The organism is Alkaliphilus metalliredigens QYMF (assembly GCF_000016985.1).
Taxonomy (GTDB): Bacteria; Bacillota; Clostridia; order Peptostreptococcales; family Natronincolaceae; genus Alkaliphilus_A; species Alkaliphilus_A metalliredigens.
Genome location: NC_009633.1, coordinates 3,282,441 through 3,397,783 on the forward strand (window position 1 = coordinate 3,282,441; position 115,343 = coordinate 3,397,783).

116 protein-coding genes, 1 tRNA gene, 2 pseudogenes and 4 riboswitches (2 of these 123 cut by a window edge) are annotated in these 115,343 nt (G+C 35.8%); of the genes and pseudogenes, 14 read left to right on the forward strand and 105 right to left on the reverse strand.

Annotated features, from left to right (window positions below):
* The 3 genes from AMET_RS24440 to AMET_RS15910 all read right to left on the reverse strand — a co-directional run.
* On the reverse strand, positions 1 to 350 hold the 5' portion of the coding sequence (locus tag AMET_RS24440; protein ID WP_012064330.1) for a Na-translocating system protein MpsC family protein. The gene continues 418 nt to the left of window position 1, outside the view; only the first 350 of its 768 coding nucleotides appear in the window; its start codon is at positions 348 to 350; the stop codon falls past the left edge of the window.
* On the reverse strand, positions 343 to 2,103 hold the full coding sequence (locus AMET_RS15905) for a sensor histidine kinase (protein ID WP_012064331.1): 1,761 nt from the start codon (positions 2,101 to 2,103) through the stop codon (positions 343 to 345). Before AMET_RS15905 ends, AMET_RS24440 begins: the two co-directional genes overlap by 8 nt.
* Positions 2,104 to 2,271: 168 nt before the next feature.
* Positions 2,272 to 3,459 carry an NAD(P)-dependent malic enzyme gene (locus AMET_RS15910; RefSeq protein WP_012064332.1) on the reverse strand — a complete coding sequence of 396 codons (1,188 nt, stop codon included), beginning with the start codon at positions 3,457 to 3,459 and terminating at the stop codon, positions 2,272 to 2,274.
* A gap of 417 nt (positions 3,460 to 3,876) precedes the next feature.
* Here AMET_RS15910 and AMET_RS15915 point away from each other — a divergent pair, with 417 nt between their 5' ends.
* Positions 3,877 to 4,857: a sugar-binding transcriptional regulator gene (locus AMET_RS15915; RefSeq protein ID WP_012064333.1), complete on the forward strand. Its 981-nt coding sequence runs from the start codon at positions 3,877 to 3,879 to the stop codon at positions 4,855 to 4,857.
* A 163-nt stretch (positions 4,858 to 5,020) separates the two neighbouring features.
* Here AMET_RS15915 and AMET_RS25885 read toward each other — a convergent pair whose 3' ends face one another.
* The 9 genes from AMET_RS25885 to AMET_RS15955 all read right to left on the reverse strand — a co-directional run bounded on the left by AMET_RS25885 (position 5,021) and on the right by AMET_RS15955 (position 10,584).
* Positions 5,021 to 5,158, reverse strand: coding sequence for a hypothetical protein (locus AMET_RS25885; protein ID WP_157047271.1), 138 nt, complete (start codon positions 5,156 to 5,158; stop codon positions 5,021 to 5,023).
* 20 nt (positions 5,159 to 5,178) lie between these two features.
* Positions 5,179 to 6,588, reverse strand: a complete 1,410-nt coding sequence (locus AMET_RS15920; protein ID WP_012064335.1) for a sensor histidine kinase — start codon at positions 6,586 to 6,588, stop codon at positions 5,179 to 5,181.
* 160 nt (positions 6,589 to 6,748) lie between these two features.
* Positions 6,749 to 6,994 carry a hypothetical protein gene (locus AMET_RS15925; RefSeq protein ID WP_012064336.1) on the reverse strand — a complete coding sequence of 82 codons (246 nt, stop codon included), beginning with the start codon at positions 6,992 to 6,994 and terminating at the stop codon, positions 6,749 to 6,751.
* 91 nt (positions 6,995 to 7,085) lie between these two features.
* Positions 7,086 to 7,277, reverse strand: a complete 192-nt coding sequence (locus AMET_RS15930) for a hypothetical protein (RefSeq protein WP_012064337.1) — start codon at positions 7,275 to 7,277, stop codon at positions 7,086 to 7,088.
* Between the two features lie 197 nt (positions 7,278 to 7,474).
* Complete coding sequence (locus tag AMET_RS15935; protein WP_012064338.1) at positions 7,475 to 7,864, reverse strand: rhodanese-like domain-containing protein; 390 nt, start codon at positions 7,862 to 7,864, stop codon at positions 7,475 to 7,477.
* A gap of 136 nt (positions 7,865 to 8,000) precedes the next feature.
* The gene (locus AMET_RS15940) at positions 8,001 to 8,537 is read right to left on the reverse strand and encodes a permease (protein WP_012064339.1); all 537 of its coding nucleotides are present in this window, start codon (positions 8,535 to 8,537) and stop codon (positions 8,001 to 8,003) included.
* Positions 8,534 to 9,013: a permease gene (locus AMET_RS15945; protein ID WP_012064340.1), complete on the reverse strand. Its 480-nt coding sequence runs from the start codon at positions 9,011 to 9,013 to the stop codon at positions 8,534 to 8,536. The genes AMET_RS15940 and AMET_RS15945 overlap by 4 nt, the downstream gene beginning before the upstream one ends.
* A 95-nt stretch (positions 9,014 to 9,108) precedes the next feature.
* Entirely contained in the window at positions 9,109 to 9,885 is a 777-nt protein-coding gene (locus AMET_RS15950) for a 4Fe-4S binding protein (protein WP_012064341.1), read from the reverse strand.
* Positions 9,886 to 10,077: 192 nt separating this feature from the next.
* Positions 10,078 to 10,584 (reverse strand): hypothetical protein, encoded by a 507-nt coding sequence (locus AMET_RS15955; protein WP_012064342.1) that lies wholly within the window; start codon positions 10,582 to 10,584, stop codon positions 10,078 to 10,080.
* A 133-nt stretch (positions 10,585 to 10,717) separates the two neighbouring features.
* On the opposite strand from AMET_RS15955, the gene AMET_RS15960 reads away from it, so the two are divergent.
* Both AMET_RS15960 and bioB read left to right on the forward strand, forming a co-directional pair.
* On the forward strand, positions 10,718 to 11,308 hold the full coding sequence (locus AMET_RS15960; RefSeq protein WP_041720927.1) for a biotin transporter BioY: 591 nt from the start codon (positions 10,718 to 10,720) through the stop codon (positions 11,306 to 11,308).
* 51 nt (positions 11,309 to 11,359) lie between these two features.
* Positions 11,360 to 12,316: a biotin synthase BioB gene (gene bioB, locus AMET_RS15965; protein WP_012064344.1), complete on the forward strand. Its 957-nt coding sequence runs from the start codon at positions 11,360 to 11,362 to the stop codon at positions 12,314 to 12,316.
* Between the two features lie 518 nt (positions 12,317 to 12,834).
* On the opposite strand, the gene AMET_RS15970 is transcribed toward bioB, so the two are convergent.
* The 4 genes from AMET_RS15970 to mgtE all read right to left on the reverse strand — a co-directional run bounded on the left by AMET_RS15970 (position 12,835) and on the right by mgtE (position 18,614).
* Positions 12,835 to 14,172: a methyl-accepting chemotaxis protein gene (locus tag AMET_RS15970; RefSeq protein ID WP_012064345.1), complete on the reverse strand. Its 1,338-nt coding sequence runs from the start codon at positions 14,170 to 14,172 to the stop codon at positions 12,835 to 12,837.
* A 168-nt stretch (positions 14,173 to 14,340) separates the two neighbouring features.
* Positions 14,341 to 14,475, reverse strand: a complete 135-nt coding sequence (locus AMET_RS26940) for a hypothetical protein (protein WP_012064346.1) — start codon at positions 14,473 to 14,475, stop codon at positions 14,341 to 14,343.
* A 136-nt stretch (positions 14,476 to 14,611) separates the two neighbouring features.
* Positions 14,612 to 14,701, reverse strand: a riboswitch (cyclic di-GMP riboswitch).
* A gap of 595 nt (positions 14,702 to 15,296) precedes the next feature.
* Positions 15,297 to 17,081 carry a dynamin family protein gene (locus tag AMET_RS15975; RefSeq protein ID WP_041720929.1) on the reverse strand — a complete coding sequence of 595 codons (1,785 nt, stop codon included), beginning with the start codon at positions 17,079 to 17,081 and terminating at the stop codon, positions 15,297 to 15,299.
* Between the two features lie 165 nt (positions 17,082 to 17,246).
* On the reverse strand, positions 17,247 to 18,614 hold the full coding sequence (mgtE, locus tag AMET_RS15980; protein ID WP_012064349.1) for a magnesium transporter: 1,368 nt from the start codon (positions 18,612 to 18,614) through the stop codon (positions 17,247 to 17,249).
* A 264-nt stretch (positions 18,615 to 18,878) separates the two neighbouring features.
* Positions 18,879 to 19,050, reverse strand: a riboswitch (M-box (ykoK) riboswitch).
* A 264-nt stretch (positions 19,051 to 19,314) separates the two neighbouring features.
* On the opposite strand from mgtE, the gene AMET_RS26945 reads away from it, so the two are divergent.
* Complete coding sequence (locus AMET_RS26945; RefSeq protein ID WP_278184215.1) at positions 19,315 to 19,446, forward strand: hypothetical protein; 132 nt, start codon at positions 19,315 to 19,317, stop codon at positions 19,444 to 19,446.
* A gap of 20 nt (positions 19,447 to 19,466) precedes the next feature.
* On the opposite strand, the gene AMET_RS15985 is transcribed toward AMET_RS26945, so the two are convergent.
* From AMET_RS15985 to AMET_RS16075, 21 genes are all read right to left on the reverse strand, one after another.
* A complete protein-coding gene (locus AMET_RS15985) occupies positions 19,467 to 19,706 on the reverse strand; it encodes a transposase (RefSeq protein ID WP_012064350.1) in 240 nt (79 codons plus the stop codon).
* Between the two features lie 488 nt (positions 19,707 to 20,194).
* The gene (locus tag AMET_RS15990) at positions 20,195 to 20,386 is read right to left on the reverse strand and encodes a hypothetical protein (protein ID WP_012064351.1); all 192 of its coding nucleotides are present in this window, start codon (positions 20,384 to 20,386) and stop codon (positions 20,195 to 20,197) included.
* A gap of 103 nt (positions 20,387 to 20,489) precedes the next feature.
* Positions 20,490 to 24,218, reverse strand: coding sequence for an EAL domain-containing protein (locus AMET_RS24445; RefSeq protein ID WP_012064352.1), 3,729 nt, complete (start codon positions 24,216 to 24,218; stop codon positions 20,490 to 20,492).
* Positions 24,219 to 24,344: 126 nt separating this feature from the next.
* Positions 24,345 to 24,430, reverse strand: a riboswitch (cyclic di-GMP riboswitch).
* Between the two features lie 310 nt (positions 24,431 to 24,740).
* Positions 24,741 to 25,169 (reverse strand): SoxR reducing system RseC family protein, encoded by a 429-nt coding sequence (locus AMET_RS16000; RefSeq protein WP_012064354.1) that lies wholly within the window; start codon positions 25,167 to 25,169, stop codon positions 24,741 to 24,743.
* Positions 25,170 to 25,204: 35 nt separating this feature from the next.
* A complete protein-coding gene (locus AMET_RS16005) occupies positions 25,205 to 25,393 on the reverse strand; it encodes a hypothetical protein (RefSeq protein ID WP_041720932.1) in 189 nt (62 codons plus the stop codon).
* A 73-nt stretch (positions 25,394 to 25,466) separates the two neighbouring features.
* Positions 25,467 to 26,597: a YibE/F family protein gene (locus tag AMET_RS16010; protein WP_012064356.1), complete on the reverse strand. Its 1,131-nt coding sequence runs from the start codon at positions 26,595 to 26,597 to the stop codon at positions 25,467 to 25,469.
* 55 nt (positions 26,598 to 26,652) lie between these two features.
* Positions 26,653 to 27,498: a prolipoprotein diacylglyceryl transferase gene (lgt, locus tag AMET_RS16015; RefSeq protein WP_012064357.1), complete on the reverse strand. Its 846-nt coding sequence runs from the start codon at positions 27,496 to 27,498 to the stop codon at positions 26,653 to 26,655.
* A gap of 205 nt (positions 27,499 to 27,703) precedes the next feature.
* Positions 27,704 to 29,053, reverse strand: coding sequence for a sigma-54-dependent transcriptional regulator (locus AMET_RS16020; RefSeq protein WP_012064358.1), 1,350 nt, complete (start codon positions 29,051 to 29,053; stop codon positions 27,704 to 27,706).
* Positions 29,046 to 30,449, reverse strand: a complete 1,404-nt coding sequence (locus tag AMET_RS16025; RefSeq protein ID WP_157047272.1) for an ATP-binding protein — start codon at positions 30,447 to 30,449, stop codon at positions 29,046 to 29,048. The genes AMET_RS16020 and AMET_RS16025 overlap by 8 nt, the downstream gene beginning before the upstream one ends.
* The gene (locus AMET_RS16030; protein ID WP_012064360.1) at positions 30,450 to 30,704 is read right to left on the reverse strand and encodes a zinc ribbon domain-containing protein; all 255 of its coding nucleotides are present in this window, start codon (positions 30,702 to 30,704) and stop codon (positions 30,450 to 30,452) included.
* 258 nt (positions 30,705 to 30,962) lie between these two features.
* Entirely contained in the window at positions 30,963 to 32,366 is a 1,404-nt protein-coding gene (locus AMET_RS16035; protein ID WP_012064361.1) for a sensor histidine kinase, read from the reverse strand.
* A complete protein-coding gene (locus AMET_RS16040) occupies positions 32,363 to 33,061 on the reverse strand; it encodes a response regulator transcription factor (protein WP_012064362.1) in 699 nt (232 codons plus the stop codon). The genes AMET_RS16035 and AMET_RS16040 overlap by 4 nt, the downstream gene beginning before the upstream one ends.
* A gap of 95 nt (positions 33,062 to 33,156) precedes the next feature.
* Complete coding sequence (locus tag AMET_RS16045) at positions 33,157 to 33,663, reverse strand: hypothetical protein (RefSeq protein ID WP_012064363.1); 507 nt, start codon at positions 33,661 to 33,663, stop codon at positions 33,157 to 33,159.
* A 445-nt stretch (positions 33,664 to 34,108) separates the two neighbouring features.
* A complete protein-coding gene (locus tag AMET_RS16050) occupies positions 34,109 to 34,759 on the reverse strand; it encodes a methyltransferase family protein (RefSeq protein WP_012064364.1) in 651 nt (216 codons plus the stop codon).
* A 214-nt stretch (positions 34,760 to 34,973) separates the two neighbouring features.
* A complete protein-coding gene (locus AMET_RS24450; protein ID WP_012064365.1) occupies positions 34,974 to 36,023 on the reverse strand; it encodes an S-layer homology domain-containing protein in 1,050 nt (349 codons plus the stop codon).
* Between the two features lie 240 nt (positions 36,024 to 36,263).
* Positions 36,264 to 36,437, reverse strand: coding sequence for a Spo0E family sporulation regulatory protein-aspartic acid phosphatase (locus tag AMET_RS25110; RefSeq protein WP_012064366.1), 174 nt, complete (start codon positions 36,435 to 36,437; stop codon positions 36,264 to 36,266).
* 92 nt (positions 36,438 to 36,529) lie between these two features.
* Entirely contained in the window at positions 36,530 to 36,808 is a 279-nt protein-coding gene (locus tag AMET_RS16060) for a CC/Se motif family (seleno)protein (RefSeq protein WP_012064367.1), read from the reverse strand.
* Between the two features lie 161 nt (positions 36,809 to 36,969).
* Entirely contained in the window at positions 36,970 to 37,140 is a 171-nt protein-coding gene (locus AMET_RS25890; RefSeq protein ID WP_157047273.1) for a hypothetical protein, read from the reverse strand.
* 530 nt (positions 37,141 to 37,670) lie between these two features.
* Positions 37,671 to 37,973, reverse strand: a complete 303-nt coding sequence (locus tag AMET_RS16065; RefSeq protein WP_012064369.1) for a CC/Se motif family (seleno)protein — start codon at positions 37,971 to 37,973, stop codon at positions 37,671 to 37,673.
* Positions 37,974 to 38,022: 49 nt separating this feature from the next.
* Positions 38,023 to 38,814: an arsenite methyltransferase gene (gene arsM / locus AMET_RS16070; RefSeq protein WP_012064370.1), complete on the reverse strand. Its 792-nt coding sequence runs from the start codon at positions 38,812 to 38,814 to the stop codon at positions 38,023 to 38,025.
* Between the two features lie 201 nt (positions 38,815 to 39,015).
* Entirely contained in the window at positions 39,016 to 39,561 is a 546-nt protein-coding gene (locus AMET_RS16075) for a VTT domain-containing protein (protein ID WP_012064371.1), read from the reverse strand.
* A gap of 431 nt (positions 39,562 to 39,992) precedes the next feature.
* Between AMET_RS16075 and AMET_RS16080 the strand changes: the two genes are divergently transcribed.
* Together AMET_RS16080 and AMET_RS16085 are read left to right on the forward strand one after the other, a co-directional pair.
* A complete protein-coding gene (locus AMET_RS16080; RefSeq protein ID WP_012064372.1) occupies positions 39,993 to 40,220 on the forward strand; it encodes an SHOCT domain-containing protein in 228 nt (75 codons plus the stop codon).
* A gap of 88 nt (positions 40,221 to 40,308) precedes the next feature.
* Positions 40,309 to 40,608, forward strand: a complete 300-nt coding sequence (locus AMET_RS16085) for a glycoside hydrolase family 18 protein (RefSeq protein ID WP_041720937.1) — start codon at positions 40,309 to 40,311, stop codon at positions 40,606 to 40,608.
* Positions 40,609 to 40,792: 184 nt separating this feature from the next.
* Here the strand turns inward: AMET_RS16085 and AMET_RS16090 are convergent, their stop codons facing one another.
* The 10 genes from AMET_RS16090 to AMET_RS16125 all read right to left on the reverse strand — a co-directional run bounded on the left by AMET_RS16090 (position 40,793) and on the right by AMET_RS16125 (position 49,381).
* On the reverse strand, positions 40,793 to 41,008 hold the full coding sequence (locus tag AMET_RS16090; protein WP_012064373.1) for a heavy-metal-associated domain-containing protein: 216 nt from the start codon (positions 41,006 to 41,008) through the stop codon (positions 40,793 to 40,795).
* Between the two features lie 159 nt (positions 41,009 to 41,167).
* Entirely contained in the window at positions 41,168 to 43,648 is a 2,481-nt protein-coding gene (locus AMET_RS16095) for a heavy metal translocating P-type ATPase (protein WP_012064374.1), read from the reverse strand.
* Positions 43,649 to 43,668: 20 nt separating this feature from the next.
* Positions 43,669 to 43,830 carry a hypothetical protein gene (locus AMET_RS26295; protein ID WP_012064375.1) on the reverse strand — a complete coding sequence of 54 codons (162 nt, stop codon included), beginning with the start codon at positions 43,828 to 43,830 and terminating at the stop codon, positions 43,669 to 43,671.
* Positions 43,831 to 44,015: 185 nt separating this feature from the next.
* Positions 44,016 to 44,705 (reverse strand): TIGR01906 family membrane protein, encoded by a 690-nt coding sequence (locus AMET_RS16100; RefSeq protein ID WP_012064376.1) that lies wholly within the window; start codon positions 44,703 to 44,705, stop codon positions 44,016 to 44,018.
* Between the two features lie 115 nt (positions 44,706 to 44,820).
* Entirely contained in the window at positions 44,821 to 45,837 is a 1,017-nt protein-coding gene (locus AMET_RS16105; protein ID WP_012064377.1) for a YVTN family beta-propeller repeat protein, read from the reverse strand.
* Positions 45,838 to 45,864: 27 nt separating this feature from the next.
* A complete protein-coding gene (locus AMET_RS16110) occupies positions 45,865 to 46,455 on the reverse strand; it encodes a hypothetical protein (protein ID WP_012064378.1) in 591 nt (196 codons plus the stop codon).
* 112 nt (positions 46,456 to 46,567) lie between these two features.
* A complete protein-coding gene (locus AMET_RS16115; protein ID WP_012064379.1) occupies positions 46,568 to 46,810 on the reverse strand; it encodes a DUF2933 domain-containing protein in 243 nt (80 codons plus the stop codon).
* On the reverse strand, positions 46,811 to 46,951 hold the full coding sequence (locus tag AMET_RS26300) for an LDCC motif putative metal-binding protein (RefSeq protein ID WP_085938811.1): 141 nt from the start codon (positions 46,949 to 46,951) through the stop codon (positions 46,811 to 46,813).
* A 417-nt stretch (positions 46,952 to 47,368) separates the two neighbouring features.
* Positions 47,369 to 47,986 carry a class I SAM-dependent methyltransferase gene (locus AMET_RS16120; protein WP_012064381.1) on the reverse strand — a complete coding sequence of 206 codons (618 nt, stop codon included), beginning with the start codon at positions 47,984 to 47,986 and terminating at the stop codon, positions 47,369 to 47,371.
* Positions 47,987 to 48,058: 72 nt separating this feature from the next.
* Positions 48,059 to 49,381 (reverse strand): B12-binding domain-containing radical SAM protein, encoded by a 1,323-nt coding sequence (locus AMET_RS16125; protein WP_012064382.1) that lies wholly within the window; start codon positions 49,379 to 49,381, stop codon positions 48,059 to 48,061.
* A gap of 511 nt (positions 49,382 to 49,892) precedes the next feature.
* On the opposite strand from AMET_RS16125, the gene AMET_RS16130 reads away from it, so the two are divergent.
* A complete protein-coding gene (locus AMET_RS16130) occupies positions 49,893 to 50,588 on the forward strand; it encodes a manganese catalase family protein (RefSeq protein WP_012064383.1) in 696 nt (231 codons plus the stop codon).
* A gap of 432 nt (positions 50,589 to 51,020) precedes the next feature.
* On the opposite strand, the gene AMET_RS16135 is transcribed toward AMET_RS16130, so the two are convergent.
* The 43 genes and pseudogenes from AMET_RS16135 to AMET_RS16325 form a co-directional block, all read right to left on the reverse strand.
* A complete protein-coding gene (locus AMET_RS16135) occupies positions 51,021 to 51,272 on the reverse strand; it encodes a calcium-binding protein (protein WP_083761025.1) in 252 nt (83 codons plus the stop codon).
* Positions 51,273 to 51,518: 246 nt separating this feature from the next.
* The gene (locus AMET_RS26950; protein ID WP_049765293.1) at positions 51,519 to 51,830 is read right to left on the reverse strand and encodes an HDOD domain-containing protein; all 312 of its coding nucleotides are present in this window, start codon (positions 51,828 to 51,830) and stop codon (positions 51,519 to 51,521) included.
* Positions 51,827 to 52,390: an HDOD domain-containing protein gene (locus AMET_RS26955; RefSeq protein ID WP_198135355.1), complete on the reverse strand. Its 564-nt coding sequence runs from the start codon at positions 52,388 to 52,390 to the stop codon at positions 51,827 to 51,829. The genes AMET_RS26950 and AMET_RS26955 overlap by 4 nt, the downstream gene beginning before the upstream one ends.
* Positions 52,391 to 52,406: 16 nt before the next feature.
* Entirely contained in the window at positions 52,407 to 53,594 is a 1,188-nt protein-coding gene (locus tag AMET_RS16145) for an HD-GYP domain-containing protein (RefSeq protein WP_012064385.1), read from the reverse strand.
* Between the two features lie 956 nt (positions 53,595 to 54,550).
* Positions 54,551 to 54,712: a manganese catalase family protein gene (locus AMET_RS27480; RefSeq protein ID WP_330368603.1), complete on the reverse strand. Its 162-nt coding sequence runs from the start codon at positions 54,710 to 54,712 to the stop codon at positions 54,551 to 54,553.
* 97 nt (positions 54,713 to 54,809) lie between these two features.
* Positions 54,810 to 56,404, reverse strand: a pseudogene (gene tnpC / locus AMET_RS16150) (IS66 family transposase).
* A 78-nt stretch (positions 56,405 to 56,482) separates the two neighbouring features.
* Positions 56,483 to 56,773, reverse strand: coding sequence for an IS66 family insertion sequence element accessory protein TnpB (gene tnpB, locus AMET_RS27390; RefSeq protein WP_083761104.1), 291 nt, complete (start codon positions 56,771 to 56,773; stop codon positions 56,483 to 56,485).
* Positions 56,774 to 56,831: 58 nt separating this feature from the next.
* Entirely contained in the window at positions 56,832 to 57,164 is a 333-nt protein-coding gene (tnpA, locus tag AMET_RS16155) for an IS66 family insertion sequence element accessory protein TnpA (RefSeq protein ID WP_041720940.1), read from the reverse strand.
* A gap of 305 nt (positions 57,165 to 57,469) precedes the next feature.
* Positions 57,470 to 57,913, reverse strand: coding sequence for a sulfurtransferase (locus tag AMET_RS26590; RefSeq protein ID WP_012064386.1), 444 nt, complete (start codon positions 57,911 to 57,913; stop codon positions 57,470 to 57,472).
* A gap of 30 nt (positions 57,914 to 57,943) precedes the next feature.
* Positions 57,944 to 58,729 (reverse strand): rhodanese-like domain-containing protein, encoded by a 786-nt coding sequence (locus AMET_RS26595; protein WP_049765295.1) that lies wholly within the window; start codon positions 58,727 to 58,729, stop codon positions 57,944 to 57,946.
* Positions 58,730 to 59,074: 345 nt separating this feature from the next.
* Positions 59,075 to 60,100, reverse strand: a complete 1,026-nt coding sequence (locus AMET_RS16165; protein WP_012064388.1) for an ABC transporter ATP-binding protein — start codon at positions 60,098 to 60,100, stop codon at positions 59,075 to 59,077.
* Between the two features lie 34 nt (positions 60,101 to 60,134).
* Complete coding sequence (locus tag AMET_RS16170; RefSeq protein ID WP_012064389.1) at positions 60,135 to 60,944, reverse strand: ABC transporter permease; 810 nt, start codon at positions 60,942 to 60,944, stop codon at positions 60,135 to 60,137.
* Between the two features lie 7 nt (positions 60,945 to 60,951).
* Positions 60,952 to 61,815, reverse strand: coding sequence for an ABC transporter permease (locus AMET_RS16175; protein ID WP_012064390.1), 864 nt, complete (start codon positions 61,813 to 61,815; stop codon positions 60,952 to 60,954).
* Positions 61,816 to 61,828: 13 nt separating this feature from the next.
* Entirely contained in the window at positions 61,829 to 63,082 is a 1,254-nt protein-coding gene (locus tag AMET_RS16180; RefSeq protein WP_012064391.1) for an ABC transporter substrate-binding protein, read from the reverse strand.
* 96 nt (positions 63,083 to 63,178) lie between these two features.
* Complete coding sequence (locus tag AMET_RS16185; protein ID WP_012064392.1) at positions 63,179 to 63,772, reverse strand: CDP-alcohol phosphatidyltransferase family protein; 594 nt, start codon at positions 63,770 to 63,772, stop codon at positions 63,179 to 63,181.
* Between the two features lie 53 nt (positions 63,773 to 63,825).
* Complete coding sequence (locus AMET_RS16190) at positions 63,826 to 64,617, reverse strand: TVP38/TMEM64 family protein (protein WP_012064393.1); 792 nt, start codon at positions 64,615 to 64,617, stop codon at positions 63,826 to 63,828.
* Between the two features lie 84 nt (positions 64,618 to 64,701).
* Positions 64,702 to 65,916, reverse strand: coding sequence for a (Fe-S)-binding protein (locus tag AMET_RS16195; protein WP_012064394.1), 1,215 nt, complete (start codon positions 65,914 to 65,916; stop codon positions 64,702 to 64,704).
* 288 nt (positions 65,917 to 66,204) lie between these two features.
* On the reverse strand, positions 66,205 to 66,696 hold the full coding sequence (locus tag AMET_RS16200) for a rhodanese-like domain-containing protein (RefSeq protein WP_012064395.1): 492 nt from the start codon (positions 66,694 to 66,696) through the stop codon (positions 66,205 to 66,207).
* A 469-nt stretch (positions 66,697 to 67,165) separates the two neighbouring features.
* Positions 67,166 to 67,951 (reverse strand): type I restriction endonuclease, encoded by a 786-nt coding sequence (locus tag AMET_RS16205; RefSeq protein WP_012064396.1) that lies wholly within the window; start codon positions 67,949 to 67,951, stop codon positions 67,166 to 67,168.
* A 20-nt stretch (positions 67,952 to 67,971) separates the two neighbouring features.
* Positions 67,972 to 68,979, reverse strand: a complete 1,008-nt coding sequence (locus tag AMET_RS16210) for a virulence RhuM family protein (protein WP_012064397.1) — start codon at positions 68,977 to 68,979, stop codon at positions 67,972 to 67,974.
* 23 nt (positions 68,980 to 69,002) lie between these two features.
* Positions 69,003 to 69,206: a hypothetical protein gene (locus tag AMET_RS16215; RefSeq protein WP_012064398.1), complete on the reverse strand. Its 204-nt coding sequence runs from the start codon at positions 69,204 to 69,206 to the stop codon at positions 69,003 to 69,005.
* Positions 69,203 to 69,565, reverse strand: a complete 363-nt coding sequence (locus AMET_RS16220) for a restriction endonuclease subunit S domain-containing protein (protein WP_049765296.1) — start codon at positions 69,563 to 69,565, stop codon at positions 69,203 to 69,205. Before AMET_RS16220 ends, AMET_RS16215 begins: the two co-directional genes overlap by 4 nt.
* Positions 69,566 to 69,800: 235 nt before the next feature.
* Positions 69,801 to 70,466, reverse strand: coding sequence for a restriction endonuclease subunit S (locus AMET_RS26305; RefSeq protein WP_049765297.1), 666 nt, complete (start codon positions 70,464 to 70,466; stop codon positions 69,801 to 69,803).
* Positions 70,456 to 71,735 (reverse strand): annotated as a pseudogene (locus tag AMET_RS27395) (N-6 DNA methylase). The gene AMET_RS26305 and the pseudogene AMET_RS27395 overlap by 11 nt, the downstream one beginning before the upstream one ends.
* A gap of 624 nt (positions 71,736 to 72,359) precedes the next feature.
* Positions 72,360 to 72,998 (reverse strand): potassium channel family protein, encoded by a 639-nt coding sequence (locus AMET_RS16235; RefSeq protein ID WP_012064399.1) that lies wholly within the window; start codon positions 72,996 to 72,998, stop codon positions 72,360 to 72,362.
* The gene (locus AMET_RS16240) at positions 72,995 to 73,456 is read right to left on the reverse strand and encodes a hypothetical protein (RefSeq protein WP_012064400.1); all 462 of its coding nucleotides are present in this window, start codon (positions 73,454 to 73,456) and stop codon (positions 72,995 to 72,997) included. The genes AMET_RS16235 and AMET_RS16240 overlap by 4 nt, the downstream gene beginning before the upstream one ends.
* The gene (locus AMET_RS16245; protein ID WP_012064401.1) at positions 73,457 to 74,152 is read right to left on the reverse strand and encodes a response regulator; all 696 of its coding nucleotides are present in this window, start codon (positions 74,150 to 74,152) and stop codon (positions 73,457 to 73,459) included.
* Positions 74,152 to 75,537 (reverse strand): sensor histidine kinase, encoded by a 1,386-nt coding sequence (locus tag AMET_RS16250; protein WP_012064402.1) that lies wholly within the window; start codon positions 75,535 to 75,537, stop codon positions 74,152 to 74,154. The genes AMET_RS16245 and AMET_RS16250 overlap by 1 nt, the downstream gene beginning before the upstream one ends.
* Before the next feature lie 73 nt (positions 75,538 to 75,610).
* Positions 75,611 to 76,273: a potassium channel family protein gene (locus AMET_RS16255; RefSeq protein WP_012064403.1), complete on the reverse strand. Its 663-nt coding sequence runs from the start codon at positions 76,271 to 76,273 to the stop codon at positions 75,611 to 75,613.
* A 25-nt stretch (positions 76,274 to 76,298) separates the two neighbouring features.
* Positions 76,299 to 77,651 (reverse strand): TrkH family potassium uptake protein, encoded by a 1,353-nt coding sequence (locus tag AMET_RS16260; RefSeq protein ID WP_012064404.1) that lies wholly within the window; start codon positions 77,649 to 77,651, stop codon positions 76,299 to 76,301.
* Positions 77,623 to 78,132 (reverse strand): hypothetical protein, encoded by a 510-nt coding sequence (locus AMET_RS16265; protein WP_041720943.1) that lies wholly within the window; start codon positions 78,130 to 78,132, stop codon positions 77,623 to 77,625. The genes AMET_RS16260 and AMET_RS16265 overlap by 29 nt, the downstream gene beginning before the upstream one ends.
* Positions 78,133 to 78,787: 655 nt before the next feature.
* Positions 78,788 to 78,982, reverse strand: coding sequence for a hypothetical protein (locus tag AMET_RS16270; protein WP_041720945.1), 195 nt, complete (start codon positions 78,980 to 78,982; stop codon positions 78,788 to 78,790).
* A 677-nt stretch (positions 78,983 to 79,659) separates the two neighbouring features.
* Positions 79,660 to 79,734 (reverse strand) — tRNA-Thr (locus tag AMET_RS16275).
* Between the two features lie 320 nt (positions 79,735 to 80,054).
* Entirely contained in the window at positions 80,055 to 81,371 is a 1,317-nt protein-coding gene (locus AMET_RS16280) for a Na+/H+ antiporter family protein (protein ID WP_012064406.1), read from the reverse strand.
* A gap of 223 nt (positions 81,372 to 81,594) precedes the next feature.
* Complete coding sequence (locus AMET_RS16285) at positions 81,595 to 82,089, reverse strand: PspC domain-containing protein (RefSeq protein ID WP_012064407.1); 495 nt, start codon at positions 82,087 to 82,089, stop codon at positions 81,595 to 81,597.
* Between the two features lie 90 nt (positions 82,090 to 82,179).
* Positions 82,180 to 82,368, reverse strand: coding sequence for a DUF4097 family beta strand repeat-containing protein (locus AMET_RS16290; protein ID WP_012064408.1), 189 nt, complete (start codon positions 82,366 to 82,368; stop codon positions 82,180 to 82,182).
* A gap of 391 nt (positions 82,369 to 82,759) precedes the next feature.
* Positions 82,760 to 83,368, reverse strand: coding sequence for a YesL family protein (locus AMET_RS16295; RefSeq protein ID WP_012064409.1), 609 nt, complete (start codon positions 83,366 to 83,368; stop codon positions 82,760 to 82,762).
* A 172-nt stretch (positions 83,369 to 83,540) separates the two neighbouring features.
* The gene (locus AMET_RS16300; RefSeq protein ID WP_207636424.1) at positions 83,541 to 85,163 is read right to left on the reverse strand and encodes a glycoside hydrolase family 43 protein; all 1,623 of its coding nucleotides are present in this window, start codon (positions 85,161 to 85,163) and stop codon (positions 83,541 to 83,543) included.
* 92 nt (positions 85,164 to 85,255) lie between these two features.
* Complete coding sequence (locus AMET_RS16305) at positions 85,256 to 86,158, reverse strand: carbohydrate ABC transporter permease (protein ID WP_012064411.1); 903 nt, start codon at positions 86,156 to 86,158, stop codon at positions 85,256 to 85,258.
* A gap of 11 nt (positions 86,159 to 86,169) precedes the next feature.
* A complete protein-coding gene (locus AMET_RS16310) occupies positions 86,170 to 87,048 on the reverse strand; it encodes a carbohydrate ABC transporter permease (protein ID WP_012064412.1) in 879 nt (292 codons plus the stop codon).
* Between the two features lie 171 nt (positions 87,049 to 87,219).
* Positions 87,220 to 88,545 (reverse strand): extracellular solute-binding protein, encoded by a 1,326-nt coding sequence (locus AMET_RS16315; RefSeq protein ID WP_012064413.1) that lies wholly within the window; start codon positions 88,543 to 88,545, stop codon positions 87,220 to 87,222.
* 103 nt (positions 88,546 to 88,648) lie between these two features.
* Complete coding sequence (locus AMET_RS16320; RefSeq protein ID WP_012064414.1) at positions 88,649 to 89,440, reverse strand: response regulator transcription factor; 792 nt, start codon at positions 89,438 to 89,440, stop codon at positions 88,649 to 88,651.
* A 12-nt stretch (positions 89,441 to 89,452) separates the two neighbouring features.
* A complete protein-coding gene (locus tag AMET_RS16325; RefSeq protein WP_198135356.1) occupies positions 89,453 to 91,069 on the reverse strand; it encodes a sensor histidine kinase in 1,617 nt (538 codons plus the stop codon).
* A 628-nt stretch (positions 91,070 to 91,697) separates the two neighbouring features.
* On the opposite strand from AMET_RS16325, the gene AMET_RS16330 reads away from it, so the two are divergent.
* Positions 91,698 to 92,807 carry an ABC transporter ATP-binding protein gene (locus AMET_RS16330; protein WP_012064416.1) on the forward strand — a complete coding sequence of 370 codons (1,110 nt, stop codon included), beginning with the start codon at positions 91,698 to 91,700 and terminating at the stop codon, positions 92,805 to 92,807.
* Between the two features lie 59 nt (positions 92,808 to 92,866).
* Complete coding sequence (locus tag AMET_RS24475) at positions 92,867 to 93,919, forward strand: PucR family transcriptional regulator (RefSeq protein ID WP_012064417.1); 1,053 nt, start codon at positions 92,867 to 92,869, stop codon at positions 93,917 to 93,919.
* Positions 93,920 to 94,034: 115 nt separating this feature from the next.
* Here the strand turns inward: AMET_RS24475 and AMET_RS16340 are convergent, their stop codons facing one another.
* The 9 genes from AMET_RS16340 to AMET_RS16380 all read right to left on the reverse strand — a co-directional run bounded on the left by AMET_RS16340 (position 94,035) and on the right by AMET_RS16380 (position 104,483).
* A complete protein-coding gene (locus AMET_RS16340) occupies positions 94,035 to 94,949 on the reverse strand; it encodes a M15 family metallopeptidase (protein WP_012064418.1) in 915 nt (304 codons plus the stop codon).
* Between the two features lie 111 nt (positions 94,950 to 95,060).
* Complete coding sequence (locus AMET_RS16345) at positions 95,061 to 95,669, reverse strand: xanthine phosphoribosyltransferase (protein ID WP_012064419.1); 609 nt, start codon at positions 95,667 to 95,669, stop codon at positions 95,061 to 95,063.
* Positions 95,670 to 95,814: 145 nt separating this feature from the next.
* Positions 95,815 to 95,916: riboswitch (purine riboswitch) on the reverse strand.
* A 155-nt stretch (positions 95,917 to 96,071) separates the two neighbouring features.
* Positions 96,072 to 97,088 (reverse strand): ABC transporter ATP-binding protein, encoded by a 1,017-nt coding sequence (locus tag AMET_RS16350; protein WP_012064420.1) that lies wholly within the window; start codon positions 97,086 to 97,088, stop codon positions 96,072 to 96,074.
* The gene (locus tag AMET_RS16355; RefSeq protein ID WP_012064421.1) at positions 97,088 to 98,131 is read right to left on the reverse strand and encodes an ABC transporter ATP-binding protein; all 1,044 of its coding nucleotides are present in this window, start codon (positions 98,129 to 98,131) and stop codon (positions 97,088 to 97,090) included. Before AMET_RS16355 ends, AMET_RS16350 begins: the two co-directional genes overlap by 1 nt.
* A gap of 2 nt (positions 98,132 to 98,133) precedes the next feature.
* A complete protein-coding gene (locus AMET_RS16360; RefSeq protein ID WP_012064422.1) occupies positions 98,134 to 99,060 on the reverse strand; it encodes an ABC transporter permease in 927 nt (308 codons plus the stop codon).
* A 30-nt stretch (positions 99,061 to 99,090) separates the two neighbouring features.
* A complete protein-coding gene (locus tag AMET_RS16365; protein ID WP_012064423.1) occupies positions 99,091 to 100,062 on the reverse strand; it encodes an ABC transporter permease in 972 nt (323 codons plus the stop codon).
* Between the two features lie 103 nt (positions 100,063 to 100,165).
* Positions 100,166 to 101,824 carry an ABC transporter substrate-binding protein gene (locus AMET_RS16370; protein ID WP_012064424.1) on the reverse strand — a complete coding sequence of 553 codons (1,659 nt, stop codon included), beginning with the start codon at positions 101,822 to 101,824 and terminating at the stop codon, positions 100,166 to 100,168.
* Positions 101,825 to 102,094: 270 nt separating this feature from the next.
* On the reverse strand, positions 102,095 to 102,676 hold the full coding sequence (locus tag AMET_RS16375; protein ID WP_012064425.1) for an indolepyruvate oxidoreductase subunit beta: 582 nt from the start codon (positions 102,674 to 102,676) through the stop codon (positions 102,095 to 102,097).
* Positions 102,669 to 104,483 carry a thiamine pyrophosphate-dependent enzyme gene (locus tag AMET_RS16380; protein WP_012064426.1) on the reverse strand — a complete coding sequence of 605 codons (1,815 nt, stop codon included), beginning with the start codon at positions 104,481 to 104,483 and terminating at the stop codon, positions 102,669 to 102,671. Before AMET_RS16380 ends, AMET_RS16375 begins: the two co-directional genes overlap by 8 nt.
* 260 nt (positions 104,484 to 104,743) lie before the next feature.
* Between AMET_RS16380 and AMET_RS16385 the strand changes: the two genes are divergently transcribed.
* Positions 104,744 to 105,769 (forward strand): branched-chain amino acid aminotransferase, encoded by a 1,026-nt coding sequence (locus tag AMET_RS16385; protein WP_012064427.1) that lies wholly within the window; start codon positions 104,744 to 104,746, stop codon positions 105,767 to 105,769.
* A 97-nt stretch (positions 105,770 to 105,866) separates the two neighbouring features.
* Here the strand turns inward: AMET_RS16385 and AMET_RS16390 are convergent, their stop codons facing one another.
* Positions 105,867 to 106,730, reverse strand: a complete 864-nt coding sequence (locus AMET_RS16390) for a tRNA 2-thiocytidine(32) synthetase TtcA (protein WP_012064428.1) — start codon at positions 106,728 to 106,730, stop codon at positions 105,867 to 105,869.
* 221 nt (positions 106,731 to 106,951) lie between these two features.
* Here AMET_RS16390 and AMET_RS16395 point away from each other — a divergent pair, with 221 nt between their 5' ends.
* Entirely contained in the window at positions 106,952 to 108,508 is a 1,557-nt protein-coding gene (locus AMET_RS16395) for an ABC-F family ATP-binding cassette domain-containing protein (protein ID WP_012064429.1), read from the forward strand.
* A 92-nt stretch (positions 108,509 to 108,600) separates the two neighbouring features.
* On the opposite strand, the gene AMET_RS16400 is transcribed toward AMET_RS16395, so the two are convergent.
* Positions 108,601 to 108,849, reverse strand: a complete 249-nt coding sequence (locus AMET_RS16400) for a hypothetical protein (RefSeq protein WP_012064430.1) — start codon at positions 108,847 to 108,849, stop codon at positions 108,601 to 108,603.
* Positions 108,850 to 109,069: 220 nt separating this feature from the next.
* On the opposite strand from AMET_RS16400, the gene AMET_RS16405 reads away from it, so the two are divergent.
* On the forward strand, positions 109,070 to 110,146 hold the full coding sequence (locus AMET_RS16405; RefSeq protein ID WP_012064431.1) for a M24 family metallopeptidase: 1,077 nt from the start codon (positions 109,070 to 109,072) through the stop codon (positions 110,144 to 110,146).
* A 423-nt stretch (positions 110,147 to 110,569) separates the two neighbouring features.
* Here the strand turns inward: AMET_RS16405 and AMET_RS16410 are convergent, their stop codons facing one another.
* From AMET_RS16410 to AMET_RS16420, 4 genes are read right to left on the reverse strand one after another with little or no spacing between them, the layout of a single operon-like run.
* Positions 110,570 to 110,932, reverse strand: coding sequence for a spore coat protein (locus AMET_RS16410; protein ID WP_012064433.1), 363 nt, complete (start codon positions 110,930 to 110,932; stop codon positions 110,570 to 110,572).
* Positions 110,932 to 111,108 (reverse strand): hypothetical protein, encoded by a 177-nt coding sequence (locus AMET_RS26370; RefSeq protein WP_012064434.1) that lies wholly within the window; start codon positions 111,106 to 111,108, stop codon positions 110,932 to 110,934. Before AMET_RS26370 ends, AMET_RS16410 begins: the two co-directional genes overlap by 1 nt.
* Positions 111,108 to 111,308: a capping complex subunit for YIEGIA gene (locus AMET_RS16415; protein WP_012064435.1), complete on the reverse strand. Its 201-nt coding sequence runs from the start codon at positions 111,306 to 111,308 to the stop codon at positions 111,108 to 111,110. The genes AMET_RS26370 and AMET_RS16415 overlap by 1 nt, the downstream gene beginning before the upstream one ends.
* Positions 111,295 to 112,236: a YIEGIA family protein gene (locus tag AMET_RS16420; RefSeq protein ID WP_012064436.1), complete on the reverse strand. Its 942-nt coding sequence runs from the start codon at positions 112,234 to 112,236 to the stop codon at positions 111,295 to 111,297. Before AMET_RS16420 ends, AMET_RS16415 begins: the two co-directional genes overlap by 14 nt.
* A gap of 260 nt (positions 112,237 to 112,496) precedes the next feature.
* On the opposite strand from AMET_RS16420, the gene AMET_RS16425 reads away from it, so the two are divergent.
* On the forward strand, positions 112,497 to 114,824 hold the full coding sequence (locus tag AMET_RS16425; protein ID WP_012064437.1) for a xanthine dehydrogenase family protein molybdopterin-binding subunit: 2,328 nt from the start codon (positions 112,497 to 112,499) through the stop codon (positions 114,822 to 114,824).
* Positions 114,821 to 115,343 carry the 5' portion of an FAD binding domain-containing protein gene (locus AMET_RS16430; protein ID WP_012064438.1) on the forward strand. Its footprint extends 320 nt past the window's final position, so the window shows 523 of its 843 coding nt (coding positions 1-523); its start codon is at positions 114,821 to 114,823; the stop codon falls past the right edge of the window. Before AMET_RS16425 ends, AMET_RS16430 begins: the two co-directional genes overlap by 4 nt.

The following is a 115,343-nucleotide window of genomic DNA, read 5'->3' on the forward strand; positions in this document are numbered from 1 at the left end:
GTCAGTTCTCTTGCATCAATCGGTTTAATAATGTACTTTTCAATTCCAATATCAATGGCCTTCAGTATCATATCTTGCTCGGAAAAAGCTGTTGTAATGACCACAGGAACATCACTAACTTCTCTTATTTTCCTCGTCATGGCAATTCCATCCATGATAGGCATTTTCAAATCTGAAATGATTAAGTCCGGTAAATTTTCCTTAAAGGCCGCCAACCCTTCCATTCCATTTTGTGCAGTAATCAACTTTCCCACCCTTTTTTTTAGAAAAAATTCCATCTGCTTCATTACCTCTTCTTCATCTTCCACATAAAGTACTTTTAAGTTTTTCAATAGGTTATTATCAGACACGATTCTTTTCCTCCTTGTACAAAGTGATCTTTGCCTTTACCCCATTCTTTATATTGATTATAGATATATCTCCCTTGAACTTTTCTTTTAATATGGTCTTTGAAATATAAAGTCCCAATCCAGTTCCCTGATCTCCTTTAGTTGACACATAGGGTTGGAAAATTCTATCTACTATCTCCTTTGGCATCCCACCCCCATTATCTTCAATGGTTACTTGCACGTCCTTTTCTCCTTCATGGATTACGATCTTTATCTCTCGAATCCCTTTATTATCTTTCATTGCATCAATAGCATTATTTACAAGATTCAAAATCACTTGTGAGAATATATTGCTTTCGCCTTTAATTTTTAGGGCTTTATCCCCTTGAATATCGGTCTTTATTTCTAGGTAGTTGATTGTGGCTAAATTAAGATCTATAGCAAATTGAATTGCTTCATATAAGTTAAAGGCTACATTTTTATCTTGGGGCTTAAAAAAGAATTTGAAATCATCTATGGTTTTAGCCATTCGTTCAATAGAACAATGAGTGGAACCCACAAGATCCTGTAAATAAGCTGGATCATCTTCCTCCAGTGTATGATAGTCCTCTATGTTATATAGAGAAAGCTTCAATGTATTTAATGGTTGTTTTAGCTGATGTGCTATGGTAGCTAACATTTCTCCCATAGCAGCAAACCGTGATTGATGCATCAAAAGTGCATTTTTTTCCCTCAGTTGATTAAAATACCTTGCTTCAATCTCTAGGTTGCTTCGGTTCACCTCTACCTTATAAATATAGATAATAATGACAATACAAACAAGAATAAGCATGATAGAAATAACAATTGTGATATCCCTAATTTTTTCGATACCGACAATTGTCTCATCATAATCTATTGAGAAATTGATAATTAAGAACGTATCCCCTATTCTACTGGGAGTATATCCATTAATTTTTTGAACTCGGGTATTATCCCCTGGCCAAATCGAATGATAGAGCCCTACTCCAGTCTCTTGTTCCATTTGTTTTTTTACAATACTTTCCAGTTCAGTCCAATCATAATTAGGATATTGTTGTTGCCTAACCTCTACTACATCTCCACCTATACTTTCATTAGATGGGTGCAGTAATAACCTCCCCAAATTATCCTTAACTGACATGTACCCTGTTTCCTGAAGTCTGTAATCAACTATATACACATCATAAATATACTTGCTATCTAATTTCATTCTAATAAATCCATGTAGCTCTCCTTCTATTTTAATGGGGTGTATTATGTTGATTGTTTGTTCAATTTCACTATCAACAAAATATACATCTTCTCTATTCATCAACGCTTGTTGAAGATCTTGTCCCTGCCTATATTGATAGGTCTCCTCATCAGTGTATACTTTGATGATGCCTCCCGTTACGTCAATCAACTCCAAAGCTGTAAAAGCCTTTCCTTGGGTTCGATACAAAAGATCTACTAAGGTAATATTATCTGTTTTACCTTCAGTCAATTCAATAAATTGATTTTTAAATTGAGTTTCAGTTATGATCTCCTTTAGGTAATCATCCTTCTCGTTAAAGAATATTTCCAACTGAGCTGATACTGTGGTCACTAGGTTTAATATATTCTCTTGCTGAGATTTAATAACAGTCTCCCGATAGTGTTGATAGCTTCCTAATGATAGCCCAAATAGGGTCCCCATAACAATAATAGCTACCAATACCAGTTTAACAATCCTAGAATTCACTTCACGATACAACTGTTTTATCTTTTCTTTCATAGGTCACCCCATTCTAATTTTAATATGTCAATCGCCATAAACCAACAAAATATTTACTCCCCTATCATTTTACCAAATATTTAGTCTTTATTCTATTAATTATTATTTACTTCAAGTACTTAAATAAAAATCCCCTATCAACTATCTTGTAGGGGATCAAACAATATATTATACTCTTGCTATTCCAACTTCTCTAGCAGCCTTCATCACCGCTTTAGCCACACCAATACTGACTCGCTTATCGAATACATTTGGCACGATATAGTCTTCTTTTAATTCTTCTTCTCTCACCAAATCTGCGATAGCCTTAGCTGCAGCTATTTTCATTTCACTACAAATATCCTTTGCCCTTACCTTTAATACACCTTTAAACATTCCTGGAAATACTAACACATTATTGATTTGATTAGGGAAATCCGACCTACCCGTTGCAATGATCCGAGCCCCCCCTGCCTTTGCCACCGTAGGGTGAACTTCAGGCAATGGATTTGCCAGAGCAAAAATAATACTATCTGCATTCATACTTCTTACCATGGCTTCATCCACAACATTACCAGCTGAAACGCCGATAAATACATCTTTATTTTTAATAATGTCACGTAATGATCCCTTTTCCAATTGACGATTTGTAACCTGTGCAATGCTTTGTTGCGCCTCATTCAAACCGGTATCACCTTCTAGGAGAGTTCCTTCTAAATCGCAGAGTACAATATGTTTTACCCCGGCACTAATTAATAATTTTGCTGTTGCAATTCCCGAAGCCCCAGCACCATTGATCACAATTTTAGCATCCTCGATGCTTTTACCAGTAACCTTTAAAGCATTATACAAACCAGCCAATACTGCAATTGCTGTTCCATGCTGATCATCATGATACACAGGGATGTCTAGTAATTCTCTTAGTTTTTCCTCAATATAGAAACATTCCGGTGCTTTAATGTCTTCTAAGTGAATTCCGCCGAAACCTGGGGCAATCATTTGAATCGTTTTAATAATTGCATCAGAATCTGTTGAGTCTAAACATATTGGCATGGCATCTACCTGACCAAATTTTTTCAATAACAGTGCCTTCCCTTCAATAACTGGAAGTCCTGCTTCTGGTCCAATGTTACCAAGTCCTAATACCGCTGTGCCATTTGTCAATATCGCAACAGTCTTTCCCTTCATTGTATAGTCATATACAGTGTTTTTATCTTTAAATATCTCCAAACAGGGCTCCGCCACCCCTGGTGTATAAGCCATTGCTAGATCTGTGCCATTTTTCATTGGCGTCGTTCCCCGCATCGCTACTTTTCCTTTTCTTTTTCGATGTAAATTGAGTGATGCCTCTTTCATATCAATACTCATGTTATTCATTGAACTGTTCCCCTTGGAACAATTCAACTACACCTCCTAGGATTTTATAATTATGAAAATATCTTTATCAAATTACTTTAAGTGGACATGTCCACCTCTCATATGTTTTCAATTTTCCATTTAAGAATAACAAATCATTTTTGTTTTGTCAAAACATTTGTTATTGCATTTATCATATGTTCATATTTATTTAACTATTCTATGTTTTCGGGTCGCAAAATCATTGTTAAACAATAAACTATCTAAATTTAGTCATACATATGTTATCGGTATTCACATATGTATGAAATTGCCCACAGTATCCTATCATTAAATTTCTAATCAATCTAGAAACTTGAAAATTCATCATGAATCCGCTATAATTAAAGATAATTTTACACTTATAGTTAATAATCCGATGATAAGAGGGTAGTTAAAATGGATCAATATGAAAAACTGAATGAAACAGAAAAAAAAGCTTTCCTTGCGAAGCTGGCTCATATGTATTATGAGCTCAATATGACCCAGGTGGAAATTGCTGCCTCACTGTCAACAACTCGCTTTAAAGTGTCCAAGCTACTACAAGAAGCCCGCACACAAAATGTAGTTGAAATTATTATTAACCGTCCGAATGAAAGACTTCAGGAAATCGAAGCCTTATTAACAGAGCAGTTCAACTTAAAAGCTGCCATTGTATTAGATACTCATGTGATTCCTTATGACGAAACAATTCCAACTTTAGGTAAGTTAGGAGCTACTTATTTAGAAAGCATCATAACAGATCATTCTGTTATAGGGGTTCTGTGGGGTAAAACAATCTTTAATGTAATTAAACATATAAAACCCCAGAAAAAAATTCCCATCACAGCCGTTCAAGTCTTAGGTGCAGCTGCAATGGATAACCCATCGGTTGATTCTCCTGAACTGATTCAAAGCCTAGCTACAATTTATGGAGGAAAGTACAAACAGCTGTATGCACCACTATACATCGATAATGACTATGCTAGAAAAGCATTATTACAGGAGCCAGTCATCAACGACACACTCTTTTTGGCCAGTAAAGCCGATGTTGTTTTGACTGGCGTCGGTACCGTTGATGCAGTCTTTTCTTCAACCCTATGGACAAATTATTTGACTAAAAATAAACACCATGATTTGATTTCCCATAAAGCTGTTGGGTGTATCTATGCCCGTTTATATGATATTAACGGCATGTCCATCGACGTTGACATCAACGAAAAAGTCATTGGACTAGATCTAAATACCTTTCGACAAGCAAAATACACCATTGGCGTTGCCTCGGGTACTTACAAGGCAGAGGCCATCTTAGGAGCATTACGAGGTGGGTTTATTAACGTGCTGATTACCGATGATACAACCGCATTAAAAGTACTTTCTTTAAATGATTCAGACCTATAGAATTTTTTGAATCTTAAATGAAGAATAGGAAATGATTATTATAAAGACAATGCCTAATTGCATCATATGTGCGCCTAGGCTTAGGCTTTCTAACAGAAAATGCGACATCTAGAGAGCTCTAGATGTCGCATTTATATTAATTAAGAGGGAACTTAATTATTGATTACTTACCTGCAGCGTTTTTACCTGCAATTTTACCGAATACAACATTACCCATTGTATCATTACCATATACGCGACCAGCTCCGTATAATCCTGGAATTACATTACCATCCGTATCTAAAATTTCAGTATATTTCATGATCATCAACCAGTAGTATTCTAATCTTCTTCTGCATCCTCTGACTCCTCCCATGGAATAGTAATTGTTACTCGCGTTCCCTTTTCATTGCTTTTGATATCTAACAGTCCATTCACATTAGCAGCCCGTTCTTTCATTGAAACCAGACCATAATGGCCACCTTTAGGGATTTGCTGTAAACCAAAGCCCTTTCCGTCGTCCTTTATTGTTGCTCCGACGGTGTTTAATGTGGTTTTAATATCAATTGTTATTCGATTTGCCTCCGAGTGTTTAATGGCATTAGATAAAGCCTCCTGAACAATATAGTATATTTGAGTGGCTTTCTCCTGGGATAAAGAACCAAGTGTTACTTCGGTGATCTTATACTGCAGTTCAATTGGTATATTACAAACCCGTTGAAAGTTATCAACTAAGCCAGTCAATCTAAGCTTTAAATCTTCAATTTGAATTTTAGCACTTGCCACCTGCTCAATGAATTGACGTACATGTGTAATGGTCACATTCAAATTGTTTTTGATATAATGCAAATCTTTAATGAACTTCGAATTGGGTTCCATCTCAATAATATTTTCCACCTGTAGTCCTGTTGCAAAAAGATTTTGAATGATTACATCATGCAGCTCTTGTCCCATTTTTTTTCTTTCATCACTTACAATTTGATGCTTGGTTAATCTCTTTATTTTTTTATTGATCTCCCATTGAAACACCTTAATGACGCTTACAAATAGTATGGTAATAATAATTGCTGATATCCCACGTCCCAGCTCCACAGGAAAACCAAATAAATTGAAAAAGTTTTCTCTGTTGATGATGTTAGATGGGAAAATTTGCTTATTTTTAACAACGACCCCTGCCAGCACCCCATATACACCAAATGCAATGGCCATTCCCTTTAGCTGTAAAGAAGCAGTCACGATATTTAATTGTTCCATATGTTTAGCATTTTTATAAAGTGCCAATGCAGAAATCAATGCCCCAGGGAAACCGATAAAGTATCGACTCATGGTATCCTCTATAAAAATCCAATGAAGAGATGTTGTTTGATATCTCATATAGGATGCAATAACAGCCATTAACCAGAGGCCAAAGAGTAACCAAGGTAATCCCTCAATTAACAGCTTCACCTTCCCTTCTTTTTGGAGTAGCTTCGCACCGAACATCCATAAAAATGCAAAGGATAATGCATTTGTAAAAGTGCCTAAGAGTAACAGATTCAATTGATATTGCGGAACCATATTTGTGATTCTAAGCATAATAATCCATTCTGTAATCCCATGAATGATTCCAAAAAACCCTAAATAATGTATGCATTTCAAAAGAGGAAAACTACTTTCCTCAGATGTATTTTGAAGAAAAGCAGCGATGCCCATTGAAAAAAAAGCCAACCCATACACAAAGAACAACAAAATATATTGATTTCCTGTATACACATGATCACCTCTATCTCTGAATAATTAAGTTTATCCCATTATAGCATAGTCAGCATTATGGTCTAGACTCAATAGAACAAACCTACGTCCTCTGTCATATTACATATAAAATCAGGGGATAACTCCGCTTACCCGAGGAGCTATACCCTGATTTTCAAATCTACCTATACTTCTTGTTACTATTGTCACTATTCTTTCCTTGGATACCCTCAAGCATCAAAGCTGCTAAGATGTGATCCTTTTTGAAATTTCTAATGGCTTTCTTCTCAAAACAATAGCATTGGATTTTTTCCTCTGTTATCTGCAAAATCCTTACATTTCGTTGGGTGATTTCCAATCCTTTTTGATAGATAATTGTAATGTTTTTTTGGTTTTCATGGGCGCACTTTAGCACATAATCAATCATTTAACCACCTCTTCATCTTACTTTTATCTATATCTTATGTAAAGTCCACTTTTGATTGTTGATTTCATAACGAAGTTCATAAAGACGCTCTTCACCCCTTACATTGCTTTGACATCGATATACCAATGCCTACAAAGCGACTCTTTTCCTGTAGCAAAATCCGTTCTACCTTTACATTTTCCCACATGTCATCGGTAGATTGGTATCTAAATTTCATCGGATGAGCTGTCCCATCTTCCTTGAACCAAGCAATCATTTGAATGGGTTGATTGACAATCCTCATACTATCACCTCTTGGTTGTAGTTACTTTCCACTGATTAAGATACACCCTTAGTTCCTTTACTGTTCCTACAGATACCCTTGACTTCATGTCGCCCCACCTTTTCCGAATGTATGTTCTGTTTTCATTATACAAGAACGTGTGTTCTTTGTAAAGATAAAAAAATAATTAATCATCACTTCAAAAAAATCCGTGTTTTTTACAAGCTACCTTTTGTTTCATAAGGCCATTTATTGATTCCACCTAGATCATGTACATTTTTGTATCCCATGTTTAGTAGCATATTGGCAGCGGCCGCACTGCGACTGCCGGTTTGACAGTACAAAATTATTTTTTTCTCTTTATTTGGGACTGCCTTCTTTATTTTACTCTCTAGTACATTTAGCGGGATGAGTTTGCTTCCTTCAATGTGCTTCTGCATATATTCTTCTTGTGTTCTTACATCTATCAGGAGAATATTCGAATCCTCCTCAAGTTGGAGCCTAGCGTCTACTGGATTCATTTTTTGATACCCCTCTTCTTTCCTATTGTTATTGTAGAATATAAAACTCATCACTACGATTAATATAACAACAATCCACTTATACAATACAATCATCTCCCTATCATTTTATATTACCACAGCATTACTTTTATCAATCAAAATGGTTATGCGTAGCTTGATACCAAAGCTCGCATAACCATTTTCACTTTAATTTATTTTTTACCTGCAACATACTTTTACTTTAATTCATTTCTGTGGCTTTTTCATAAATCTCTTTTTTATCTTCACTTCCTAAAAGTTTTTCTATAGCAAAGGCTATCATTCCAATTCCCACTATGTTAATCATGAATCTTGTGAGCATGAATTTCCACCCCATTGCAGAGGCTTCAAATAACAGTAATGGGATTTTAGTAGTTGACCATGCCCCAATAAAAATAAAGACATTTGATAGCTTACTTCCCTTTTTAAGCAAAAGTCCTGCTACTGGGAATGCAGCGTATAGAGGTCCTGCTGCTGCGGATCCCATTAAAAAGGCTATCAATATACCTACAAGTCCAGACTTTTCACCCATGAGTTTAATCATGGTCTCTCTCTTGATCCATACATCTAAAAGTCCTAGCAAAATAAAAATTGGTGGAATCACAGCCAGCATCTCCATGGCATTATTCCCGGTCATCTCAATAGATGTTCTCCCTATTGCTGGAGAAATAATCAGAAGCAGCAGGTTAATCCCGATTAATGCTAAGGCAACACGGTATCTTATCATTAATTTTATCATTTTAGCACCACCCCAATCACAATTGCCACGACAAATGAAAATAAGAAAGCCATTGCATTTCTTAAAAGAGTTGCCTTTTTACCAAAATAACTAATTTCCACTGGGATTGTTACAACCCCCACCATCATCAATGTAGAAATAAAGACAGCAATTTGCATAAATCCTGCCCCTCCATTTAGTAATGCCGCAGCCAATGGAAATGCAACAAATCCCGGTATTAAGGTAATGGCACCAATCGTTGCGGCGACCAGCATGCCTATCCAGCCTGACTGGTTTCCAATTAACCTAGAAATCATTTCTGGACTAATTATAGCCAGCATAATGCCCACGATAATCAAGATTGCGATAAATTGTGGCAAAATATTTTCAAAGGATTTCCATGCTTTTTTCAAAGCCATTTTTGTTTTTCTACGATCCTTTACAAAGGATACCAGCAGTAAAACTGCAGCTAAGATATACAATACAATGGTAAACATAACTTTCTCCCTCCAATTCACATATTACTATCAAAGTGACTCAACAATTAAAACCTCTTAATCAATAAATACTATACACTTCCTTTCTTATCTGTCTATTTAACTATTATATCATCTTTCATGGGAATCATTTCCTTTAATTGAATTGCCTCTTCTTCTGTGTTAAGAGATAAGATGTTCACTGGACAGTTTTCTGTACAGACACCACACTTAATGCAATCCACATGATCAAATTGGTTTTTATCCGAGAAATCTAAATATGGCGCCAACTGGAAGGGACAGACCTTTTCACATTTACCACAGCTTATACATTTATCTTTATTTGAAATCGTCACTTTTTTTTCTGTTTTTTTAGCTATCCCTAAGGCCTTTCCTAATTGATATGAAAGCTTTTGTAATGTTCCCATAGGGCAAAACTGACACCAAGTCCTTGGATTAACTGTGATTGCTAAAATCCCACCCAGGATTAAGACCATTAAATAAGTCATTGAAAAAACAAATCCTAATCTATCTAAAAAGCTAGTGGTTCCCCAAAGAGGTACTACTACCGCTATTCTTCTCATAAAGTTAAACATAAAAAATATAAAAAATGCACTAATCATTGTTTTAGACTTTAAAAATCCTGGTATTTTTTTATTCTGACTCACAGGTAGCATGATGACATCAAATAAGCTCCCATGGGGACACAAGTTACCACACCAAAAACGACCACTAAAAAAGGCTGTTGCTGTTAAAGCGGCCATAATGAATATCACTAATAACCCTAGTTTAGGCTGCCATATACCACCAACAGCCACTAACACCGTAAATAACCACCCATACTTGCGAATCGGTGTAAAAGCACGATTTGTCTTCATATACTTTTTTTTCATTTTATCTCCTCCTCAAACCCGGTTGTTCCCCCACCCCTTACGCCGGGGGTATGTTAGTATTATATGCCATCTCTCATAAATTGTCAAAGAATATTTTAAAACAAAAAAATACAACCTCTAGATCATCTTAGATGTTGTATTTTTTAAAATTTTGATGAAATTACTTAGTTGTATCTATTATCATACACATCATTAATCCATTTGAAATACTAGGCTTTCACTTTTTGACTCTGCCGGCAGTTCATACCCATTTACAAATCCAAAATATGCTTTTACGGCATCGGAAAAGTTCCTTTTCTGCTTATCTGTAATCTCATTGCTAAGATGAATTTTTCTAATCAGCTTTTGGGTTTCCCCAGAGTCCTCTACAATCGTATCTAAATGCAAATCAAAAACCTTTTCTACCCCTTTAGCCCACTTGATTATATCATTGATGGCATTTAGACCTAATGCCTTACCACATGAATAATATTTACCTATACTTCGTCCCTGGTTTTTTAAATATTCTTTGAAATCCGCCTCAGTCATACCGATCATCTCCCAATTTAATTTAGCTGACTTAAATAAACTACCTGATTCCATCATATTCCTAATCTGATTTCTTGACTCTATAATAGATAAATATTCACTGACTCCTGCTTCAAACGGAAATTTCAATTCTCCTATAAGATATTTGCTCCATGCTTCATATAGTTCCATATCATCATCTGTATGTCAACGAGAACCGTCCCCATTGTCCCCTAAGAACCGTCCCCATTGTCCCCCGCGATATTTAATGGTTAACCAAAATATCAAACTGGTTGACAGCGTTGTTTACACGAAGTATAATTACATGGAAAAGAATAACTCATATATATATATAAGAAAGGACTACATTATGAAAAATCAAAAAACAACTAATCTTACTTTAATCAGTCTTATGACTGCAGTTACTTGTATTTTGGGACCACTTTCCATTACAATTCCCATGTCACCAGTCCCAATTTCCTTCACTAACCTTGCTATCTATTTTTCCGTTATTATGCTTGGATGGAAAAAAGGAACTATCAGCTACTTAGTTTACCTTATGATTGGATTTGTAGGTATACCGGTTTTTTCAAGTTTCACATCAGGTCCTGCTAGGTTGTTAGGTCCAACTGGTGGATACCTGATTGGATTTATCTTTATAGCGTTGATTGCTGGCTTCTTTGTTGATAGATTCCCAGGTAAAATCTACATGCACGCATTAGGCATGGCGATTGGAACAATTGTAACTTACGCCTTGGGTACAGGCTGGTTAGCTTACCAGGCCAACTTGACTTTTAAAGAAGCTTTGTTTGCAGGTGTAATTCCATACATCATCGGGGATATTGCAAAGATTGTAATTGCAATATCCGTAGGGACTACTGTAAAAAAACAGGTAAAAAGAGCTGGATATCTATAATTTATACAAAATCTTAATCACTTAATATTTCAAGAGAAAGAAGAGGATACTATGGACATCAAAAAACTACCAAAAGAAATAATCGAAGGAAGAAGACTGAAACGTGAAGAAGATTTACGTTTTTTCGCTACTGCAAATTTAGAAGAACTTTGTCAAGGTGCTGACAATATTCGTAAAGTATTATGTGGTGATGCTGTTAATTTATGTTCTATTATTAATGGAAAAAGTGGCAAATGCAGTGAAAATTGTAAATTCTGTGCCCAAAGTAGCCACCACCATACGGGAATCGAAGAATATAGTTTTTTAGATACAAATTTGATTGTAGAGGATTGTAAAAAACATGCTAATAAAGGCGTACACCGCTATTCTATTGTAACCGCCGGCCGTGAATTAAAAGGAAAAGACTTACAAGTTGCTTGTGATGCTTACAAAAGAATGAAGGAAGAATGTGATATTGATTTGTGTGCTTCACATGGTCTATTATCAGAAGAAGCTTTTATTGCTTTAAAAGAAAGTGGCGTATCGATGTATCACGAAAATATAGAAACTTCAAAAAGAAATTTTCCTAATATTTGCACAACCCACACATATAAAGATAAAATAAATGCAATTAAACTTGCACAAAGATTAGGTTTCAAGGTCTGCTCTGGTGGAATTATTGGAATGGGTGAAACATTTGAAGATCGTTTGGATATGGCTGTTAGCTTAGCAGAACTAAAGATACAATCCATTCCCATCAATACTTTAATGCCAATTAAAGGAACTACATATGAAGATCTTGAACCCTTAACGGAGGATGAAATACTAAGAACTGTAGCGATGTTCCGCTTTATTAATCCAACAGCTAATATTCGATTAGCTGCTGGTAGAAGTCTTATGGAGGATTCCGGAAGGCGGGCATTCCATGCAGGTGCCAATGCGACCATAACTGGTGACTTATTAACTACATCTGGTAATAATATCGATAAAGACAAAGAAATGCTTACACAGATGGGATTTCATCTATAGTTCCCATGATTTCATTTCCAAAATAGTCTCTACCTACATTTGTAGTCCAAATTATGTTTAACAATTCTCCTAAATATTATCTACCGCTCACACATGGACATTTTTGATCACATAAGTAGTGTACAGCTTTCTGCATACTAAGAATAAATTCAAGCTAAACACTATAAAGTATACGATGTGTATTAAGATATGGTGAATGTTTAACCCTAGAGCAATACCATTAATATCTCCCCCAAGCCCAAATGAATGGATATGAATCCCCTGGTAAATTCCATGTTCAGATATCGTAGTAGCGGTTATTCATTGATCTTATAGTGTATTACAAATAAAAGAGCATGAATCATTCAGTTAGAAACTGATATTGATCCATGCTCTTTTAAATTAACATTCTTGTTTTCATCAAATACATTTTCATCATCTATTTGTTATCTTGCTTGTGATTATCTTATCAATCCTTATATATATTTGCCATACTTTTCGAGAAAAGTGTAGTGTCCCAAGCCTTTTCATTGCATCCGCTACTCTTTTACCTGTACTAGTCCCTCTATTGCTATCACATCTCCCTTTGCATTAAATACAGGAAATTCTGTTATTTCTGCAATACACCTTAACTGATTCTTTCTTAACAGCTCAAGTTTATATTTGGGTTGCTGAACACCCTTTATAGAAAGTTCAGTGTGTACCATTCCTTCTTCATTGATAGGGCTATCCGTAATGAATTTCTCAAAATTATCCATAAATTCATCCACAGTATACCCAAGCACATCCTCTACTGATTTTGTTACATATTCAAAAACACCTTCAATATTGTGTCTATAAAAAATGTAACCATGCTCGCCACTGGTTCCTGCTATATCTTTCAGTTGACTTACAATATGCTTAGATGCTGCAGTTGATTGCTTAAATAAGTGCTCAGTATTGTCTGATACGGCTTTACTGTTGTTTAAGGTTTTTATAGCCATTTCATCAATATTTTCCGAAGAGGCTAATATTTCTTCTGTTCCTGCCAGTTGTTCCTCTGTAACACTAGCAATACTCTGTGCAAATTCATTGACTGATTGGATTTCATTTACAATATCATTAAACTGGTCTTCAACTTCATTTATCGATGTAATCATCTTTTCAAATACTTCATCAGTTTCTTGTACTGACGATTGAACTAAATGCATGTTTTGTTTATTTGATGCTGTTTCCTCGACTGCTCTCTTAGCTGTATCTTCAACACTTAATACTAAGTTTTCAACATTCTGGGTGGCTCTTTTAACATCTTCGGCTAGTTTTCTTACTTCTTCCGCTACCACCGCAAAACCTTTACCATGTTCCCCTGCTCTCGCAGCTTCAATAGCTGCATTTAATGCAAGCATGTTTGTTTGGTTCGCAATATTTTCTATCACCAAAATAACATCTTTGATTTCCGAAGCTGACTTTCCAACTTCTAGTATTGTATCCGATAGTGATTCCATTGAATTCATAACAAGACCAACATTTTCATCGATCTTTTTCATCGAACCTTTACCTTGCTGTGATGTTTCAACCATATTTGTTGTTTTACTTCTACCATTTTCGCTTTTTTGTGATGTCCTCTCTATAATTTCAGAAAGTTTCATAATGTTAGTTGTAATTTCTTCTGTCCCTTTTATAAATTCTTTTATTGTGCTCACTAACTCATCCATAGCTACAGATTGATTTCGAGCTGTGCTATCCATCTCATTTGTTGATTCCTTTGTGGAGCTGACTATTTGGTTAATTTCAACTATAATTTGTGTCATTTGATCTAACAACTCTTTGATCCTATTGTCCTTTTCAACGATAATTGAATCCTTCTCCCGATTCTTTCTACCTAATATTTTAAACATGTTTTCCTCTTCTCCTTTTATAATTCCTCTATGCTAATACTTTCTACCTAATATTTAAAATCCCTTCTTTTCTGTCATTATTTGTTGTATTTTCACGATTGCTGTACATTGTGGATATGATGGACAACTTATAGTGCTGAGTACTTTTTTCTCATCTGACCATGGATCTTAAGTTTCAATCCTCAGCATTTCATCATTAGTTGCATCCACTGATTCTTTTAAACTTTCAAAAATACCTGGACCTAGGCCCATTCTCTCCACTGCATTGCTTATACCATTAAATTTACCAATGGAGTGCATCATAATTTAAAGACCTTATCTTCACTAGACTCAATTATATTTTTTCATTAAAAAGTACCCGATCTCTAAAGGGAGGCCAGGTGTCTCAATACATAAATACTCACAAAGCATATTGGTTTTCATGCTTTCGAGTTTGTATTTCGGCAACCTGGCAATCATAGGAATGATGTTTTCCCTTATATCCATAGCTTTGCGTCCTTATTTTTCAATAAGTTTGCCCTTATCAATATTGATTTATCTCAGTAACCATAGCTTCGTTACATTGTTTAGCAGGGTAAAGAAGTTGAACCACAACTTCTTCTGCATTGAAGCTCTTTTAAAGGCCCATGTGCCTTGTTCCAGAAATATTTCGAAGCAGAACTGAATTCACGAGTTTCATTAAATATTTCATTACTCACATTAATTAAATTATCTCAATTACCATGTTTATAATATAGTTTCTTAGTGGGATTACATAACTAATCATGTGATAAAACTAAACTTTCTCAATAGGTGAATTTTATTGTTTAACATACTGCTGTAATAACAACCTTATTTCTCCTCATAAGTTAAATTTTCAAGATATCTCTCTTGAAATCCTAGGACCGTAGACTCATTACATGAATTACATATGTTTTTGCGATAAATTTCTAGTATTTATGACATTTATTTCCGAGTGTTTGTAAAATTTATTTTATTAAAGTTACATCTAATTATAGAAAAAATAAAAGTGGCACTATTTTTGATGAAACATAAAAAATACACCCTCCGATTCTTCCCATAGAGTGTATTTTTCAATCTTTTAATAGAGCTGGCGAGCGGAATTGAACCACCGACCTTTTCCCTCAAACCATCACTTCTAACGCCTCTATTTCCCCTTCTATTTTTCTTAATTCTACTTTTCTGTCCTGATAGAATTCAATTTCCTTCTGTATATGACTATCTTCCTTTGTCTTCAATTCCTTTGTTTTATCAATAATAGTCATCAGATCATCAACAGTAGAGTTAATATATTCTTGAAAAGTTCTCTCAAAAATATACTTACTGTCCTTAATCTTACATGTATAGTCCCATTTTAAATTGTTACCATTCTTCTCTATCTCATTATCCACTCTATTTAATGTATCTGATATGATTTTTCTATTTCTAATGCTCCTAGGAAGGACAAACATAAAATCCTTCAATTTTGGAGTAAGGAAAGGAGCACTGGATGAGCCAAACTTAAAATAGAAGGTATCCCTATCAATCAAATGAAACTCATCAACTGGTTGTACAATTTTTGTTTTAAATAAATCATAGGTTATATTATTGATTTCAACTATAACTTCATTTAACTTATCCCTAAGTCTAGACGTTATTTCTTCGTAGGATTGTCTAATTACAACCTCCTGTTGGCTATTCCAGTCGTTATATGCCTTTTCTATTTCAAGTTCTAACCGTTGATTTAGTAACTGTGATAATTCTTTTGAATGGATGTGTTTATTGCCTTTAGCTGCTTGGCTAATCTTATTTATTATATTTTTAGTTTGCTGTACCTTAAATTCCTCCAAGTTTTTCTCAAAACTTTTTATTATTTCTTCTAATTCAATCTCCACCATCACTTGGACTTCTTTTTTCATAGACATTGTCTCCTGCAACCTATTTTTAAATGCATTGACTTTTTCCTCTATCACTTCGATATCGCTGATTAATATATTTGTCTTAAAATCCAAATGCTGATATAAAGCACTAACTATTTCTATGAGTTTATTTCCATAGCTTTTCATTAAATATGTTTCTTTATCTTTTAGTAGAAACCTATACAATGTATCTTCAAACTTATTAATACCACTTCTATTGATTTTATCAAAATCCCCTTGCACTTTCCCTTCAAGGGCTAGTTTTGCTGAAACTGGATAAATCCTTGGCTCTATCCCAATTGTCTCTGCAATAACTTCTTTAGAAAAATGGAGACTCTCTTCTACTTCTGCTTGGGATAAATAGTCCACTTTATTTTGGAGGAAGAAAATCTTATCTATATACTTTTTTACTTGTGATAATAACCCGATCTCTGCTTCTCCCACTGGTGTATCAGCAGACATCACTAAGATTACAGCATTGGCTTCTGATAAATAGTTATATGCTGCTTCTGTATTATGTTTATAAGTAGAACCTATTCCTGGGGTGTCGATTAATACTAAACCATTTTCCAGCACTTCAGCAGGTAAGTATACCTCAACCTGTTTTACCTTCTTTTTGTTTTCAGGATTCTTTTGCTCTGAGATATACTCCCCAATAGAATTTATATCTACACTTTTCTCCAAATCTCCTTGGAAAATAATCTTAGCTTGTGGCTTATTACCATACTTTATTTTGGTAGTAATAGCTGTTATAGGTACTACTCCTGTAGGAAGTATTTCTTTTCCTATAAAATAATTTAATATGGTAGTTTTTCCTCTTTTAAATTGACCCATCACCGCCACATGAAATTCCAATTCCTCTACCCGATTCAATAGATCTCCACATTTCTTCACCCCAAGACTATAATCAAGATCCCTAGCTATAGCTTCCATATTTCTAAGATGATTAACATACAACTTCATGCTTTTATTAAAATCCTTCAGCATTCTATTCACCTCAATATCTATCATTTAGACTGTGCTTTCATTTCATCTTCCTTTATAACATGCTCCTTTTTGCTTAATTTCATCACTCTATCCTGTGAAAGATATTTTAATAACACAGAGTGTTTTATCACTCCCTTCAAAGTTTTCTATATGAAAAAACGACCCCAAAGGAGTCGTTTAATTAGCTTCCTATAAAAGATATCCTAGGAACTGATTCACTAACACAAAATAAATTAATAATCCTGAAATATCCTTAATGGTTGTAATGATTGGATCCGCTCCTGCAGCTTGATCAACCCCCAGCTTTAATAGCATAAAAGGAATCAAGAACCCCAAGGCTGTTGCTAATGTCATTGTAATGGCTAATGCTAGTCCTACTGCGATTCCTAATTCAGGAATCCCTTGCCATACTGATGCAATAATTCCTGTGGCAACCCCTATCAATGCTCCCATACTTAATCCCACCAGTGTTTCTTTTCTTAAATGGTCTAAGAACTTCCTTGTGTTAATATGTCCTAGAATTACGCCGCGAGCAAAGATGGTAGAAGATTGTGTTCCAGCATTTCCTCCCATATCCATAATGACTGGGATAAAAATAGCTACAGCTGCGATGGCCTCTAGGGACTCTTCAAATGCACCAATCACCACTCCCGCCATTAATCCACCGAACATGGTGATTAATAAAAATGGCAGTCGTACCTTCCAAATTTGAAAGACTGATCCGGTAACCAATCGTGCACTTCTGTCAGATTCTAATCTATTAAAATCTGCTAAACCTGCTTTATCAAAGATATCCTCTGTTGTTTCTTCTTCCAAAATATCCATGGCATCATCAATTGTAATGATCCCGACTAATCTATTTTCATTATCCACCACCGGTAATGCCAGTAGGTCTAGTTCTTGTAATGTTCGTGCCACTTCTTCCTGGTCTGTACTAGTTGATGCTTTAATCACTTTTTGGTGCATAATATTTTCAAGTATATCCTCCGGTGACGCCATCACAAGCTCTCTCAAGGAAAGTACACCTTCCAGTTTTCTACTGTCATCGGTGATGTAAATTGTATAGATGGTTTCCTTTTCTTTTGCATTGGCTCGTACCTTCTCTAGTGCCTCTCCAGCGGTGTAGCTTCTTTTTAATCGTACATATTCTGTTGTCATGATTCTACCTGCTGTTTCTTCTTCATACCCCATTAGCAGTGCTGTTTCTTTCCGCTCCTCTGGTGACAGGGAATCCACTAGCTTTTTTGTTACCTTAGCAGGTAATTCATCCAGTAATCTAACACGATCATCTGGAGCTAATTCAGAAATGATCTCAATCACCCGTTCTTCTGTAAAGGATGCTAATAATTTTTGTTGTAAATGTGTATCAAGTTGTTCAAAAATCTCTAATGCTTTGTCCTTGGATAATAAACGGTAAACAATGGCTTGCTCTTCAGAAGACAACTCCCTAATCACATTTAATATCTCAATGACTTCAGCATCACTGAGTAGTTTTTTTAATGACTCCATCTCTCTATTTTCCAGATGAGTCCAAATGGTATTTTTGAATATTTCCATGATAATCCCTCCGATTTCATTCTAGTTTTTAACTTTTTACATTTCTTTATACATCGCCTACCCCACCAGGGGACATCACTATCAACTTCCATTTAAACTCACCTCCTCAATTTAAAGCAATAAAAAAACGACTCCCAGGAGTCGTTATAGTCACATTTAAACAAAGGTATGTATACTTCTCATACCTAAGCATTCAAAAAAGTTTCCATTTAATCAACGAAATCAATCATCATTAAAAAAAGGGTTACGTCTATGAATATTGCTCTATTAACTCCTCGTACTGGTTTTAGCACTAAATGACGTAGATTCAAGTAATTGAATCAGCTATCTTAAGCAGACCTTAATCCGATCATGCCTGTTCTACCCATTGGCGTCTCTCGACATTTTTGGGCAATAGCCTGTGTTCATTTAGGAGCCTCTCCTAACAAGTTATTTTGTTTTCATTTCTTGTTCATTATAAAGTCAATCCATTTCTTTGTCAAGAAGAAATGTTTCCTACTTTTATGAAATTTATAACTTACTCGCAACTTTAAACTACAATTCCTTTGTAATCATACTATTCACTTTTGAATTTTTCTTATGCTCTTTTAAAACAACTTTTAATACATGTCTTTCAATTTTCCTCACGAAAGTCGTCCACTAAAACTCTTTGCTTTCAAATAGAGATGCTAGATATGATTCCAAATAACATGACCTACCTTTGGATTGTTATTATTCTGCTGCTACCCTCTTAATAAATGAAGGCATTAATAATATAGAGGCAGTAATGATAAGATTAATTGTTCGTTCAGTTCTTTTAGCCGGCACTACATTGAGTGGAGTAATGCGATGACTCTCGTAAGGGTTTCTTAGCTATCCTACGAAAGTTCCTAAATCATTTAAAGTAACTTCACTATAAATCTTATTTTGCTCCTTTAGAAAATAGAAATAGAGTTTCAATGCGTAGCAATAGGTCTTTTGAGTATTGATGCTTCTACCAGTATTATCAATATACTTGAGATACTTTATTGCCGGTATAACTGGTTCACCTTTATCATCAATTAATATGTATCTTACTTTAGTATTTTCTATTATTACTTGTTGTACCTTCACAGCTTATCTCCTTTTCTTTTATTGTTATTCACTTGCCCGTAGGGTTTATATTATACTATCAATACTAATAAAATAAAGTCCTTTTAATAATTCCAGCATGATCAAAAACACCAGTAGATTAGGGGTATATTAAACCATTTATCCTACTGATATTTTACTATAGATAATGTTCGTTTAAAGAAAGTGGAACGTCAGTTGGGGGATGAAAGACCTGGAAGAATGCCCCGTAATCGGAACAGTCTGTTTTCCCCCGGCCCCCCTCAATCAAACAGTTTGTGGAAGGAGCGATAGCCAAGACCCGTGAGTTACAATCTTTTGTTGGAATAAATGAAGGAGGCATGACTTATTTTGTGAAACAAAAGTGTCCTTCTAGATGAATGAATGGAGACAAATGGTTGTGGACCCCAGAGGCCTTTAGTCTTTAGGGTGAGTGGCGGGAATAAAAACAAAGGACACAGAGGGTTGCCGGTTAAAGCAACTCTCTGTGTCTACAATATGCTAGTATATTTATATACCTTATCTATTTTTATAGCTTCTTGAGTTATAGCTTTTCCCTTCCACCTGATCTTGAAAATGATCTTACCTTCCTGATCCTTTGCTTTTTTTGTTCTTCGTCTCTCTATCTCATCATTTCTAACTCTGCTGACCTGTGTATTTTTGAAACCATCGATATCCTCCATCAATGGTTTCAAATTTTGTCGGAAGGCTTTTCAAAAGATTCTTTTGATCTTCAATGTTATGACTTTAATCCTAACAAACTAACAGAGTATAAACCTCTTCCTCTTAGTTTCTTTCACTCTGAAAATACGACATAGCAGATCTTGTAATAAACCGGCCCTCACAAAATCCAGGATTTTTTTTCATTTTAACCTGAATTTGATTTAGTATTCCCGTTAAAGCGACACGATCATTTTCATCAAAGGTAAACTCGATACCATATTCATTTAAAGATTCACTTATCTCTTCTGTCCATACAAGACATCCATACACCTTAACTTCTTTTCCTAAAAGCTCTGTTTCAAACTGTAGTATAATATCTCTCTTGATAGGCAGCCTAATATTAGAAATAAAACATAAACCTCCAGGTCCTATGTTTTTTATCACAGCCTTTGTATTTCCAACGTTGGCTTTTTTGCCCTTAATCTCTAAGATCGTCATATTGGCTTCTAGTAGCTGAGGTAAGTTTACTCTAAAATACCGTCGTCTTTCCTCATTGGGTATGAATGTGGCATTGTTAGCCCGGATCGGTCTACACTTCTTCTTAGCTAATAATTTTTCAAAGTCTTCTTGTGGAACTGGCCTACTGTATAAAAAGCCTTGTCCAACAGTACAGTTTAACTTTCGTAAATAACTCAATTGATCCCAGGTTTCTACTCCTTCCGCCACCAAACGTATTCTTAAGTCTTTAGCTAAGTTAATGACAGCTTCAATAATTCTATTACTGGTTTCATCTAGGGGGATACCCTTGATAAAAAAACGATCTATTTTTAAAATATCTACATTAAATGAATTTAAATATGTCAAAGAGGAAAAACCTGCTCCAAAATCATCAATTGCCACCTTAATTCCAAGTTCTTGTAGACTCTGGATATCTGCGCTAACTTGCTGGGATTGATTCATTAACACAGTTTCTGTAATTTCCATAACTAGAAAATGAGGATCCAGCTGAAACTCATGAATTGTATTTTTTATGTTTTCCACAATATCTTTTTGGAAAAATTGAATCCCAGAATAATTAACTGACACCTTTATAGCTGGCAAGCCATCCTTCAACCACTTTTGATAGGTCTCACACACCTGCCTCAATATCCAGTTTCCTAGGGTAATGATAAAACCAGTTTCTTCTGCCAAAGATATAAACTCCTTAGGAGAGACCAGCCCCCAAGTGGGATGTTCCCATCTAATTAATGCTTCTGCACCTATGATTTCACTGGTTTGTAAGTTGACTTGAGGTTGATAATACACCTTAAATTCATTATTTTTTATAGCCCTTCTAAGGTCATTTTTCAGAGTAAAGGCTTTATAATTTTTTACATCCATCTTAGGAGAATACATTTCGTATCTGTTCTTACCAGCTTCCTTGGCCCGAAATAATGCAATATTCCCATGTTTTATAAGGGACTGAGTCTCTTGTCCATCATCAGGATAAATTGCCACTCCTACACTCATTGTAATATAAATTTCATATGGGTCGATCTTAAAGGAGCTAGAAAATAAATCAATGATCTTCATTGCAATGTTTTTATATGCCTCTATATCCTTTAAATTATAAATAAGAATACCGAACTGGTCCCCAGAGTAACGACAAATGCATCTTGTCTCTCCTAAAAAGTCCTTCAGTCGCCTAGCAGCCTGAGTAATCAGCTGATCTCCAAAACCCATTCCTAGGGCATCGTTAATGTATTTAAAATCATCTATATCCAACATCATCACAGCAAAGGTAGTCCCTTTTTCCTTGGCCTCTTGGCATTGATATTCTATTTTCTTTTCAAAGTGTAAACGGTTGGGAAGCTGAGTCATTTGATCGTGTGTGGCAATATGGTTCATTTTCTTTTGAGCTTCTACCCGTTCAGTCACATCTCTCCAATTTAATACGATGCCTTTTATGGAGGGTTCCTCCAATTGATTGTTCATAGTCAGTTCCACATAAATTCTTTTTCCAAGCTTAGTTTCTGCACTAATCTCTCTTTTGATATTCTTATTTGGTTCACTTAGAGCTACCTTGAACATCTTTTCAAGTTTAGGTTTTTCTATTTCCCAAGCAAATTCCATTAGATTTCGGCCTTCCATCTCTTTAGGTTGATAGCCAAGGATTTTTTCTACAGCTGGACTAATGTATTCAATGGTTCCATCGGGGCTGACGATTTCAAAAACATCACTGGAGTCCCGTATTAACACTTGAAATCGTTTTTGAATATGATTTATATTTTCTTGTATCCCTTGCATTTTCTTTACAAGTGCTTTCCTTTCAGTAATATCTTGGATGATTCCTCTTCTATATGTGAGATGACCTTCTAGATCAAATGTCATTTCTACTACCTGATAGATATGTCTTACAGAACCATCAGGTCTAATAATGCGAAATTCCATATCAAATGGTTGTACCTGAGGTGGATGCGCCAAGATATCTTCGATTAATTCCCGATCCTCTGGATGCACAAAATTTAAAAATGCTTCATAGCTTCCATCATACTCCTTATTTGTAATCCCATAAATGTGGTAGTACTCTTCCGACCAAGTGTTCTTATTCCTAATTACATCCATTTCCCAACTTCCCATTTTTGCCAACCGTTGGGCCTCTGCAAGATTCTTATAACTTTTTTCCAATTGAGTCTTCAATAACTTATTCTCTGTGATATCTTGTATCGTTCCTAATATCCCAATTACGACCTGGTCATCATCAAATATAGGCTCCCCCTTACTAATGACACATTTTTCTGATCCGTCCAGACCAATAATGCGATATTCAATTTCATAGGCCTTCCCCTTTAAGCATCCTGCTGTTGAATTTTGAACCGTGTCTTGGTCTTCAGGATGAATCAAGGTTATAATATTTTCGAACCGCTTCGTAAATTTTTGGGGGTCAACGCCAAATATCCGATAAACCTCCTCTGACCAAGAGAGTTCCTCGTTTCCTAAATCATAACGATAGCTTCCTACTCCAGCAACTTTTTGTGCATGATTTAAGTCTTTACCAATTCTTTTCAAATCATTTTCTATCAATTTTCGACCTGTAATGTCCTGTATAGTGCCTATCATTTTAATGGGCCTATTCATGTCATCAAATAAAACTTCAGCCCTTGAGTGGATATATTTTTCTTTTCCACCTGGGACCATAATCCGATATTCCTGATCATGGTCATTTCCCCTTAGGGCTTTCTCCATTGATTTTCTTACCACCTGCTGATCTTCAGGGTGTATAAATGTATAGACGCTCTCTATTTTATTATCAAATTCTTCTGTTGTGCGTTGAAAAATATCATAGACTTCTTGAGATCCGAAAAGCTCTTCACTTTGAAAATCATAGGTCCAACTCCCAATACTTAAAAGTTTTTGTCCATAGAAGACGTTTTCCCTTAACTGATTTAAGCTCTTTTCTAGTTTCATTCCTTTTGTGAGATCTAAAATGACTATATGCATTCCAATTAATGTTTGTTTTCTCAGAACCGGTAAGATGGTCATCTCTATATTCCTTATTCCCTTGGTTTGGGTGAATAAGTCTGACTTAATGGTTATTGACTCTCCTTTATGTAATTCTTCTACATATGTGAATTCTACATCGGTTTCCTCTGGTTTTAAGAATTCAAATATAGTTTTACCTTGCACATTAGGCGCTATGTCTTCTAATAGATGACAGAAGGACTCATTTGCTTCTATAATCAAGCCCTTGACATCACAAACAGCAGAGGCTATTGGAAAATCCACAACCCATTGGTGATATCCCTGCTTTAACTCCTTTAAGTTGCCACTACCCTTTATTTTTTCTAGTATCCCCATCCCTAATGTAGCCATTTGTTATCCCCCTTTTCATATTTGATGAAAAGCCTTACGTTATATAGTCACCATTACTACTCTATCATTACAAAAAATAAAATCGGCAAACCTGTGGTTGCCGACTTTTTATCAAATATAAACTCAATTGGCAACCCGACTATCATATCGTATAACGACTTAGACTCGTGGCTTTGCGTCACCATCTTTCAATGGTTTTGCCTTTACTAATATACAATTATATATTTTCAAGTACCATTACTACTTTTAAGTATGTATACTCAATTTAATCAGGACTATTTGCCTATATTTATATAACATAATATCACAAATCATTACATGCTACAATCATTTCCTACATAATACTCCTTCTTTTTCACAATATTTGCAATCAATTACTTAATCTCTTGCCCAGTAGAGTTCTCCAAGGTTAGACCCCTTCCCCCCACTATTTCTTAAATGTCCTGTAAATAAAGATAAAGGATAATTCTTATTCTCACATAAGAAATTTTCCTTTATCTTTTTCACTTCGAAAATCATTCATTAATAAATAACACTTGTAATTTCAATGCGCATCTCATTTTTATCTCTAATCCTTTTATCAATTCGATTAATTCCAAAATAAGCTAGTATTAAAAATATAAAACCCACTCCGATTCCAATTAATTCCTCCATGCCTTCGTAGGATAGAAGCTCTCCAATCCAAATTCCCAGTCCAATACCGAAAATCATGCCAATTAAAGGTACCATATAGACTAAAAAGGCAGCCTTTAACACTTTTTTGTTTTCCATGTTCAGCTTTACATACTGCCCCACTTGAGCTCCTACTTCATTGGTAGCTTTTACATAGGTTGCGGTAGGCGTACATCCTCCTTTACAGGAAGCACAACTCTCTCCACAGGCGCTTACTCTTTGAATCTCTATGGTTGCAATACCTTCTCCTACCTCCTTAACTACACCAATTTTTTCCATATGTTTCACTCCTTTTAAAATTCACTGTTAAAATTTCAATATTCAAATCCTCTGAGTTTTAAATTATCAATCATCCTTCCATCTTCATTATGCTTATATACATAGACTTCATCTTTTCTATAAACAATTTCCGAACAACAATTGCTACAAAAATAAGTAGCCTTGGATATTTTTCCGATGGTAGTGTCGTGACAATTAGGACACTTGATTACTTCATTTTTCACAGTATCTCCTCCAATTAACATTGCTCTTTAATGTCCACATGATTTAAAACAAAATAGTGTAGGAAATCTCACACTATTTTGCTTCTTCTTTTACTTTATCATCACCAAACTTCTCTCTTAATAATCCCGCCACTAAGGCCGTCAATGGGATGCATAGAATCAATCCGATACTTCCAGCTAAAGCTCTAATCACTTCTGTTGCAATTAAATCTAGATTGATGATTCGTGTAAAGGGATCTTCATAGGCCGTAAACAATAGTAGTAGTGGGATCATGCTACCTGTATAAGCCAATATCAACGTATTAGCCATGGTTCCCATAACATCTTTTCCTACATTCATCCCTGCCACAATCAGTTTTTGCGTTGTCATATTTGGATTAGCCAATCTAATTTCTTCCATTGAAGATGCAATCGTCATTCCTACATCCATTACTGCTCCCAAGGCTCCCATAATAATCCCAGCAAATAATAGCCCACTATAATCAAATTCAATTCCCTGTGGAATATACATTAGCATCATGGCCTCTTGAGAGGATAAGCCTGTTAATCTGACCTTTGTTCCTACGAAATAAGCGATGAGCCCAGCCACAAAGACGCCTCCCAGCACCCCTATAATAGCAGCATAGCTTTTTTTATTATTTCCTCCAACAACTAAAATCGTAAATATTGTTACCACTATTGATATGCCAATGCTCAATAATATTGGACTATATCCTGCCAGTAACCCCGGAAGTAATACTTTCATAATTAGTCCAATGGTTAGTATTAAAGTGATAATTGTTTTCAGCCCTTTGAAACCTCCAAGTAAAAGTAATAACACTACAAAGATAGCCAATACAATATAAATATAGGTATCCCTTGCATATTCGGAAATGTATACTGCTACTTCTCCATCAAGTTCTTCAATCGTAATTAATACACGATCACCAGGACTGACATCAATATCATAGGCTAAATTACCAGACAAACTATGAAGAATTTCAAACTCTTGTCCCTTATAGTCTCCAGATAATATTTCTAACTTCACAATTGTACTATCGAAAAAATCCACTTCTTCTTTATAACCTTCCTCTACTTCTTCTACCTCTAAAATTTTTGCTCTTTCAATAATTGGCTCTTCATCCAATTCTGCAGCAAATACAAAGGCCCCACCCATTGTCACTAACAGCAAAATTGTCAGTAGAATCCGTACAATATTCTTCATTTGTTAAGCGCCTCCTTACATTTACATAGGCTATCCCAGATAAATTTCTCAACTCTTAAAGAGAATGAATCCAATAGTAAAACATCACTGAAACAATCATAGCCGCCCCAATAATGAAATTAGCAGTCCATTCTATTTTTCCATCATGCACTGTAGGATTTTCCACAGTTGATTGTGTCTTTTGTTGCTTTTTCTTTAGCCAGTTCATCACTACCAATGTTGCCATAATGATTAAAACACTGTAGACATGTGCAATTGATATTGGCCCTGCAACCATTGGATTTGTTCTAAAGAACTCAATCACAAAGCGGTTAATTGAAAAACCAATTAGATACATCATGAAAATCTGTCCATCGTACTTAATGCTTTTCCGTTTATTCCAGAGTACAAGGAATAAAATATAATTTAAAATTGCTTCATAGATTTGAGCTGGATGTAATAATTGTGCCCCTACTTCCACACCCCAAAACCATGCTCTTGACATAGGAATTCCAAATACGTCACAACCGACTCTACCGATTGCTTGCCCTAGAATAATTGCCGGTGCAAATGCATCGGCTGTCTGCCACATAGGGATCTTATGCTTTTTCATATACCAAAAAGCAAATAGAGCTCCACCGATTAAAGCGCCTTGTATTGAAAGACCGCCCTCTTGAAGCATAAAGATTGCCCTAGGATGCTCTAAATAATAGGAAAAATTAAAGGCTAGTATATAGTTGAGTCGAGCCCCGATTACCCCGGCAATAATTGTGTATAAACCTAGATCCATTATCTTATCTTGATTGAGTCCCTTGCGTTTCCCCTCTCTTAACATCACTGACATTCCCGCTATCATTCCAATTGCAATTGTAATCCCAAATAGGTGAATATTAAATCCTCCTATGCTAAATAACTGTACCATTTTCATTCTCCTCTCACTACGATGTCCATTACAAAATTCATTACAACTTATATATGCAATATTGATGCCAAGTTTAAGAATTGAGATGTAGACTTTCTTTTTATACAAAAAAGATAGTAGCTCTTTATAAAGAGCTGCTATCTTTTTGATTATGTGTAGTGGTCTTTTCGCCTAATTCTGTGATACCTCGCCGGCTGAATCAAGTTCACTTTTTCAGATTATACTTTTCTATCCGATAAAGTAATGTGTGTCGGCTCATGCCTAATAATTGTGCTGCCTTTGTTTGATTGTGGTTTGTTCTTTCTAGGGCTTGTTTGATGAGGTCCTTTTCCAGATCATCTATTGAAAGGCCTTCATCTGGAAGAGCAAAATCTTTTGTTGGAATTTTTTCTCTTAAAATTTCAGGAGGTAAATTTTCCTTACTAATGACATTTCCGGCGGATAAAATCAACATTCGTTCAATGACATTCTCCAGCTCTCTAATATTCCCACGCCATTGGTATGAAATGAGCTTTTCCTTTGCCTCATCATCTATGGTCATATTTTTTCTTCCAATTTCACTGCTATATTTGTCAATAAAGTACTCAATTAATAAAGGAATGTCCTCCTGACGTTCCCTGAGGGCTGGTAGCTCAATTGGAATAACATTAAGTCGATAGAAAAGATCTTCTCGAAAGCGCTCCTCTTCCACCATTTTATATAAATCTCGGTTGGTGGCAGCAATGACCCTTACATCTGCTTGTATGTTTTCATTTCCCCCAACTCGCTCAAATTCCTTCTCTTGTAGCACCCGAAGTAATTTGACCTGCATGTTTAGGTTGAGATCTCCTATTTCATCTAAAAAAATCGTTCCGTTTTTTGCTCGTTCAAATTTACCTATTTTACGGTTTGTGGCTCCAGTAAAAGCACCTTTTTCATACCCAAAGAGTTCACTTTCAATAAGATTCTCTGGAATCGCCCCACAATTCACTTTAATATAAGGACCCTCTCTTCGGCCACTGTTATAATGAATTGCATTGGCAATGACCTCTTTTCCCGTTCCACTCTCACCTAGGATTAGTATTGTGGCATTTGTTTGAGCCACTCGGTCAACAATATTTAATATTGCCTCCATCTTTTCACTTTTTCCTATGATGGTTTTTCCAGTTTGGCTTTGAAGTTCTTCCTTTAAATAGTCTACTTTATCCTGTAACCCCTTCACCTGTAAGGCTTTATGGATCACAATCTTTAATTCCTCTATATCAAAGGGTTTTGAAATATAATCGATTGCCCCTAATTTCATTGCTTCAACTGCGGACTCCGTTGTCCCATGGGCAGTAATCATAATTACAGGTATATGCTCATCTATTCCTTTCATTTTCTGCAAAGCCTCTAAACCATCCATGACAGGCATTTTAAGGTCTAACAGTACTAAATCAGGTTGAAGCTCTTGGAACTTTTCAACACCTTCCTGTCCATTGGCTGCCTCAAACACTTGATAGTCTTCGGTCTTGAGTGCTTTCTTCATGGCCCATCTCATATTTTTCTCATCATCTACGATCAATATTTTATTCATTAAAATTCCCCTCCTGATTGAGTAATGGCAGTCTAATTCCAATTTCTGTCCCCCTGTTGATTTCACTGGTTACTTCAATGCTCCCTTGATGTTCTTCAATAATTCTATGGGTAATGGAGAGGCCTAAGCCCGTACCCTTTTCCTTTGTTGTAAAGAAAGGATTAAAAATTTGATCGACTATTCTCTTTTCAATTCCTCTTCCTTCATCTTTAAAAGTGATCACAGACTCTTCTTTTTCTGTCTTTTTCAAGGAAATTTCTAGTCTTCCACCTTGCTCCATGGCTTGAATTCCATTTAATATGATATTGATCAGAGCTTGCTTTAATTTATCAGAATCGCCCTCAATTTCATAAGCATCATTCATATTTGAAAGTTCAATAGCTACGTCCTGTTGCTCAGCAAATTTACGTGTAATCATGACAAGCTCGTCTAATAGCCTGTTCAGATTGATTTTTTCAATTTTTACTTTATTGGGTTTCGAAAAGTCTAACAGTCCTTGAACCACTTTATTTGCCCGTTCAATTTCATGCTCAATAATTTCTAAGCCTTCCTTTATTTCCTCATCTTCTACCTCTTTATTAATGGTCTGACTAATGGTTTTAATGATCCCCAGTGGGTTTCGAATTTCATGGGCAATCCCGGAAGCCAACTCTCCAACAGCAGCTAATCGTTCCCCTCGCCTGACTTGCCCTTCTAGCCTTTTCACCATTGTCACATCCTGTACCACCAAAACAGCTCCTTCAATTACCCTTGAAATGTTTTCTATTGGAAAAATGGTTGCCTTTAGATGTAGCCCCTGATCTTCATTAGTACAATAATCAATTTCTTTTTCAACAAATTTGATCTTTTGCTGAATGACTCTATTAATGTCATTGAGAAGATTTTTTTCTCCAATGAATTGATTTACTTCTTCTTTATTACTAAAAATGACCTCCGCCCTTCGATTAATAGACTTGAAATCTCCCCTATAATCAAAGGCTATGACCCCACTATCGATGCTATCTAACACATTATGAGTATAATTTTCTAGATTTACCACTTTGACAATTTGTTGTTCCAATGATTTGCGCGCTTGATAATCCGCTTCTACTAAGTATCCAGTAATCAATCCAACGATGACGAACATTAAGGCTTCTAAAAACTGATTGATCACACCTATATTAACCTCTCCAAAATAGATGATAAGATGAGGAGAATAGATGAGAACCGCAAGAACAGAAAAGATCAACCCGCCCTTTAATCGAAACTTAAAAGCACCAATAATGATGGGTAAATAATATAACCTTCTAAAAAAATCATGTAACTCCCAGTCCCTTGATTGGGTTAAATAATGAAATCCTGTAATCCAGATCATCAAGAGAATAATCATCCATAAAGACCTTCTGTTTTCCTTCACTTACTCCTCAACCCCTTTTACATCCCCACAGTAGGGACAGTACCGCCAATTTCTATGGATTTCCTTTTGACATGCATGGCATGCCTCCTTTAGCTTTTCGTTACACTCAGGACAAAATTCAAAAGAATTATGCGCTTCATGGTTACATTTACTACAGGTAACTGACTCCTCTAGCTTTTCATTATTTCCTTTTATATGTTCCACCATAACAAAATATATCAAAATAGATAATATAACACAGATGAGTGTTGGCATTGTTCATCATTTCCTTTCTCCTACTACTGTAGCATAAGATACAGTAATCGTATCAATTAATACGCTGATTTTATGAAATAATTTCGTTTTTTATACTGTCCTTCATTTTATAAGGCTTTATAAAGTATTATTGCAAGTTTGATACCAAAATCGACAAAATTAGTGTCTATTCAATAAAAAAAGCAAAATTAACCTCCTAATGACAATAGGGAAGTTCATTTTGCTCCATGAAGCAGTCTTGCTAGTATCATACACATTTTATCGAGGCAAAATGACTGTAAACTTTGTCCCCTTCTCTTTTTCACTTTCAACAAATATCATGCCTTGATGAGCCTCTACCAGTGATTTAGTAATGGTTAATCCAATTCCAGCCCCACCAGTACTTCTATTTCTTGATAAATCACTTCGATAAAATCGTTCAAATACATAGGGAATATCTTCATTCTCTATCCCAATTCCATTGTCTATTACGGTTAGGCGTACGCCATCTTTTTCTTCTTTCAATGATACAGAAACCGTGCCATCATGATCTGTAAATTTCAATGCATTAGATAAGAGGTTGATCACGATCTGTTTCATTTTATCTTGATCTATATCAATATTGATCCCACCTTGAATCTCTCGTTCAAGGGTAATCTGCTTTTGTTTAAATTGATATTCAAATCCATCAAGCACTTCATCAATGACCTTAGATATCTGGGAATTCTCCAATTGCAAATAAATTTGATGTTTTTCGATATCCGTTAAATCCTGTAATTCAGCTACTAGCTTAATCAATCGGTTGACTTCATTTTTACATATACTTAACTTCTCCTCTGTGGGTTCCCAAATGCCATCACTAATCGCTTCAATATGGCTTTGCAATATGGTCAAAGGCGTTCTCAGCTCATGGGAAATGTCTGAGGTCAATCGCTTTCGTAATGTCTTCTGTTCCTCTAATGATGTCGCCAAGTGATTAATCGACTGGGAAAGCTGCTGGAGTTCCACAATCTGATTATTAATTTCCACCTTTTTATCTAATTTTCCATTCCTTAAATTATTTGCACCTTCTGTAATCAATAAAATTGGTTTAAGAAAGCTCTTGGCTGAATAAAGTCCTAAGACTAGTGCTACTAATATAGAAATAATGGCTGCATACATAATTGATTTATTCATGCCGCGGGTAAATTCAATATCCCGTTCAGATACCGTAAAGGGTCCTACATAGCCAATGTCTACACTCCCTATACCTCTATTATCTACTATCAATGGATATGTTTGAACCTGATAATCTTCATCTGTCAGTCCATTATTCACCATAGGTGATTGCGTTCGTCCACGCATTCTTTTCATCATTAGGTTATGATTCATCATCATACCTGCTCCCATGGCATGATTCAATATAACCTTCCCGTCTTCATCTTTAATAAGCAGATCGAATTGATTTAAATAAGGTGAAACTAAGATGTTATCTAATGCATTTTGTGTCCAACCTTCATTTAAACGATACGATTCCGTGATTAACTGGATGACTTCCTCTAATTGGTTTTCTTGCTCGCTTTTTCTATACTGGTCAAATCGATTAAATAATGTAAAGTTTGTGATAATACTGACTAACAAAATGGAGAAGATTGTTCCTCCTAATATTAATAGTGTCAGTCGTGTCCTTAGTTTGTTGATCATGATGACACCTTCACAAACCGATATCCAACACCATAGACAGTTACAATGTATTTATAATATTCACACTCAATTTTATGTCTTAAATTCTTAATATGAACATCAATTGTCCGATCATAGCCGACATAATCATAGCCTAATACCTTTACAACCAATTCATCACGACTAAATACCTTGCCACTATTTTGAATGAAAATAGAAAGTAATTTAAATTCCGTTGCAGTTAATTCCACTAGTTCATCTTTTTTCCAGGTCTCCATGTCCCTTAGATCAACCTTTAAATCCCCTCCATTTAGCTCAATGAGATGAGCCTTAAGGCCTTCGTTATTGGTTCTTCTCATTATTGCCCTCACCCTGGCCACAAGTTCTTTGGGACTAAAGGGCTTTGTCATATAATCATCAGCACCTATGTCTAGTCCATAAATCCGATCACTTTCTTCTACCTTTGCAGTTAACATTAATATTGGAACCTGAGACTGTAGTCTGATCCGTTTGCAAATTTCTTCACCAGACAGATCCGGTAGCATTAAATCTAATATGACAAAATCAAATGACTGCTGTTGAAAAATGCTAATAGCCTCTTTACCGTTATGTGTCACAATAGCCTCATATTTTTCATTTTGTAAATATGCTTTAATGACATCTGCAATGTTTTTTTCGTCTTCTATTATGAGTACCCTTTTCTTATTCGCTTCCATATCGTCACCTCAACATGAGTGGTTTTCTCCAACAATACTACGATGTCCAATATTTTTCAATATTGGACATCAGCTAAAAGTATATTATTTAATGATTAAAAGTTTCCCATCATACGTCCCATGCCTCCAGCATGATGATTTTTTCCGTTATTCATGGATTGATGCATTTCAAGCATACCTTCTCTACCAATAGACTCCATCATTTGAGCCATATTTCCGTATCCATTTTCATTCATCAGCTGAAGCATATTATCGTAGTCTTCTTCTGATAAATTGTTCATGCGTTCATTCATTGCTTCAAAATTACCTTCTTCCATATACACCGCCATATCCTCAAAACCATTTTCTTTCATGATTTCGATCATATTATCATCACCATGACAGCTGGTATTACTCCTTATACCTGTATCTCCTTGCTCTACATTTTTTTGTTCTGCAATTCCCTGGTCTATAGCTCCTTGGTTCGTAGTTGTTTGTTCTGTAATTGCCACTGGTCTATTTTCTGCTACAAACTCGTTATTACTTTGAGCAAAGGCCATTCCTCCTATAGAAGCAACTGTAATTGCTGCAATACTTGTTATAACTATTATCCTTTTCTTCATTGTCATTCTCCTCTCGACTTAATATACCCTTATTATAACCGTCACTTATGAAGAACTCATGAAGATTTATATTTTATTATACAATAATTGTTTTTATTTATAGTGTAATGGGACATTTGTTTTATGGATTTTGTGTTTTTTATTCCGCAAAAAAATTACCTTACTGTGGTTAGCCCCTACTTCAAGTAAATATTAAGGTATTAGTCAATCTTTCACTCACAAGCATATTATTTAATTTTATCTCTTTTTATTACCCGTCGTAAATAATAAAAGAACAATAAAAAACCGATAATGATTCCAATAGCACAAAAAAGCATAATGATGTAACTGGTCATTTTCAATCACCTCTAAACACGTTTTCCCATAGTTTCTCTTTCTGATAAAGAGTCTATTCTCAACGCAAAATACCAGTCTTTACATTTTCTGTAAAGGCTGGTATTTAAGATCATATCTGTTCTTCACTTACCTTGGTTCTCATTTTAGGAATAAAGGCTGGTACCCTTTCTCTATATTGTAAATATGCTTCTCCAAACTCAGTGATCATTACTTTTTCTTCTTTCTTTGCTAACCTACTGTACATAATTAATAAACTCGGTGCCATCACTAAAGTGATAATGGTAGGCCATTGAATCAGAAATCCCAAGATCATCACCATAAAGCCACTATATTGGGGATGCCTTACCAGGCGATAAATACCACCCGTCACCAGTTCTCCATTACCACCATGTATTCCCCGCCATCCTACAACGATAATCATTAGCCCCGCAAAGATGAAAATATTGCTCAGGGGATGCAATATAGCATACACACTCTGCGAGCCTCCAGCAAAGGCCACCCATAAATGCCCGTTCAGGTGAGTAAAAGGGTCTAACACTGGATACCGATTTCCCAAAACAGATGTTAATATATAAATTGTAAGAGGAAATCCAAACATCTCAGCGAATAATGCCACCATAAATGAAGTGAAGGCACCTAATGTTCTCCAATCTCTCTTCGTTTGAGGTCTAAAGGCTAAATAGACAAATCCCCCAAACATAACGATATTAAATAAAACCGATCCCCATAAACCATAGGCATACTGATCTAAAAAATGCATATATTCCCTCCTTGTGTCTACCAGTTCTGATTCAGACTTATCCTCTATATTTTCAACTTTTGTATCTCACACATTTTCTATGCCCTATAATCCATTAGTTAAACAAAATTGTAATAAATCCGATCTTCCTCCTTCCGATTTAAATAATGTTGCAATTTTGATGCCAAAATTATCTTTGATATTTTCCACTTCCTCTTTTTTAAGTATCTAATTATTAGAGGATTTTCAGCGCCCCATACTGTCTAGGTCCCCAATAATATGGATCACTCAAACTGTCTATGGCAATTGCCTTTCCTGTAGAGGGAGAATGAATAAATTGATCATCTCCGATATAAATACTTCCATGGGAAGGTCCAGACATATACCCTTCAAAAAATACTAAATCACCAGGTTGTAGTTCTTCTCTTGCAATTGGTTTACCAGAATTATATATATCCGAAGAAACTCGAGGTATGTCAATCCCATTTTCTCGAAAAACATACCAAATAAATCCTGAAGAATCAAATCCTGAAGGAGAAGTCCCTCCCCACTGATAGGGCACTCCTGTGAATTTTAAAGCAGTACTAATAATATTTTTTCGTTTCTCCTCTTCTTGTACTTCCTGTATGCTTATCGTCTCATTTGAATCCTTTATCACTTCTCTTAAAGTACTCCTCTCCTCTTTATCAATCATTTTGATCACCATTATAGACGCTTCAGCCCTCGTTAAAACTTCATTACCTTTAAATTCTCCATCAGGATATCCAGAAATCAAGCCTTTCTCATAGGCTTTTAAAACATACTCTGCATATATCTTAGGAATCGTATCATAATCTTTTATGCGCCCAATATATTGGTTAATATCCTGAGGGTATGCTTCATCTATAGCACTCATTAATATTTTAGTTGCCTCAAAACGACTAAGCACCTGGTTTAAGTCAGCATTTTTAAATTCACCTTTATCTACAATCCCTAAAGACTCTGCTTCTGTTATGTAATTCATAGCCCAATTCCCATCTATAGCAACTTCTTGTTTATTGCTTAACGTATTTAATACAAGAGTTATAAATTCTGCCTTTGTAATTATTCTATCTGGTCTAAATGTTCCATCTTCATATCCGCTGATACTGCCCCTGTCTATAAGCTTTGATACATAACTCGCAAACCAAGCTGACTCCGGAATATCTGAGAACCTCAAGTTCTCTTGTTCAAGGGCAAATCCATTTATGCTACTCATGGATACAAACATAATGGTCAAAAAAATACTTAAAATTGTTTTTCTCATAATATTTTCTCCTTTCGTAAAAAAATCAGTTGTTTTTTATTTACATTGTAGAATATCCCACAACCTAGTATAAGATTTCATGCTATATAAGTGATGGATTGTAGGATTTTTCATTGGGATGTGTTGTTGGAGCTATTCATGGGTAAAACCGTATCGTTTATGTTATTTATTGAAACTCAACATTTTTAATTTATAACATTGCCTAAATATTCATGATCACACTGTATAAATGAGTTATTGCTATTCATTACAGTATTCTCTTAAATAACCAACTATTATTTTGTCCAACTGTTGACTTAACGCTAGGTTGTTTCTACTTAAAAGCGCTTCTTTTTCCAGATTGTTGCCCAGCTCTTTCCTTAGTGTATCGATTTCTTCTCTACTCCGTTTTTCATTCCTTAATGTATTTATCATCCCTATCCCACCCTATTCCTTTTCAATTAGCTTATTGCATATATTATGCCTTCCTTCTCTCCATCCCTCGTGCCTGGGCGTTCATCAATGAGTTATTCAATAAATTCGATAGTCAATTTCTTAAAATAAAACAACTTTGAAAGATCAATCTTTATTTCTTTAACTTTCTCAATACCCTTATCAAAGTAAATTATGGTTTTTCCAACTTCAGTTTTTTCAAAGCTAGTTAAATCTTTTGGCGTTCCCAATTCAACTTTCGGTATCGGGGCAGCACCACCACAGCAACCTCCCATAATTGATAACATAATCATAATGGATTCATTCTTTTGCAACATATACTCCTCAGCCTCCGCTGTAATTTGAAATTTCATAGTATCCCTCCATCTACGCATTCAGTAAATAAAACAAATTCAAAGAAGTTAGGTACCTTTTAAACTATTTAATGATTAAATAGTTTAAAGTACCCACCCAACTTCTTTAAATTATTAAATCTTAACTTCGTTAACCGCTTGCTTCAATATTCAGCATCTTGTTATCGAATAAAATACCATGCAACTCCTACAATTGCAATGATCATAAAAATCAGCATCATATTTGAGCCAGTAGTTGACTGTTCAACTTCATGCTTTTCATGAATTTCATGACCTTTATGATTTGTATTATTTTGTGGTTTATGATTGTGCCCGCCTCCACAGCATCCCATCTTAATCCCTCCTTCCACTATCTTTATTCTTTAAAAACCTTATAATATAGTAAATACTACAAGAGTTGTAGCATATTCAACATTAATATTCACCATTAATTTGACCCTGACTATCATTTCCTTTCTATTTTCATTATCATATTGTTTGTTATCCCATTCATCTCAACTTGTACAGCCTACACAGCTTAAAAATCCTTCCATCTATTGAAATTTTACTTAGAGCTCATTCTTATATTAAAGCAATTTTCATGCCAGCTTTTAGTCATATGTTTACAGTTTGCAATCCTAGAATATTGCCATGTAATTCAAATGGTTACATTGCGCTAAATACTGTAGCACATATTCCATAATGTCCAAAAATAAAATTCGTCTGATGCTATCGCATCGACTCATGGCGTACTTAAATTTAAAACGGGCGTTGTTTAAAATTTCAAGTACTAAATAAAGGGCTGATGCTTTAGTAAAGCACCAACCCAATTTTTACAAATTCAAATTATTATCTTTTCCACTAGTTTACAAATTTGATTAAGCTACCTACCCTTTCTTAATTCTTCTGGCATTAAAGCTAAGGCTATTGAAACTGTGGTAGTAGTTAGAGCTTCTATTGGAAATTTTGAATAGGACAAAAAGTAATATATTGAATTAAATATTGATGTAATTTTTGTTTCATTTAATTTTTTAAAATAAAACAACTTTGAAAGGCCAATATTTACTTCCTTAGCCATTGGTGCGGCACCTCCACAGCAACCACTAATACTTGATAACATAATCATAATCGCTTGATTTTTTTCTACTATATACGCTTTAGCTTCCGACTCAATTTGAAATTCCATAGCTTATCTCCTTTGAAATTTAGTTCTATTTGTCAGTTACATAGTAATATTACAATTTAGTCGCCTTTATGGAGGCAGACATAATGTATTCTCCAACCCTTAAATTATGTGCCCATTTCTCAGCATATTCCTTAGATACCTCTTTAGTTTCAATATTGATATTACTAAATCCAGCTCTCTCTAAATATATTTTTAGTTCTTCAACTGAAGAAGCCCCAGTGACTCAGCCACAATGAAGTTTTTCATCTTGCTTCATTTCTTCTGTCAGCTCTTTAATTAGGACTACATCAGAAATAGCAAATCTACCACCTTTTTTCAATACCCTATAGGCCTCATTGTATACCCTCTGTTTCTTAGGAGACAAGTTTATTACACAGTTTGAGATGATTACATCTGCTGTATTATCAGCTACTGGAAGATTTTCAATTTCACCTAATCTGAAATCTACATTCATATACCTATGTTTCCTAGATAAAGTCCTTGATTTACTTACCATTTCAGGAGTCATATCTACCCCAATTATAGACCCCTTTGGACCCACCTTTTCTGATGCTAAGAAACAATCAAATCCTCCTCCACTTCCAAGGTCAATTACTATTTCACCTTCTTTTATCTCTGCAATTAGCTGAGGATTTCCACAACCTAACCCCATGTTAGCATCTTCTGGTACATTTGATATTTCTTCATCAGAATACCCTATTTTATTTGATATTTCTTTTGCAGAATTTTTAATTTTAATACTATCGCTACAACACCCAGCATCATTTATCTTGTCATCAGCTATCTTACCATAGCTTTCACGAACAGCATTCCTAATATCAGTTTTATTTGTATCATCCATACATACCACTCCTAATTTTTATAGTTATTTATTAAACAGCACAAGAGCATTAAAAGATTGAAATCTGTGGATATCTATTCTCATTTGATACTATATAAATTTAATGTATAGTAAATACTACAGCAATTGTAGCATTCTCAACATTTACTTTGAAATTCTTTTAAAAGAGTTTTATTTCTTTCTACCTATACTGAAACCAAATTAAGTCGATTTGATCAATAGTTTGCTAGCTACTTTTAGCTTTCTCCTCTTAACTAAGTGGTTTATCAAAACTACGGTAATTACTATCACCAGCTGTCCCACAAATAGCTGTAGCTCTGTTATGGGGAGAATATTAACTAGTTCCATAGAGTAGGCATATACAAATGTAGTTATTAGCTTGGCCACCGCTGCTATAAATACAAATCTTTTAAATGAGACCTTACTAGCTCCTGCTCCAGCACATATGATATTATCTGGTAGTACTGGCAAAATGAATAATAACCCAATAATAACCTCTCCATTTTTCTCAACTAGTCTAGTATATTTATCAAATAATTCTTCTTTACCTACTCTCTTTACTATTATTTGTTGAGCATATCTTCCCATAAAATACATAGTGATAATACCACTTAATATCCCGAGATAACCTATTATAAAACCTTTAAAAGGCCCTAAAGCTAAGCTGCCACCTGTAATAGTAACCATTTCCGGTGTGAATAATAGTATTGGTTGAATAAAGGCAATTAAAAGGTATGTTAGACCCATGATGTTCCTCCTTTACAGAAAATTGTTCTCTGACAAATCTTATACGGCAAATACTACAAGAGTTGTAGTATTTGCAACACTTATTAATATTAATATTCGTAGAGTTTCCCTCTTACCTTGATTTCCATCCCATGTCTTGTGCTATATTGCTCTCTTCTTCCCAAATTAACCCGTTTAAAATTTCATTCTACCCATACACCTAAATTAATGCAAGTATTATACCAAGTTAAATTCATATAATTCACTACCTATTTGACACGATATTATGAAATTTTTGATTATCCAACTTTCGTTCTCACTATAATTTTAATCAAAATTAAATACTTCATAATCCCTTCACATTCTAGCGCTATAATAAGGAAAATGAATAATGCAATCATAAAGTTAAGCAGTTAGTTGCAAACTAAAAGTAATAGAAAGGAATGATATGTATGATGGGTTATGGATATGGAATTATGGGCTGGTTTGGTATGCTTATTCCCTTTATATTAGTAGGACTGGTTATATATTTATTGGTCAAACCATCACAGAATAACCATAAAAATTATATGAGCCAAAATGGTGGAAATGATGCCCTTGATATTTTAAACCAAAGATATGCTAAGGGAGAAATATCCGATGAAGAGTATCAGCATAAAAAGAAACTGTTAAGAGAATAGAGGAGGCTTATCAATATCACATAATAAAAGTCTTAATTGTGGTTTACCTTATCACATTGGTGAAGTAATTGAAGAAAGGGATGCCCTATTGCTTCAGACTCCTGAAGGATTAGCCACTACAGTTACACTTCCTCGTGTATGGGATTTGGGGAGAAGATACAATGCCCCTATTCTGTACGATGATGAAGTACAACAGCCCTTCATGACATATAGCGATAATGAAGGTGTTACTCGGGAAGTGTGGTTTGAAAATGCACGAAGTCATTACGCCAAGTATCAGCTTGTAATCGAATACGGATTAAGAGGTGTTTTTTACTGGATTATTCATATGCCCTTCTCTTCAACTTGGTATATAGTATCTAATTTGTTTAACATCAGAAAACTGTAGTACTAATTTAAGCATTATAAAAAATGTGGTTATCCAATGTACAAAATAAGAATGACAGGACTGCAATATTGGAAACAAATTAGTGATAAAAAAAGATAGTCGCTTTGCTTTTAAAGGGCAAAACGACTATCTTTTTATGATTCAATATAACCTCTATTCATAGTATCAAAAGAGGGATAAAATATTATATTTCTACAACTTCTATGGCTTGGTATCCAGCTCCATCTACTGCTGCCTTCAACTTATCATTACCCACTTCATGAGCAAGATCTACCACAGCATGTTTTTCTGTTAAGTTGACCTCCACTGAATTTACACCAGAAATTTCTTTCAGGGCTTCATTAACGTGTCCAACACAATGTCCACAACTCATACCTTCAATCGTAATTTTCTTTTTCATTAATATCACCTGGCTTATGGTATGTGATAACAGTACTTGTTATTTAAGCCAGATTTTCACCTACCTTTCTTCTTTATTTTTATATGAAGAGAGAATTTCATGTTTGCTTTCATGTTTTATTAAAATGATGATATTCTCTCGAACACAAGATTAAAATGACTATGCTTCCTTAAAACTAGGCTCAATATCCACTTTTTTCAGTCTCAATGAGTTATACACTACATTTAATGAACTGACGGCCATAGCTGCGGCTCCAATCATTGGATGTAACAAGCCAAACATCGCTACTGGGATAAATAATATATTATAGATCCATGCCCAGAAATAATTTTCTTTAATTTTTCTAAAGATAGCTCTAGACAATTTGATTGAAGATATAATACCACTTAGCTCGCCTCTTACTAATGTCACATCGGCAGCTTCGATGGCAATGTCCGTTCCTGTTCCAATGGCAATTCCTACATTGGATTGTTTTAATGCAGGTGCATCATTAATACCGTCTCCTACCATAGCAACGGTACCATATTGTTCCTGTAATCGTACAACTTCTGCTACCTTCCCATCTGGTAATACCTCTGCAATGACTTGGCTAATTCCTACTTTTTTACCAATTGCAGCTGCTGTTCTCTTATTATCTCCTGTGATCATAACTGTCTTAATACCCATACTTTCTAATACTGCTATCGCTTGTGCGGAATCTTCCTTTATCGGGTCTGCTACAGCAACAACACCTAATAATTGATTTCCTTTAGCAAGTAGCATAGCAGTTTTTGCTTCTTCTTCTAATCTAATTAATTCTTGTTCATAGGCTTCATAGGAGATCTTGTTTTCTTTCATTAATTTTCTATTTCCCACAAGGATTTGTTCTCCATCTATATTTCCTATTACGCCCATACCCACAATTGCATTAAAATCAATTACTTCTCCTATCTTAATTTTTTCATTTTTTGCCTTTTCTACAATCGCATGGGCTAGGGGATGCTCAGATCCATTTTCTATGGTCCCAGCGTAATATAAAAAGTCTTTTTCTTCTACTCCCTTTACAAGTACAATGTCTGTTACTTCTGGTTTACCCTTTGTAATGGTTCCAGTTTTATCAAAGGCAATGGCTTTTACATCCTTAAATGTTTGTATTGCTTCACCATTTCGAATCAAGATTCCCTTCTCTGCTCCCATTCCACTACCTACCATTAATGCTGTTGGTGTTCCCAACCCTAATGCGCATGGGCAAGAGATAACCAAAACAGCAGTAGCTGTAATGAAGGATAGTGTCAGAGGTGTCAATTCAGGATTTACCCATGGTAAAAAGGTTGCTCCCCATCTGATGATACCTAAGTGAAACTCAGGAAAAATATTAAAGGAAATAAAGGTACCAATTGTGATCACAATGATTGCTGGTACAAAGTACCCTGTGATACGATCTGCAAATTCTTGTATTGGTACTTTAGAGCCTTGGCATTCCTCCATCATTTTAACAACTTGAGATAGGAAGGTATCTTTCCCTATTTTCGTTACTTGTACTTTCAATAATCCTTGTTTATTGATGGTTGCACCAATGACCTCATGGCCTTTTTCTCTTTTTACAGGCATTGACTCTCCTGTGGCCATAGACTCATCCACTAAACTGTTACCGTCAACCACAACCCCATCAGTAGGAATCTTTTCTCCAGGACGGATCACCATGATGTCCCCTACTTGTAAGTCCTTCGTTGGCACTTCAATTTCTTCTCCATCAACAATAATTTTTGCTGTTTTCGCTCCCATTTGAAGCAGCTTTTTAATTGCTTGAGAAGCTCTACCTTTTGCCCGAACCTCTAAATATTTTCCAATTAAGTGAAAAGTCATAATCGTTGTAGCCATTTCAATAAATGATTGTAATGGAAAGAAAAGGCCCATCAAACCAATTAAATAAGGGGGTAAGGAACCCAGTGTCACTAAAACATCCATATTGGGACTTTTATTTTTAAGTGCTTTCCAGCTTCCAACATGGACATGTCTACCTGTACCGAATATGATCGGTAGTCCCAACAGGGCTACGATAGGTAAATATCCTGGGATAGGGGTCACAAACATATGAATAATCATGAGACCCATGATGACACTTGACAGCGCAATGGATATCTTCATGGTTTTTGCAGTTTTTCTGATTTTGATTTCATCTTCATCGATACCGTCATCTTCTTCTTCTTGAAGATTCAATTCATATCCTAATTCAGATACCTTTTTCTGCATCTCTATCAGTCTAATTTTTTTTGGTTCATATTCAATGGTTACTTTTTCAGCGGCAAAGTTTACATTTGCTGATGTAATCCCATCCATTTTATTCAAGCCTTTTTCTACTGTATTGGAACAAGATGTACAAGTCATTCCACTCACCTTTAAGGTCACTTTTTCGGTTTCTTTGTCTGTGGTTTCTACTATGGCCCCATATCCTAAGTCTTCTATAATTTTTGTTAATTCTTCTATGTTAATGTTTTCTTTGTCAAACGCTACCTGTGCCTTCTCACCAGCAAAATTCACATTTGTACTAATGACGCCTTTTGTTGTTTTTAACTTCTTTTCTATATTAAGGGCACAACTACTACAAGACATGTCTTGGATTTTCCATACTGCTTTTTCAATATTATTTGATTGTGTCATTTTTAAAACTCCCCTCTGGTTTACTTTTCATCTTTTATGTCTTTATTATCTACACGACAGCAGCTTTGATTCTCTTTACTTTGATCATGCTCTCCATTACCATGCCCGCCACAGCAGCCACCTCTTTTTATCATAAAAAATATCATTCCAGCCACCAGTGTAACAACAATTATATCTCCCATATATATACCCTCCTTGAACGTTTTATAAATAATCCATAAGCTTTTTGTGCCTTATCAATGTATAGCCTTGTATATCTCATTATACCCCCTTGGGGTATAATAGTCAACCTCTTCTCATCAATACTATAATTAATCCTATATTTTTAAATACGTACCTATCAGATTATCCAGACTGGGCATGACTTTTAACTAGATTTGAATTTTGTAAATCGTATATATGACCCTGCTACAACACCTATTGCAGTAATCGTTCCTATAAATAACCCTATAATTTTAACAGATGTGTCATAGAAAAATCCCTCGGGAACCATTTGAATTAATATTTCTTTTTGTGGATCTAATATCCAAAGGTCATTATCAAAAAATATTAGATGAAAATAAGTAAAATACTTATTAAAATCCATATATAGTAATAATAAGAATACCCCTAATAAAGCAATATTGCCTATAGCCGTATAGACTAAGGTTTTCAATAATCGCATCTTCCACTTGGTATCCTTAATCAATAATATAAAAGATAATCCAACCAAAAGGATGAAACTCAAATTCCTTGCGACCCTTCCTTTAATAAACAGCTCCTTCACATCAACCATATGCATTCTTTCTCTTTCTCCAAATACTTCTCTTAACTCACCATTTACAATTGCACTGGTATCTAGTACATCTTTTTCATCCCTTACATAAGACAATAAATCTGCCATCGCATACTCTAGGTTGTCCATATCCATTCCAGTCACTTCTGTTATATTATATTTTTCAAACGAGCTTCTATAGTGTTGTGAATTAAAAGCGACAATTTCAACACTGGTTAGTAGTATAACGATGGTTAGCAATACCCCCATCACACTATAGATCCATATATGTTTTGATTTCATTGGTTTTGTGTCTCCCCTTTATTGTGCATTATTTTAGACAAGTAAGGACTACTAGCCTTAATAGAATGATTAACATGAGTCATTACTTGTCGTATTTAATGTGTATCATATGCCGTTATTTTGCTAAAAATCCAATCTCATGGGGCTTACTTCCTACATCTATCTTTTTAATGATTTCATAGGTCTCCATATCTACCACAGCAATATCTGCTGATTCTAAGTTTGATACATACATCTTGTTGGAATTCGGCACTTGGAATACATGGTTTGGCATATCACCTGTCTTTATTGTTTTGATGACTTCATTTGTAGACAATTCAATCACTGTGACATCCTCCGAATTGCGATTTGCAGTCCATACATATTGGTCATCTTCTGCTACAGCAACCCCATGAGTCCCTCTACCGGCAGGAATTCGATTTACTTCCTCCCCTTTTTCTATATCTACAACAGATAATACATGATCCATTAAACTGGCAACATAAAGCATTTTTCCATCCATGGATGGCTTTCCTTCATTTGGTACCTTCCCAACGGGGATGGTTTTTATGATTTCCTGCTTTTCAGTATCTAAAATAGACATGTCATTGGACATTACATTAGATACAAAGGCATACTTACCATCCTGGCTAAAGCTAATATGAGAAGGACTCTTAGAATTAGATTGAATTTCCTTTACTACCTCTTGCTTTTGGGTATCATAAATCATAATATAATTGAATTCTTCCCCTTCTTCTAACGCGCCGCTTGTAAGGTATAAATACTTGCCGTCGGGAGAGATATCAACCCCGTGAAGATTTCTATTTAAATCAACTTTTCTTGTGATTTCAGCCGTTTCACTGTCTATAATGATTAAAATACCTCCAGTGTAATTTGCTGAATAAATTTCTCCATTGACAGGATTCACCGCTAATCCATCAGAGATTTTTTCATCTACCTTAATGACTTCAATCACTTCATCAATGGCCGTATCAATCACAGATATCGTTCCATCCTCTGTATTTGCAACATAAGCATAATAATTGACCACTCCACTCTCACTAGAATCTTGAAATAAAACATACCCTCCAATAAGAATGATGACTCCTATGAGGATAATGAATCCTTTGATTTTCCCACCGTTATTTTTCATTGTTTATCGCTCCTCACCTGATCAGTATTAGAATAACTCCTGTTCCCATTCAAACACTCTAGACGCCACGCCATCTAGATCTTTTATCTCCAAACGAATCGATTCCTTGTCGGTGTAATCCAATTTTGTTTCTCCTTCTTTTCTCTCAATCTTTAACATACCTGAAATATGATGCCCTCCACCTTCTACCATGGTCCATTGGATTCCTTCTGTTATTTCGATTCCATCTCCTAGGTATAAGGCAGTCATTTGACTTAAATCATATCCATCTAGTTCAACAGAATGGGTATTTAATGATACACCAAAGTTAAAATAATCATTGTCTTCTTCTATTGGATTTAGAAAAGTGACTCCCACGGATACGCTACCTTGCATATCTGTTTTATACAATTCTTCATCAAAATCATCTACTGCTTCGTATTCCTCTTCATATATGATTTCATTATTCGTATCCTCTTGATCTCCAACTGCATCATTTCCCTCGATTTCTTTATTCTCTAGTTGCTCCTCTGACACTGTGCTTTGAGGAAGTCCTATTAGATCAAATCCGACCACAGCTAATACCATGGCTCCTATCATTGCAACACTAATTGCCATAATCATCTTTTTACTCCTCATCTACATCCACCTCTCCTTTATTAAGTCCTCTTCAAAATTAAACAGGCAAATTCCATATCCACGTTCACTTTATGTTAAATGATTAAAGGAGAGTCCTGAGACTCTCCCTTACTTATTGGTTTTGCTCCTTGGGATTTGTCACACCCTGACCATCATCCTTTTTTCCTTTAAACATAAATACTATCATTCCTATGTGCATGATCGGGCAGATTAAAAATAGAGCATAGGGTGCAAATCTTCCTATGGGTCCTAATTCAAATCCCAATCTAGGTAGCAGTACGATAGCCACCAGTGGAATCAAACAGCATAACATCATTAACATCCCATGTTTCTTACCACCATGATTATGATTCATCTAATTTCCTCCATTCTTTTTGTTTTGAGTCTTTTGTTTTTCATCTTGATTTAAATCACAACAATCCATTTTTCCTTCTCCAAAATTCTTCTTATTGGCATCTTCTATGGATTTCAGTAATTTCTGAAACCACTTTTTCATATTATCGCCTCCTAGCATTGTTGGTGACATTGGTTTATTGATTAAAGTTAGTTTCTCTAATATAGATGCAATTACTATGCCAAATATATATTAATACGGTTTTTTATAAATATTTCCCTCTACACAATGGATAACCCCTTACTACAGTGATTGCCTTTTACAGAATTACGATTCAAATTCTAAGAAAAGCTAATGATACAATTGCATTTTGTGGCTTTTCCTACTTCTACTGTTGGAGATAACATACTCCCACAGAGATCTTTTGAGAGCTTGTGATTTGATTACGAATTTTCAAGATTTCCTTGCACAAAAAAATAGGGAATAGCACTTAGAAATTAAAGTACTTCTCCCTACCTACTCCCCTGTAAATTATTTTTCTAATGTCTTGTCATTAGCTTCCTTAAGAGAAATAGTGTTTTATTTTTGATTCTTAATTATTATCTTTTTAACAATATCACCGGTCAAGTTCGTGGCTTGAACACTGTTAAAACCTGCTTTCTCAACATTTTCTACAGTGTTCCTGTTAATATTTGCCCCATATAGATTTACTATTAATGGATTGAATATATCCATCAATAACCCTAATACCTTTTGTTCACTTCGCACGTGTTCAATCATGATTATTTTTCCATCAGGTTTACATACCCTTCTGATCTCTTTTAATCCTTCTATAGGGTCAGGTACAGAGCAGAACACACAAGTGGTAAATACCATATCAAATGTATTGTCAGCAAAGTTCATATTCTGCACATCCATCTGGATTAATTCTACCTTTTTATTAAGCTTCTTTGCTTTTTCTCTTGCTTTGGCAAGCATTTTATCACTAAAATCAATTGCTATTATGCTTATATCATTGGGGTAATAGGGTATGTTTTTACCTGTTCCCACTCCAACTTCTAAAACCTTGCCTTTCAAATCCTTAGTAACTTCTACCCTCGATTTTTTTAGAGACATAACTTCCATGGGCTGTTCAAGTATGTCATATACCTTCGAAACTCTATCGTATTTTTTTCTAATTTTTTCGGTGTTATCCATTTTTATTTCTCCTAACATTTTATTGTCATTGGATTTATACGTTCTTGAAATTTATGTTGAAAATATCTAGTGTTAATAATGTTCTACCTTGATATCTTCATTAATTTTTCCAAAATCATTTTCCCTAATACTAAATTTGTATCCTAAATTAACAATTAAATTATGAATTATATTTGTTCTAGACCTTCTCATTCTTTTCAAAATGGATCTAAATGAGTAAAATTCCTTTCTAAACCACATATAACCCTCATATAGTTCCTTGGCTGTCATGTTTTTAGGTTGATAAGCTACCGTGGTTTTTCCATTGTAATACCTCCAGTCTTGAGATAATAGCCTTCCTTCTGTTTTAAATTGCTGGTATAGAGGTGTTTGAGGTAAAGGAGTTAATATGCTTACAGTCACACCATCTATCCCTAAGTCATTGCAAGCCTCCAGTGTTTTTTTAAAGGTATCTTTTTTATCATAATCAAATCCAAAGATAATCCCTGCCTGTACTGATATGCCATAAGTATGTATTAAATCAATGATTTGTTTGTATTTCACTACATCATTCATTCCTTTATTTACCCCCTGCAGACTTTCCTCGGAAAAGGATTCCAACCCAATAAATAAATACATACACCCAGACTCCCTTGCCAATTGAAGTAGTTCTTCATCCTGACATCTCTCCAGAGTAACCTGGGCAGCCCACTTTTTATTAAGTTTTTTTAGTTCCTTCATCAGGATTTTTGCATACTTTATGTCTCCAAAAAAGTTATCATCCCAAAATACAAAGTACTTACTCTTAATGCTTCTTATATCTTCGATCACCTCTTGTATCGGTCGCATCCTGAATTCATCAAAGTAGATCTGTTTTAAGTTACAATAGCTACATTGATAAGGACATCCCCTTGTAGCAAAGACTGCACCCTTTGTAAAATATCTCTTGCCTATTAAATCCCTTCTTGGGATAGGTAAATTGTCTAGAGATGGCACATCAATGCAGAAGTAACGCTCTAAGGGGGTGTTATCATAAAAATCATTTAAAAATTTTGGCCATGTTTCCTCAGCCTCTCCAATTATAATGTAATCACAATGCTCCTTAGCCTCATCAGGTAATAGTGTGGCATGGGGTCCCCCCATTACAACCTTTGAACCCTTTTCTTTAAATCTCCTAGCAATTTCATAGCAATGGGTAGCATTTGATGTATTAACTGTTAATGCCACCAGGCTAAAATAGTCATCATAGGGAACCCTCTGATTATACTCATCTATTAAGGTAATTTCATATTTTGACTCATCGATAAAGGCCGCTAAATATGGCATGGTTATTTGAATAAAATTATTGATTTGTTTCTTTCTAAAGCGATTAATTTCGTTATTCTCTGGTGTGATCAATAAAATAGATCTTCTCATCCTGTACGCATCTCCCCTGGGATTATTGTAAAGCTCATATTTATTCCCCCCATCCCGTATCTAACGTGGACATATAATGTATTCTATCATTATACCTAATTATTCTATGAAGAACATAAATAAAAGGGATCAAATTCGCCTTAATACACCTAATCGATGGCCTAACTGTGTCAATGGAAAATATCCTAGGGTTAAGACTACGCATAATATTAGAAATGTCATAGAATCATTAAGGAAATCAAACCATTGAAGTGTCCAACCATATTGAAAGCCTAAGAAAATGTCCCCTTGGCATGTAGGCTGCTAGAGAAGCTCTCTTTTAAGCGCTTTACTGCCTTATGTTACACCATGGGATTGATTAGCTTTGAGGTGTTGGTGAAATATATATGTATCGAAAAGAAATGTTAAGCAAGAAACAGATGGAAAGTATGGGATTGAGTAAAACAAGCATTTTATAGTTTTAGTATAAAAAATTCAATTTATAAGGATACTATTTTAGGAGGTGTTACATATGTTTAAACATGATAAAAAATTGCTTCGAGAAGTGAAGGTGGAAGGGCCCAATCCCCAATACGCTGCACTACTTCAAGAACAACTTGGAGGGGCTAATGGAGAACTAAAAGCGGCACTACAGTATCTATCCCAAAGTTTCCGTATTAAGGATCCTGCCATTAGAGACTTATTCCTAGATATAGGGTCAGAGGAGCTAAGTCATATGGAGATGGTGGCTCAAACAATTAGTTTACTTAATGGACATGATCTAAATGTAGAAAATGTATCTTTAGGGGAGATACAAAATCAAGTGTTAACAGGACTAGCTCCCGATTTAGTTAATGCTTCAGGTGCTCCATTTACAGCTGACTATGTGAATGTAACTGGTGACTTAGCAGCAGATTTATTATCTAATATTGCAGCTGAACAAAGAGCGAAGGTAGTATATGAATATCTTTATCGTCAAATTGACGATAAGTATGTAAGGGAAACAATTGATTTTCTATTAAACAGAGAAGAAGCCCATAATGCAATGTTTAGGGAGGCCTTCAATAGAATTTCTGATACGGGCTCTAATAGAGATTTCGGAGTGACCTCTGATTCAAAACTTTATTTTGATCTATCCTCACCAGATAGACATTTTGAATCTCCAAACCCTGTTCCACCAAGCTTTGATGACCCTAATCAGCCAACCGATCCTAATCAAATGAACTAGACCTTCTTTACACTAGCATAAACCCACCTTATTACAAAAGCCTTGATAGTTTCAGTTTCAAGGCTTTTTTTGTCAAGAAACACACCAACAAGGTGCTGAATTCAGTATATTACTTTTTATCTTATTGAAAATTTCCAATAGAGCTCTAACCACCACCACAGTTCCTATCGCCTTAGTCTTGATACCAGAAGAATTAAGAAGGAGTACCTTATTTATAACACTCGATGATACTCTTCAATCAAAATATGGCAATAAATTTGATTGTTATGCTAAGTACTTTGACCATACAAGAAAGACACAAGGTCAATATCTTAAAGGACATTACTTTGTCTCTGTAGCACTGAATATTCCTTTGTATTACTAAGATAAAGTGAGGTAATTAAGTATAAAAGCACCTACCTAAGCAGATGCCCTTTATAGTATATAAATATTCTATCTATTGGCAAACCACACCCTATAATCATATAAAGCTACTTTACCATCATCATCTAAATATAACGCTTTTAAATCACATAAAGGAAAATAGCTTTTAAATCTGTCAAATCTAACTTCCACTATGATCCAGTATAAATCTTCTTCACTTTCCACTTTTATCACCTTTAATTTATCACCTTGCTGGATAAAACAACTAGGTTCTTGATATTCATTGACTTCTGCTTCAAACGGGAATTCCAATTTTCCTATAAGATATTTGCTCTATGTTTGATATAGTTCCATATCATCATCTGCAATATCAGCAATCACATTTTGTATTCTCTCATCTTGTTCATCATGTATTTCCCATTTCATCTATACGTCAACAAGAACCGTCCCTCTTGTCTAACTCCTCTTGTCTAACTCTTGTCTAAATACTCTTGTCTAAAAGAGTCAACTCACTTCGGAACTTAAATGAGATTGACTCTATTTAGGTATTTAATTAGCAATCATCATTTATACATCTAATACAAAGTGATAATTTGCTTTCTCAACTTCATCCGGCAACTGATTACCGATCTTATCCATCATCTCTCTGGTTACCCCTAATGATTCCATTAGTCGTGTATTTAAGTTATGATTAATGTTTACACCCAAAAGCTTTTCATAGTAAATTGTGCTAATCACATCTGCCAAATGTATCAGTTTCAACTCATCTGTCATTGTCTTCGATAAAAAGGGAGTATGATGAAATGCCACAATATCAACAATATCTGCACGTATATTCCACTTTTCACAAAGCCAGGCGCCTACCTCTGAATGGGTCACCCCCCTAAAAACGATCTTTCTGCAATGATCTGATGTACTCCCGTCTGAAGCTTTAGTGTTACATCATCTAGTATTTCAGGAACACATGTGTCCAGTACAGCAATACCAATATCATGTATCAATCCGTACGAAAAGAGTTTGTATTTATCACCAATTTTCAGTTCAGATGCTAACATACTACTGGCTAAGGATGTTCCTAATACATGTTTAAAATAATGTTTCATACTAAATGACCTTTTCACGGCTTCTTTTTCTGACACACTTGAAAAAAGTTGAATAGTAATAAAAAATATCAAAAGATTTTGTACTGTTTGCATACCAAGGTAAATAATCGCTTCTTTGATTGTGGAGATTTCTTTATTGGTTCTAAAATATCCTGTGTTTAAGTTTTGAATCATTAAATCATTAAGTTTATCTACTTTATTGACTTTCTCAACCAGGTCATCAATATCTAATTCCAAGGGATTATTAAGTATATTTAAAATTTCACTTATTTCCTTTGATGGCATAGGTAGCATCCTACAACTTTCCAAGCATTGAAATAATTCTTCTTTTTCCAATGAGGTTCCTCCCTGCTTATACATGATTTATTTCGATGAAATGTTCAAGAATATACCTCTTATAATAACCCTTATCTACTAGCTGACTTAAGATTTCTAGTGCTCTTTCCCTGGACATACCAGCTCGATAAATCCTATCTTCAATTAATGCCTGATAGATATCACAAATAGCCATGACCTGAGCTTCTTCCGTAAACATTTCTCCCGAAAGACCTTCTGGATAACCTGTTCCTAGCAGGTTTTCATGGTGGTTAGGTCCCCATTCAGCAATTTCTTCGAACCCCTTTATTTGTTTTAATATGAACTTCGAGTAATAAGGGTGTTTTTTTATAACCATCATTTCTTCATTGGTAAGCTTTTCTGGCTTATCTAATATCTCGTTAGAAATGATGAGTTTACCAACATCATGTAAGTATCCAGAAATCCTCATTTTTCTACACTTCAATTCATCATAGCCCAATGCCTTAGCCATTTTATAAGCTCTATCTGAGATCATTTCTGAGTGGTGGTGAGTAAATGCACTCTTCTTATCAATAATCACTGCGAAGGCTTTAGAGATTTGTTCTAATTCATCTATACCAATTTTAATGGCTTGAGTTGGTATCAAGGGTAATAATAAAGAATGAATATCATAAACTCCCAGGTCTAACCATAATTTTTCCTGCTGAAGTAACGTCAATAATACATCAGTCAGTTCAGGATTAAATCTTACACCTTTTTCTTTTTCTAACATACTTCTGAATTCGTTTCGATAGTGAAGGTTATCCTGCCTTCGATCATAATTCAACTCAACATAATCTGCTAATGCGACCACTTGTGCTAAAAATGGAATCTCATCCTCTTTATATTTTTCTACTCCCGAACCATCCCATCTTTCATGGTGATATTTTATGATCTCTGCAATTTCATCTTCAATTGGTAGTGCTTTTACAATTTCGTATCCCGTTTTAGAATGAGAAGTGACTGAGACGGTTTCTTCCTTATAAAATATTTCTCTTCCATTTAGTAGAATTGAATGAGTCATTCCAATATCATGTAGTATTGCTGCTTGAAAGGTTAAACTCAAGAACTCTGTTTTCTTTAGTTTAAGAATTATTTGCATAGCGATATAAGCGACTCTTTTGGAATGTTGAAATGGTCTATTCTCAGCTATGTCTAATAATAATGAAAATGATAATAAAAGCTCGTTCAGATTAATTTTCACGGTTATTCAAATCCTTTCTCATAATCAATATTCAATAACATCCCATTGATTTAATATGTTTGTTTTGTTATATGTACCTAAACAGATTATCTCTCTATCATATAAATTATATTTAAACATATCATTTCCTTTATTAATTCACTAAATTTCCCTAAACTTCACACGACATATATCGACAAAATAGTCAAATACTAATAAACTTCTATGCTTTTTCACTCACCGCGTAGGATTTGTATGGTTAATGGTATAATTTTACTTTCCCTACTTTCATTGAAATTTTTTAATATAATTACCTATCGTCAGTAGTCACTTGGCCTATAACCTTTTGTCTAAAGAAGATAAAAGCCTGTAATCATTACGATTACAGGCTTTTGTTTGGCGCGCCTTGAGGGATTCGAACCCCCGACCTTCAGATTCGAAGTTGTGGCTCTTACTATTTTCAACTATGGGTAAGTATGTCTAACCACTTTAATTTCAATGTTTATCATTTTTGCTTTTTTGTGCCAATTGCTAACTTTAGGGTACTTTTTTCAAAAAATGGCACGGAATATTTTTACTCTTCACCTTACATTTCTATCAAGTTAACGCTACATATTATATTTTAATTCTAAATAATCCAACACCATTAGATTTAATATAAAGCTCTATACATTGCTGTCTTCCATACGTTTTAATGTGCAGCTTCACTTAACCCTGATATCTTATATACTTCCAAAATGTAATAATATATATTTCTTATTTCTTCTATAGCATGAACACTATACAAAGCATTCAATTAGTTATATTAATCTAATTATATCAAATTTACATAAATAATGGTGTTTGTATTAAATTATCAGGTGCATATAGTTCATTTTTATATATAGGCTTTCGACACTCTAATCCTATTAAAGAACAAAAATCCTGCTGATATTCCTGCACAATCCTTAATGCTTCACCAAAGCGTTGTAAATGTACTACTCCCTTTCCCTTAGGAATCTTAAAGTATCCTTTAAGCCTGGGGCGTCTGTTAAGTTAATTAAATGCTCATAAACAGATCTGGCCTTTTGCTCTGCTGCCATGTCTTCATGAAGGTCTGTTACTGGTCTATATGATTTTAGATATAGATCCCGGTCCAATTTATTCTACATATAAAGGATTCCCTACAGGCTCTTCAATACATTCTTTCGTAAGCGTCAAAACGCCCACACCTTGACAAAGATATGGACGCAATAATCAATTTTTAGATGGCACCTTACAGGAGTCAGGGATTGAATCTGACCAAGGAAGAAGTTCATCTATTTGATTTGGATCGCTAATATCTATGTTCGGTAATTTTTCAAATAGGTATTCAAGATAATGAAATGGACTTAGGTGATTGGCTTTAGCTGTTTCAACGATACTATAAATAATGGCGCTTGCAGCTGCACCATGGGGTGATTTATTGAACAACCAATTTTTTCTTCCGATAACAAATGGTTTTATTGCTCTTTCTGCTCGATTATTACTTAATTCAATCTCACCGTTTTCAAGAAATGTTTCGAGCTTTGACCATTGATTGAGACAGTAATTTATGACTTTACCAAGTCCGCTTTTAGGAAGAACTTTTGGTTTCTTTTCATTTAGCCACACCAAGAAAGCCTCAAGAACGGGTTTGCTTTGTTCTAGGCGTGCTATGTATCGCTCTTCAGATGTTAACTCTGAAAATGAGCGTTCAATATGAAAAAGCTTATTGCAGTAATCACGACCTTCTTTTGCCAGGGTAGAGGTGGTATTTGCATCTTTGGGTAAAGATTTCAATGCATCCACAAAGCCCCTTCTTGCATGGGCAAAGCAACCCATGATGGAGACATCCTCAACCTGGTTATATCCTGGATATCCATCGGTCTGAATAACTCCTTTGAAGTCTTCAAGAAAAGCCTTAGGATGCTTCCCGGACCTTGATGGCTGATATTCATAGAGGAAAATAAGAAGGCTGTATTTCCCAGTAGCATAAAGCCACATGTAGGATTTACTCTTTGCATCCTTTCCATCTTCGCTAAGCACCTGCAGTGTGGTCTCATCTATGTGTAAAAATGATTCTTCAACAAGTCTCTTATGCAAAGAATCATAGATTGGTTTGAGCCACTTGTTGGCTCCGTGTATCATCCAATTGGCAAGGTTTTGCCTTGAGATATCAATACGGAAGTTTATGAACTGTTGCTCTTGTCTATAAAGTGGAATGGCTTCTGCATACTTCCGATTCATTACAAAGGCCATAAGGGAAGGTGACACAAAACTCCCTGGTAAAACAGCATTAGGTGCTTTGGCTGTGATAATTGGTGTTTTTTCATTATCCCTTTGGCAACATCTACAGGCATATACATGACGAACATGCTCAACTACCTTCACTTGAGCTGGAATAACCGTTAACTCCTTACGAATTTCCTTGCTATGGTGTGCAGTGGATTTTCACATTCAGGGCAAAATTGCTCATCTTCTGGAAGTGTGTACTCGATTACTTCTACCGGAAGATCTGCCATGGTATCCTTATTTAAGCCTTTAGATTTACTTCTTTTGTAAGTGATTTCCTCAAGAACGGGTTCTTCAAGATTAGGACGCATGGCTTTCTCTGCTTCATTAAAAAAGGAAAGCTGATCCTTTGGAGTTTTCTCGCTGGAAGCACCATATTTATTCTGAGCACCTTTTCGAATTTGCTCCTCATACCATGTCACTTTTGCAGTGAGCTCTTGGATCTGTTGTTCTTGAAGGACACACTTATTCTCTAATAATTCTAAGGATTTATCTTCATTATTAAGTTGTTTTATTGTTGGATTTTCAATGGTTTTCATACATCTATTATACCATTTTTGTTAGGACAAAAAAAGAGGTAAAACGAAAAAAAATACGGATTTTCAATACTTTTAAGATTATATTATTACTCGCTCTAAGACTTCTTTATGAGCACTTTGTTGATGAATATTTAATCCATCTAATAACCATCTAAGTTCCCGTTCATCTATGGCAATTGATTTACCCTTGGTGCCATCTGGCCACTTAAACCGACCTTTTTCAAGACGCTTGTAGTGGAGCCAAAATCCATTGTGATCCCACTCTAGGATTTTAATTTTATCCTGATTGCGATTACAAAAGACAAATAGACTCCTAGAGAAGGGATCGAGTTTAAAGCTTTCCTGTACGATGAGAGCCAGGCCATCGATTGATTACGAAGGTCCGTTGGATCAAGTGAAAGGTAGACTTTGTGGGCAGTACTTTTTCCTAGCATTTTTCAGATAGGATCCCAACAACAGTTTCTAGGGTTTTCGGGTCAAAGTCTGAAGAGATTTCAATGGACGCCAGTCCAATATGGATACGAACCCCACTGGAGTTTGATTCGTGCTGAGAATTTTTAGGTAAACTTGTAACTTCAATTGGCAACCATTTATTTAAATTAGAAGATTGCTTGTTTTCTCTACTAAACTTTGTCATCCAGTATCTTAGAGTGGAAAGACTGATATTATTTTCTTCGCACCAGTCTGTAGCGGATCCCTGGCGGGATTTATATGATTCAATACGTTCAAGCCACATAGTTGTTTTTTCTTCCCTATTCATGAGAGACCTCCTTTTGAAGTATTATCTCATGATTTTATGATGATTGACATGTGGGTTCTAATTGACGCTTACATTACTATGCTTGCAAAGTTTTTTTCATTGTATTTACCATCCTTTCTAGAATATGAAAATAGTTGTTCAACTCATATTCCATATAAAGACTATTTATTCATGCTCATTTTATAAATATAGCAAAATGATAATATCAACTTCTATTAACTAGACAAAACCCACTAGATTATCAAAACTAGTGGGTTTACTAACATCCTGACAATATCTATTGTCTATTCATTAATCATATTTCTTTAATTTGACTCTCCTAACTCAATTGGGTTACTTGCATCATCCTGCCATTCATTCCATCCTCCATCGAAAAGAGATATATTTTCTAGGCCCATTACTTCTGCATAAATAAGGACCTCTGCTGCTCTCCATCCGGTACCACAGAAAAATGACAATCTTTGGTCTGGTGATATTCCCCACTCATTCCACATTGATTTAATCTCTGCTGCATTTTTCATTGTGTTGTCAATATTTCTATAATTATTTAGATCATGACCCCAAGCTGCTCCTGCAGGTCTACCCTTTCCTTCTATATAGCTATACCCTGAAGTAGTTCCGATATATTCTTCCCAACTTCTAATATCCACTAATTTACTACGCTCTTGATCAGCGAGTATTTCCTTTGCTTCAGGTAAATCTATAATGTAGTTTTTATTTACTGGTACTGTTGCTCCAAATGCTTCCACAGGCTGCTTTTCTCTTTCTTCTGTTTCTATTTAATATCCGCCATTTTCCCAAGCAACAAAACCTCCATTTAATACCCTTACATCTTCCATTCCCATATATTTTAATATAGTGGCTACTCTAAAGACTGGTGTAGAGTCACTTCCATAAAGTACTACTGTAGCGTCAACCGTTATCCCATAGTTTTTAGCGAACTCTTCTAATTCTGAATCTGACAGACGATTCCATATAGAGCATTCTTCTATATCATCTGTATTAATATGCACTGAACCTGGTATATGTCCATTCAAATAATCTTCTGAAACGTCACCCCAACTAACTTCAAATATTTTATACGATTTTCCATTGTTTCCATTTTCAATTAATTCACTAATCCATGAAGCTGGCACCACAAGATGATGGTTAGGATAACTTTCCATAGGTAGTTCCACATCCATGGCCCATTCTTTAACATCATAACGATATATATTCTCTATACCTTGCTGTACAAGATATTCTGCCACTATTGAAACATCTTCACCATTAGCATCATAAAGTACTACATTGTTATCAGATGTAATTCCTTTTGTCTTTAGAACGTCCTGCAATAGGTTATCTTGACCTTCTACTTCCATTCTAATCCAGTTTGCTGAAAAATCAACTGCACCTCTAATATGTCCGCCTCTGGCTACTCCTTCTAATGCCCACCCAATATAAGCATCGTTTATCCTAGTATCTACAACTATCCAATCATTGTCTTCTAATTTCTCCTGCAACTCCTCTGTGGTTATAGCTTGAATCACTGCCACCTCTTCTTTATTCACTTCATCTGTCCCCACATCAGAATTATTATCAACCGATATGTCACTGCTACATCCTGTACAAAGCCAAACTAGTTATTATAAGTACACATACCATCAATTTAGATATTTTATGCATTTTTTCCCTCCTAGGTAATGTTTAATATGAATTTGTTATTTTATCATCAATCTTCATAAGCTGTCTAATTGAATTTATTAATACTCTTAATCCATATCATTACTCTTTTTAATGGGGGTTAACTTCTGTATTATTAATGACATGCCACTTGCTTTTTACAAAACACTTTTCTTACTATTGATTCTCTTCATTAATAACAGAGATAATAATGGAAATCATTGAGGTCAAAAACCTTATTTACTATTTTAAATTTCATAAAAAATCATGCTTTTAGAATCGATCCTCAAGGAAACCTCTTCACCAACATCAAAAATTTCTTTTGCTGTACTAATGGATTTAATCTCCATCCCCTTTAAGGAAATCCGATAGTGCATTCTGTCTCCCGCGTAACGACTTCGGGTGATGATCCCTTTTGTATTCGCTTCTTGGTACTCAGGTACAACCTCTATTTCTTCCGGTCTAATCATGGCTTTTAATTTTACTGTGTTTTGAAGGGTTGTTCTAAAATTCCCTAAGGGACTTTTGAAAATTCCATCCTCTACTTTACCTATTATATAGTTGGTTTCACCAAAGAAGTTTGCCACTTCTTCAGAAATTGGTTTTTTATATAGTTCCAAGGGTGTTCCATATTGCTTAATTTCTCCCTCTAGCATAATGGCAATTTTATCAGAGGTCATTAAAGCTTCGTCCTTATCATGGGTTACTAAAATAGTGGTAATCTTTAGTTTTCTTTGTATTGAACAAACAAATTCCCGCATTGTTTCTCTTAATCGTAAATCTAAATTAGAAAATGGCTCATCCAGCAACAATACCTTTGGTTCCACTGCCAAGGCCCTGGCAAGGGCAACTCTTTGTCTCTGTCCACCAGATAGTTCATTTGGATATTTATGTTGCTGCCCATCAAGCTCCATTAAGCTCAGCATTTCCTTCACTTTTTCTTTTCTAATTTTCTTATCTACCTTTGCCATTTTTAGCCCAAACTCAATATTCCCCTCCACAGTTAAATGAGGGAACAGTAAATAGTCCTGAAATACAATGACTGCGCCTCTTTTTTCAACTGGTATGTTCAAAACCGACTGATTGTTAATCAATATATCTCCTTGATCTGGTTCCATTAGCCCTGCAATAATTTTTAGTGTTGTTGTTTTTCCACAACCTGAAGGACCCAGCAGTGAAATCATTTCTCCTTCTTCAATGGATAGGTTCATATCATTTAATATTTTTTTATCTTGAAAGCTTTTATAAATTTGCTGTAATTGAATTTGTGACATCCTTTATTCTCCTTTGTTCTCACAAGGTACTTCTCTATAGATAAAAATAGTTTTTGGCACTGTAATAGGACTTGATGGCCTTTTCCATCATAATTAACACAACTAAAGTAGCTAAAATAAATACCATACTATAGGCTGAAGCCATCATCCGATCCCCACTTTGAATATAAGGGAACATCATCATAGGAAAGGTTATAATCCTGCCCCCACCGATTAAAAAAGTTAAGAAATATTGACTAAAGGAAACAATAAAAACAAGGCTGCCAGCAGAAATGAGACCCGGGGCAATGAGAGGCAATGTAATGTTTGTAAAGGTTTGAATAGAATTAGCCCCCAGTACCCTTGCTTGCTGTTCCATTGATTCCCCTATGATTTCAAAGACATCCGTCAGTATTCTAATGCCATAGGGTAAACAAGGTATGAGGTGTACCAACACCACCCCTGTAAAACGATTTGCCAATCCTAATCTAATAAAGGTCAAATGAATACCCATACCCACTGCCACCGGAGGAACAATAATAGGGGCTAACACCAACATTTTTATAAACTGTTTCCCTTTAAAATTGTATACACCCAATGCCTTAGCCGCTGGAATACTTATGATTAAGGTAACAATCGTCACAACCAAAGAAAGCCGAATACTAAGAAGAAGGCTTTTCAGTGCTCTGCTGGAGGGATCCAAGACATGTAAAATCCCCCGCAGGCCAAATTCCCGAGGGAATAGATTTGGCCAAGGCCAACTCTTTGAAAAACTCCAGGCCACCAAAACCAGTAGCGGCAGAATCAGTAAAAGAATCATAATATGCATAATAAAACTAGATAATGTCCTGTTTCTCTTGTTCATTTTATATTCACCCATTATATTTATTTAGCAGCTTAAAGATCTTGTAATAAACCCATATACATAAAAAAGAAATAAACGTTAGCACCATATTAATGGTCATTGTATAAGGTCTGTGACTCCAATCAGGATTCATATACTCAGCATAGGCTTGTACTGGTAATGCTCTAGGCGCTGTAGGTCCTATTAAAAAGGGTACCTCATAGGCTCCAAATGAAAAGGCAAAAATAATAATAAAGGAAGAAAAAATTGAAGGCATGGTTAGGGGGATTAACACATGCCAGAACACTTGCTTATTGGTGGCTCCAAGATTTAAAGCTACCTCTGAAAGCTTATTGTTCATATTACTTAATACAGTATAGACCACCATAGCAATAAATGGCGTTCCCTTCCATACGTAAGCCAATATGATGCCAATACCGTTTTTATCAAATAATAAGGCTGGAAATTCTGACTGTTGGCTAATAACCCCCAATGCGTAAGCCATTCTTGCTAGAATACCACTTTGCCCTAGAATATTATACACCAATAGAGCTGCCACCACGTGGGGAACAATAACAGGAAGCTTATAGACTATCTCTTCCAATCCTTTTTTATGCTTACTATTTACAATGGAATACGCCAGTAGAACGCCTAAAACCACTGAAATACTAGAGGATACAAATGCAATCCAAAGACTAAATCTCAAAGAAGTTAAAAAGCCATGATCTGTTAATACTTCCTTATAATGATTTAAAGTAAATTCCCGCAAGCCAATTGCAGGAAAGTATCCTAAGCTCTGTAAAAATGTCATGCTTAACCCAGCTACAAATATCCCAAAAAAAATCGTCATAGCTGGCAGTAACATGATATACGGCTTGATTGTTTTCTTCAACTTCCCTCACCCTTTACAGGATGTTTTCCATCCATATTTCTTCAATAATCGGAACAAAATTTGCGGGCATTTCAGGAACTCTATGATCTAGTAGAATATGCTGTGGCAAAGCGCCTTCACCGATTTGAATATCATCAAAAATCACTCTTTCTGAATCACTTAATCGAGTATTGTCTAAAACCGGAAGATCTCCCCAGTTATCTGGATTATATTTAGAAGCTTGGGCTTCTACACTTAATATAAAGTCAATCACCGCCAGTGCCCCAGCCTTATTAGGTGCATTATCAGGAATTGCTAAAAAGTGAGTATTTCCTATGGTACCCTTTTCAAATACAAATGTATTGGTTGTCCGTGGAAATTCCCCTGTCTTAATTCTTGCAGCTGCTTCATTGGGGTTGTAATTCATGCTCATAAAAACCTCATGATCTGCGTACATGTTATCTAACTGTGCGATCGTAGCAGGATAAGTTTCACCATTTCTCCATAGATAAGGCTTTAGTTCCTTTAAATAATCCATGGCAGGTTGAATTGCCTTAGCGATGACTTCTTTGTCTGCTTCCATGGTGATAAATTGTTCATACCCTACAATATCATAAATGATATTTCTAATAAAGGCACTACCTGTAAAATCCGGTGGTGCTGGATAAGTGAATTTTCCTGGATTGTTTTTCACTAACTCCATTAATTCCTCATGTCCTTTTGGTACTTGTTCTACCCTTGCTTCATCATAAACTAAAACAAATTGTGCCTTTCCATAGGGTGCTTCATAGCCCTCTACCGGAAACCCAAAGTCATATTTTACTTCTACCGATTCAGCATCGATATATTGGTTGAAGTTAGGTAATTTATGAGTAAAGGGACCATACAACAAATCATTACTTCTAGCTGTGGAGAAATTCTCCCCATTGATCCAAATGACATCTGCTGTACCGGTAACATTCATTTGTTTTTCACCCAGTAGCTTATTTAAAACTTGGTCTATATCCATAGGCACTCTATTTAAGGTAATGTTATACTCTTCCTTTAATCGAGGAACTAAGAAATTGTCTAACCAGTCATTAGTCATTTGACTGCCACCCCAACCATAGAAGCTTATTTCAGTTCCTTCAGCTTCCTCTAGAATACTTTTCCAGCTTTTTTCTAGTAGATCTTCATTTCCACCGGCCACAACAGCCTCCTGACTACATCCTGCTAAGTTAAAAATAAGTCCAGCTATCAATAAAAATAAAATTATTTTTCTCATAATAGTCTTTTTCCCCTTTATCATTTCGAACCCTCCCTCTTTCTTAACACGTCTTTATTACTTCCATGTTTTAAGACATCCCCCATGTGCTTAATTGTGGTTCTGCTAAGGGATCTATACTCACTCCATTGATTTACAATACTTCAGTACTACTCTAAAGCGAATGATGCCAGTCATTAAAATAATCGCATTGAAGGTCATTAAAATTGGAAAAATATAGGATGGCAGTAGTGCCATTAAAGTAAATACGATAAAAGTTTCTGTTCTCTCTGCAATACCGATATCGTAATGCATACTCTTAACCCCGTTGTTTTCAAATAGAGCACCTGCAACGATAAAAGTAGTGAAATTGAAAATTACCACAATATAAAAAAGAAAATAGGCATAATTAGCTTGTGGAAATCTATAGGTAAAGCCTAGTATATAGATAGCTTCTACCATTCTATCTAAAATTAAATCCATATAGGCACCACCCTTTGAAGTCTTTCCTGTAAGTCTCGCCACGGTACCATCCAATACATCTAGTAAACCTGATAACCAAAGGGATAGAATACTAGAAATCATCCAACCTCCTGCCGCAAAGAAACTTGCCAGAGTTCCTACTCCAAAAGCTAGCCAAGTAATTGACTTAGGTGTTATATTAAGCATAACTAGTTGCTTTGCCATCATATTAAATATTGGCTGAAATTTAGCACGACATTTAGTATCTATCATCTTTTTACTCCTCGTATCATATCATTTTAGTTCTATTACATAACAGTAATTATCTAAATTTTTCTTCCACTTTCTTTGGGGTTAATTGTTCCTTTAGTACTACTGCAATCATTAATAACAGCACCTGTTTCAACAGAAACAGTGTCTCTATTTTTACTTTGTCTATTTCGATAAATACCATGAATGATGCTGGCCAATATTGATATCGCAAAGATAATCAGTAACCCTGTCACAAACATTCTGGCACCACCGGTCAGCATCCCACCTACATATGAATAGATCAGCGTTGCAGGTGTCTGCCCGATTCCAGTTGCCATAAAGTACGTACCAAATGTGAGTGGTGTCAGACCCCCAGCGTAACTTACAACACCAAAAGAAAGAAATGGAAGCAGGCGAGCGATTAAAATACTTTGTTTTCCGTAGGCATCAAAGAATTCATCCACCTGACTAAGACCAGTCTTGGTTGTCAGTTTTTCCACAAATTCTCGACCAAACAGCCTAGCTAAGTAGAATGCTGCGGCAGCCCCTGCCATGGCACTCACCCAAGATAGTAGAGCCCCCTGCCACCAACCAAATAAATTTGCATTGGCAAAGGTGATCATGAATGCCGGTAGTGGCGGAAAAACCACCGCTAGAATCATCAACAGAGTAGAGATCAGCATGGCAAAAGGCCCATAAGAACTAACAAACGCTCTCACCACTTCAAAGTCTCCTGAAGCAAACATTTGGAAAATCTGATTCATTAAAGCATTGAATCTTGGAATTGTAAAGTAACCTATCAATCCAATCAACAGAATACCTAACACGATTACTTTTTGACCTCTGCTACTTTTACTATTACTCATACAAGCCCTCCTACTTTTAATTTTACTGCCTACTTTCCTTGGAGTTACTTTCATCCTCTTAATATACTATCTTTAATCAATCTCTCATTTGGAATGTCCCCCAGGTGCTCCCTCATAGGTTTTTTCAATACATTTTTTAGATTTATATCGATTCTTCCAGTTGGTGAAAGGTCTATGGGGTTTGATGTCAAAGGAACTGCTACTGGTATAGGTCTCTCCAAATACTAGATCCCAAAGATGGAGAGCCTTTTTTCCTCCAATCAGCATGGCATCCCGGCAAGAAGCACAGTAAACTACCATGTGTTGAGATGATGCTTGGGAGGCACGCTCTGTCATTACCTGCTGAGCCAGAGGAAAGTTTGCAGCCCCTACCATTCCTCCCATTCCACAGCAGGTAGTGTTTTCTTTGGATTTTTCTAGTTCTTCCACTTCATATCCTAGTTGGTCCATGATCCAGCGAACCCCAGTATGAATCTCTGGGACAGAGCGTGTTGGACAGGAATCATGAATTGCAAAGGTCAGGTCACTTTCCTTGCCCACACCTAGTGCTCCTTCCGGCAGTCCAATCTCCGGCAAAAGACTCCAAAGGGAAACCACCCTTTGATTAGGGCTATATTCACCCACCATATTATAGCAATTTTGACAGGCAACAATCACTTCATCTGCTTCTATTTCATCAAACTCAGCCTGTAGGCTCCCATACCTTTCATGAAACAGTTCTTCCTGCCCCAATAAGTAGGTTGGTTTACCACAGCACTTTAAAACAGATGACATACCAGACAGTTTATCTTGTAAATGCACTAATATAGATTCAACCAACTCTGGTTTATAGGAAGGCAAGCTACAGCCCGGCATAAAGACCCGCTTAACTTGTTTCTCTTCCTTAGGCCTCTTATTTACTTTGCTTTCTTTAGTAGTATTAAACATTTTAGCGAAACTTAATGTTTGATGCATTTCTATACCTTTATGTCCTTTCAGCGGTGATTTGCCTTTGTTCTCCTCTACGATGTCTTTTCTCATATGCAAAAAGGCTTCTTTTAAATCTAAGTCCTTAGGACACACTAAAGTACAGTCACTGCACATATTACAGGAGTAAGGGATTATAGGGTCTATATGATCAGCTTCCAAAAAACGATCAAATAATTCCTTTGGAGCACTGGTGAATTCATTTAGCATTTTACATTGCTTCATACACAGTTTACAGATATCCTTCCCATCATCACTAGTTCTTCCTATACACTGCTCAGAAATAAATTGCATTTTTTTTACTGTTTCTGAAGAACAGTTATTTTTTTTCATGATTTTCCCCTATCCAGTTTGTAGTTAATTTAACACCCAATAAAAGTATAGGCTTTACTATCCTTTAGGTCAATTAAAGTAACATTCGAATTTTTTATAGCATATGGTCTATGTATAGATTATTGATATACACTCTTAATTTGTTTAAGTTCAATCACAAAAACATTCCAGCTACTACTCTATTTTCGAGGGTTAGAGACGTTCTAAAAGTAAAAACAGCTACCCAGCTATAGAGATAGGTAACTGTTTTGTATGATAGTGCTAATAAAAGATCGTTATTTATATCAATTACTCTAAAAGCTCTTTATAGTCGTCTCCGCCTTCTTCCCAAGCTGTCATACCGCCTTCTACTGTATAGATTTGATCTTTTGAAATTCCCATCTCTATCATTAGATCTGTTGCTTTCTGTGCATATGATTTACCAGAATAACAAACTAAGGCATATTTATCTTCAGCATTACCAACTTCACTTCCTGTTGCCTCTTGAAGTGTGTTTTTTAAATTTGCTATCCCTGTTGCATCATCTCCACCTTTATTGGCAGCGTCTTGATCTGAAGTATAAGCACCAGCTATATGGCTTGTGTTATAATCTTCTACTTTTCTTACATCTAGAATAATGTAATCATCTGATCCTGATTCTATAGATGTTTTTAATTCTTCTACTCCCATATATTGCATTGGATTTTCATTTGTTCCTGTCTCTTGTGCTTGTCCACATGCTACTAATACTAATGATAATATCAGTAGAATAGGAATTAATTTTAGTGATTTGTTTTTCATCTTTTCATTCCCCCATAAAATATTTTCCTTACCATGTACATGATACACTAAGGTATATCTAATAACCAATAGATATTATCTATATATTTTATCCATCATATTGGAACTTTTAATAACTCAACTTTCCCACCTTAAATCAACAAACGATAAAAATCGTCGCCACGAGAAAGGTTCTTGCCTTGAAAGACTAAAAGAATCAAAAAACGGAAAACCTTAAAAACTGATGAGCCTTGAGTTTTGCAAATCCCAGATTTTCTAAGCAGTTGAGCAATTTTTCATGTTTTCAAAGAGTGTAGTAAAGCATTTTTAGTCTTTTTACATGAGTCATAATGATCAATTATTGTGGTATGCACCTCTCTTATCTGGATTTTTAAAATGTTTTCTTGGTAGTTACATTTTATTAGATTGAGGTGCCTTTTAGTGTCTATACACATATTAATTTCGTAGAAACGTTTGATTTCACAGTACTTTAAGCCCCGTTTAGGGGTGGGAAAGTTGAGTTAGAGATAATATCTAATATTCTTTCCTTTGCCAGCATCCCTTTAAATAGGGTTTCATATTGAGGCATGGTTAGGGGAGCGATATTGACACCATCTTCACTTCTCCAGTTCATATACCACTCAAGATTAGAAGAAAATGTTCCTGTTTTAGCATTAATGCCATCAGAAAGAATGCATAGGGCATTGTAGTTAAATAAGCCCTCGATATCTTTTTTATAGGTTTGAATTTGGTTATAGGCACTTTCAATCCCTACGTTTTCATCGGAGGCAGATTTGAGCTCTACCACCACCAGGGGGAGTCCGTTAATAAATAAAATGAGGTCTGGTCTTCTGTTTTCAATCCCCTGTATGGTGAGTTGGTTTACCACTAAAAAGTGATTTTTATCTTTGTTTTTAAAATCAATTAAAAAGGCTCTCTTTGTTCTAATGAGATCCTTCTCCTTAAAGCTTACTTCAATTCCCTCCGTCAGAAGCCTATGAAAATATCTGTTGTTCTCCACCAAGGAAGGATTGCTAAAAGTAATCACCTGTCTAAAGGCATCCTCCAAGGCTTCCCTTGGAATGTCTTTGTTGATTCTAAATAGGGCTTCCCTTACCCTATATTCTAAGATCACTTCTTTATAATCGTTACGCTCTGGGGCCTCTCCATCATGGGCAATGTCAGGTCTCAAACGATATTCATAGCCAAGTTCCCCTAGTATCTCTATGGCTGCTTCCTCTAGCAAATCCTCCGTGAAGGTTTCATGTAAACTCAAAGAATCCCCTTCCCTTTTGTTTATTTCTTTTTCAACTTCTTTATCTGCTTTTCTGTATGTTCAATAGTATCTAAAAAGTGTTTCTCCACTGTAGATAATCTATCCTTTGTTTTTTCTTTATATTTTTCATATTCTAATTGAGCTTTTTCTCTAGCTTGTTCATAACTTACTTTCCCTGCATGTTCTAAAATTTCATTATCTGTCATTTTAAGAAAGTCATCCAATTTTTCAATCCAATTTTCCATATACATCGGCCTCTTTCTTAAAGCTTGTAACTCTGCAAATTCTAAATAAGCCGTGACGATACGGTTCAAAATATTAATCTCATCTTCATTCAAGTAGTTTTTAGCTGTTATTACCTCAGCTTTAGTAGGTTGATTTCCCTTATAATTAGTCATTCCCATAAATGGTTTTTCTGCATCTACCCTTTGATAAATAACTTCAGTTGCTGTATGTCCATGGGCTGCCCAATGCATTTTATTTTGTATCGTTTTAAAAAACAACACTGAAGTTTCAGCCTTTGGTTCATAATCAATGCTGGAGGCATAAATATCCAATACCTTTCTCCAGAAAACTTTTTCAGATGAACGAATATCCCGAATTCTTTCCAGTAACTCATCGAAGTAATTTCCTCCGCCGGCATTCTTCAAAAGTTCATCATTCATGGTGAACCCTTTTATTAAATACTCCCTTAATCTTTGTGTAGCCCATATTCTAAATTGCGTTCCTCGATGAGATTTCACTCGATACCCTACTGAGATGATAACATCAAGATTGTAATACTTTACTTTATATTCCTTGTCATCTATAGCAGTTGTTCGGAATTCCCGAACAACTGATTCTTGATGCAGTTCACCTTCTCTAAATATATTTGATATATGTTCACTAATAGTGGATTTCCCTTTTTGAAATAATTCGCACATCTGAGCTTGGGTTAGCCATACTGTCTCTTCATTCATGGAGACTTCAATTTTCGTTTTTCCATCTTCAGTTTGAAACATTAATATTTCTGAGTTTTCTTTTTTCACATAATCCCTCCTTACTAAAAAAGCTATTTAAACAGCTTCTTTAGTAGTTTAAACACATCAAAGAATGTTTTGTTATACACTTTGTTATAGGCATATTTCTTCGGGTCCCTTACCCATCCATATCCCTTAGGCATCTTGATTCCTGCCCGATGGACCACTTGCCTTTTAAGACTTGTTCTAGCGGAGATTCGTTTCTTTAGGCTAGGTATCCTAAATCCAAACTTCATGATGCATCACCTTCTGACTCAAGGGGTGCTCTGATTTCTCCTGACATGAGTTTGGGTAGTAGGGTATCACGAATATTCAAGAGAGACGTGTTCTCCTTAATAGATTTTTCAAAACTTTTTAATATTGGTAAAACAATTTTAGAAAATTGATCGAGAATTGGGTCAATAGGTAGTACAATTACATAGCCACTAATATCATTCCAATTAGTCCTTGGCATTCTAGTTCCCGTAGATACCGATGTAGCAAAGTCAACTATTTCTTTAGAAAATAATTTCATAACTAAATACGAGTAATACTTTTCTATCTTTGTTTCTACTACTAAAATATCTGTAGAGCATACTCCATCAACAGGAGCCACACTAACTTTATGAAAATAAGGCCGTAACTTCCCAAATAATATATCACCAGTATTAAATCTATATTTATTACTTCCAATTTCTGATGCTATTTCCCATGAATCAAGTGCTAATTTTTTGCGTGGAATGTGTTCTAATCCAATATAGTTTTCACTTTTACAAATATTATCGGCTTTAACCGCTATTTTTTATTTATTGCAATATCACTAATGCAGCCAACTTCCCATCCCTTAGGAATCATCCCAAGCTCACTTCCAACCATTTCTCCACCGCTAGATTTGTAAGGTTCTCCCTCTTCATTAGGAAATTCAAAGTTACAAACCATTGTTTGAAGATGGCCTGTACCATGGTTTCAAGGTTTTTGTTGATTTGGTTGTTGACTTCGATTTTTTCGTCTAGGGTGGTGAGGATGTGGGCGATGGATTTTTGTAATGGTTTGTTAGGTATTTCATATTTAAAACTTTTGATATCTTTTTGCGTAATACTAGCCTGATTTGCACTCCCTTGGGCTGTTCCAATAATGTATTCTTTAAAATCATTACTTTTAAGTAAATAATACAAATAGTTTTGAACAACTTTTTCATTACCCCTTAAACGTACAGCATTTTGGTTTAGTAAACTATTATTCAATTCATCGGGTACCTTAACTACTTTTCCTACTACTGAAGTTGGATTAGTAGGCCATGACCCAACAGTTGTAATAATAATATCATCTTTTACCAATGAGTATTTATTGTAATTTTGAGCCTGGCCTTCATCTATATTAACACACTCGTTCGCATTTACTGAATCATCAGTTAGGTTCGATACTTTAACTAATTTTGTTCCTTTATCAATAAAATCTTTTGACTTAAAAGCAAATCCTTTTTGAAACGTTGCTACCTCTTCCAAGCTATATCCCATACCCAATCCCCCCAAGATTCTTTCTAATTTCCTCCTCTAGGTGGCGAGACTTGGCAAAGAGTTCTGCTAATTCACTGGTCATGTTATTCATCTTTTCTTCAAAGGGGATTCCATCACCTTCAACATCTTCTATCCCCACATATCGTCCAGGGGTAAGGACATATTCATGCGCTCTAATTTCTTCTATTGTAGCGGATTTACAAAAGCCTTTTATATCCTTGTAGCCATCATAGGTTTCCTTGTCTTCAGCCACAAGTAACATATGCTCTTCATTCTGTAATTCTCCATTCAAAGTACTCGATTCCCCACTATCCAAGTTTCGCCACTGATGATAGACTTCCGTAATTTTTTCAACATCTTCATTTAAGAGTTCTCTATGTCTTCTATCCACCATGGTGCCAAGGTGTCTAGCATCAATAAATAGCACTTCTTCTGCTCTACTTCTATGCTTTATATCTCCCTTTTTATTTCGATTTAATATCCAAAGAGATACAGGAATACCTGTGGAAAGAAAAGCTTATCAGGCATAGCTACGATACAATCGACTAAATCCTCTTCTAGTAAACTTTTTCTAATTTGTCCTTCATTAGAGGTATTGGAGCTTAGGGAACCATTGGCAAGAACAATTCCTGCCACACCATTTGGTGAGAGGTGATAGACCATGTGCTGAAGCCATGCATAGTTGGCATTTCCTGCTGGTGGCGTGCCATAGGTCCATCTTACATCTTCGGTTAAGTGTTCACCGCCCCAATCACTGATATTAAAGGGTGGATTAGCTAGAATATAATCCGCCTTGATGTTTTTGTGAAGGTCATTATGGAAGGTGTCTGCATGTTCTGGCCCAATATTACCATCAAGTCCACGGATGGCTAAGTTCATTTTACACAGCTTCCATGTGGTTGAATTCAGTTCTTCTCCATAAATAGAAAGGTCTGTCAGTTTTCCTTGGTTTTCTTCTACGAACTTTTCACTTTGGACAAACATTCCCCCGGAACCACAGCAAGGATCATAGATGCGACCTTTGAAGGGCTCGATCATTTGAACTAGGGTTTTAACAACAGATGAGGGGGTGTAAAATTCGCCTCCGCCCTTACCTTCTACCGCAGCAAATTTACCGAGAAAATATTCATAGACACGACCGAGTAGATCCTTCTCATCCTTTGTATGTAATTTAATTGTGGAGATGATGTCAATCAGTTCTCCTAATCTTCGCTTATCTAGCTCCGTTCTTGCATATCGTTTTTCCAGGACATTTGAAGAACTTATTATGTTTAGCTTCCATTTGTTCTAAAGTATGTCTGTTTAATAAATTTCCTTCTCTACAGACTGCCTATCAATGGAATCTATCCAGTCATTAGAAACCATTCAAGTCATATTTCGTAAACCGTTCCAGTCACCGGGTCATTCTTTTCAGCCCTTATTTTCAGCTATTCTATTAAGCCCTTACTGGCACAGACTACCTCCTACCTCTCTTAGATTTAATGAAGGTACCGGTAGACTGTGCCAACCAGGACTTATCTGTGGTCCCATCCCTCAACTAACGTTACATAGAGGTAGTTTTACCTAGGGTCTATCTTCAGGGTGAGAAGACTGTTTTCAACACCCTTAATTTTCTACAGTATTAAAAAAGCAAGAGAAGAAAATCACTTCCCTTGCAGATCTATGGTCCTGTGATGTCATCCTCTGGTGTCCATACATTGTAAACCTAACTACCTATTATTATTATAGATGCCACTTAAAAGAAAGGTCTAGAGCAACTCTTCAAAGAGATACTTCAGATAGTATAAAAGGTTTAGTCCATTGACTTTGGCGGATACTAGCCCACTAGCCATTTCTTTAAATCATTTGTTTAGTTTTTTAGCTTCTTCAGATCATTTTTGTGACCAATCACCACTAAGATATCATTTTTTTGATCACATCATTACCTGAAAGCGTTAAATTTATTTTTTCTTCACTTTTGATCGCCATTATATTTACTTGATATTTAGACCTAAAATTCAGATCTATCAGTGTTTTCCCTACCGATTTAGACAACACTTCAACTTCCATAATGCTATATTCAGGTGATAGCTCAAGGTAATCTACTAAGGTATTTGAATTGAGATTATGGGCTAGCCTAACACCCATATCTCTTTGTGGAAAAACAATTCGATCAGCTCCTGTAAGCTCCAACAACCTTGCATGTGCATTGTGTAGGGCTCTAACAATAATGTATTTAGCTCCTAAGTCCTGTAAGGTTTCAGTAATCACTACCGAAGCCTCCACATCAGTTCCAGTGGCTACAATGATCGCATCATATTTTTCGATTTCTAATATTTCTAAATTATTTGAGTTAGTGGCATCTCCGATTACTGCATGCCTAACCTTATCGCATAATTGCTGTATTATCTTTTCATTAATATCAATAATTGTTACGTTACTTCCTCTATTTGATAAAGAGATCGCAATACTTTTGCCAAACCGACCGCAACCTATCACAAGAAAATCCTTCATACTGGTATCCTTTCTAATTTGCTTAATGTTAAGCTTCATTTTTCACTACTTTTTAGTAAATTGGAATAAACAAGCGAAAGTAACTGGTATATAATTAAGATGATTATGCCACCATGGTATCCCTTAACACCAAATATCAAAGCATGTACAAGTAATGGAATAATAAAAAACACATAACCAACCATGTCCAATAGGTCAGTGGACTTCACATTGTCACATGATTTTACTTTATAACCTTGCATGACTTTATAATATACTGATAGAAAAAGATAATAACTAATCAATACAACTCCTATGTTCAAAAGAAAACTATCAATCGATTTAGTTATATCAACTATATATGTTCCAAAAATGTTAAATAGATAGCCTAGAAAAGTTGCCATTATCCCCATTGAAACCAGTTCATTAACTTCTTCTATGAAAGCATTTTTGTTGACATTCTCTTTTTTCTTCATATGCTTTCTGCTCCCCATTAGAATTATTTTATCTATTTTCATCTAATCATTTGCAAAGCGGTAACCAACTCCAACCTCTGTCAAAATAAAACGAGGGGATGCTTTATCCTTCTCGATCTTTCTTCGAAGGTTTGCCATGAAAACACGAATTGACTTTGAATCACCAGTCTCACCGTATCCCCATATTTCCTTTAAAATATAATTGTGGGTGAGGACCTTACCTTTATTGGCCACCAAAAGTAGCAGTAGTTTATATTCAATGGGCGTTACATGAACCTCATTATTGTCAACTAAAACGATCCTCTTTTCATAGTCAATAGTTAAGTAATCCATCTGAAATATCTCAATGTTCTCAGGCTGCATTGCCTTTTTTAGCTTTCGCTGCACAACACGAATACGTGCCATTAACTCTCCCATATGAAAGGGCTTTGTGATATAATCATCTGCCCCTTCATCTAGGGCAGCAATCTTCTCATTCTCCTGGCCTCTAGCAGATACAATTAAGATCGGTACCTGTGAAATCATACGAATTGATTTAATCACGTCGATCCCATCTATATCTGGCAGCCCCAAATCAAGTAATATGATATCCGGATGATGACTATAAAATAGTGACATCCCCTCAAGACCCGTTCTGGCGGTTTCAAAGGCATAACCACTTGTTTTTAAGGAAAGAGAGATGAAGTTTAATATATACTTATCATCTTCAATAATTAATAATTTTAAGTTATCTTCCATTATTCTCCTCCTGTCAGTGGTAGTCTGAAGCTAAATAATGCGCCCCCTTCAGTGGATTTCCCCCCAGTTATAGTTCCTCCGTGGGCCTCTACGATGGCTTTGCATATAGATAACCCTAGTCCCATTCCTCTTTTATTATCTATAATTTTACTAGAAATTGTTACGAAGCTATCAAACAATGAGTTATGAATACTTTCATCAATCCCATCTCCGTTATCTGCCACTTCAAAAACTGCCATATCATCTTCTATATACACATTCACAAATATACTACAATGATCCTCCGTATGCTTAATGGCATTGTCTAATAAATTGATCAGCACTTGAACAATTAGTTTTCCATCAATTAATACTGTCACAATTTCATCAGGCATGGATACAAATATGCTTCTTGTCTTGGCAAAGCTATTGGCATGATTAATTGCCTCAGAAACCACGTCATCAACAACCTCATATTTTTTTTCTATGACCAGCTTCCCTTCGTAAATACGAGTCATGTTTAAAATGTTTTCTACAAGACTATTTAACCAAATGGCTTCTTCATTAATATCAGAAACAAGGCTTTCAATACTAGATTTCTCTAACTGATTTAAGTTTTCAAGTATAACACCACTGGCACCAACAATACCTGTTAATGGCGTTCTAAGATCATGGGATATAGCTCTAAGTAAGTTACTGTGCATTTTTTCTCGTTCCATGGCGATACGAATATTTTCACGTTCATTATAAATAAGCTCTCTATCAAGTGACAGTCCCATTTGAGTCCCAACGGTCTTAATAAGAAGTTCATGTTCAAAGGTAAATCTTTCTTTCGAGTAGGCAACCTGCATGACACCAAGCTGCTTGGTTAGACCTCTTATTGGAATTTCCATCATTTTATCAGTTGTGAATTCTTTGCTTTCATCAACATAGACTTCACCGGGTTCTGATAGTAATACCCTACTGTTGTAGCCGGTATTTTCATAAATATAATTGATGCCCTTCATGATAATATTCTTTTGACCAGTAATATTTACAAAACTTTCTGTGATTCGATATAGAAGCCTTGCAGTATGCTCGTTTTGTTGAGAAATTTGCAATTGTTTTTGAAATCGTTTAGTCATTGTTCCCGATACCAGAGATACACATAAAAATGATACCATTAGTATGACATCATTACTGTCATAAGTGATCAATGTATGGATTGGTACTGTAAAGTAGTAGTTGAATATGAGCACACTTCCGATAGCTGCAAATATGCCGTAAAAATACCCCTTTGTGGTGACAGTTACAATCAATGCTCCAACTAAAAACACCATAATAATACTTTCTTTTCCGATACCAACACTACCTAAAAATAGTGATAAAATGGTGGATATAGCTATAATTAAGGCAAGTTTTATCATATAGATTATGTGAATTTGTTTTTTCTTGTTAATAAGATCACCTCCACTAATCCATTGTATCACAGTCCTTTAGCTAGAATTTCTTTAATAGGTTCATTATGTCTACTCTATTACCTGCAACAATTAAATGTTCTTCTTTTTTAAATACATGGTCTGCACCTGGTAAAGGAAATACTCGATCATTATACTTGGTAGCAAGTACATTAATCTTATATTTAACTCTAACAGCTACCTGAGCAATGGTTTTACCAATCCATGAATTTAAAGGTGGTATTTCAAAAATACAGTACTCAGGTGTTAATTCAACATAATCAAACACATTACCAGCACTCAATCTTACCGCTGCCTTATTTGCACTTTCCTTCTCGGGGTAGACCACTTCATCTGCCCCATTGCGTAAAAGAAATTTTTCATGCATTTCCCTATTGGTCTTTGCAATTACATAAGGTGCTCCTAACTCCTTTAACTGATAAGTTATTTCCATAGAAGATTGAAAGTTAGATCCCATACAAACAAAGCAAATATCGAAGTTCGAAACGCCAAATGAACGCAACACTTCAATATTTGTACAATCACCAATTTGAGCACTTGTCACGATGGGTAATAAATCACTTATTCTTTCTTCTAATTGATCTACAACCATCACTTCATTGCCTAGTTCTGCAAATTTAGTGGCTAAATATCTCCCAAATCTCCCCATTCCTATTATTAATACAGATTTCTTTTTTATATTCATATAGCATTATCCTTTCCTTATATAATTAGCCAATAACGATTTTCTCTAAAGGATTTTTTACAAGCACACTGTTTTTGCTTTCAACAACTGCCATCAATACTGCAAGACTTCCAATTCTACCACAAAACATCAGTACAGTAATAATCAATCTTGATAATACATTTAAGTCTCTAGTTATGCCCGTAGACAATCCCACTGTTCCTGTTGCTGATAGCACTTCAAATGTAATATCACTCAATGCTAATCCAGGTTGAATCAGACTGATGAGTAACATTCCTACACAGGCACCTATTATATACATGGTAATAATACTGTATGCCCGCTTTAATACACTGTCCTCTAACCTGCGGCCAAATATATTCAAGTCTTCTGAGTGTCTAACCAGAGAAATTACAGAAAGAATTGTAATGATAAAAGTTGTGGTTTTAATTCCTCCAGCTGTTGAGCCTGAACTACCACCAATGATCATTAACATCATCGTTAGCAGTTTAGAGCCTTCTGAAAGTGCTGCTGTATCAATGGTATTAAACCCAGCTGTACGTGGCGTAATGGCTTGGAACAACGAGGATAAAACACTTTCTTTTACACCTGTGTCTACTAAGAGGTTATTCCTTTCAAATACGTAAAATGCAATAGCAGAACCAAATATGAGTAAAGCTGTTGTGAATAATACAATTTTAGAGTGTAGCTGATACTTTTTGAATTTATACTTATTTTTATAAATATCTTCCCATACGATAAATCCAATCCCACCAACTACGACTAAAGTCATGATGGTGATGTTAATTACTGCATCACCACTATACCTTGTTAATGATGAATAGGCCTCATACCTTCCCATTAAGTCAAAGCCCGCATTATTAAATGCAGACACTGAATGGAATATCCCGTTAAATATTCCTGGCTTGATACCCATTTCACGGCTAAACTTAATGGCAAGTATGATGGCACCAATGGCTTCAAAAATAAGTGTCCCAACTAATATATGCTTTACTAAACGTACAACCCCACCTATATGAATGGTGTTGACAGATTCTTGAAGAAAGCTTCTCTCTCTAATTCCAATTTTCTTTCGTAGTAACAGTAAAAACATCGTTGCTATAATCATAAATCCTAAACCACCAATTTGGATGAGTACCAATATAACACTCTGCCCGAATATAGAAAAATGGCTATAGGTATCATAAACAACTAGTCCAGTAACGCCAGTTGCAGATGTGGCTGTGAAAAGTGCATTCAGAAATGGTGTCCCGTCCCCACTCCTAGATGCTATCGGCAGTGACAAGAGTATAGCACCTACTAGTATGATTATTAAGAAACCTATGGCACTTAGTTTTGCATAGGTTAAATCAAATCTTGGCTTGATCTTTGACTGCATCTTCTACCCACCCCTTTATTGCACTAAAAAGTCTGTCTATGTTATCGCTATAGAGTAGTACCTCGTCAAAGTTAAATTCATTATATATCTTTAAGTGGCTCTGATTATTACATAATACGATTACACTAGGAATAGAGTAAATCTTAAATGCAACAGAGCTAATCATTAAATTATCCACATCGTTGTAGGACAGTGCTAACAAACATTTATAATTTGACTCGGTATTTATATCATTGATATCAGTTATGAATTCCCACATTTCATTCTGTAAGTCACAATAAGCTTTTACTCGATTACTTAGCTCATTGTCTCCATAAATCAAAATGACTTTTTCTTTCATCTCTCTACTATTTGTATATTCATCAGAGAGATTCTCATTTGCATACTGAGCATGGCTTTCTACAAACGTATCGACTTGATCCATCAAATAATACCCAAACAGTAAAATAAGTATAGCAATTAAAACTACAATAAATGCCAAAGAACTCTCCTCCTTTTGATAGTAGTTTACAGCTATACTTATAAAGTTTGTATTAATATTTGTGAACTGATGTTAATATTGTGTTAAGGCTACATATTAGGATTAGCTTTAACATAATGAAAGCTTGTCTAATCATCTTTATTTTCAATTGGTACTAAGTTCCCCTTTTTGTCTTAAGCTAGCAAATGCAATCTTTCCTGTGTGCCTGAAAACTGTCAAATTGCTTTTGAGTAATGAGAAGTTCTTCGCGTAATACTAAAGGTTCATTGGCAATTCGCCCCTATTTTACATAAATATCAAACACATAAGATATCAGTCCTATAATTTACCAACATATTTTTGATTCATATGCACGTTTGTATATATTCCATATGTGAACTAGAGTCTAAGGAAATCAACGAAAGAACTTCCTTAGAAAGAAAGATTAAAAGAGAAAAAGGACTCTATTCTAGAGGAGCCCATATCCCTATCGTGGTCCAGCTTCAGGATCTTGTCTTTGCCTAACATCTCTACTCTTTCCACAGACTTCCCTTACTTATTATCTATCTTCAGGGTGGGAAGACTGTTTTCAATGCCCTCAGTTTTCTGCAGTATTAAAAAAGCAAGAGAAGAAAATCCCTTCCCTTGCAGATCTATGGTCCTTTGATGCCATCCTCTAGTGTCCATACATCGTAAACCTTACAACCATAATGACAGCAGTGCCTATGTTCATTGTTGGAAAATCAAAAAACATTCCAACAATAGATGAAAGTGTAGCGCCTCCGAGCAATCCGAAGGCAACTCCAAAACCCACATATGAGTTCCTATCATTATTATCTTGTTTTTTATTATTATTATTTTTGTCAGTCATATTCACTCAACTCCTTCTAACCCTTAACTCTTATTACTACACATAATCTATCAAGTACGGCTTTAAATGATGGCGTATCAAAAGTGAAAGAATAAAATTACTTCTCCATTTCTCCCATTACAAGGTAGATAATCCCTACTCCTAATGAAATTACACTTATAATCACCAGTGTGTTATTAGTGTATTCAAGCATCGCATTAAACAATCCACGATTCTATGAGGATACACCTCCATTTTCTTGTTCTAAACTATCGATGTCGCTCAGTCCATCTTCTACACCGTAAATAAGATAGTGAATAACGTCTACTGTTTAACTATTTTAAAGAGAGGCAAAATCAATTTCTCATATTCATTTTACGAGAAAAATACTCAGGGAACATGAAAATCAGCTGATAAACAAAATATCCTCCCTATATGTTTTATAAAAAAATGATTATTGGCTTCTGACTGATGATGGTCTCAAAGAAGTTGAAAAATTTATTTGATATTTTAAAAAAACCATAATTACTGGCTACAGTAACTTGAGAAGACTGCAACCCTGCAGTCTTCTTTATTTATTAAAAATTACATCTAATTACAGAAAAAAATCTAAGTGCACGAAAGTGGCACTATTTTTCATGAAACGGAGAAATGCACCCTCCGGTTCTTCCCAGAGAGTGCATTTTTCAATCTTTTAATGGAGCTGATGAGCGGAATTGAACCGCCGACCTCTTCCTTACCAAGGAAGTGCTCTACCCCTGAGCCACATCAGCATATAAATTATTTTTAAAATCCGACAAAATTAATTATACCCTAAATCTCTGATAATGTAAAGAAAAAAATAATAATTTCACACTTTTTTATTGCCATTAGCTTATTTAACTGGTATTTACCTTTTTACTTGGGTTTAACCTTCAGGAAGTGTACATGATTAATCAAGGATTTGACCTCATATTTCCTCGGCAATGTTAAATTACCCTAATGGCCCTTCGATGGTGAAATGCCCTTCGGTAGAGATTTTAAACTAGCAACCTTACTACCGAAGGGCCTTAACTCTTCTTTTTCCGTCGTTGAATTAATACTAAAAAACATCTTAGAAAATAACGGCACCTACAATACCAAATATAATCAATGGAATATTATAGTGTAGGAAAGTCGGTACGCAGGTATCCCATATGTGATCATGCTTTCCGTCTGCATTTAATCCCGCTGTAGGTCCTAATGTACTGTCTGAAGCAGGTGAACCTGCATCTCCAAGGGCCGCTGCAGTCCCAATTAATAAAATGGTTGCCATGGGGCTAAATCCAATGGAGGCAGCCAGTGGTACATAAATAGCTGCAATGATAGGTATTGTCCCAAAGGAGGTCCCGATACCCATTGTAATAATCAATCCAATTAAAATCATCACTGTTGCTCCAATTAACTGGTTCCCACCTAAAAGACCAGAAACACTATCTACTAAGGTTTCCACTCCCCCAGTTTCTCTGATGACAGCGCCATACCCCGATGCCACCAACATTACAAAGGCAATAAAGCCCATCATTCCAATACCACTATTAACCAATTTATCAATTTCCTTCCACTGGATGGCCTTAAAAGTTAACATAATTGCAATTCCAACCATTGCCCCTAGGGGTAATGAGTCAACCTGAATCTGAATCACCAATGCTGCTACCGCACCGACTAGGGCGGCATAATGCTTTGTCGTTAGTTTTTCTATTGATCCTTCCTGTGCAGCTGCGGTTTCAATGGCCACTAGCTCACGATCGATTTCATATTCTCTAGGCTTTCGATAAGAAAATAATACAGCTACCAATAGCCCTACGATCATGGCAACACCGGGAAGCCACATCACTCGCCAAACCATGCCTGTTGTAATCTCCATCCCATTAGCGTTCATTTGATCTCTAATAATATTATGAAAAATCAGTCCATACCCAAAAGGTAGTGCCACATAGGGTGCCTTTAGGCCAAAGGTAAGGGCGCAGGCAATTCCTCTTCGATCTACCCTTAGTCTGTCCATCAGAGAAAGTAAGGGTGGAATTAAAATAGGTACAAAGGCAATATGTACCGGAATTAAATTTTGTGAAAACGAACTTACGATTGCAATAATCAAAGCTAAAATCATTGCTTTACCTTTAATCCACTTGGCAATATTTTTTGCTAATATTTCCGCTACTCCAGTTGTGTGGATTGCAGCAGCCAATGCTCCCAATAACACATAGCTTAATGCAGTTTCTGCATTACCACCCATGCCTCCCACTAAAATTTTCATCACTTCACTAACAGGAATACTCGCTAGTAACCCACCTGCCAATGCAGCGATGATTAGTGAAAGAATCACGTTGAGCTTCAATAAACATAATACTGTCATAATAATGACGGATAATACCACTGGATTTGTAAACATATGAATCCCTCCTTTAGTTGTCTGTTTATCGTTCTAATGCTTTACCGCACTAAAGTAGTATAAACGAATTATTCTTTCTTGTCTACCTTCTTTCCTAACTTTATCTTTTTAAAATAAAGCCCCAGAAGATAGACTTTTTACAGTTCTATCTTCCAGGGCTTGCTATTTACATAAAGAATGCTCATTACCTTAGTTGACATGAAACCATTTCTTCTCTATCCTGTTAATCATTTGCTTTAAATATCACTGCAAAGCCTGCAACAATAATGAATACAGGCCAAAGAAATCTAAAGTTTAACCAGCGAAAGGGCATAAAGTTATTCAAAAAGTATAACCCTCCTACTACAATTAAAAGGATACCTAGGAAAACAGATGTGTTATCTTTGCCTTCCTCTCTATCATAATAAGGATGCTTTTTTTTGCTACTTTCTTCATATTGTCTATCTTCTTGTCTTTCATAATCATCCTGTGACTCCTGATAATTTCCGCTTGTCTTGGGTCCAACCGTTGGCCCTTGGGAATCATATCCGCTATATCCTCTCTCCGGCATAACGATTGCAGCAATAATATATGCAATAACTCCTGCTCCACCAAAGAAGGTGAAAAGTACCCAGCCTAAACGAACTAATGTTGAATCTAAATCAAAATATTCAGCAATCCCACCACAAACACCAGCAATTTTTTGATCGTAATGTGAGCGATAAAGTCTTTTACCCATTTCAATTCTCCCTTTCTCTATCTAATATTCAAATTGCGAGGTCCCTATTACTAAAAACTCCCTACTCTTCTAAATCCATCCTCTAACAAATTATTTATGTGTCTCTATCGATACACTCCCTGACACGGTATTAATGTTCACCTGATGATCATTCCCATCACCAACAATGCCTTTTACATTATTTTTATCTATATCTCCTTGAACTGTAACAGGAAAGCCAATCTCTATTTTTCCTGATGTTGTTTTAACATCGGTGTTAAAGGATGCGGCCTTTGGCAATGTTCATTTCACCTTGCCTGAGGTTGTTCCTAGTGTAATCTTTTATCCTATGATTCCCTCCCTTTTAATTTTACCAGAAGTCATATTAAATGCAAAGTGATCTACCTGGGCCCAATTAATAAAAGAATCCTAGACATGTCATTCCTATGCCTGCAAAACCAGTAATGATAGAACTACTCATTATATTAATGATTCCACTGAAAAACATTGGCAGGATTGGTCCTAAGAGTAAATGATTCTTGACAGTAACTTTTTATGCAAGGTACTGTCTAAATATTTATAAAAAAAATGAGATAGCGATACCAGACTTATTTGTCCCAGTGTCACTATCTTTTATACACTAATATCCATGCTTTATTTCATGAAGAATCAAAACTAACTGCGCTTACTTCTATTTCGATTCCTGGAATGTCATGGATGTACACCACATTATGAGTAAACCAGTCATACTAGAACTAAAGAAAGGAACTAATCCTGGAATTAGATAAAAGAGATAATACAGTAAAACGATACTCAGCACTAAACTAATCGTTGTCAAAGGATTAATGATTCCAATGATACAAGCTACTTTCATATATTGAAATAGCTTAAGATCATAATGCACATAAACGGGAAAAATATAAAATAGAGTGTTCAAATAAACCAATACCGTGCAAAATAGTCCACTCAATAAAACCATGTGCATCAGTCCAGCTATTGTCCCTAAGAATAAATAGTTAAAATAAATCATATATCCTACCACAACAAAAATAAAGCCTAATCCATTTGCTTTTATAAATTCTTTTCTATAAGTGTTTATAAACGTTTGAAAAACAATAATATCCGGCTCTTTCATCACCCATTTACGCAAAACAGCAAACATTGCTACCGTTGCCGGTAGCATGCCAAATATAACTAGCCCTGCAAGTGTTGAAAATATCCATAAGAGATTTACGTAAGCTAAACGCCAAATCCACTCACATATTCGATAAAATTTGCTAGACATCAAGTCTATTTGCATTTTTTACACCTCTTTTAATTCTATCTCAAATCTCTTTATATTAAAATTTTAGTTATTAATTTTTGAGTTACTCCATATTGATACTTTGTTTTATAGAATATACTCTAAAAAAATCTACGCTGTTTCTTGGTATTTTTCAAGAACTTCCTCAATTAACTTATGTTTGTCAAACTTATCTTTCCATTACTTCTTTTCCTTCTTTATAGATGAAGTAATCAAAGTCAGCATATTGATTTGCCCCTGAAGTATCTTGACACTGCATACCCACAAATGCCCCAGTAAAGAACCCACCTCCTTGAATATAATCATCTGAAAGCTTGTAGGAGTAAAATTCAACAGGAATTGTGATCCAGTTATGACCATCAAAGGAATATCCGTATTCATATGTACTTGTTTTTACCTCAACACGAAGGTGCACATAGTCAACATGGTCTGGTATCACAATCTCATTTGCTCGAAGCGGTTGAGCAAATGTAAAGTTATCACAGGTCATCAGTTCAAGGATTCTTCCCTTGTCTTCTTGCCATGAAATTTGAATTGATGTCCAGTTTTGTGTATTATAATAATTTACTAATCCTGCCGATTGCTGAAAAGACTCTGGATTAAAAGCAACCTTTGTCTCGGCAGTAAAGTTAAAATGCTGCCAACGTCTTGCTACAAAAGCTTGTGTGAACTTTGATGTCAGCGATTCTCTTCCATATAATCTTAAATGTCCAGGATTATGTTTTAAAGAAAGGATATTCTCGCCTAATGGGATACGCAATGTTTGAAAATGATGATTTAAAATTTCAGTATCAAAATCATCTTTCTCCTCATGGCCTTTCTCCCATTTCACTTCTTCCATATTTGGTCCTTTAATTTCAAGGGATGGCTGGTTACCACCTACTACATAAGGCCAATCATTTTCCCATTCCATTCTTTGAATTGCAGTTTCTCTTCCAAGTGGACAGTATCCACGATGATCCAGTAAAGGCTGATCTGCCTTTGGTAATGGTCTCCCAGTTAAATGGACTAAAAACCACTCATCTGTATGAGTGGTTACAATAGACGCATGCCCAGACTTCTGAAGTGGGTTGCGGGGATAGGCCCATGAAGTTAGCAGGGGGTTTTTAGGATGTACCTCATAGGGTCCCCTCAAATCTTTAGATCGAGCAATGGTAGCCGCATGATCATATTTAGTGCCACCTTCTGCCGTTAAGAGGTAATAGTAGCCATTCATTTTATATAAATGAGGCGCTTCTGTAAGCTTTAAATCAGTTCCTTTAAAAATAATATCCTTTTTCCCAACGAGCTTCTGTTTTTCAACGCTATATTCTTGAAGTACGATACCATAAAAATTGTGATTGCCAACACGGTGATCCCAAAGCATGTTCACTAAGTACTTTTTCCCGTCTTCATCATGAAATAGCGATGGATCAAAGCCTGAACTGTTTAAATAAATGGGATCAGACCATTCTCCATCGATAGATTCACAGTTAACAAGATAATTATGGCAATCTTTCCATTGTCCATCTACAACCTTTACATCGGTATAAATCAACCAATATTTTCCATCACTGTGAGAAAGCTGAGGTGCCCAAATTCCACCAGAATCAGGATTCCCTACCATATTCAATTGACTTATTCTATTTAAAGGCCTTGCAGCCAAATACCAGTTTTTCAAATCCTTAGAGTGATAAATTCCAACACCGGGAAACCATTCAAAAGTAGAAACTCCAATATAATAATCTTCCCCTACTCGACAAATGCTTGGATCAGGATTAAATCCTGTCAAAATTGGATTATGAATCGTTATCATTTATATCCTCCTCGTATAATCATATTGTTGTTGCTATAAACCACTTCCCTAAAATAATAACAACTTGATAACTTCTTATTCTTTATCCTTTATCCTTTTACCGACCCAGATGTTATACCTTCAACAATACGATTACTTAAAACAAAAAATGCCAATAAAATTGGTAATATGCTAATCATAAGCGTGGCTCCAATTGCTCCCCAGTCAGTTGAATATTGTCCTATAAAATTCTGAATCCCAACTGTTAATGTTTTATATTTATCTGAACTAATAAATGTATTCACAAAAACAAATTCATTCCAATTATAGATCATGTTAATAATAGCAGTGGTTGCCATGACAGGCGCAGTCATTGGTAATATTATTTTGAAAAACATCCGATGGATGGAACATCCATCCATAATTGCCGCTTCTTCGATCTCACGTGGTAAAGCATAATAAAATCCAAGCAATATCATAATCGTAAGGGGAAGATTGAAAGCAATATAAGTTAAAATAATTGACAATGGATTATCCATTAAATTCACTTTTACAAAAAAGCTAAACAATGGAATTAATGTCGAATGTACAGGGATCATTAACCCTACCATAAATAATCCTAGAACAAAATTTTTATACTTCCATTTCATACGTGTAATGGCGAATGTCACAAAACTTGCCAACAAAACTGTTATGACAACCGCAACTACCGTAATCCATACACTGTTGAAAAAGTAAGTGCCAATATTTCCCTCAGTCCAAACCTTTACATAATTTTCCCACTTAGGACTCGTTGGAAAAGATAATGGTGGTGTATTAAAAACTTCCTGATTATTTTTTAATGAAAAAAATAGTAACCAAACTAAAGGAAAAATTTGAATTATTGCCAACAAAATCAATACTGCATATAGCATCCCTTTAGTTAAACGCTGCCATAACGAATGTTTAGAAGATCTTAGTGTTGGTTTATTAGCAGTTAGCGTTGTCTTTCTATTTTCTATTACACTCTTCATCGTTCTCCCTCCTAGTATTGTATTTCTTCCTCCGAAGCAGTTAATTTTCGGATTACCCAAGTGACAACCAAGCAAATCAATAATAAAAAGAAGCCAATTGCACTTCCATACCCGAAATCATATGTGCGGAATGCTTGTTTATACATATACGATGCCATCACTTCACTGGCTCCGTTAGGACCTCCATTTGTCATTACATAAATTAAATCAAAGTATTTAAGTGATCCTACTACAGCTAGAACGATTGTTACCTTAATAACATTAGCAATTAACGGTATTTTAATTTTGTAAGCAATCTGCCATGGTGTTGCACCATCAATCCTAGCAGCTTCTATTAATGATTCGGGAATATTCTTTAGTGCTGCGTAATAGATCAAAATGTAAAAACCTGCATACTGCCATATGATAGCGATAAATATTGAGTATAAAACAATATCTGGATCTGCTAACCACAATGGAATATTTTCAGTTCCTAGAGAAGTAAGAACACTATTAATTACACCGTTGGTAGGATGATAAATTCTTAGCCAAAGTTGAGCAATCGCTACTGAAGAAAGTAGCATCGGAATTAAATAAATTTTTCTTAACAAATTTGCTCCTTTAATTTTTCCTGCCAGAATCAGTGAAATTAATAAATATCCACCCAAACTAATGACAGAAAATACAGCAAGTAAAAATGAATGATATGCACTTTGCCAAAACATAGAATCCGATAGTAGTCTAGTGTAATTTGCTAAACCAATGAACTCCATCTTTCCTATACCATCCCATTTCATCAATCCATAATAACCAGTCATTACAATGGGGCTATACACTAAAGTCATAATTACGACTAGTGCTGGAAGTACGTACAGTGCAATAATCTTTTTATCGGACATGACTTTATCCATTACATTTTGTCTCCCTTCTTAGTGAACATTAGAAAGTTTACATTTAACGTACATAAACTTATCTTTTAAGAAAGGACATATCCAAATTTCAAGATATGCCCTTTCTTCTTACTATTTATCCTCGTATATTGCTAAGGCTTCCGCTGATTTAAATATCCTCTTATTCCACTATCAATTTCCTTCTACTGCAAGGGCTTCCTCATGCCTTTTAGCATAATCTTCTGGTGTAACCTGGTTTCCAAAAAGGGATTGAATCATGTTTAAATGTGTTTCCGCTACAGCGGCACTCATTTGTACATCTGCAAAAAGGGTCATATTACTTGCTCTGCCTAAATCATTTAAAACATCAATATATAATTGTGGCAATTCTAATGCTGTGGTATCCACAGCTGTTGCAGGGGTGACACCAGCTCTCACAACAGCTTGCTCTCCCCAACTTTCAACAAAGAATTTCACGAATTTTTTCGACTCTTCTTTTACTGATGAGTTTTCGGCAACGAATAAGCCTACACCAGGTCCTCCAACCCAACTATCAATATCTCCTTTACCACCTTCAACTGTTGGGAACTTAAAGTAGCCAACATTATCTCTAAATTCTTGTGGTATTTCCTCGTTAGTTGTAAAATTAGGCAATTCCCAAGAACCCATTAAGTACATTGCTGCTTTTTCATTTAGAAATTCAGATTTCCCTTCATCATTAGATAATCCATTGAATCCTCTAACAAAAGCGTTCATATCAACTAAAGTTTGAACCTCTTCAGCAGCCTTAACTAAACTCTCATCTTCAAAGGTCCCACTACGATTAATTGCATTGGTTAGTATTTCTGGTCCACCAAGACGGTCTGCAAGGTACATGTACCACAATGAACCGGTCCAGCGGTCTTTGTTGCCAAGTGCAATTGGTACAACATTATTATCTACAAGGGTTTTCACAACGTGTTTAAAGTCTTCGTATGTTTCAGGAACTTCCAGATTATATTCGGCAAAAATTGATTTATTATAATAAAGAGGTACAATATTTAATTCAAGTGGAAACGCATATGTTTTCCCATCGACTGCGTAGGCTTCTGTAGTACCTGCAACAAAGGATTCTTTAAGCCCACCCTTTAAAAGATCATCTAATGGTGTGAAACGATTTCCTTTTACATAGGGCTCCATGAACCCAGCTGGCCAGGTCATACCCACATCAGGTAGCTCATTTGAAGCTGAGATAACTTGTAACTTGGTTTTGTACTGCTCATTTTCTAACACTTCTTGCACAATTTTTACATGCGGATTTGCAGTTTGATATTCTTCAATGATTTCATTAACAATCATATTTTGCTGTCTTGAACTCCCCGCTGGCCACAGATGCATGAAGTTAATGGTTACGTTTTCAATTGAGTCACTGCCTTGCTCACTCCCACTGCTAGTATCCTCAGAGCTAGAGCACCCCGTTACTACAAGCAGAAAAAACATAGTACATAAAAAAATCAATGAATACGTTTTCTTTGTCATTTCAAAATCCCCCTTCACCTTTTGAAAATCTATCTTACAATTATTAGTCTAGCACCCTATTTTACAGGACACAAGGTAACAGTGATTAGGGAAAATACCATTATTATTGGATTGGATTATCATTATTTGATTTTCTAAAACGACTAGGTGTGACGCCTTCAAATTCTTTAAATAGTTTGATAAAATATTTCGCAGTCTGGTAACCAACCTCATGGGCGATTTCATCTATCGTTAAATCCGTTGACATCAATAGGTTCTTGGCATTCTCCAACCTACGACGGGTCATATATTCACTAAATGTTAAATTTGTCTGTTCTTTAAATAGCACGCTTAAATAGCTAGAATTCAAATGCACGTGATTAGCTACATCTCTTAAGCTTAATTGACCTCTACCATTTTCATCTACGAAACGAAGTGCTTCTTTTATAGGAGATTGAATTCGATAATTTTCACTTCTAATGTTCAATAACTTTCCATCAACCAATTTTTCTATCTTTCCCACTCTCTCCTGGTTTGCCTCTACCTCCATTGCCTTTTCTACAGATTCAATTAACTTATGCTTATTTATTGGCTTGAGTAAATAGTTAACGACACCTAATCGAATAGCTTGCTGTGCGTAATCAAATTCCGAAAACCCTGATAGAATGATCACAACTAATTTGTGTTTTTTCATATTTAACTGTTCTAGCATCTTTAATCCAGAAGTTTCAGGCATACAAATATCCGTTATTAAGAGATGAACCCTTTGCTGCTCTAGAACATCAATTGCTTCCTTTGCACTTGCTGCACATATAATTTCATATTTCCCTTCCGACCATATTCCAATTGTTTTCTTCAAACCTTGCCTCGTCCTTGGTTCATCATCAACGATCAAAATAGTCTTAGAATGCATCATAAAATTCCTCCTTTAATAAGGGATTTCAAAAGTTACACAAGTTCCTTGGTTTACTTTACTTTCGATGGAAAGCCCACTCCCTTCGTCATCCTTATAATAAAGCTTAAGTCTTTTATGAACGTTAGCAATCGCCATTCCCTTTTCTTTAATTGATGCTACCCTTCCAAATTTTAATGACTGCATAATGGAATAAAGAGCATCTACCTCTATTCCGGGTCCATCATCAATTACTTTAATTACTAACCTAGAGTGCAATTTAAAATCCTCCACAATGACCGATACAGTACCTTGCCCGTTCTTGTTTCCTACACCATGCAATATCGCATTCTCTACAAGTGGTTGTATCAGTAACTTTGGAATTTTCACGTTACAATCAGATGGTGATGAAACATACCATGTTAATCGATCTCCGAATCTCATTTTCATAACCTGCAGATATCGTTCCACATGTTCGAGCTCCTCTTTTACCAATACCCACTCTTGCTCTACTTTAGGACCACTTATTGTATAGCGGAACAAGTCAGACATCGCAACCACAACCTCTGCTAGTTCTTCTCCTTTTTCCTCTAGAGACCAATACAGTGCTTCTAATGTGTTATATAGAAAATGCGGGTTAATTTGCGCTTGTAAAGCTTTTAGCTCTGCTTGCCTAAGACACAGTTCTTTTTCATACACAACCTCCATTAAATGATTTGTATTTTCAACCAATTGATTATAGGTTTTGTTTAACTCTACAAGTTCGACAGTAGATGCACTCTCTGCAATCGGCTTTAGTCCTCCTAGCTTAGCAATCTGCATCGTTCTAATTAGATTTAAAATAGGTCGCGTAATCATAATTGAAAGGATAAAAGAAAAAAAGAAAAAAATGGAAAAACCTGCGATACCTGAAAATATAATGGCAGCACGAAGAACAGAAAGACCATTCATTAGAGTGTTCACTGGGGTTAAGATCACTGCTGTCCATCCGGTTAAAGCTGATTTCTTCTTCACCACAATGTAATTTGCTTCATTTATGTTGACATTTTTTTGATTTTCCATAACAATTTCTTCAATATCACCATAATAGTTAGAAAAAACAGGAGAATTCTTTTGATCGACAATAACCATATACTCATTATCTTTTCCTGTTTTAGATTCATCTTTCAAACGAAAATAATTTTCATCTATGCGCGTTAATAAATAGCCGCCATTAGAAAACCAACGATCTATTAAACTGACTTGCCTAATGCCTAAATACAAATTTGGATCCTTTGGATCCCTACCAATCCAGACGAGTTTTCCTTTTGCATCCTTTGCTTGTTCTATCCATTTTTCATCAACTCGGCTAGGTAATACCATCCCATTTAATGGAAAAATTCTTTTATAATCTCTCAAATATAGTTCAAAGGAATGAATTCCGTCCGAGTAAGCTTGATAACGATTTACCACTTGCATAAGAGCTTGTCGTTGATCAAAGCTAGCCGTTTTGCCCTCAACCTCATCTAATAACAATTGCTGCACATAGGAATCTGTTATTACCTGTCTCGAAATTATATCAATTTGACGATAGAGGGTATCTACTCTTTCACTGACTTGTATAGTTGTTTCTTGTATTTGTATTTCTGCATTACTTTTCAATAGACTTGACACGATATTGAAGGTACTAATACTAACAAAAAACAATACTAGTATGATAACGAACAAAAATACCACTAATATCTGATTCCGTAATGTATTAAACTTGCTGAACTTATTGAACCTAGAAATCAAAATAAATCAACCTTTCTTTGATGAAGATATCATGATAAAGCTCAAGCTTTAGCAGACTGAGAAGTATGTTGAAAAGAAATAAGACAATTAGGAGAGTCAGGAGCATTTCTATAATAAAACTCATTATTGTTTGAATATACAGAATTATTAATATAAAGAATTAGTTAGATATCATAAGAAAACAAGAGTAATTTAGAGATATACTTGGCCTAATATGCTATACAATCTATTATGACTCTTTACTCAATGCTTGGGTTAATTATAACTTCTGTCTTTAAAACCCGTCAACCATTTTCTTGGTATTTAATTCTATATTTACCATAATTTTATTTGATTAGCGTTTCCATTGAAATCTTTTTTCTACTAGTTATATCCTTCCAAATGATAAGGCTTACTATCTTTTTTGCACAAAACATCTGCCCAATTTTTATATGATTTGTCAATATATGTTTTTTCATATCCATAGTATAATGCAATTATAGTATAATTAAAGAGGAGGAATTATTATATGGCAGGACTAACCCTTAAAAACATTAATAAGTTGTATCCTAATGGTTTTCATGCAGTGCAGGATTTAAGTCTAGAAATTGAAGATAAGGAGTTCATTATTTTAGTAGGCCCTTCAGGCTGTGGTAAATCAACTAGCCTAAGAATGATTGCAGGTCTTGAAGAAATTTCTTCTGGAGAACTTTACATAGACGACAAGCTGGTTAATGATGTTGTTCCTAAGGATAGAGATATTGCCATGGTATTTCAAAATTATGCATTGTACCCTCATATGACGGTTTTTGATAATATGGCCTTCGGTTTACAGCTTCGAAAGAAGGCAAAGGAGGATATTAAGGAAAAGATTGATAATGCTGCTAAAATATTAAACATCGAAAGTTTGTTACATCGAAAACCGAAGGAGCTTTCCGGAGGCCAAAGACAAAGAGTCGCCCTAGGGAGAGCCATCGTCAGAGAGCCAAAAATATTCTTAATGGACGAGCCACTCTCTAACCTTGATGCAAAACTTCGAGTACAAATGAGAGCTGAGTTAAGCAAACTTCATAAAAATCTCCAAACAACCTTTATTTATGTTACCCACGATCAAACAGAAGCTCTGACGATGGGTACTCGTATTGTTGTCATGAAGGATGGTATCGTGCAACAGGTGGCGGATCCGCAAACGATCTTTGAAAATCCCGCAAATATTTTCGTAGCAGGATTTATGGGCTCTCCACAAATGAATTTTATCAACTGTAGACTCATAGAAGAAGGAACTCTTATTTTTGCTAAGTTTGATGATAACAAAGTATTATTTCCTTCTGATAAAGCCAAGGTTCTTAAATCTCAAAACTATTTAGACAAGGAGATCGTTTTAGGCATTCGACCGAATCATATTTATGCCAAATCACAAGCCCCCTTCCCTTCTGAAAACTGTATACTCAATGCTAAGATAGAAGTTAAAGAACTATTGGGTACAGAAACTAACCTACATCTTAAAGTTAATGAGATTGATTTAATATGTATCGTAACACCTAATTTAGCTACACAGGTTGGCGACAATATCGAGGTTGCGTTAGATATGAATAAATGTCATATCTTTGATAAGGAAACTGAAAAATCAGTATTTTAATAAAGGCTAATCATAATGAATACTCTATTTTCTGCTTATATTAAGGGAGGTCTATCCCAATGCATATTCAAAGAATAAAATCTATTATTCACAGTTTAAAAGATATCATTGATACAGAAATTAATCTTCTAGATGAAAATGGCTATATTTTTCACAGTACCGATACCAATAAAATTGGTAATTATGATAACCAGATTATATCCTTCGAATTAAACGATGGCTTCTTAATCGAAAAACAGGAATATATCTACTGCTCCTACAATTCCTATGAGGAAGATAAGTGTATCTTATCAATAAAAGGAATTAATGAAGACACTCAGAAATTTGCTAAAATGATTGGAATTTTTTTAGGTACTGATATTAAAAACATCTCTAGAAATGACTTTATTAAGAGTATTTTATTAAATACAATATCCGATGACTCGATAAAAAACGTTTGTGAAAAACATCACATTGTTACACAAGGACAGGTGCAAATTATTGTGATTGAAGCCACTGAAAATCTTATGGGAACAGTAGAAGAAATATTATCAGCTTTGCTTTCCGATGAAATTATAAGGATAAAAAGTAAATACTTTGCTGTTATTAAGAGAATCACTGATAAAAATAATGATTTTCCAACATTCTTATCCGAAACAATTTCATCCGAATTGTTATACGAGGTAAAAATTGGTATCGGTGTCATTGTTGATGATGTTTATGATTGGCACTTTTCCTACAAAACTGCAGAAAACTTCATTGAAATTGGCAAGGTGTTTTTACCTAGCCATAAAACCTACTCATTTAAAAGTCTGACGATTCCTTTAATGATCAGCAAAATTCAAGCAAATGATTTAGAAGAAATAATGAAACAATTTGATTGTAACATTAAAAGCTTATTTTCAAATAATGAACTGTTAAATACAGCCTTTATATTCTTTAAAAATAATCTTAATATTAGTGATACTGCAAGAGACTTATTCGTACATAGAAATACCTTGATATATAGATTAAGTAAAATTCAAGATATCACAGGCTATGATTTAAGAATTTTTGAGGACGCGATACTTTTTAATGTGATGATTAATGGACATCTCTGTCTTACTAATGAAAACAAATCAATAATTAAATAAACAAAAATAACGTGATTGTTTTATGACCACATGATTTGGGCTTTGCTAACTTTCTACAAATAAAAAGATAGCGATACCAAGACATTTTTGTCCCAGTATCACTATCTTTCATTCACTAATATCCATGCTCTATTTCAAAATATTCTTCTAATGTTAAACGATTTTCATATAAATGAGTTGCTAAGTTTTTTCCTACATACCTCAAATGCCAAGGTTCATAGCTGTATCCTGTAATATGTTCCTTTTCCTTTGGATATCGAATCGAAAATCCATAATGGTGTGCTTGATCCATTAACCATAGACCTTCTTGCGTTTCACCAAAGGCTTCGGTCAATCGAAAATCAACCTCTGCATTTGTCACATCCATAGCCAGTCCTGTTTGATGTTCACTTTGACCAGGTCTAGCACTCGTTCTGTTTGCCTCTTCTTTTCCTTTTTCAGCAGCTCTTTGCTGAAAAATACTCTTTTGTGTGGCATAGGAACGATAACCTGAAGTTGCAAATAACTTCAAACCCTCATTTTTCGAGTCCTCAAATAAAACTTCCAAGGCTTCTGCTGCTTCTTTCCTCAAATACTTTTTGGGATGATCTTCTGTAAAAGGAAAGGGCACAGCCGGAACCACTAAATCCCTGGGCTCGTAATCCGCAGGTAGCATCCGTTCTTTGTTTACTAATGTATAAATACTATTATAATTCATCACAATTTGCTCACCTGCACTATTAACATCCGTTGTCTTCTCAAAAGCTAACAACTCTTGCAATTCCCTTCTCCAGCTCTCTTCTTGGGTTTCTTCAGGTTGTTCAGCTTCTCCTGGATCTACGTCACCAATTTCCTCATCCTCTGTATCTAAATCAGATATGTCCCCATCAATTAGTGCTCCATCTTCTGAGGATCCGTCATTTTCTGCTATATTAGGTTCTTCAAATTGTCCTGCAATTAAGTCCATGCCCCAGCCTGTAGTAAAAGTAAAATAAATCATGACTCCTATCATCAGTACCATCACCATTCCAATAATCTTTTTAGTCGACATGACAAGCCCCCTTATCGGTTCATTATTTTGATCATACCATATCCTGCGAGGATTGTCGATCTAGTAAGAACCAAGGGGATTTAAAGGTGTTAGAGGATTATTTTGGTTGTTCTAGCTAGCTTTTGGATCAGCTTTCAGATCAGCCTTATCATCCCTAAAAACAAGTGTGCTCTCATTCATCTCATCGATGATCGCCAAGGATTCAATCCGCATGTTTTCAGCCCTTAACCGCTTTCCGCCTCCTTGAAAACCCTTTTCGATCACAATCCCCGCACCTACTAAGTTTGCATTTGCTTGAACTACGATTTCTCTTAATCCTTGCAGTGCTTCTCCGTTGGCAAGAAAATCATCAATGATTAAAATATTTTCTTTCTCATGTAAATATCTTTTAGAAACACGTATTTTATAGGCTTGTCCCTTTGTATAGGAATAAACCTCTCCTTCATAGGTATCTTGATCTAGATTTTTAGACTGTGTTTTTTTTGCAAATACTACAGGAACATTAAAGTATTGTGCTGCTATGGCTGCTATGGCAATACCAGAAACCTCTGCTGTTAAAATTTTGTCCACCTTTTCTCCCTGGAATCGTTTTTTTAATTCCTTCCCAATTTCATTGAGCAAAGGGATGTCCAATTGATGGTTTAAAAAACTATCTACTTTTAGTACATTTCCCTTCTCTACCCTAGCTACTTCTCTAATTTGTTCTTTTAAAAGTTCCATTTTTAGCCTCCTCATCTATACGATCGCAATGGCATCTATACATTAAAAAACCACGTAGTTTTTACACTACGAGGTTTATAAGTTGAATTTCATACGCCAATAGGCCTGACAGAATAAGCACTTTATGCTTTTCTTTCCATTACCCTATTGCTTATTTAACCCTCGTAGTCAGACTGTTTACGGTAGTCTGGTAGAAACTTTTGGACCTTATTTCCAATGTTATACGAGATGAATATTTAGTTTTTATAATTGGTGTTAAAGGTTATTCTACATGAATCCCATGGATAATGCAAGATTTTTATCAAAATGCCTTTACATTGGGGGCATAAGAAACCCCAGCCATCGTAACGTATCTGTTACGTTAAGGTCCTGGGGCTTGAAAACAATAAAAATCAATAGTCACTAAACAGCTGTTGGTTTTAATTTTAATTCGTCTTCTGCATAAATACAGGCACTATATTGCTTATCTCTTCTTTCAATTAGTGTATGATCGCATTTATTACATGCCTCAGTGGCATAGGGGCAACGGGGAGTAAATCGACATCCCTCAGGTAAATTAATTTGATCTGGTGCTTCGTCATCAATCTCAATCCTTACTTTTTTATGGTCAGGATCCGCCACTGGAACTGCTGACAACAGTACCTTCGTGTAAGGATGCTGTGGATTGTCTATGACTTCATTGGCATTGCCAATCTCTACTATTTTTCCCAAATACATAATAGCAATTCTGTCACATAAATATTTAATGGTGGATAAATCATGGGATACGTATAGCATTGTTAATCCCATATCCTTTCTTAATCGCTTTAATAGGTTTAATATATCAGCACGTATGGACACATCTAGCATTGACACTGGCTCATCTGCCACTAAAAACTTAGGATTCATGACAATCCCCCTGGCAATGGCCACCCTTTGTCTTTGTCCCCCACTAAGCTCATGGGGATAACGATGAACATAGTGCTCTGCTGGCTTTAGCTCTGCAATTTCAAGGGCCTCGATGACCCTTTCATAAATCAGGTCCTTCCCCTTCATTCCATGAATTTTAAGGGGCTCTGCAATTGTTTCTAGTATGGTAAACCTAGGGTTCAGGGTTTCATATGGATCCTGAAAGATCATCTGCACTTCCTTACGGAAACGCTTATCCTCTACCTTGGATTTCGTCATAAAATCATGACCATCAAAGATAATTTCTCCTTCGGTTGTTTCCTGTAGCCTAACTAAAATTTCTCCAGTTGTGGTTTTTCCAGATCCACTCTCTCCTGCTAATCCTAAAATTTCTCCCTGATGTATCTCAAAGGAGATATCATCAATTGCTTTCACATAGCTTTTATCTTTACTAAAAATATCCTTTATCCCTTTGTTAATTGGATAATATTTTTTTAGATTTTTGACTTTAATTAAAGGTTCTTTATTCATTATTCCCCACCTTTCATTTCCTCGATGAGTCGATTACGAACAGTTTGCCATGTTTCATTTTTCTTGGCCTTTTCCCTGAATTCCTCTACTCTTTCAGGATAATGACAAGCAATTAAGTGCTCTTCTCCAACCTCTATCAGTTCAGGAATCTCATTTTGGCAAAGCTCTGTTCTAAAGGGACAACGCTGTTGAAATCTACAGCCAAATTGTTTTTCCATTAGGTTAGGAGGTGCCCCAGGAATAGAAATTAACTCTTCCCCAATGTCTTTAATACTTGGAAACGCATTTTGCAGTCCAAGGGAATAAGGATGATATGGGGTCTTAAAAAACACCTTGGTACTCACTTTCTCCATCACTTTGCCCCCATACATAACAATAATTGTTTCGCAGATTTCTGAAACAACAGAAATATCATGGGTAATAAACACCATAGAACTGTTCATTTTTTTCTGGATATCAACTATCTGAAATAAAATTTTATCTTGAACCACAACATCTAAAGCCGTTGTCGGTTCATCTGCTATAATCAAACTAGGATTTAGGGTTAAGGCCATGGCTATAATTGCTCTTTGCTTCATTCCACCACTCATTTGGTGGGGATAGCTTTTTAATCGTTTCCCCTCAAGTCCTATAATTTTAAATACTTCTTCTGCTCTTTTGTACGCCTCTGCCTTTGTGGCATTGCTATGGGCACGAATTCCTTCTATGATCTGGTCTCCCACAGTATACACAGGATTTAATGCATTCATTGCACTTTGAGAAATCATGGCAATCTCATTCAATCGTAGCTTTCTAATTTCTTCCTTGCTCTTTTTAACGATATCTTCACCTTTAAAAATAATCTCTCCAGCACTAATACTACCATTATCAGGCAATAATCTCATGATGGATTTGGCTAAAGTCGTTTTACCACAACCACTTTCACCAACTAAACCGATACTTTCGCCTTCCTTTAAAGAAAAAGAAACGTTATCGATGGCTTTCAGGGTTCCTTCTTCTGTGACATACTCAATATCTAAGTTTTTCACTTCTAACAAATTCATCTTTATCGCCTCCGTAGTCTAGGATCAACAATTTCCTCCAGTGCTCTCGCCACAAAGAAAATAGAAACCAATAGTAGTACAATTGCTATCCCTGGGGGAGCAGTCCACCACCAAGCATTTCTTGAATTCCCTGTTAAAAAGTTAATATGAAGTATCTGACCCCAGCTTGCTTTGTTTGGATCACCAAATCCTAAAAAGGCAATACTTGCTTCTGCCATGATGGCAAAGTTTACCATAAAGGCCATTTCCAATAGAATAAGAGGAATGACATTCGGCAAGATATATTTAAACATAATTCTTGTATGTCCAGCACCGGTAACCTTTGCTGCCTTAATAAAAGGTCTTTTGGCAATAGACAACACCTGTGAACGAACTAATCTGGCCACTGTTCTCCAGGATAGCATGGAGACGGCTAAAATAACATTCCACATACTTGGTTTTAAAACTGCGGCTAGTACAATGACAAAGGGGATAAAAGGAATGGCATAGAAAAAGTCTACAATCCGCATTAATATTGCATCAACAATTCCCCCAAAATAACCCGCTATAATTCCAACCGTTGCCCCTACAAATGTAACCAGAAGAGCGGCTAATATGCCTACGGTCAAGGCAGTCCTTGTTCCTAGTATTACTTGACTATATATATCTCTACCAACATCTGTTGTTCCAAGCCAGTGGGCTGCCGATGGTGGTTCTAATCTTCTAATTTGGCCTTCTTCATTATAATGACGTAGCCTCGGTTCATGGGGCGCAATAGAATCCGAAAAAATACCAATCATAATAAAACAGACTAACAAAATGGCACCGAAAAGCGCTAGTTTGTCTTTTTTTAGATTTTTGAGAAACAAGCTACCAATTCCTTGACTATTCTTCTTGGGTTCTATCATTGCAGGTTTTTTCTCCGGTGTTACATCGATGGCTTTACCCATACTTCCTCACCTCTCTTTTTACATTTTCTATTATTTGTATGAAATCCTTGGATCTAGTACAGCATATAAGATATCTGCCACCAGGTTCATCATCATCAACATAGCAGAGATAATAATAAAGGCTCCCTGTGCCAAGGGATAGTCACGTCTTGTCACGGCTTGAACAATTTCTCTACCTAAACCTGGCCAACTGAAAACATACTCGATTAAAACCTGTCCACCTATGGCAGACCCGATAAATAATGCCCCTGCAGTCACCACTGGTAACAAAGCATTACGTGCAGCATGCTTATATAAAATCGTTCTTTCTTTCAGTCCTTTGGCCTTGGCCATTTCGATATAATCCTCTGATAAAACCTCTAACATACTATTTCTCATAATCAATAACGGCGTTGCAATGAAATACAGTCCCGCTACTAAGGATGGTAAAATTAAATGTCTCAGAAAGTCTAGGTTTAAAAATATCTCCGCAAATGTGTCCCCAGTGTATCCTGAGGTTCTCATCCCTTGGGCTGGGACCCAGCGAAGCTTTGCAGCGAAAAGTAAAATCATCATCAGACCCACCCAAAATGTAGGGGCCGAACGAAAAATTAAAGAAAAGGTGATTCCCGCGGACTCTAGCTTACTCCCTCTTTTCCAAGCCATCCAGGCCCCGCCGAAAATTCCGATAATATACGAAAATATCATGGCTGTAAGCATTAAAATAAGTGTTGCTGGTAATCTTTCCCCGATTAGACTCATCACTGGTCTTCCATAAAAATATGAATTACCAAAATCTAATCTAACTAAGTCCTTCATGAAAATTGTATATTGCACCCACTTACTGTCATTAAATCCATATCGTTCTCTCGCAATTTCCCTGGCTTCCGGAGGCATTGAGGGATCCACAATATATGCCGTTGCATCTCCAGGCATTGCCCTAAATAAGAAAAAAATCATTGTTGCAATCAAAAGTATCATTACAGTCATGATTCCCACTCGTCTTGCTATATATTTTAACATTAGACACCATCCTTTCCTGTTAAAATCTCAAGCATAAAAGTCGAAGCAATCTCGACTTTTATGTTTGAGTAGTATGATCTAGTGTTATTAAATTATTTTTGGTTTATTGCTTTGGCATACGCAATCTACCATTACTATCCCAAGTAAATCCTGCTTCTGCTAAAATCTCTCTAGCTCTTTCAGGGTTATACTCATCATAGATTGGTACTGCAGGATTATGCCAGAAGTCATTGGCATCGTTGATGACCAGGCCGCCACCTCCACGTCCACCGTAACCATTTAGATGAACATCTACTGCTAAGTCATAATCAACTAAATGTGCTGTTGCAATTCTGAAATCCTTATTACCAAATGGAGCTCGATCAGCATTCATTCCTAAGTAGAAGAATCCAATATCTTTTACTTCGGTTAATTCTAAATGATCGTATTTTCCACCTTCATTGTTAGCTACTTGTTCAATATGAGCTGGTACTAAGTCATAGGATACCATATCGATATCGCCAAGCTCTAATGCTGTTAATACACCTTCTGGTGAAGCAAAGATATTGAATATATAGCCATCAATTTTAGCAGGCTCATAGAAATCTTTATTTGTTGTTGCAACTAGTTCTTCACCTGGTCTAAAGTTCTCAAATATAAATGGTCCACTTCCTATTGGATGTGAATTTGGATCATTTCTTTGGTCATCCATTTGCTCCCAAATATGTTGAGGAAGAATTGGAATTTGTGTTAATGTGGTTGTAATAAATGGTGCATATGGTGTGACTAAATTAAATCTAACTGTGGTTTCATCAATGATTTCAATACTTTCAATTGGCTCTAAGAAAGACATAAAATATTCTACGTTGTTATTAATGAAAGCTTCGTAGCTAAATTTAACATCCTCTACCTTCACTGGCTCGCCATCATGGAAGGCCATTCCTTCCCTTAGATGCACATCGATTGTGTTATCATCAACGATATCCCATCCTGATGCTGCCGCTGGAACTGGTTCGATCTCAGGGCTTAGTCTTACTAACTTATCGTAGATTAAACGTAGGTTTCTCCACTCATATACACTTCTTGCACCCATTGGGTTTAATGTATCTAGGTTGATATTACTTGCAACTTTTAAGATTGTTTCATTTGTTAATGGCTCAATAATCATAGGAGTCCATTCGTTGAAAAGACCTTCTCCAGGAATATTCTCAACTGTTTGGAACTTCTCTGTATTGTAAACCTGGACATTAGCACGTGAATATAAAGTAATTCTAGGTACATCCTGTGCTAATATTTCCTGTGCTTGGAATACCAGCTCACGTCTTTTTGTAATGTCCATTTCTTGTCTTTGTGCGTCAGCTAGAACGTCAAATGCAGGATTCCTATACTTTTCTGTGTTATTTCCACCTGCGTCTGCGTTATTAGAATGATTAATAGAGTGGATAAACATATCTGGGTCTAATCTTTCTACTCTACCTGACCATCCAATGGTGTATGCATCGTAGTCACTTTCATCACCATAAATGGTATCGATCAATACTGCAAAATCTGTTGGTTCCGCTTGAATTTCAACACCAAGCGCTCTTAATTCTTCCACAACCTCATTGGCCATTTCATAGTTCACCATATTCGCTTCTGGTAGTGAACTTAAAATTGTAATGGATGGCACTAACTCACCATGTTCATCATCGCCCTCAGCGACTGTTTCGCCACCGCCACCTCCACAAGCTGTCAGTAGCAATAAAACAGCCATCATTAAACTTAACACTAATTTCTTTTTCATAACAATCCCCCTTAAATAAGAATTTTTTGAATATCTGAATATTTTTACAAATTATTGTCTATAATCTTATCCCAACTTATAAATTTTGTCAATTATATCTAAATATTTATACGTCTTATACATTTTATATGTATTTAAAAAACATTGTATAAAAAATTAACAAGTGTTTGCATTTGCCCACACTTGTTATTCTAGTCCTATGATTTTTATACAGCTCACGTTATATTATGCAGTCTTTTCACCTTTTATTATGCAGTTTTTTCACGTTTTTTACCCCTGATATACATACCCTAAGTCAAATGCCTGCATATTTAAATCAATGGCTTTTTCTGGTACATTATCCTTAATGGTTTCCTTCCATGTCTCCACTTTAATTTCCAAGTGCTTTGCCAGGATACCTAAGAGCATGACATTAGCCACTTGTTTTTTCCCTAGATTTTTTGCTTCTTCAAAGGCATTGATTTCAATTACATTCATGTTGGCTTTTAGATCTTCAATGGCAACCTCAGGGTATTCTTCCTTTTCCTGCTGAACAATGGTGGGATAAAACCGCTTTGAGTTCATAATGATCAGCCCATCATCCCTTAGCTTAGCGCTCCATCTCAAGGCCTCCAGGGGCTCCATCGCCACCAGTATATCTCCCTCTCCTGGTCGAATATTAGGTGAAAATATCTTTTTACCAATTCGAACATTTCCCCAGACCATCCCCCCCCTTTGTGATAGTCCCACAACATCATTGCTTTTAATATCAAAATCATCCTTCATGGCTGCTTGGGAGATGATTCGAGTCATCAGGATCAGCCCTTGTCCACCGACTCCTGCAAACATAATATTTTTTATCAATTTATTCACCCTCCTTCTCTGAAGCCTTTGATGACTTAATGGCATTGACAGGGCAAACCTGGGCACAGACACTACATCCAACACACATATCTTTATCAATAGATGATTTAAGCTTTTCAATTCCTTCATATTCAATCATTCTAAGGGGTGGACAGTTTGTTCGAATACAAGCCCGACAACTAATACATATTTTAGGATCCACATAGAAATATGGTTTTTCAAGGTTATATCGTAGTGCACAGGGACCATTAACCACAATGATGGACAATCCTTCGTAGGCAATCTCCTCTTTAAAAAGCTTCTCTGCCGCTTTATAGTCATATTGATTGATTTCTTTAATACGATCAAATCCCATGGTCTCTAATAATGTTTTAATGCCCACTCTCATGTCATCTCTTTCATTGTAGAGCCCAGAGCTTCCATTATGCTGTCCTCCAGTCATGGCAGTAGTTCGGTTGTCTAATACAATGAATGTCATATTTTCATTATCCTTCTTTTGATGCAATAAATTCACAAAGGTCGGTAATCCCGAGTGGAAAAATGTGCCATCTCCAATCACCGTCACCAGTGGTTCCTCTTCCTTTGTCAATGACATTGCCTTACGAATTCCCTTTGTCATCCCAATACTGGCTCCCATACTGATGATGGAATTCGATTGTTCAAAGGGAAACAGCGCTGCCAAGGAGTAACAACCAATATCCCCTACTACCACCTTCGCTTTAGATTTTTTCAGTATATCGAAGGTTGGTCTATGGGGACAGCCTGTGCAAAATAAAGGAGGTCTTGACACAGTTTCTACAAATCGTTTAGAACCTTCTGGTTTGTTTTTTAATAAACCAGCTTGATAGAGTCCTTCTTCAATATCCGGTACATCCAATTCACCTGTATACTCAAAGTATTTTTTTCCTTCACATTCAATGCCCATCAACTTCAATTCGTTTTCAATAAAAGGCATCATTTCTTCAATGACAATGATTCGCTTATATTGACTGGTGATTTCCTTAGCTCGCTTTTTAGAGATGGGATAAACCAGACCTAGTTTCCAAATGCTGGCCTCCGGTTCTACTTCTTTTAAATTGTAATAAACAAGCCCAGAGGTGATGAGTAATGTGTCACTTCCCTGCTTTTCTTCTAAAGTGTTTAATTCAGTATCATAGGCGTACTCCTCGAGTTTTTGCAATCGTTCCTTCATGAACATTTGTGCTCTTCGGGAACCAGGCGGAATCATGCAAAACTTTTCTTTACTTCGATTAATCCCCTTGGACTTCACTTCTTGCCGATCCTCTAATACAACCACACTACGGCTGTGACAAAGACGACTTGTAATCCTTAAAAGCATGGGTATTTCAAAGTGCTCACTAATTTCCAATGCTTTTTTTGTATAATCCTTTGCTTCTTGACTATCGGAGGGATCTAAAATTCCCAAATGAGCAAACTTACCTAAAACACGATTATCCTGCTCATTCTGAGAGCTAGCCAATCCAGGGTCATCTCCAGTGACCAGTAAAAAACCGCCATTGGTAGGGGTTAAGGTAAATGTCATCAATGGGTCCGCTGCAATATTGACCCCTACATGCTTCATTGAAACCATGGCCCTAGCTCCTGAAAAAGATCCTCCAATGCCCACTTCTAATGCGACTTTTTCATTAGTGGAAAACTCTCCGTAAATTTCTTCATATACTTTGGTCTTTTCAAGAATCTCCACTGTTGGTGAGCCAGGATAACTGGAAGCAACCACCCCTCCTGCCTCATAAAACCCTCTTGCAATGGCTTCATTCCCAGTTAATGCTCTTTTTTCTCCCGCTTTTCCATCCATTTAATCACGCCTTTCATTTTCTCTACTATAGATAAATAGACCCATCCCTTCGTTCTTTCCTCATGTATTAGTATTGACAGCTATTGATTTTCTATTTGATTTAAGCAAAATATTAATTGAAAATACTGAATTTATAAGATCCTGTTATGTAATTCAGCTTGTTATGCTATACTATTATTGTATTGGTTAGGCAAAGGATTACACATCATTTGCAAGCGTTATTTAAGTGCATTGCATTTAATTTAATTAGGAGGGATTTTATGAGTAAAGCAGTAAATATCGATTGGAGTACATTAGGTTTTAGCTACATGAAGACTGACTTCCGTTATGTATCAAAATGGAAAGATGGACAGTGGGATGATGGCGCATTAGTAGAGGACAATAACCTATCCATCAGTGAATCTTCAACTGCTCTACACTATGGGCAACAGTGTTTTGAAGGATTAAAGGCCTATCGTACTAAGGATGGCGAAATCCAGTTATTCAGACCAGACCAAAACGCGAAAAGAATGAAAAACAGCTGTAGTCGTGTGCTTATGCCTGAGGTTTCAGAAGAAAAGTTTATTGATGCTTGTATTCAAGTTGTCAAAGCTAATGAAGCTTTTGTACCACCATATGGTACTGGTGCAACTCTTTACTTAAGACCCTTTGTGATCGGAGTTGGAGACAACCTTGGTGTTAGACCCGCTCCCGAGTATATTTTCTCTGTGTTTTGCGTTCCTGTAGGCGCTTATTTCAAAGGTGGAGTGGCCCCTGTTAACTTTATGACCTCTGAGTTTGACCGCGCTGCACCTTATGGTACAGGAGCTGCTAAAGTAGGGGGAAACTATGCAGGAAGTCTTTTTCCTCATCAAGTTGCAGTCAAAAAGGGTTTTGCTGATTGTATTTACCTTGATCCTGCTACACATACAAAAATTGAGGAAGTTGGCGCTGCAAACTTCTTTGGTATTACAACCGACGACAAATTCGTCACACCAATCTCACCTTCCATCCTTCCAAGTATCACTAAATACTCTTTAATGCATGTTGCTAAGGAGTATTTAGGCCTGGAAGTAGAAGAAAGAGATGCCTTAGTGGACAACCTAGGTGAATTTAAGGAAGCAGGAGCTTGTGGTACTGCTGCTGTAATCACACCAATTGGTGGCATTTCTCACAAAGACAACCTTCATGTTTTCCATAGTGAAACTGAAGTAGGACCTGTAACAAAGAAGCTTTATGATACTTTATGTGGCATCCAATTCGGTGATGTAAAAGCACCTGAAGGATGGATTGTAAAGGTAAAATAATTTATTGATAATAAACAGGGGAGGATGCAATTGCATCCTCCCCTGTTTATTATCATTTTAATTTTCAAATCTACTATTTTATCCTACTGAGAAGAGTTTACTCTTCATAAAAATCTAAATAAGAATGCTTTTCTCCATCTTTTTGCCATCCTAGAATACAATCCATATTCACATTATGTGTGGCTCTAAAAATTGATTTATCCGCATCGGAAATACTAGTCTTCAATGTTTTAATAAGATCCTTCACCTGATGACGTTTGTTACCGATCTTTTTTGCTGCCACCATACAGGCACAATTAAGAGGCCAAATGCCACTACTCTCAGTAAAGTCAATAATTGCTTCTTCCTCTATCAAATAAAGAGGACGGATAATCTCCATCCCTTCAAAATTCGTGGACTTTAGTTTCGGGAGCATGGTTTTAAAATTTCCTGTATAAAGTAAGTTTAACATTGTGGTTTCTATCACATCATTATAATGGTGTCCAAGGGCCAGCTTATTGCACCCTAGCTCCTGGGCCTTTTGATATAGGGCTCCCCTTCTCATCTTGGCACACATAAAGCAAGGGTACTCCTTTGCCATTTTTTCAGCTACTTCAAAGATCCTAGCTTCAAAAATATGCACGGGTATTTCCAAATGCTTGCAATTATCAACGAGTAATGCTTTGATACTCTCATGATAGCCTGGATCCATCACAATGAATTCCATCTGAAAGTTTGCGGTTCCATGACGGTGAAGTTCTTGAAAAAGCTTTGCCATCAGCAAACTATCCTTTCCGCCTGAAATGGCAATGGCGATTTTATCACCTTCTTCAATTAAATTATATTCTTTAATGGCCTTGGTAAATTTAGACCAAATATTTTTACGATATTTTGTAATGAGACTCCGTTCAATCTCTTCAAGTAATTTACGCTCACCCATGGGAATTAGTTGCTCACAGCCTTCCCCTGCAATTTCACTCATCTATATCACCTTCCCTTTTCCGACATTATTATAGCATTTTTATACTATTTTGTCTTTGTTCCAAAAGAAATAACCCTACTTACATATAAATTTCACTTTAAAACTATCTCCATCTCATATATAATTGATTAGTGTCTTATGAGACTTACTTAGGGGAAATTTCGATTCCCCTGAATTCTAGCCAAATTTACTTCGAGGATATAATTAGAAAGGAAGATAACATGAGTATTTTAACAGTAAAAAACCTAACCCATGGCTTTGGTGATCGTGCCATCTTTAATAATGTTTCCTTTAGACTTTTAAAGGGTGAACACATCGGATTAATTGGAGCCAATGGTGAAGGTAAATCTACTTTTATGAATATTATTACTGGAAAACTAGAACCCGATGAAGGTCAGGTTGAATGGGCTAAAAAAGTCCGCGTTGGATACCTAGACCAAAATACTTCTCTTGAAAAAGGAATGACCATCCGCGATGCCCTCAAGGGAGCCTTTCAATATCTTTTTGATGTTGAAACAGAGATGAATGAAATCTGTGACAAAATGGCCGATGCCTCTCCAGAGGAATTAGAACATTTGTTAGAGGATATGGGAAGCATTCAGGATACCTTGACCAATAATGACTTTTATATTATTGACGCAAAGGTTGAAGAGATTGCCCGCGGCGTGGGTTTAGATGAAGTTGGATTAGAAAAGGATGTTCATGATTTGAGTGGTGGACAAAGAACAAAGGTTTTATTGGCTAAACTTTTATTGGAAAAGCCTGATATCTTATTATTAGATGAGCCTAGTAACTATTTAGATGAACAGCATATTGAATGGTTAAAGCGCTATCTCCAGGAATATGAGAATGCCTTTATTTTGATTTCCCATGACATTCCCTTCCTTAATAGTGTGATAAACTTGATCTACCATATGGAAAACCAAGAACTCAATCGTTACGTTGGTGACTATGCTAGCTTTGGTTTGGTCCATGAAGCTAAAAAACAGCAGTCCGAAGCCGCCTACCGAAAGCAACAGCAAGAAATCACTGAACTTAAGGATTTCGTCGCCAGAAACAAGGCACGGGTCGCCACCCGAAACATGGCCATGTCTCGACAAAAGAAGTTAGATAAGATGGATGTACTTGAGTTAGCCAAGGAAAAACCTAAGCCTGAATTTAACTTCAAATGTTCTAAATCTCCTGGAAAGTTGATCTTTGAAACAAATGATCTTGTCATCGGATATGAGGAGCCCCTTTCTAAACCATTGAATTTGCGGATGGAACGAGGACAGCGTATTGCATTAGTAGGTGCCAATGGATTAGGTAAAACAACATTACTACGAAGCATTCTAGGACAAATCCATGCAGTTTCTGGCTCTGTGGAGCTAGGGGATTATCTTGAAGTTGGTTATTTTGAACAGGAGATCAAGGAAGCCAATTATAAAACCTGTATCGAAGAAGTATGGCAGGACTTCCCTTCATACACCCAACAGCAGATCCGTGCTGCCTTAGCTAAATGTGGTTTAACCACACAGCATATTGAAAGCAAGATTGTGGTTTTAAGTGGAGGAGAGCAAGCCAAGGTTCGTCTTTGTAAGCTCGTCAACCAAGAAAGCAATTTACTGATTTTAGATGAGCCTACCAACCATCTTGATGTTGATGCCAAAGAAGACTTAAAGCGTGCTTTAAAGGAATACAAAGGAAGCATTCTTTTAATCTCACATGATCCTGATTTTTATAGAGATATTGCAACGGATATTTGGAATTGTGAAACCTGGACCACAAAGCTTGTCTAGTCATTTATGATATTTTTAAAGGCCTAGGATCGAGATCCTAGGCCTTTTTGTACGTTCTTTTATATTCCTTTTTTCTAGACTTCTTTAATTCACTATAAAATTTTTCTTAACTGTTTTACTTCATACTGTCTAATGTCTTTGGTATTTCCTCCTGCAACCGCACAAAGTAAATTAACCATATCATTGCTTACACCCAATACATTGCCCTTCACCTTGGTTCCAATCACATTTACCGGCGCTTTTCTAGCAAGACCTTTGATGTTATCAGATTTACAGTAGGCACATCCCTCATTTACATTGGCCACTCTTCTGCAATCCACACAGTAATACAAATTACTCATCAGCATCTCCTCCTGTTTTGTGGTTAAATGGACCCCTAGCATGCCCTGGTGCTTGTGTCATGATATGTTAAATCTTTACTATTTATATTAGATTAATTTCACAAAATCCCTTTAATTATTTTTACATTTTCTTTATTTCTTTTTCATAAAAATAAAGGATAATCCTCATTCAACATAGAAATATTTCATATCAAAACCCCATTCTAAAGGAGTTGAACCCATGCATCAAAATAGACTTGATAAGCTATTAAAAAACATGAGGGATGCGTCTATCCCCCAACTTATTTTATCTGATCCAAATGCTATTTTTTATTTAACTGGTAAGTGGATTCATCCAGGTGAAAGAATGCTTGCCCTTTATCTAAATGTATCCAACCAACATCTGATTTTTATTAATGAACTCTTCCCGGTTCATGAGGAGCTTGGCATTGATAAGGTTTGGTTTAAGGATACAGATGATCCAATCCAGCTACTTGCTCAATACATTCAACCTCATACAACCATTGGTGTTGATAAAAGTTGGCCTGCAATGTTTTTATTAGATTTAATGAAATATAAAAAGGAAAGTACCTTTGTCAATGGCTCTTCCCTCATCGACACCATTCGAATGACAAAGGATAAACATGAAATACGTTTGATGCGAGAGGCTTCAAAGACTAATGACTTCACCATGACCGGTATCATTAATTTGATTTCTGAACATACAACTGAAAAGAAAATGACACAGCTTGTCAATAATATATATGAGGAGCTTGAGACCGAGGGACCTTCCTTTAGTCCAATTATTGCCTATGGGGCCAATGGGGCCGACCCTCACCATAGTCCAGATCATTCACAATTAAAGAAAGGTGATAGCATCATTATTGATATTGGCTGTCGAATGGATTCATATTGTTCTGACATGACAAGAACCGTATTTTATCGGGCTGTTTCACCTAAGGCAAAGGAAGTTTATCACATAGTTAAAGAGGCAAATCGAAGAGCCATTTCTGCGGTGAAGCCTGGGGTCAAATTCTGTGATATCGATTCAGCAGCAAGGGACTATATTGAGTCAAAGGGATATGGTGAGTACTTTACCCATCGAACAGGTCATTCCATTGGCTTAGAGGTTCATGATTATGGTGATGTTTCAGCTATCAATACAGATACAGTGGCGCCAGGAATGATTTTTTCAATCGAGCCCGGTATTTATCTGCCAGGAGAATTTGGGGTACGAATTGAAGACTTAGTATTGGTAACAAAGAGTGGATGCGAGGTACTGAATCAATTTAGTAAAGATCTTCAAATTGTTGAGTAGCCACAAAGCAAAGAAGGCAAGTATCCTGGTGGATACTTGCCTTCTTGATATTTAAGCACTTGAAATTTTTGACAAAGAGGCGTTAAAAATTGAGTGAGCCGTTTACTTCATCAGTTTATTTTATCATCCATATATCAGTATATTCTACAATAATCAAGTTCCCACATCAACGGCCTCGACAGCACTCGGACTTTATTGAGGGATGGATATTTATTTATTAAGAAGAAAGCTGAACAAAATCAAACTGACCTCTTTGAAACTTCTTTATTGGATCAAAATATAGTCTTCATGAGTGGAGAAGAAGCAGTAAAGATTTTTTATGATCCAGAGGTCTAGTAAGTAATACAATGCACCTTCAAATTATTAGATTGTGTTTAATAATTTGAGGTGCATTCTTCAGTAAGCAGACTTTGAACCTATATTCTACTGTTGAAATGGAAGTTGTGTCTGATAGCCTGTAAAAATATCAATCAAATCCGCAACTTCAGTTTGTGTTGCAACATTCGCTTGATATTCGCCTAAGTTAAATAGTTCACTAAAATGCTTTGTATGTATTTGTTGTAGTTGGTCCCTATTATTGATTACTATTTGCCTTAAATCATCGTTAATGATTTCATTAATTCCAATTTGATAGCTTACTAGATTATGCTTTTCCATTAGCAGTACGTCATTTAACATATCTCGTATATTGATGCTGGGATCTTTCACCTGTGGTAATTCATTTGAAACAGTCTTTCCAATTTTCATTACACCTGACTTTGAAGTTATGACCTGCTCTGTATTCATTAGTTTATCTGCCCTCCTTGATTAGTGCTTATCCAGTTGTTGGCATTTTGTCCTGTATTCATTTGATTAGCATAGTTTAATAGGTCCATATAGTTTTGTTGATGTTCCTTTAAGAAAAGTGCAATAGTAGTAATTAGTCCTATAAAAAGTACCTTTTGACAGGTTAGAACATTCATTATTTTTTTATGATCATATAATCTCCATTACTTAATTCTACGATATCTGCTAAGAAAGTTTCTGCAATTGTATCAGATATTTTAACTAACTCTTCTTTGTCTTTGACTAATAATGCTAGGGGCTCACCACCTAAATATCGGTTTTTATCAGTTGTAATATATGCCAGAATACCTTTGATTGATCCTTCACCTTTTCCCATTAGCTTCCCCTCCTTTTTTATTTTCCATGTCCAATAATTCGGGATTTTTTTTCACCGTTTCTAGCAAAGGAGTTAGTAAGATTGTTTCTTCTAATAGGTCGAAATTTTTAATAACAGGAACTAATGCAATAATAAGTTTACCACTATTTATATCCTGAAGACTGTATATCTTCCTCTGCCCCATTCTACGTGTTACTTCAAATAGAACAGCCTGCCGTTGTCCTTTGTTTAGAAGAGGGATTTGGAAGTGCTCGTATTTCGGATGGATAATAGCAGCTAACCCATCTTCTAAAAACCATTCCTTAGCTTCCTCTCTACCCATTAAATGAGACACAAATAGATCATCTACATATAAATCCGAACCCTTAATTTGGATTTTGCCCTTAGTTACAGTAGCAATATCTTTTATGTTTTGTCGTCTTGTAAATAATTTAAGTATGTAAAACAAAATAAGTCCTACTATAGAACCACATATAACCTCAATCCACCAGGACACATCCGTAAAGCTTTGAAGTAACTGAATGGTCAATGCCGTAGTAAAGGCAACCAGTAATGCTATGTAGTTCCGAGATTCAAAAATTTTAGCTATCCCGTCAATGTAAGCATCACCACGACTTGCATACTCTTCCCCCTCAAGATCTAAAAGACTCTCTCTTTCTGTTTTTCTAACTTCACGAAAATGTTGTATCCCCAAGGCTAAAAAAGTAACAGCTGTAAATTCTTTCGCTACTAATGCTGGTACAACAAATGCCCCTATTGCAGCAGCAAGACCTCCTGTCACTGTATGGATCAAATAGCCATTTGGATAGTTTGGATACTGCCTATGATCTATTTTAATTAATGCAATCCGGGTTAATGCTCCAATCAAAGTTGCTGTTATAATAATGGTTAACATTTCAGCTGAAATAACGTCATTGTTGTTTGGCATTTTAAAACTCCTAACTAATTATTTTCATCATAGTGTCTATTCAAGACCTTAGAAATAATGGCATAGAAAGCTATTATCATGCTACTCTTGGAACACATATTAATATAATTAGTTAAATAAAAAATTTTTATACAAAAATTATGACTTAAGCGGTATATTAGTTTTTGAGCTTTCCCAAGAATAAATAAAGTTGTCTAAACCAATAATAAGAGGTATATGCTGGAATATACATCAATATTTTACAAAGGTGGTTGAGTTTTATGAGTTTGAGTATTGGAAAAAGTATTTTTCGGAAAGAATCCCTTGAAAAAGTAACAGGTGCGGCCAAGTACACAGACGATTATTCAACTAATGATATGTTACATATAAAGCTAGTGATAAGTCCCCATGCACATGCCAAAATAGTAACCATCGACTCCTCAAAGGCACTAGAAGTATCAGGTGTACGGACAATTATTGTCGGTCAACCCTTTCCACTTACAGGAGAAGAGATTAAAGATCGACCTCCTATTGCTTATGATAAAGTTCGATATCATGGGGAACCAGTAGCTGCTGTAGTAGCCGATACTGCCCTTCAGGCAAAAAAAGCCGCAGAACTGATGAAAATTACATATGAACCATTGCCAGTTGTTAATTCCCCACAGGATGCTCTTCTTCCAGATGCTACATTAGTACATGAAAATTTAGCTGTATATGAGAAAATAGAACATGTTTATCCTGAGGCCAATACCAACATTGCAGATCGTACTAAAATTCGAAAGGGATGTATAGAAGAAGGTTGGAAAAACAGTGATGTAACTATCGAAACTGATTTTTCCTTTTCCCAATCCGATCATATAGCTATGGAAACAAGATGTGTTATAGCAGAAATTCGTCCCGATGGTTATGTGGTCTTTACATCTGCTACTCAATCTCCATATATGATAAAAAAACTAATGCAGGACTACTTTCAGATTGAGGAAGGAAAAGTCATAGTCACTACCCCCTTCGTTGGCGGGGCATACGGTGGCAAGGTTCCTATTCAGTTAGAACTGATAGCATATATGGCCTCGGCTGCCGTTGGCGGCAGGCCCGTAAAGCTACTAAACTCCCGAGAAGAAGATATGATTACATCTCCAGTACATATCGGCCTAGATGCCCACATTAAATTGGGAGCAACAAAGGATGGGCAATTAACTGCAGCGGAAATTCTATACGCCTTTGATACAGGTGCATATTCCGACAAAGGCGCAACAATCAGTAGAGCCGCAGCCGTTACTTGTACAGGTCCTTATCACATTGATCATTTGAAGTGTGATTCTCTATGCGTTTATACAAACCATCCATATGCAACGGCCTATAGGGGGTTTGGCCATTCCGAGCTCTTATTTGTTTTTGAAAGAGCAATGGACATGCTAGCTAAAGAACTTAAGATGGACCCCATAGAACTTCGAATGAAAAATACAATTTTACCAGGACACACCACCCCAACGCAGATACGTCTTAACGAAAGTACAGTTGGTAATTTGCCTAACTGCATTTCAACCTTGAAACAACTAATGCAGTGGAACGAGGGCCAAGTAATTGAAATAGATGAACGAAAAGTTCGTACAAAAGGAGTTAGTTGTATTTGGAAGACTTCAACAATTGATAGTGACGCTAGTTCTGGTATCATTTTAACTTTCAATGGAGATGGTAGCATAAATATTGAGTCTGGAGTCGTGGAGATGGGCATGGGAACTAAAACAGTACTTGCCCAATTACTGGCAGAAAAACTAAGTATGGATATCAATAAAATACATGTCAAAATGGAAGTAGATACCCAAATCATACCTGAACATTGGAAAACTGTGGCTAGTAGAAGCACTCTGATGGCTGGCAGGGCACTACTGAAGGCAGCTGATGATGCAATTGTACAACTAAAGGATACTGCCTCTCGGGTGTTAATGTGTTCACCAGACGACCTTGAAGTTGGTAATGAAATGGTTTATGTAAAAGATGAACCTGATATTTTTATAAAAGTAGAAGATATTTGTCTTGGATATAAGTATCCCCATGGATATTCAATTGGTGGGCAAGTGATCGGACGAGGTCAATATACGCTAAGGCACTTAACACATCTTGATCACGAGACTGGCATCGGGCGTCCTGGCCCTGAGTACACCGTCGGTGCTCAAGGGGTTGAAATTGAGTTTGATACCAGGGATTATACTTATAAGATACTTAAGGCCTACGCTGTTATTGATGTAGGTAAGGTATTAAACATGAAGTTAGCAGAAGGACAAGTCATGGGGGCAATGGAAATGGGGTTAAATTTGGGGAGTAGCGAAACCTTTGTATTTAGTGAAAATGGAAACGTGCTTAACCCTCGTCTTCGTACCTATACTCCCTTTAGGTATGGCGATCATCCAGAATATATTGTTCATTTTATTGAAACACCCCATATTGATAGTGCCTACGGAGCCCGTGGACTTGGAGAGCATGGACTAATAGGTATGCCAGCAGCATTGGCAAATGCCTTATCAATAGCTTCAGGGGTAGAGTTAAATAGGCTACCTCTTACACCTGAGTCGATTTGGCTGGAAAAAAGAGGAGTGAATGAAAATTGATTACATATGATTTCGAGTATTATAAGCCATCATCTATTGAAGAAGCAACATCACTGTTTCAATCCTTAGATCAACAAGGAAAGGAGCCTATGTATTTTTCTGGAGGTACAGAAGTCATTACTTTAGGAAGAGTCAATAGAGTTAAAACAGGTGCTGTCATTGATATTAAAGGAATTCCTGAATGCCTCGCATTAAGCAAAGAGGCAGGTAAAATTACTTTTGGAGCAGCACAAACACTCACTATGGTTCGAGAGATGCAGTACTTCCCCTTCCTAAGTAAGGCAATAGTAGAAATTGCTGACCATACCGCTAGAAATAAAATAACCCTTGGCGGAAATATGTGTGCAAACATCATATATAGAGAAACAATTTTGCCTCTTTTATTAACAGACAGTCAAGTTCTAATCGCTAGTCCTACTGGGTTTAAACAAGTGTTAGTCAATGAAATCTTTGATGAAACGCTAAAATTACAAAGAGGTGAACTACTAGTTCAAGTCATTACAGATGAACAAGAGATTA

Excerpts from the sequence above, each read along its gene's own strand:
- AMET_RS15905 (WP_012064331.1), bottom strand. The coding sequence starts at position 2,103 with ATGAAAGAAAAGATAAAACAGTTGTATCGTGAAGTGAATTCTAGGATT.
- AMET_RS15910 (WP_012064332.1), bottom strand. The coding sequence starts at position 3,459 with ATGAATAACATGAGTATTGATATGAAAGAGGCATCACTCAATTTACAT.
- AMET_RS15915 (WP_012064333.1), top strand. The coding sequence starts at position 3,877 with ATGGATCAATATGAAAAACTGAATGAAACAGAAAAAAAAGCTTTCCTT.
- AMET_RS25885 (WP_157047271.1), bottom strand. The coding sequence starts at position 5,158 with ATGAAATATACTGAAATTTTAGATACGGATGGTAATGTAATTCCAGGA.
- AMET_RS15925 (WP_012064336.1), bottom strand. The coding sequence starts at position 6,994 with ATGATTGATTATGTGCTAAAGTGCGCCCATGAAAACCAAAAAAACATT.
- AMET_RS15930 (WP_012064337.1), bottom strand. The coding sequence starts at position 7,277 with ATGAGGATTGTCAATCAACCCATTCAAATGATTGCTTGGTTCAAGGAA.
- AMET_RS15940 (WP_012064339.1), bottom strand. The coding sequence starts at position 8,537 with ATGATAAAATTAATGATAAGATACCGTGTTGCCTTAGCATTAATCGGG.
- AMET_RS15945 (WP_012064340.1), bottom strand. The coding sequence starts at position 9,013 with ATGTTTACCATTGTATTGTATATCTTAGCTGCAGTTTTACTGCTGGTA.
- AMET_RS15950 (WP_012064341.1), bottom strand. The coding sequence starts at position 9,885 with ATGAAAAAAAAGTATATGAAGACAAATCGTGCTTTTACACCGATTCGC.
- AMET_RS15955 (WP_012064342.1), bottom strand. The coding sequence starts at position 10,584 with ATGGAACTATATGAAGCATGGAGCAAATATCTTATAGGAGAATTGAAA.
- AMET_RS15960 (WP_041720927.1), top strand. The coding sequence starts at position 10,718 with ATGGAAAAGAATAACTCATATATATATATAAGAAAGGACTACATTATG.
- bioB (WP_012064344.1), top strand. The coding sequence starts at position 11,360 with ATGGACATCAAAAAACTACCAAAAGAAATAATCGAAGGAAGAAGACTG.
- AMET_RS15970 (WP_012064345.1), bottom strand. The coding sequence starts at position 14,172 with ATGTTTAAAATATTAGGTAGAAAGAATCGGGAGAAGGATTCAATTATC.
- AMET_RS26940 (WP_012064346.1), bottom strand. The coding sequence starts at position 14,475 with ATGATGCACTCCATTGGTAAATTTAATGGTATAAGCAATGCAGTGGAG.
- AMET_RS15975 (WP_041720929.1), bottom strand. The coding sequence starts at position 17,081 with ATGATAGATATTGAGGTGAATAGAATGCTGAAGGATTTTAATAAAAGC.
- mgtE (WP_012064349.1), bottom strand. The coding sequence starts at position 18,614 with ATGGAAATATTCAAAAATACCATTTGGACTCATCTGGAAAATAGAGAG.
- AMET_RS15990 (WP_012064351.1), bottom strand. The coding sequence starts at position 20,386 with ATGGAGGATATCGATGGTTTCAAAAATACACAGGTCAGCAGAGTTAGA.
- AMET_RS24445 (WP_012064352.1), bottom strand. The coding sequence starts at position 24,218 with ATGGCTACATTAGGGATGGGGATACTAGAAAAAATAAAGGGTAGTGGC.
- AMET_RS16000 (WP_012064354.1), bottom strand. The coding sequence starts at position 25,169 with ATGGAAAAAATTGGTGTAGTTAAGGAGGTAGGAGAAGGTATTGCAACC.
- AMET_RS16010 (WP_012064356.1), bottom strand. The coding sequence starts at position 26,597 with ATGAAGAATATTGTACGGATTCTACTGACAATTTTGCTGTTAGTGACA.
- lgt (WP_012064357.1), bottom strand. The coding sequence starts at position 27,498 with ATGGTACAGTTATTTAGCATAGGAGGATTTAATATTCACCTATTTGGG.
- AMET_RS16020 (WP_012064358.1), bottom strand. The coding sequence starts at position 29,053 with ATGAATAAAATATTGATCGTAGATGATGAGAAAAATATGAGATGGGCC.
- AMET_RS16030 (WP_012064360.1), bottom strand. The coding sequence starts at position 30,704 with ATGCCAACACTCATCTGTGTTATATTATCTATTTTGATATATTTTGTT.
- AMET_RS16035 (WP_012064361.1), bottom strand. The coding sequence starts at position 32,366 with ATGATCAACAAACTAAGGACACGACTGACACTATTAATATTAGGAGGA.
- AMET_RS16040 (WP_012064362.1), bottom strand. The coding sequence starts at position 33,061 with ATGGAAGCGAATAAGAAAAGGGTACTCATAATAGAAGACGAAAAAAAC.
- AMET_RS16045 (WP_012064363.1), bottom strand. The coding sequence starts at position 33,663 with ATGAAGAAAAGGATAATAGTTATAACAAGTATTGCAGCAATTACAGTT.
- AMET_RS16050 (WP_012064364.1), bottom strand. The coding sequence starts at position 34,759 with ATGCATTTTTTAGATCAGTATGCCTATGGTTTATGGGGATCGGTTTTA.
- AMET_RS24450 (WP_012064365.1), bottom strand. The coding sequence starts at position 36,023 with ATGAGAAAAACAATTTTAAGTATTTTTTTGACCATTATGTTTGTATCC.
- AMET_RS25110 (WP_012064366.1), bottom strand. The coding sequence starts at position 36,437 with ATGATAAATACATTAAGGAATGAAAAACGGAGTAGAGAAGAAATCGAT.
- AMET_RS16060 (WP_012064367.1), bottom strand. The coding sequence starts at position 36,808 with ATGAAATTTCAAATTACAGCGGAGGCTGAGGAGTATATGTTGCAAAAG.
- AMET_RS25890 (WP_157047273.1), bottom strand. The coding sequence starts at position 37,140 with ATGGGATGCTGTGGAGGCGGGCACAATCATAAACCACAAAATAATACA.
- AMET_RS16065 (WP_012064369.1), bottom strand. The coding sequence starts at position 37,973 with ATGGAATTTCAAATTGAGTCGGAAGCTAAAGCGTATATAGTAGAAAAA.
- AMET_RS16075 (WP_012064371.1), bottom strand. The coding sequence starts at position 39,561 with ATGGGTCTAACATACCTTTTAATTGCCTTTATTCAACCAATACTATTA.
- AMET_RS16080 (WP_012064372.1), top strand. The coding sequence starts at position 39,993 with ATGATGGGTTATGGATATGGAATTATGGGCTGGTTTGGTATGCTTATT.
- AMET_RS16090 (WP_012064373.1), bottom strand. The coding sequence starts at position 41,008 with ATGAAAAAGAAAATTACGATTGAAGGTATGAGTTGTGGACATTGTGTT.
- AMET_RS16095 (WP_012064374.1), bottom strand. The coding sequence starts at position 43,648 with ATGACACAATCAAATAATATTGAAAAAGCAGTATGGAAAATCCAAGAC.
- AMET_RS26295 (WP_012064375.1), bottom strand. The coding sequence starts at position 43,830 with ATGGGAGATATAATTGTTGTTACACTGGTGGCTGGAATGATATTTTTT.
- AMET_RS16100 (WP_012064376.1), bottom strand. The coding sequence starts at position 44,705 with ATGAAATCAAAACATATATGGATCTATAGTGTGATGGGGGTATTGCTA.
- AMET_RS16105 (WP_012064377.1), bottom strand. The coding sequence starts at position 45,837 with ATGAAAAATAACGGTGGGAAAATCAAAGGATTCATTATCCTCATAGGA.
- AMET_RS16110 (WP_012064378.1), bottom strand. The coding sequence starts at position 46,455 with ATGAGGAGTAAAAAGATGATTATGGCAATTAGTGTTGCAATGATAGGA.
- AMET_RS16115 (WP_012064379.1), bottom strand. The coding sequence starts at position 46,810 with ATGAATCATAATCATGGTGGTAAGAAACATGGGATGTTAATGATGTTA.
- AMET_RS26300 (WP_085938811.1), bottom strand. The coding sequence starts at position 46,951 with ATGAAAAAGTGGTTTCAGAAATTACTGAAATCCATAGAAGATGCCAAT.
- AMET_RS16120 (WP_012064381.1), bottom strand. The coding sequence starts at position 47,986 with ATGGATAACACCGAAAAAATTAGAAAAAAATACGATAGAGTTTCGAAG.
- AMET_RS16125 (WP_012064382.1), bottom strand. The coding sequence starts at position 49,381 with ATGAGAAGATCTATTTTATTGATCACACCAGAGAATAACGAAATTAAT.
- AMET_RS16130 (WP_012064383.1), top strand. The coding sequence starts at position 49,893 with ATGTTTAAACATGATAAAAAATTGCTTCGAGAAGTGAAGGTGGAAGGG.
- tnpA (WP_041720940.1), bottom strand. The coding sequence starts at position 57,164 with ATGAATAGGGAAGAAAAAACAACTATGTGGCTTGAACGTATTGAATCA.
- AMET_RS16165 (WP_012064388.1), bottom strand. The coding sequence starts at position 60,100 with ATGTCACAAATTCAATTACAGCAAATTTATAAAAGCTTTCAAGATAAA.
- AMET_RS16170 (WP_012064389.1), bottom strand. The coding sequence starts at position 60,944 with ATGAACAAGAGAAACAGGACATTATCTAGTTTTATTATGCATATTATG.
- AMET_RS16180 (WP_012064391.1), bottom strand. The coding sequence starts at position 63,082 with ATGATAAAGGGGAAAAAGACTATTATGAGAAAAATAATTTTATTTTTA.
- AMET_RS16185 (WP_012064392.1), bottom strand. The coding sequence starts at position 63,772 with ATGATAGATACTAAATGTCGTGCTAAATTTCAGCCAATATTTAATATG.
- AMET_RS16190 (WP_012064393.1), bottom strand. The coding sequence starts at position 64,617 with ATGAGTAATAGTAAAAGTAGCAGAGGTCAAAAAGTAATCGTGTTAGGT.
- AMET_RS16195 (WP_012064394.1), bottom strand. The coding sequence starts at position 65,916 with ATGAAAAAAAATAACTGTTCTTCAGAAACAGTAAAAAAAATGCAATTT.
- AMET_RS16200 (WP_012064395.1), bottom strand. The coding sequence starts at position 66,696 with ATGAAAAACAAATCACTAAAATTAATTCCTATTCTACTGATATTATCA.
- AMET_RS16215 (WP_012064398.1), bottom strand. The coding sequence starts at position 69,206 with ATGAAGTTTGGATTTAGGATACCTAGCCTAAAGAAACGAATCTCCGCT.
- AMET_RS26305 (WP_049765297.1), bottom strand. The coding sequence starts at position 70,466 with ATGGGATATAGCTTGGAAGAGGTAGCAACGTTTCAAAAAGGATTTGCT.
- AMET_RS16235 (WP_012064399.1), bottom strand. The coding sequence starts at position 72,998 with ATGAAGCTTAACATTAAGCAAATTAGAAAGGATACCAGTATGAAGGAT.
- AMET_RS16240 (WP_012064400.1), bottom strand. The coding sequence starts at position 73,456 with ATGAAAATAGATAAAATAATTCTAATGGGGAGCAGAAAGCATATGAAG.
- AMET_RS16245 (WP_012064401.1), bottom strand. The coding sequence starts at position 74,152 with ATGGAAGATAACTTAAAATTATTAATTATTGAAGATGATAAGTATATA.
- AMET_RS16250 (WP_012064402.1), bottom strand. The coding sequence starts at position 75,537 with ATGATAAAACTTGCCTTAATTATAGCTATATCCACCATTTTATCACTA.
- AMET_RS16255 (WP_012064403.1), bottom strand. The coding sequence starts at position 76,273 with ATGAATATAAAAAAGAAATCTGTATTAATAATAGGAATGGGGAGATTT.
- AMET_RS16260 (WP_012064404.1), bottom strand. The coding sequence starts at position 77,651 with ATGCAGTCAAAGATCAAGCCAAGATTTGATTTAACCTATGCAAAACTA.
- AMET_RS16270 (WP_041720945.1), bottom strand. The coding sequence starts at position 78,982 with ATGACTGACAAAAATAATAATAATAAAAAACAAGATAATAATGATAGG.
- AMET_RS16280 (WP_012064406.1), bottom strand. The coding sequence starts at position 81,371 with ATGTTTACAAATCCAGTGGTATTATCCGTCATTATTATGACAGTATTA.
- AMET_RS16285 (WP_012064407.1), bottom strand. The coding sequence starts at position 82,089 with ATGGGTAAAAGACTTTATCGCTCACATTACGATCAAAAAATTGCTGGT.
- AMET_RS16295 (WP_012064409.1), bottom strand. The coding sequence starts at position 83,368 with ATGCAAATAGACTTGATGTCTAGCAAATTTTATCGAATATGTGAGTGG.
- AMET_RS16305 (WP_012064411.1), bottom strand. The coding sequence starts at position 86,158 with ATGAAGAGTGTAATAGAAAATAGAAAGACAACGCTAACTGCTAATAAA.
- AMET_RS16310 (WP_012064412.1), bottom strand. The coding sequence starts at position 87,048 with ATGGATAAAGTCATGTCCGATAAAAAGATTATTGCACTGTACGTACTT.
- AMET_RS16315 (WP_012064413.1), bottom strand. The coding sequence starts at position 88,545 with ATGACAAAGAAAACGTATTCATTGATTTTTTTATGTACTATGTTTTTT.
- AMET_RS16320 (WP_012064414.1), bottom strand. The coding sequence starts at position 89,440 with ATGATGCATTCTAAGACTATTTTGATCGTTGATGATGAACCAAGGACG.
- AMET_RS16330 (WP_012064416.1), top strand. The coding sequence starts at position 91,698 with ATGGCAGGACTAACCCTTAAAAACATTAATAAGTTGTATCCTAATGGT.
- AMET_RS24475 (WP_012064417.1), top strand. The coding sequence starts at position 92,867 with ATGCATATTCAAAGAATAAAATCTATTATTCACAGTTTAAAAGATATC.
- AMET_RS16340 (WP_012064418.1), bottom strand. The coding sequence starts at position 94,949 with ATGTCGACTAAAAAGATTATTGGAATGGTGATGGTACTGATGATAGGA.
- AMET_RS16345 (WP_012064419.1), bottom strand. The coding sequence starts at position 95,669 with ATGGAACTTTTAAAAGAACAAATTAGAGAAGTAGCTAGGGTAGAGAAG.
- AMET_RS16350 (WP_012064420.1), bottom strand. The coding sequence starts at position 97,088 with ATGAATAAAGAACCTTTAATTAAAGTCAAAAATCTAAAAAAATATTAT.
- AMET_RS16355 (WP_012064421.1), bottom strand. The coding sequence starts at position 98,131 with ATGAATTTGTTAGAAGTGAAAAACTTAGATATTGAGTATGTCACAGAA.
- AMET_RS16360 (WP_012064422.1), bottom strand. The coding sequence starts at position 99,060 with ATGGGTAAAGCCATCGATGTAACACCGGAGAAAAAACCTGCAATGATA.
- AMET_RS16365 (WP_012064423.1), bottom strand. The coding sequence starts at position 100,062 with ATGTTAAAATATATAGCAAGACGAGTGGGAATCATGACTGTAATGATA.
- AMET_RS16370 (WP_012064424.1), bottom strand. The coding sequence starts at position 101,824 with ATGAAAAAGAAATTAGTGTTAAGTTTAATGATGGCTGTTTTATTGCTA.
- AMET_RS16380 (WP_012064426.1), bottom strand. The coding sequence starts at position 104,483 with ATGGATGGAAAAGCGGGAGAAAAAAGAGCATTAACTGGGAATGAAGCC.
- AMET_RS16385 (WP_012064427.1), top strand. The coding sequence starts at position 104,744 with ATGAGTAAAGCAGTAAATATCGATTGGAGTACATTAGGTTTTAGCTAC.
- AMET_RS16390 (WP_012064428.1), bottom strand. The coding sequence starts at position 106,730 with ATGAGTGAAATTGCAGGGGAAGGCTGTGAGCAACTAATTCCCATGGGT.
- AMET_RS16395 (WP_012064429.1), top strand. The coding sequence starts at position 106,952 with ATGAGTATTTTAACAGTAAAAAACCTAACCCATGGCTTTGGTGATCGT.
- AMET_RS16400 (WP_012064430.1), bottom strand. The coding sequence starts at position 108,849 with ATGAGTAATTTGTATTACTGTGTGGATTGCAGAAGAGTGGCCAATGTA.
- AMET_RS16405 (WP_012064431.1), top strand. The coding sequence starts at position 109,070 with ATGCATCAAAATAGACTTGATAAGCTATTAAAAAACATGAGGGATGCG.
- AMET_RS16410 (WP_012064433.1), bottom strand. The coding sequence starts at position 110,932 with ATGAATACAGAGCAGGTCATAACTTCAAAGTCAGGTGTAATGAAAATT.
- AMET_RS26370 (WP_012064434.1), bottom strand. The coding sequence starts at position 111,108 with ATGAATGTTCTAACCTGTCAAAAGGTACTTTTTATAGGACTAATTACT.
- AMET_RS16415 (WP_012064435.1), bottom strand. The coding sequence starts at position 111,308 with ATGGGAAAAGGTGAAGGATCAATCAAAGGTATTCTGGCATATATTACA.
- AMET_RS16420 (WP_012064436.1), bottom strand. The coding sequence starts at position 112,236 with ATGCCAAACAACAATGACGTTATTTCAGCTGAAATGTTAACCATTATT.
- AMET_RS16425 (WP_012064437.1), top strand. The coding sequence starts at position 112,497 with ATGAGTTTGAGTATTGGAAAAAGTATTTTTCGGAAAGAATCCCTTGAA.